The organism is Blautia sp. AF14-40 (genome assembly GCF_003479665.1).
GTDB lineage: Bacteria > Bacillota > Clostridia > Lachnospirales > Lachnospiraceae > Fusicatenibacter > Fusicatenibacter saccharivorans.
The window spans coordinates 173,015-256,459 of the sequence record NZ_QUHK01000002.1; the positions used below are offsets into that span (position 1 = coordinate 173,015).

An 83,445-nucleotide genomic window follows, 5' to 3' on the forward strand; every position below is an offset into this window, starting at 1 on the left:
AAAGTTTATATCTGGAGTGCGGGAGCGGAATCAGCGGAGATATGACCGTTGCAGCGCTGCTCGACCTGGGAGCAGACCGGGAAGTACTGGAGAAATCACTGGAAAGCCTGAAACTGCCGGGATACGAAATTGCGATTACAAGAGTGAAAAAGTCGGGGCTGGATGCCTGCGATTTCAATGTGATTCTGGATGCAGAGCATGAGAACCATGATCACGATATGGCGTATCTGCACGGGGATGGGGCGGAAGTGCATGACCATCCACATGATCACGAGCATCATCATGACCACGAGCATGCGCACAGCCATGACCACGATCACACAGGGGAGCATCATCACCATCATGAGCACCGCGGGCTGCCGGAGATTCTTGCGATTATCCGCAGCGGCGGTCTGACACCGGGAGCAAGAGCGCTGGCGGAGCGGATTTTCCAGATTCTTGCCGAAGCGGAAGCAAAAGCCCATGGCGTGCCGCTTGATCAGGTGCATTTCCATGAGGTGGGAGCTGTCGATTCCATCGTGGATATTGTGTCTGCCGCTGTCTGCCTGGATAACCTGGCGCCGGATGAAGTCATCGTGACGGGTCTCAGCGAGGGAAGCGGCTTTGTCAGATGCCAGCACGGCATGATCCCGGTTCCGGTACCGGCTGTTTTAAATATCGTACAGGCACATGGCCTGACCCTCGTTCCGACCGGAATCCAGGGTGAACTGGTCACACCGACCGGAGCAGCCATTGTTGCGGCAATCCGCACCAAAGAGACACTGCCGGCATCCTTCAAATGTACCAGAACAGGTCTTGGCGCCGGAAAACGGACGTATGAGCGCCCGTCACTGCTGCGTGCGATGATGCTCGAAACAGAAGAAAACGACGAGAAAGATACGATCTGGAAGCTGGAGTGCAACATTGATGACTGCACCGGCGAGGCGCTCGGCTACTGCATGGGAAAACTGCTGCGATCAGGCGCAAGAGATGTCCATTACATCCCGGTCTATATGAAGAAAAACCGCCCGGCTTACCAGCTGGATGTAATCTGTGATGACACAACGCGGGAGACGTTGGAAAATATCATATTCGCCGAGACCACCACAATCGGCATCCGCCGCTGCCGGATGGAGCGCACCGTGATGAAACGCGAGTTTGCGACAATCGCAACCGAGTACGGCCATGCGACAGTCAAGATCTGCCGCCACGGCGAGATCGAAAAAATTTACCCAGAGTACGAGAGTGCCGCAGTAATTGCAGAAAAAAGCGGCATGCCGGTCGGCGAGGCTGGTGCGTGGATCGTACAGAAATATAAAGAAGGAAACAAAAAAGCATGAGATATTTAAAACCACATTTTTACGACCAGTTTGTATGCACCGCCGGAGACTGCCCGGATACGTGCTGTGCCGGCTGGCAGATCGTGATCGACGAGGATTCCCTGGAGCGGTATGGAAATGAGAAGAGTGAGTTTGGAAAGCGCCTGCGCAATTCGATCGACTGGGAGGAAGAGTGTTTTTACCAGAACAACCGCCGCTGTGCCTTTCTGAATGATGAAAATCTCTGCGATCTTTACAAGGAACTGGGGCCGGATTCCTTATGTGACACCTGCCGCCTTTACCCGCGCCATACGGAGGAGTACGAGGGTCTGCGTGAATTATCCCTGTCCCTTTCCTGCCCGGAAGCTGCACGGATTATCCTGTCCTGCAAAGAGCCGGTGCGTTTTCTGGAGGAGGAGACCGACGAGGAGGATGATTTTGAAGAGTTTGACTTCATGATGTTCTCCCAGCTGGAAGACACGAGAGATGTTTTGTTCCGGATTCTGCAGAACCGCGAACTGCCGCTGCAGGAGCGCATGACGGCGGCAGAGCAGCTCGCAGAACAGTATCAGATCTGTATGGAGGAGCAGCGGGAGTATGATATCGATGACCTGCTTCGGAAGTATGAAAAGCATCTGGAAGAGGGAACCTTAAGCGAGTGCGTGGCGGAGAGCCTTGCGGAAAAAGGTGTGGATGCTGCATCCTTTCATGCATATGACCGCCAGGTGAAGGAACTTGCCGTTCTCCGCGGTCTCGAGCGTCTTCGTCCGGAATGGGATACTGTGCTTGACGGCACAGAAAAAGCGCTGTATCAGAACGGAGAAACCGCTTATCAGGCCATCTGTGAAGAATTCCATCGCACCTGGGGCGCTGCAGGTGAACGCCGTGCAGAGTGGGAAAACATCGGTGAGCAGCTTTTGATGTTTTTCGTCTACACCTATTTCTGCGGCGCCGTCTATGACGATATGGTCTGTTCCAAAATGGAACTCGCGCTGTTCTCTGTCCGTTGGATTCAGGAAATCCTGGTTGCACGGTGGCTGGAAAATGGAAAAACGCTTTCCATGCACGACATCGAGGAGCTTTCCTGGCGCTATGCGCGTGAGGTCGAGCATTCCGATGATAATCTGAATGCGCTTGAGGACTGGCTTTTTGAAACTTATGCACCAGAAGGCTGTGTGCTGGAGGAGGAGTAATCCTGCATCCGATAGACTTACTGCACATTTTCCCTGATGTGTGTTAAGATAGAAGCGTTGTTACAGAAAGAAAAGAGGGAAAATTATGCAGGAAAAACAAAAGAAATGGATTCTGCGCATTGCGCTTTATCTGATTGGAATTATGGTGCTGGCACTCGGTATCACACTGAATACGAAGACGAACCTCGGCGTATCGCCCATCATCTCCATGCCGTACGCCGTGGCACAGATCTTCGGCTATGAAACAGGAACCGCCGTCTTCGTGGCGTATTTGATCTTCATCGTATTACAGATCGTACTGCTGAAAGGAAAATTCCCGCCGTTCCAGCTTCTGCAGGTTGCCGCAAGTTACCTGACGAGCGCCTTTATCACCATCTTCGACCGGATTTTCCCGGCACCTGACCAGATGGGAATGCGGCTTCTCGTTCTTGTCCTTGCCATCATTCTTACGGGAATCGGCGCCGCTGTGACCGTAGACGTCAACATCGTCCCAAACCCGGCCGACGGCCTGGCAAGAGTTCTCGGCGAGCGCTGCGGAAAGAACATGGGTTTCGGAAAAAATCTTTTTGATTTCTCCGCCATCGTCATTTCCCTTGCGATCGGCCTCATCGATGCCGGCCGCCCGGTAGGAATCGGAATCGGCACTGTTATAGCCATGGTCTGCACAGGAAGAGTCATCGCGGCATTCAATCATTTCGCAAAAAAGAAAATAGAAGAAATCACCATCGCCTGAGTGATCCATGCCCCTGTCGAAAAACCTTGAGTTTTCGGTGGGGGTTTGTTATAATAAAAGACAGCGAAAGAAAAATTTTTTGATTTGTCATAAGGCGTTTGTTTGCGTTATGAGAAGTGCGAAGGAGGAAGTGGCAAATGAACTTAGTTATTACGATGAGCCGCCGGTTTGGTACTGGGGCGAGTATTATTGCGAAAGAACTTTCCGAGAGACTGCATATCCCGGTATATGATAAGGACGATGTAGAGCACGGCATGCGTGAAAATGCCTTTGAATCTGAGGCGGATGCGATCCGCGAGCTGGCGAAACAGCCGTGTATTATCATTGGACGGTGTGCTTCGGAGTTTCTGAAAGATAAAAGCAACGTCATCAATATTTATGTCTGCGCGGACAAAGAGGACCGGATCAAACGTATCATGAAGCTGTTTTCCCTGACAAGAGAGGCGGCTGAGGTGATGCTGGAAGAGACAGACAAGCAGCGTGCCGAGTATTATTATAAAAATACCGGAAAGACATGGGGCGATGTCAATAACTACCATATGATCCTGAATACCTCGGATCTTGGCATCGAGAACTGTGCCGATATTCTGATGCGGTATTTTGAAATGAAAGATTATATCTAAGAGATATTTAAAAAGAAATACATAAAAAATCAGGTGCTTCCCGAAAAAGAGAAGCACCTGATTTTTTGTGCGGTTTAGTAAGCCTGATACGTATTGCCATAACTCCGGCTGGAGAAGTAATTCTGTTTCAGAACCAGGAACAGTTCGGCATCGGTTGCATATTTGTACGGATACAGATAGAAAATACCGACAAGATTGCAGGTGATTCCGGAAAGAATATACCATCCGATAAAGGAGAGATCAAGAATAAATGTATTCATCTTTTCACCGTTCATCATTTCACGGCTGATGCGGAATGCTTCTTCGGTCGAAAGTTCCGGGTAGTCGGCGAGAAGATAAGGAACCATGCGGTATTCATAAGCTTTCACAATTCCAGGAATCAGAAGAAGCAGCGACCAGAGGAATATATAAAGATTTTTTAAAAACAGAGTCCACACAGTTTTTCCATAGTAGCCGTTCTGGAATCCGAACAGTATGTTGCCAAGTCCCGCTTTTTCCATCGAGTTTTCAATGAAAAACCTCGAGCCTCCTACCTCAAATGGTGCAAGAACAAAAATACGGATCAGAATAAAGGCAAGACCAATGACAAGAAGTACAATGCCGCTGAAGACAGTAAAAACAAATTTAACCGGTCCAAGCGGGGTGAATTTTTCTGCAAAGGATTCCACATTGAAGTTATCGGAAGAAATCGTAAATCCAGATATACCGACCGAGTTAGTCTGATTGCTGTCATTGTTGGAATTTCCAGAATTAGAAGTACCGCTTCCGACCAGCAGAGTCAGAATCAAGGCGGCTACCACACAGATCCAGTAATTGCGTAAAAATGCGGCTTTTCCGCGGGTTTTCAGTTCCTCTCGAGTCCACATAAAAAAGACCTCCCTCTTAATGTAAGTGTAAACAGCAGACAATTCTGCCAAGTCACGATTATCTTACCATGGGGCAGGTGAAACATCAAGACAGCTTAAGGAAAGTTTAAGAAATTGGCAGAAAGATTAAAGTGGAAATGTGCATTCTTAAATAAAGATTTTACTTGTGAAGCGGGGATGAATGTGCTATAATCTCTCCGGTGCGTCAGAACGCAGCGGGGCCGGGTTTCTCCGGGGTGCGTTCTGAAAAAAAGAAACCTGTACGTTGAATTGACAAAGAGAGCGAGGAATCTACGTGTATCTGACAAAGGACGAGTTTTTGCAGAAATTCGGAATTCTGCCGCAGGAATTTGAGGAAGCAGATATTTCCTGGGAAGAACTGCTGGAAATTGCGGATGATTATGAACGGCGCCGTCCGACGCTGGAAAAGATCCGAAAAGAATTTGTGGCAGAGTTTTTGCAGGACAAGGAAAAAGAGATCGGACTGCAGTCGTACCACAGCCGTCTGAAGGACACCGAACATCTGGTGGAAAAGCTGGTGCGCAAGCGCCTAGAAAATTATGCAAAGTACCGGAAAATGGATTCGACAAGCTATATGCGTTACGTGACAGATCTGATCGGAATCCGGGGACTTTTGCTGTATCGGGAGGACTGGGTAAACTTCCATAAATACATTACGCACTGGTTTAAAAATGATCCGGAGAAATACATCCGTGATTACGGCCGTGACTACGACCAGAACGCATCGGGCTATATGGCAGAGCCGCCGAAAGTCCATACAAGACTTGGCGATTACGCCGACATTTATGTGAACTGGATTCCGGAGGAGAACATTCTGGACCGGAAACATTACCGTGCGGTGCATTACATTGTCGTTTACCGCGGCGTCTACATTGAAATTCAGATTAAGACGCTGTTCGAGGAGGGCTGGGGAGAGATTGACCACAGCATTCTTTACCCGCGGCGCAAGGGAAACGCCATGCTGACAGAGTTTTCCGAGCTGCTGAACCGTCTGGCGGGCATGGGAGATGAGATGGGATCGTTCTACCGCCGTCTCCAGGTTGTGCCGGATGAGAAGTTCCAGAGCAAGGAAACGATCGTGCGCAAGCGTGAATTAAAACCGCAGGTCAAGGCAGCGGTGGAAAAACGCGATCTGAATGAAATTCATACGATGGATGATGCCGTCTGGAGCATACTGAAAGAATAAAACTGCTTTTCAGACATGGGAAAGGATAAAAAATGGATGGAAGAAACACGGGCCGCATGGGCTTCTCTCATGCAGCAGAGGACTCTGCGGAGAATATGATGGCGGCAGTCAAAGCCGGAAAAATCCGAAAACATCTGATGGGAAATACCTCGCCGATCCGCTACGGAACAATGGAAAAACGCGAGATGACCGAATATACCGACTTTGTCCGGACGAAACTCTGCTATGAAATCCTGAATCTGCCCGGGGAGGAAAAATGAATACAATAGAAAAAATATACACAAACTACGACGGACTTCTGGAAGAATTTTCCGAGGAAGTAATCCAGAGCCGTTACGCTGTTTTTTACGAAGAAATCGAGGAATTTGCCAAGAGTCTCGGCATCCGCGAGAAAATCCAGATCAGCGAGTCGCTGTTGAGCCATGCAGTGCTGGACTATTTCACGGATATTTCCCGCCTGAAACATTTTCATCAGGCAAAGCATATCAATTCATTGAAAGTGATCTCCTATGAGACCTACTGGCTGCTGCGGAGAAAACCGATCCAGATCCTGGTGGAGGATGAGACATCGGATGCGATGGCATTTCTGAACGAAAAGTTCGTCTTTTCCCGGATTGCCAAATATCTGATGGGCGACGGAAAACGGGTGATTTTAAGTCCGGAGACGAAAAAAGGCTTTCTGAATTATCTCGATTCGCTGTTTTATTACCTGAAATACCGCAATTACGATGCAGAAATGCTCGAGATGATGCTGATGGGCTTCAAAGCGGGTGTTCTCGTGGCGGATGATTTAAAGGAGCAGGAGTCCTGAAAAACGGGCGGAAGCGGAATACAACAAAATAAGATGAAGATCGAAAGAACCGGACGGGCCGTAAGGCTGCTGTCGGGTTCTTTTTTTGTGCGGTGCTGCATAAAGTGCAGAGAAAACATTGCGATGCATGGACAGAAAACCGTTTAACAATGGAGGGACGGGAACTGCTTTCCTTTGGAACTTTGTACAGGGAGGAATGGATATGGCCACGCTTGAAAAAATCAATGCATTTCTAAAAGCGGTGAATGCAGCCGCCTGGGGACCGCCGCTTCTTTTTCTGCTGCTTGGGACAGGCATTTTTCTGACCATCCAGCTTCGCGCGCTACCCATTCGACGGTTGTTCTTTGCGCTTCGTACAGCATTCGGCCGTGAGGCGAGATACAGCGGGGAGAAAACAGAAGCAGGAGTTTCGCCGTTCGCATCGCTGATGACGGAACTTGCGGCGGAAATCGGGACGGGCAATATCGTGGGGGTTGCCTCCGCAATGGCGCTTGGAGGACCAGGAGCACTGGGATGGATGATGCTGGCGGCGGTTGTGGGACTTGCTTTGAAATTTTCTGAGAGTTTTCTCTCGGTGCAGTACCGGATGCAAAGAAAAGACGGAACATACTGCGGCGGTCCGATGGTGACGCTGACCAGAGCATTTCCGGGGGAGCGGCTGGCGAAGATGCTGGCTGTGTTTTTTGCCGGAAGCACCGTGCTGGTATCTCTCGGAATGGGCAATATGACGCAGGCAAACTCGATTGCGCTGGCGATGCAGGATACGTTTGGCGTGGCAAGAGAAAAAAGCGCGTTGGTGCTGACGATTCTTCTTCTGCTCGTGGTGACAGGCGGACTGCGTTCCATTGCAAAAGCGGCGGAGGTGCTGGTACCGGGAATGGCACTCTTTTATCTGGGCGGGGCAGGAATGGTAATCGGTCTGCACGCCGGAGAGCTTCCGCGGACACTGCTTGCGATAGTACGGGACGCGTTTTCTTTCCGGGCGGTATCGGGAGGAGCGGTGGGTGCGGGAATTTCCCTGCTGCCGCCGGCCTTGCGGTATGGAATTTCCCGCGGTGTGTTTTCGAATGAAGCAGGGCTTGGAGCAGGCGGAATCAGTGCTGCGGCGGCACAGACCGACGATCCCGTGCGGCAGGGGTACATCAGCATGACAGGTGTGTTCGTTGATACCATGGTGATCTGTCTTGTGACCGGCCTTGCCGTTGGAGTGACCGGGGCGGCAGAGGGGATACTGGAGGCGGAAAAAGCGGATGGAGCGGCGATGGTAATTCAGGCCTTTGAAAGTGTGTTCGGACCGGCGGGAGGCTATGTTGTCGCGGTCGGGATTCTGCTGTTCGCATTTGCAACGATGGCCGGCTGGGCATACCAGGGGGAGCAGGCGTTTCTCTGGCTGGTGAAAAAGGATAGCTTCGGAATGGTTTACCGTGTTTTCTTCTGTTTTGCAGCGTTTGCCGGGTGCGTCTGCATGGCAGAAACGGTCTGGAATTTTGCGGAGCTTGCCAATGCCTGCATGGCGGTGCCGAACCTGCTCTGTGTGCTGCGGCTCTGGAAGGAAGTAAAAGAGGAGGCATTCCGGTTTGAAAGCAGGATAAAAAAAGCAGAACAAAAGAAAGATAGAAATACATGAGAAACCGTATTTCCGGTCCTCAGGCAGATTTCGATGCGAGCTGATCGAGAGAGCCGAAAGAATATCCCATTTCTTCCCATTTCGTCAGCAGCTCATCGAGAATCTCCGCGTTGGTGGATGAGGTATTATGAAGCAGGACGATGGCACCGGGATGAATGCGTCCGGTCAACTTTTTGAAAGCCTCCTCGTGGGTCGGCTGCTGATCCTGGTACCAGTCTACATAGGCGAGACTCCAGAAAAACGTCTGGTATCCGAGGTCCTTTGCCATCTGCAGGTTCTGTGTGCTGTATTTTCCCTGCGGCGGCCGGTAAAATTTCACCATTTCCTGGCCGGTGGTTTCCTGATAAAGTGTGGAGACTCGGTTCAGTTCTTCTGAGAAGGCTTCCTGCGTGGAGATTTTGGACATATCCGGGTGCGACCAGGTGTGGTTTCCGACGATATGGCCTTCCGCTGCCATACGTTTGACAAGATCCGGCTGGTCGGAGAGAAAATTGCCGACGACAAAGAACGTTGCGGGAGCCTGATGCTTCTGGAGCGCATCAAGAATCGTTGGTGTGTTGCCGTTTTCATAGCCGCAGTCAAACGTCAGATAGATGATGTTTTCTTCCGGTGAAGCGGCAAACCAGGCGTTGTAGGCGGCAAGCTCTTCGGATGTAGCATTGCCGACGGGAGTCTTCCCTTTTTCCGGGAAGGAGAGCCCCCAGTTTTCGGCAGCAGAGGAGAGGACGGGCATCGAAACGGAAGAAACAGGTGTCTCCGGCGCAGCAGAGAGAAAAACTGGGGCTGCCTTTCGGAGCGCACGGCAGGTAAAGTGGGACAGAACAGAGCCAAAAAGAAAAGCGGAGCAGAAAAAAGCGGCGGCGATACCGGCTTTTTTCAGGATCCGGCGGGAAAGGGGTGAAAGAGAACGCATAAAATCCCCCTCCAGGACTTTTTGAGACAATATATGTATGGATGAAAGAAAACATGCGGCACACATCTGTTTGACTTTACCTGCAATCTATGTCACAATGGAGGTAGAGTGGATGGAAAGGGCAGAGAAAAACAAGATGACAAAATATGAGGTTTTAAAAAAGTACTTCGGTTACGATTCCTTCCGGGAGGGGCAGGAGATGCTGGTGGATGCGCTTCTGAACGGACAGGACGTGCTCGGCATCATGCCGACCGGAGCAGGAAAATCGCTGTGTTATCAGATTCCGGCGCTTCTGCTGCCAGGAATTACCCTGGTGGTATCACCGTTGATTTCTCTGATGAAGGATCAGGTATCGACCCTGAACCAGGCGGGGATTCACGCTGCGTTTCTGAACAGCTCCTTAAGTGCGGCGCAGTACCGGAAGGCACTCGGCTTTGCCATGGAGGGCCGGTACAAGATTATTTATGTCGCCCCGGAACGCCTTCTGACACCGGAATTTTTGTGCGCGGTGCAGTCGATGGAAATTTCGATGATTAGTGTTGATGAGGCACACTGTATTTCCCAGTGGGGTCAGGATTTCCGCCCAAGCTACCTGAAAATCACAGAGTTTGTCGAGCAGCTTCCCGCACGGCCGGTGATCGGTGCCTTTACGGCAACGGCAACAAAAGAGGTACGGGATGATATCGAAGCACTACTGTCTTTGCGTGATCCGGTACGTCTGGTCACAGGCTTTGACCGGAAAAATCTGAAATTTACGGTACAGCAGCCGAAAGATAAATTCGCAGCCGTGGAATCATTCCTTGCAGAGCACGAGGCGGACTGCGGAATTATTTACTGTCTGACCAGAAAAAATGTGGAGGAGGTCTGTGAGAAACTCGAGCAGAAAGGATATTCTGTCACAAGATACCATGCGGGTCTCTCTGACCTGGAACGGAAGGAAAACCAGGAAGATTTTATTTATGACCGGAAGCAGATCATGGTAGCGACAAACGCTTTTGGTATGGGAATCGATAAATCGAATGTGCGGTACGTCATCCATTATAATATGCCGAAAAACATGGAAAGCTATTATCAGGAGGCCGGACGAGCAGGCAGGGACGGCCTTCCGGCGGAATGTATTCTGCTGTACGCGGGACAGGACGTCATCACAAACCAGTTTTTTATCGAAAACATGGCGCAGGAGAGTGAGGATCCCGAGACGACAGCGCTGATCCGTCAGCGGGAGGAGGAACGGCTGAAGAAAATGACGTTTTACTGTTTCACCCATGAGTGCCTCAGAGATTATATCCTGAGGTATTTCGGGGAATACGGTTCCAATTACTGTGGAAACTGTTCCAACTGCCTCTCGGAATTTGAAACGGTGGATGTGACAGCGGCGGCAAAGGCAATCCTTGGCTGTGTGCGGGAATGCCGTCAGCGCTACGGCACGACGGTGATTCTCGATACCCTGCACGGTGCGAATACCGCGAAAATCCGCCAGTACCGCATGGATGAAAACTCCCATTACGGGGAACTGGCAAAAGAGCCGGTCTACCGGCTGCGGCAGATCTTAAATGAACTGCAGGTCCGGGAATATCTCTATGTAACGGCCGACACATACAGCATTGTGCGCCTGTTGCCAAAAGCGGCGGAGCTGCTGGATGAGGACGGCACGATGCTGATGAAGATGGCAAAAGAAGAAAAACGGATTCCGAAAGCCGCAAAAGAGAAGACAAAGACAAAAACCTCGGCAGCGGCAAAGGATCTTTCCAACGAGGAGGCCGCGGTATTCGAAAAACTGCGGGCACTCCGGATGGAGCTTGCAAAGGAGCATAAAGTGCCTCCGTATATTATCTTCTCGGATAAAACACTGATCCAGATGGCGATGGAGAAACCGTCCAACAAAGAGGAAATGCTGGCGGTCTCTGGTGTCGGCGAGAGCAAATTTGAAAAGTACGGGGAACCGTTTCTTGCATGTCTTGCAGAAAGATAAAACAAGTCGTGTAAAAAAAACGGGAAAACAACAGGAAAGGAAGAATACGCTTATGAAAAAAGAAAACGCAGTTATTTTTGGAGTGACCGGTGTTGTAGTTGCCGCCGTGCTGATTGGAGGCGGAATCTATATGAAAACGGAACGGGACCGAAATCTGAATGCAGATACAGCAAGTACTGCAGCGGACAGCAATAGGGCAGAAGAAGTACAGAAAGCCGTATTTCTTGCAGAAGATTCCGGGTTATGGTACCTGGGAGATCTGGAACACGGAAACATCTATGTGACACATACACCGTCCGACACACTTTACGATGAAAATGGAAATGCTATTGATCCGTCCGAGATCAAAAAAGGAGATTTTCTTCAAGTGGAGGGCGACGGTATTATGCTGAACTCCTATCCGGGACAATATCCGGGTATCAGCCGTATTATGAGAATCAGCGGCGGTACGGAGGCGGATGCAGAAAAATTCGATGAGGAACTTTCCCAGATTCTGCCGGAAAAGGATCCATCGGAAATTCCGTTTCTGAATCTGTGCTACACACAGCCAAATGCCCAGGTGACAGCTATGGCAACACAGGGAGGTTATACCTGGTCTTATGTTGATGAGGACGGCAATGGTCAGAACGTCGTTGCGGACAGTGCGTTCATTCTGGAATGGACGGAACTGAGTGATCTGCATACAGCAAATGACGAAGGAAAAACCGATCTGGAGCTTGTCTTCTCGGAGGAGCCGGATTCTGTCACAGCAGAAAGATGGCCGGCCGAAGACCGGGGGCAGAACTTTGGCAATGGTTACCCGGAGGGAGAAAGCGTTTCTGTGGAGCATGCGGAGAGCTGGAGCATTCCGGGAGCCGAGGCCGGCTACATCTACGAAGTGGACGCGGTATTCGAAAATGGAACCGTGTCATACGGATTTGAAGTGAAAAAGTAAAAAAAGACTTTCTTTTTCCGTGACATTATGCTATTTTTACTGTGAAAACAGAAAAATGCAATGTGCCATACGGCATAAGCAGCTGACTTTTCAAAAATCAGAATCCGTTTGACCGGAGGATGCGAGGAGGAATTTGTATGAAGTTAATTGTTGCTGTATTACGGAAAGAGGACGAGGCAGACACCATTGCCGAGTTGAACAAAAAAGGCTTTTTTGTGACGGAGCTTGCCACGACCGGCGGTTTCCTGAAGGAGAAGAACACAACACTGCTGATCGGAACCGATGATCATAAGCTCGACGCTGTGCTTGCGATCTTAAAACAGGAAGCAGGGCTTCGGAAAACAGTTACCTATGCGGCCACCCCGATGGAAAGCGGAAACTTCTGCCCGGGCGGAAATTACTCTGTTCCGATTGATACCCAGACAGGAGGCTGTACTGTGTTTGTGCTGAACATGGAACAGCTGGAAAAATTCTAAGACTCTAAAAATTTTTAAATTCCGGCATATGATCCCGGTAGTGGAGCGGCAGATGCGTACGCTGACAGTCGGGATTGGAACGCTCTTTGATGGCAATTGCGGTGAAAAATCCTTTCCAGAGTTCTTCGTAAGGGTCCGAAGTGGATTCCGTGAGGGAAAGGCGTTCTATTTCATCCGGAGAAAGACGGGTCAGATAAAAGGGCCGGTCAGCGGGATGCACGACGGCAAGCTGCCGGTTATCATCGAGAATCATCCAGTTTTCTGAGGGGAGCCGGTCAGAAAAATGGGGAGCGACCAGGGTCAGCACATTGGCTTTCGGGGAAATATGCGAGACCAGGATCGGAAAACCGGAGGAAATATTTGCAAAACGGATAAATTCCCGGAACGAATGCGCTTCATTTGTGACCTGACGGGAAACTTCAAAAGCGTGGAATACCGCCGGTTCCTGCAGCATATGCAGGGTATCCTTTCCATAGGAAAAGCCGTAGAGCAGAAAACGATAAATGATGTCGGGAGCGTCGCTTCTCTCGGACATTGCACAGAGATAGACGAGCCGCCAGGCTGCTGCGCCGATCTTCTTTTGAATGGATCGCGTGACGCTGGCGGCTTTTTCTGTGTCCGGCTCAACATGGCAGTAATCGCAGAACAGCTCCAGATTGCCGACTGGTTCCGTCATCAGCCGTACATTGCGGTAGCCGAGACGGGAATTCCAGGCTTCATAGATGCAGGTCAGGATCGACGCAAGATCCGGGCTGCAGGTGTAAACAGTCATAATAAAATCCTTTCTGAAATCAATTGATACAGACAACAGCCTTCTGCAAAAAGCGCAGATACAGCAAAAAGGCTTTTCCGTGAGAAGAACGCCCGGGATTATATATGCCCAGGTACGGCAGCATCAAACAGAGAAAGCTGCTGATACTGTTCCGGATGGGAAACCTCCCAGTTGGAGGCGGCTTCCTCTCCCGTGAGCTGCCGGGTCAGAAACTGCTGTTCCAGCCGCATGTGATACATCATTTTTCCCTCGCAGGTGATAAAATATTTGGCGCGTTTCAGCACCACACCGATCTTTTTCAGATGATCAAATGAAAGATGGGAGCTTCTGCGGCTCTTTACAATCCGCATGGCCGATTTCGGCCCGATGCCGGGAACGCGCAGAAGGTCGGCATACTCAGCCGTGTTGATCTCCACCGGAAACAGCTCCATATGGCGCAGCGCCCAGTCGCATTTCGGGTCGAGCTGTGCATGAAAGTTCGGGTGGGCTTCATCGAGCAGTTCATCCGCCTGAAAACCGTAGAAGCGGAGCAGCCAGTCTGCCTGATAAAGGCGGTGTTCCCGAAGAAGCGGCGGCTTGGTTTCACGTGAGGGCAGGGCGGAATCCTCGTTGACCGGAATGTAGGCGGAGTAAAAGACGCGCTTCAGGTCATACTGCTGGTAGAGAAGCTGTGAGGTGGAGAGAAGCTGGTAATCGTTTTCCTTTGTCGCACCGATGATCATCTGCGTGCTCTGGCCGGCAGGAACGAAGGGAGCAGAGCGTTCCTTTTCCGGCAGTGACCGCGCGGAGGAGGAAGAGATCCAGCCCAGATCGGCAGCGGAGGCGGAAATCTGCTTTCGTGTATCGAAAATGGAGTGGGAGAGATAGCGGTTTCCCGAGGAACGCTCTAAAAAAGCGCTTTTCCCTGCGGTCAGCCGGTAATCTACAATACCGGACTGGATCTGGCGCATGGGTTTTAAAATCGCTTTCTGTGTCTTCTGCGGGGCCAGTTTCTGCAGCCCTTCTCCGGTCGGGAGTTCCAGATTGACGCTCATGCGGTCGGCGAGATAGCCGGTCTTTTCGATCAGCTCGGCGGGTGCGCCCGGGATAGCTTTGACGTGGATGTAGCCGTTAAAGCGGTAACGATTACGTAAAAGATGCAGAGTGCGGTACATGAGCTCCATCGTATGGGCAGGATTTTTGCAGACGGCGGAACTTAAAAAGAGTCCCTCAATATAGTTTCGGCGATAAAATTCCGTGACGAGTGTACAGACCTCCTCCGGTGTAAACGTGGCGCGCTGCCGGTCATTCCCGGCGCGGTTGACGCAGTATTTACAGTCGTAGATACAGTCGTTGCTCTGCAGAATTTTCAACAGAGAGATACAGCGTCCGTCGGAAGAAAAGCTGTGGCAGATACCGCAGGAGACCGAATTGCCGAGATGTCCCTGTTTTCCGGCACGGTTCACACCGCTGGAAGTGCACGCAACGTCGTATTTGGCCGCGTCAGCGAGAAGATTCAGCTTCTCGGAGAGAGAAAGTGTTTGTGATGATAACTGCATGGCAGAAAAATTCCTTTCTATGTCCAAATGAATACGAATAAAAGTAAAACAATAAGATAACAGGTATTTTATAAAAAGAACAACTGTTCGATAAAAGAAGTGTAACACAAATCGAACGAATGTTCAAGAGGAAAAATGAAAATAGTACAAGAAAATACTGGAAGAAAAGAAACAGAATTCGATCCGGAAAAACGTGAACAGGAAACAGCAGGGAAAATTTCTGTTAGAAAAAAGTTATACAAAAACAGCCGCACAGATCGGAAAAACAAATCTGTGCGGCTGTAAGCCAAATTTTATGGAATTGAAACGGAAGCAGAGCCGTTTACGCCAAAAGCGCCCCAATTGCCCCGAATACGCCGGAACTTGCAAGCAGCATGATGACGCTTGCAAGGAGAACACCGCCCATGATGGCGAGAACGCTGGTCTTAAAGTCCATATCGAGGATACTTGCGGCCAGTGTGCCGGTCCATGCGCCGGTTCCCGGGAGCGGAATGCCGACGAAGAGCAGCAGGGCGAGCGGAAGTCCGCGGCCGGCTTTTGCTTTCAGTTTTTCCCCGCCTTTTTCGCCTTTTTCCAGACACCAGGTGAAGAATTTTCCGATATACTTTTTATCACATCCCCAGACAAGAACCTTTCGAGCGAACAGGAAAATAACCGGAACCGGAAGCATATTTCCGATGACGGCGATCAGATAGGCCGGAAGCGTCGGAATATGGAAAGCTACCGCGTACGGAATCGCACCACGCAGCTCGATGAGCGGAACCATGGAAATCAAAAATACAATCAGATATTTGGTAATCATATACACCTCTCGTTTTTCACAAAATGTTATCGTTTCTTAGTGCAACGCTCTTATTGTAGCGTGATGCCCGCCATTTGTCCAGTATAAAAAGAAAGAAAGGAGCGGGAGTAAAAGAAATCTTAAGAATTTCTGCATTTTTGTATAATTTTATAACCTTCAAAATTTGAATTTTAGAAAACGGTATGTTAGAATGAAGTGTACTGTTTGCAAAAGAACAGCAGAGATGCCCCCAATGACAGGGGGCGTGGACTGAAATAACAAACGAGGAGGACCCACCTATGATTGCACTGATCGACTATGATGCCGGAAATATAAAAAGCGTGGAAAAAGTCTTTCAAAGCCTTGGAAAAGAGGTTGTACTGACCAGGGATCCAGACGTGTTAAAACGCGCAGATCACGTCGTTCTGCCGGGTGTCGGCAGCTTTGGAGATGCGATGGAAAATCTGAACCGCTATCATCTGGTACCGGTTATTCATGAAATCGTAGAAAAAGGGACTCCGTTTCTTGGAATCTGCCTCGGACTTCAGATCCTGTTTGAACGCAGCGAAGAGAGCCCGGGCGTTGCAGGCCTTGGCCTGTTAAAAGGAGAAATTCTCCGGATTCCGGACAAAGAGGGCTTAAAGATTCCGCACATGGGCTGGAATTCCATCCATCTGCAGAACGGTGGACGCTTATTCAAAGGCATCCCGCAGAAATCGTATGTTTACTTTGTCCACTCCTACTATCTGAAAGCAGAAGAGGAGGAAATTGTAAAAGCAACGACAGAGTACAGTACACACATCCATGCATCTGTGGAAAAAGGAAATCTGTTCGCCTGCCAGTTCCACCCGGAAAAGAGCTCAGATCTTGGGCTTGCCATTCTGAAAAACTTTGCGGAAATTGGAGAGGAGGACTGACGGATGTTTACAAAACGAATTATCCCATGCCTGGATGTAAAAAACGGAAGAGTCGTAAAAGGTGTTAATTTCGTCGATTTAAAAGATGCCGGCGACCCGGTGGAGATCGCAAAAGCGTACGACAAGGCAGGAGCCGATGAGGTTGTTTTTCTTGATATCACGGCCTCCTCCGATCAGAGAGGAACTGTTGTTGATATGGTGCGCAAAGTAGCAGCAAACGTTTTTATCCCGTTCACCGTCGGCGGCGGAATCCGTACCGTGGATGATTTCAAGATGCTGCTCCGCGAAGGAGCCGATAAAATCTCGATCAACTCCTCTGCCATCAACAATCCGCAGCTCATCCACGACGCGGCACAGAAATTCGGCAGCCAGTGCGTGGTCGTTGCGATCGACGCCAAGAAAAGAGCGGACGGAAGCGGCTGGAATATCTATAAAAACGGCGGCCGCATCGATGTCGGCATCGATGCCGTTGCGTGGGCAAAAAAAGCAGAAAGCCTTGGCGCCGGAGAAATCCTGCTCACCAGCATGGACTGCGACGGAACAAAGGCGGGATACGATATCGAGCTGACAAGAACGATCGCAGAGAGCGTCGGCATCCCGGTCATCGCATCCGGCGGCGCAGGAACGCTGGAGCATTTTTATGATGCCTTAACCGAAGGAAAAGCCGATGCTGCACTTGCCGCATCTCTGTTCCACTACAAAGAACTGGAAATTCGTGAAGTCAAAGAATATCTGGCAGGCCGCAATGTGCCGGTCCGCCTGTAAAAGGAAGGGAGAAAACGATATGCCGCCTCTTAGCGGAAGCTGGGCCAATGCCCTGAAAGGAGAATTCTCCAAAGATTATTATAAAAAACTGTTTCAGACGGTGGGAGCGGAGTACAAAACCCACACGATTTACCCGCCGGCTGATGATATTTTCAATGCGTTCCACTTTACCCCACTTGAGCAGGTAAAAGTAGTCATCTTAGGCCAGGACCCGTACCACGAGCCGGGACAGGCACACGGACTCTGCTTTTCTGTAAAACCGGAAGTAGACATTCCGCCGTCCCTGGTCAACATTTATAAGGAACTCGAAGACGATCTGGGATGCTACATCCCGAACAACGGCTATCTCGAAAAATGGGCACGGCAGGGTGTTCTGATGCTGAACACGGTGCTGACTGTGCGTGCGCATCAGGCAAATTCCCACAAGGAAATCGGCTGGGAGCAGTTCACGGACGCGGCAATCAAAGTGCTCGCCGGGCAGGACCGCCCGATGGTCTTCATCCTCTGGGGACGTCCCGCACAGCGCAAAAAAGAGATGATCCACAATCCAAAACATCTGGTGCTGATGTCCGCTCATCCGAGCCCGCTCTCTGCATACCGCGGATTTTTCGGCAGCCATCCGTTTTCCAGAACGAACGAATATCTGGAAGAAAACGGTCTTGCGCCGATTGACTGGCAGATCGAAAATGTAATCCGGGGAGCGAAAGAATGAGTAAAAAGAAAAATACGTTACTGAGAAATACTTCTATCTTGATGGCTGCAACGATTATCTCGCGTGTGATCGGTCTTTTATACCGGTCGCCGCTCGGCGAAACCATTGGAAATGAGGGACTTGGTTATTACAGTACAGCGAGCAATCTGTATACGATCCTGCTGCTGATCTCGTCCTACAGTATTCCGATGGCAGTATCGAAAATCGTATCCGAACGCCTGGCATTAAAAGAGTACCGGAACGCACACCGCGTTTTCCGCGGAGCCCTCCTTTATGCCGTAATCGTGGGAGGAATCGCTGCACTGGTGGCGTTTTTCGGCGGAAAATTCCTTCTGCCATATAACCAGCAGAATGCCATCCTGGCCCTGCGCGTACTGGCACCGACCATCTTCTTCTCGGCGATTCTCGGCGTCCTGCGCGGCTATTTCCAGGCCCACAGCACGATGATGCCGACTTCGATTTCACAGATCATCGAGCAGATATTCAACGCTGCTTTCAGTATCGGTGCAGCCTGGTTCTTTATCCAGCAGTTTGCGACAAATGACACCGAGCGTGCGAAATTCGGTGCTGCCGGCGGAACCCTCGGAACGGGAGCCGGTGTGCTGGCAGGCCTTTGCTTTATGCTGCTCGTTTACGGGGTAAACCGGAAAAGCATTCTGCGAAAAGCAGCCAAAGACACACGCCACCGCGAAGAATCCTACCGCGAAATCTTTCAGGTACTCTTTCTGATGGTAACACCGGTCATCTTCACGACCTTTATTTATAACTGTAACGCTTACCTGGACAACTATCTGTTCTTTACCATTCTCGGATGGCACGGCGAAAACCAGAAAGCGCTGAACGCTGCATACGGCGAGTTTTCCAACTATTACGTTACGCTGATTAACGTCCCGCTTGCCATGGCAAGCGCATCCGCATCTGCGATGATGCCGGAGGTGTCTTCCTGCTACGCAACCGGTGACCTCGACGAGGCAAACGACAAAATTCTGGAAACGATCCGCCTGACCATGTTTATTTCCATTCCGGCTGCCGTCGGCCTTGGAGTCCTGGCATTCCCGATTACAGGCGTTTTGTTCCCGTCAAGTTCGAGCCTTTCCGGCAAACTGCTGATGATGGGTGCCGTATCGGTTGTCTTTTCTGCACTGTCTACCATTACCAACAGTGTCCTGCAGTCGATCGGGCAGCAGAAGAAAGCCTTGCACAATGCAGCAATTTCCCTTGGAATGGATCTCGTCGTCCTGGCGCTGATCCTTGCAGTTTTCCCAAAGACAAACATTTATGCCGTTGTCTTTGCAGGAATCCTGTTCTCCCTTAGCATGTGCGTATTGAATAACCTTTCGATCCGCAAACACCTGAATTTCCGCAATGAGTTCAAAAATACCTATGTAAAACCATTGATCGCAGCAGCTATTATGGGTGTTGTAACCTGGATTGTTTATTATGGTCTGTTCGCCATTACGAAGCGTCCATCGATCAGTATGCTGGCCGCAATTCTGATCGCAATCGTCGTATATCTGATTGCTTTTGTGGTTGTAACCGGTACGACGGAAGCAGAAATGCGCCGTATGCCGATGGGAACGAAGCTGGTAAAGGTTCTCCGCATCCTGCGGATTTACCGCTGAAAACAGAAGAGAAAATCCTGCTTTGCGGGATTCTCCGCCTGCGGCGGGCCGCTTTAGCGATAGAATTCCCCGCCGCCGCAGTGCGATCCTGCCCGGAGGGCTTATAACGGGGAATGTCAACGAAATTTCCTGTTATGTAAAAAAAGCTCCTGTCCGGAAAACAGAAAAAACTGTTTTCCGGACAGGAGCTTTTTTAAATATCGGAATAGAAAAATCAGTATGTAACTTCTTATGCGTCTTTCTCTCCGCCAGATTCCTGTTTCAGATTCTTATTTGCGGTAGAAAGCATCAGCTTAATACGGTTCAGCTGGTTAACCTCCGAAGCGCCTGGATCGTAGTCGACTGCCACGATATTTGCCTTCGGATACTCCTTGCGAATGGCTTTAATAACACCTTTACCGACAATATGATTCGGCAGGCACGCAAACGGCTGGATGCAGACGATATTGTAAACGTCGCTGTGGATCAGCTCCATCATCTCGCCTGTCAGGAACCATCCCTCACCTGTCTGGTTACCGCAGGAAACAATCGGAGAAGCATACTTCGCCAGATCCCGTACATCAGCCGGCGGATCAAAGTGTTCGCTCTTCTTGAACTCTGCAACTGCCGCGCTCCGCAGCCAGTTGATCAGCTTAATGCCCGTATTTCCGAGCATCGAAGAGCTCTTCTTGAATCCAAGGTGCTCTACCTTGAAATTCGTATTGTAGAAGCAATAGCAGAAGAAATCGATCAGATCCGGCACAACCGGCTCGGCGCCTTCGCTTTCGAGAAGCTCCGCCAGATGGTTATTGGCCGCCGGAAGGAACTTAACCAGAATCTCGCCGACAATACCGACACGCGGTTTTTTCTCGTCCGTAATCGGAATGTGGTCAAAGTCGCGGATCATCGTGCGGCAGATCTGTTTAAAACGGGTATGACTCAGGTGTTTGGAAGAAATGAAATCAATACAGATTTTCTCCCATTTCCTGTGAATCCGGTCTGTCGTGCCCTTTTTCTGCTCATAAGGACGCATCCGGTAGATACATTTCATCATGATATCACCGAACTCCGCCGCATAGCAGAGACGGATTGCAAGATCCGGTGTAATCTTGAAGCCCGGATTTTCTTCGAGACCGCTCAAGTTAATCGAGATGACCGGAATCTGCGTCATATCGGCCTTCTCCAGTGCACGGCGAATAAATCCGATATAGTTGGAAGCACGGCAGCCGCCGCCGGTCTGGCTCATGATGACGGCTACTTTATTCAGGTCATACTTGCCGGAGAGCAGCGCCTGCATAATCTGTCCGACTACCATCAGAGACGGATAGCAGGCATCGTTGTTTACGTATTTCAGGCCGACGTCGACCGCCTCTTTGTTGTCATTTGGAAGCACTTCCAGATGGTATCCGGCAGCATTGAATGCAGGCTGCAGAATCGAGAAGTGGATCGGTGACATCTGCGGGCAGAGGATCGTGTAATCTTTGCGCATCTCTTTTGTGAAGACCGGCTTCTGGATCGAGGATGGAACAATTTCACGTACCGCCTGTTTGCGGTCATGTGCACGCAGAGCGGCGAGCAGAGAGCGGACACGGATTCTGGCAGCGCCGAGGTTGTTGACCTCATCGATCTTCAGGCAGGTATAAATTTTACCGCTTCTGGTCAGAATCTCATAAACCTCATCGGTGGTAACGGCGTCGAGACCGCAGCCGAACGAGTTCAGCTGGATCAGGTCAAGATCATCGCGTGTCTTTACGTAGTTTGCAGCCGCATACAGACGGGTGTGATACATCCACTGGTCATTGACACGAAGCGGGCGCTCGAGCGGTGCAAGATGGGAAACAGAGTCCTCTGTTAAAACGCACAGACCGTAGGAGTTAATCATATCCGGAATACCGTGATGAATTTCCGGATCGATGTGGTACGGTCTTCCGGCAAGTACGATACCTCTGCGGCCGGTTTCTTTCATATACTGCAGCGTCTCTTCACCTTTTTTCTGCATATCACGTCTTGCAGCGGCGAGCTCCTCCCATCCGGCATGGACAGCGGCGCGGACCTCATCCTCCGGCAGGCCGGAAAATTCTTTTGCCAGGCCGTCGGCGAGAACCTTTTCACTCGTAAATGCGAGGAACGGATTGCGGAATGTGATGGAGTCGTCCTGGAGCTCATCCACGTTGTTTTTGATGTTCTCCGCGTAGGAAGTAACGATCGGGCAGTTGTAGTGGTTGATGGCCTCCGGGAACTCGGTACGCTCGTACGGGATACACGGATAGAAGATGAATTTTACGCCGTGGCGTAAGAGCCAGGTCACATGGCCGTGGGCCAGTTTCGCCGGGTAACACTCGGATTCACTCGGGATCGATTCGATGCCGAGCTCATAAATCTTGCGGCTTGAAGTCGGGGAGAGTACCACGCGGTATTTCAGCTGCGTGAAGAAGGTGTACCAGAACGGATAGTTCTCGAACATATTGAGGACTCTCGGAATGCCGACCTCTCCGCGGATTGCTTCATCCTGCGGCAGCGGCTGGTAGCCGAAGATTCGTTTGTATTTGTATTCGAACAGGTTCGGAATATGATCCTTGTTTTTCTCTTTTCCGATTCCGCGCTCACAGCGGTTTCCGCTGATGTACTGACGGCCGCCGGAGAATTTGTTGATGGTCAGACGGCAGCTGTTCGTACAGCCTTTGCAGTTTGCCATCGTGGTCGAGTATTTCAGCTCATTGATCTTTTCGATGGAGAGCATCGTAGTCTCCTGATCTGCCGAATAGCGCTCTCTTGCGATCAGCGCCGCACCGAACGCACCCATAATGCCGGCGATGTCCGGGCGGATGGCTTCGCAGTTGGCGATCCGCTCAAAGCTTCGAAGAACGGCATCGTTGTAGAATGTACCGCCCTGTACGACGATGTGGCGTCCCAGCTCGGTGGCATCGGAAACTTTAATTACCTTATACAATGCGTTTTTGATGACGGAGCAGGCAAGTCCGGCAGAAATATCAGCAACGGATGCGCCTTCTTTCTGCGCCTGTTTTACCTTGGAATTCATAAATACGGTACAGCGGGTACCAAGATCGATCGGGTGTTTTGCGAACAGTGCTTCGTGTGCAAAATCCTGTACACTGTAGTTCAGGGACTGCGCGAAGGTTTCGATAAAGGAACCGCAGCCGGAGGAACATGCTTCATTGAGCTGTACGCTGTCTACAGTGCCGTTTTTGATCTTGATACATTTCATATCCTGACCGCCGATGTCGAGAATACAGTCGACTTCCGGATCGAAGAATGCTGCGGCATAGTAATGAGAAATCGTTTCAACCTCACCCTCGTCCAGCATCAGCGCAGCTTTGATGAGTGCTTCGCCGTAACCGGTGGAACAGGACCAGGCGATCTGTGCGGAATCCGGCAGTTTGGAGTAGATTTCCTGGATCGCGCGGATCGAGGTGCCGAGCGGATTTCCGTGGTTGTTGCTGTAGAAGGAATACAGAAGAGCGCCATCCTCACCAACGAGCGCGGCTTTTGTGGTTGTGGAACCGGCATCGATTCCGAGATAGCAGTTTCCTTCGTAAGTGGAAAGATCAGCCGTTACAACATTGTTGACGCTCTGGCGGGCCAGGAATGCATCGTACTCCTCCTTGTCTTTAAACAGCGGTTCGAGACGGGCAACCTCAAAATCGATGGCTACTTTTTCTTCGAGCCGTTTTTTCAGCGCGAGAAGAGAAACCTCGGTCTTTCCCTCTGCATTCATTGCAGAACCGATGGCTGCAAACAGATGAGAGTTGTCCGGCACGATCGCGTGCTCGTCATCCAGTTTTAAGGTGCGGACGAACGCTGTCTTTAATTCCGAGAGGAAGTGCAGCGGGCCGCCAAGGAAGGCAACGTGGCCGCGGATTGGTTTACCGCAGGCAAGACCGGAAATGGTCTGGTTGACGACTGCCTGGAAAATAGAAGCGGCAAGATCCTCTTTTGTTGCACCGTCGTTGATGAGCGGCTGGATATCCGTTTTTGCGAATACACCGCAGCGGGCAGCGATCGGGTAGATGGCCTGGTAATGTTTCGCGTACTCATTCAGGCCGGTTGCATCGGTCTGCAGAAGAGAAGCCATCTGGTCGATGAACGAACCGGTACCGCCGGCGCAGATACCGTTCATACGCTGTTCGACATTGCCGCCTTCAAAATAGATGATTTTGGCATCCTCGCCGCCGAGCTCGATGGCAACGTCGGTCTGCGGAGCCAGTGCTTTTAACGATGTGGAAACTGCGATAACCTCCTGCGTGAACGGAATGCCAAGATGGTTGGCAAGCGCGAGTCCGCCGGAACCGGTGATGACGGGCTGCAGGGTCAGTTCGCCCAGTTTTTCGTGGGCTTCCCCGAGCAGATGGGCAAGTGTTTCCTGGATGTTTGCAAAATGGCGCTCGTAATCGGCAAAGAGAAGCTGGTTCTCTTCGTTGAGGATCGCAATTTTAACAGTAGTGGAACCGATGTCGATTCCAAGAGTATATTTTTTATCAGTCATGAATCAAACTCCTTTTATAATAAGAAACAATCTCAACACATTATACGACAAAAAATAAGGAAATACAATTGGAAAAAAGGCGATGTCTTATGAAAAAAGTATAAAGTCCTTGTGAAAAATGGAGAAAGCGGGAAAGAAAAAAGAGAGAAAAAAGAAAATTCAGGCATTGTCAAAAACAGATTTTGCCTGTATACTAAAAATAGTATGCCCTGCATGAAAACAGGAGGCAGGGATCATTGAGAAAGGATGAAAAGCGTTATGTATAAAATTCTGAAAATGGAAGGAAGAGCGAAGCGCGCCCATATGGAAACCGTGCACGGCAATATCGAAACGCCGGTATTCATGAATGTCGGAACTGCAGCAGCAATCAAGGGAGCTGTTTCCACCGAAGATCTCCAGCAGATCGGCACGCAGGTAGAACTTTCCAATACGTATCACCTCCATGTGCGCCCGGGAGATGAAGTCGTAAAGAAGATGGGCGGACTCCACAAATTCATGGTCTGGGACAAACCGATCCTGACCGATTCCGGCGGATTCCAGGTGTTTTCTCTGGCAGGCCTTCGGAAAATCAAGGAGGAGGGTGTCTATTTCCACTCGCACGTAGATGGAAGAAAGATCTTTATGGGACCGGAGGAGAGTATGCAGATCCAGTCCAACCTGGCTTCAACCATCGCGATGGCTTTCGACGAGTGCCCGTCGAGTGTGGCAGAGCGCCGTTATGTGCAGAATTCTGTCGACCGCACGGCGAGATGGCTGCAGCGATGCAAAAATAAGATGCAGGAGCTGAACCAGCGGGAAGACACGATCAACAAACATCAGCTTCTGTTCGGAATCAACCAGGGTGCGATTTATGAGGATATCCGCATTGACCATGCAAAACGGATTTCCGAGATGAATCTCGATGGCTATGCAGTCGGCGGTCTGGCAGTAGGAGAGAGCCACGAGGAGATGTACCATATTCTCGACGAAGTCGTTCCGTACCTGCCGAAAGACAAACCGACGTATCTGATGGGCGTTGGAACGCCGGCAAACATTCTGGAAGGCGTAGAGCGCGGCATCGATTTCTTCGACTGCGTATATCCGAGCCGGAACGGACGCCACGGCCACGTTTACACAAACCATGGAAAAATGAACCTGTTCAATCAGAAATACGAGCTGGATCCGCGTCCGATCGAGGAAGGCTGCCAGTGCCCGGCGTGCCGTCACTACAGCAGAGCCTACATCCGTCATCTGCTGAAAGCAAAAGAGATGCTCGGCATGCGGCTCTGTGTTCTGCACAACCTGTATTTCTATAACAATATGATGACAGAAATCCGGACCGCGCTGGACGAGGGCAATTTTGCTTCCTACAAACGGGCAAAACTCGCAGGATTTGAGGAATACGACAAAAAGTAATCGGGAAAGTATGAAATCTTTGGAAAATATCCGAAAAAGACTTGCCCATCGGTTCCGGATTGTGTATTATGATAGGTGTGTCTAAAGAACGGGATGTACTCTCGAATAACAGGAGGAAAGAAAATGTTTTTAGCAACAACAACAGCAGCAAACAGCGGTGTGATGAGCACTGGTATGTTAATTATGTGGCTGGTCATCATGTTCGGTATGATGTATTTCTTAATGATCCGCCCGCAGAAGAAAGAGCAGAAAAAACTGCAGGCAATGCTGAATGACCTCGCAGTCGGCGATGCAGTCATCACAACAAGCGGTTTCTACGGCGTAGTCATCGATATCACAGACGACGATGTCATCGTAGAGTTCGGAAACAACAAAAACTGCCGTATCCCGATGCGCAAAACAGCCATCACAGAGGTTGAAAAACCGGAGACAGCAGTCGTTGAAGAGAAAACAGAAAAGAAAAAATAATTTCACACGGCGAAAAGCCAGGAAAAACGCAGGTATTCAAAAAGAACGAATGCCTGCGTTTTTTTCGCCCCCGAAACTTCTTCGGCGGAACACGGCGAAAACGGGGAAAAATGCCGCGTATTTTTCTTTTAAATGGCAAAAAAGCAAAAAGATTATTGCGTTTCGTCCGATGCAAAGAAATTTCGTGTTGAAATTACCGGAAAAATGGCGTATAATTTAGAAATGCTATAGACGCAGAGAAAATAGAACGGTTTTTCAGCCGGAAGAAAAGAGGGAGAAAAATATGGAATACCGTATTGGATTAATTCACGGTGACGGAATCGGACCGGAAATTGTAAAGGAAGCAAAAAAAGTTCTGGACGCTGTCTGCGAGAAATATGGACATAAGTTTGAATATACCAACCTTCTGCTGGGCGGAGCCTCCATTGATGTGCACGGCGTGCCGCTGACAGATGAAACCATAGAAGAAGCAAAGAAATGCGACGCTGTCCTGATGGGCTCCATCGGAGGAGATGCAAAAACATCCCCATGGTACAAATTAAGCCCGGACAAGCGCCCGGAGGCAGGACTCTTAAAAATCCGGAAATCGTTAGGCCTGTTTGCAAACCTGCGTCCGGCTTACCTGTATCAGGAATTGAAAGATGCCTGCCCGTTAAAAGAAGAGATCATCGGCGAGGGCTTCGACATGCTGATTATGCGTGAACTGACCGGCGGCCTGTACTTTGGAGAGCGCAGCACTGTAGAAGAAAACGGCATCCGGAAAGCAACCGATACGCTGACCTACAGCGAGACCGAAATCCGCCGCATTGCAATCCGTGCATTCGACATCGCCATGAAGAGAAAGAAAAAAGTAACGAGCGTAGATAAAGCAAACGTTCTCGATTCCTCCCGTCTGTGGAGATCCGTGGTAGAGGATGTTGCAAAAGATTACCCGGAAGTTACCTTAGAGCATATGCTGGTCGACAACTGTGCGATGCAGATCGTCCACAATCCGTGCCAGTTTGACGTCGTTCTGACCGAGAACATGTTCGGAGATATTCTTTCCGATGAGGCAAGTATGGTAGCAGGCTCGATCGGAATGCTTTCTTCCGCCAGCCTGAAAGAGACAAAATTTGGTCTGTACGAGCCAAGCCACGGCTCTGCACCGGACATCGCAGGAAAGAACATCGCAAACCCGATTGCAACGGTTCTGTCCGCAGCCATGATGCTCCGCTATTCCCTGGATCTCGATCAGGAGGCAGAGGCAGTCGAAAATGCTGTACAGAAAATTTTAAAAGACGGATACCGGACCGTAGACATTATGTCTGAGGGATGTACCCAGGTATCTACATCCGAAATGGGAGATCTGCTGGTAAAAGCACTGGCATAAAACTGTAAGATAAGAAAAGAGGAAAAAATCATGAGAAGTGATGCTGTAAAAAAAGGAATCGCACAGGCACCACAGCGTTCTCTGATGCGTGCGCTGGGTCTGACCGAAGAAGAAATGAAAAAACCGCTCGTAGGAATCGTAAGCTCCTACAATGAGATTGTACCGGGCCACATGAACCTGGATAAAATTACAGAGGCTGTAAAAATGGGCGTTGCCATGGCAGGCGGAACACCAATCGTATTCCCGGCCATTGCAGTCTGTGACGGTATCGCCATGGGACACATCGGAATGAAATATTCCCTCGTTACCCGTGACCTGATCGCCGATTCCACCGAGTGTATGGCAATGGCACATCAGTTTGATGCCCTGGTATGTATCCCGAACTGTGATAAAAACGTACCTGGTCTTCTGATGGCAGCAGCAAGAGTCAATGTTCCGACCGTATTTGTCAGCGGCGGCCCGATGCTTGCCGGCCACGTAAAAGGCGAGAAGAGAAGTCTTTCGAGCATGTTCGAGGCAGTCGGCTCCTACGCTGCCGGAACCATGACAGAGGAAGACGTCTATGATTTCGAGTGCAATGCGTGCCCGACCTGCGGTTCCTGCTCCGGTATGTACACCGCAAACAGCATGAACTGCCTGACCGAGGTTCTCGGTATGGGCTTAAAAGGCAACGGAACGATTCCGGCGGTATACTCCGAGCGTCTGCGCCTGGCAAAGAGAGCCGGTATGCAGGTTATGGAGCTGTTAAAACAGGATATCCGTCCAAGAGACATCATGACAAAAGAAGCGTTCCTGAACGCTTTGACGGTTGATATGGCACTTGGATGCTCCACCAACAGTATGCTTCACCTTCCGGCGATTGCGCATGAGGCGGGCGTAGAACTGAATCCGGAAATGGCAAATGCCATCAGTGAGAAGACTCCGAACCTCTGTCATCTGGCTCCGGCAGGATACCACTATATCGAGGAGCTGAACGAGGCAGGCGGTGTTTATGCCGTTATGAATGAGCTGAACAAGCTGAATCTGCTGCACACAGAGTGTATGACAGTAACCGGAAAGACCGTAGGAGAGAACATCAAAGGATGTGTCAATAAAAATCCTGAGATCATCCGCCCGGTTGAGAATCCATACAGCAAGACAGGCGGTATCGCCGTTCTGAAAGGAAACCTGGCACCGGATACCGCAGTTGTCAAACGTTCTGCTGTTGTTCCGGAGATGCAGGTTCACGAAGGTCCGGCCAGAGTCTTCGACTGTGAGGAGGATGCCATCGAGGCAATCCGCGGCGGCAAGATCGTGGCAGGTGATGTTGTTGTGATCCGCTATGAGGGACCAAAGGGTGGTCCTGGTATGCGTGAAATGCTGAATCCGACTTCTGCCATTGCAGGTATGGGACTTGGTTCTTCCGTAGCCCTGATCACAGATGGCCGTTTTTCCGGCGCATCCCGCGGTGCATCCATCGGTCATGTCAGCCCGGAGGCAGCAGAAGGCGGTCCGATCGCGCTCGTTGAGGAAGGCGATCTCATCCGTATCAATATTCCGGAGCATAAGCTGGAAGTTGTCGTATCGGACGAAGAGCTGGCACGCAGAAAAGCTGCATGGACTCCGAGAGAGCCGAAAGTAACCACAGGTTATCTGAAACGCTACGCCAAGATGGTTTCCAGTGCAAATAAGGGAGCTATTCTGGAGTTCTAATTCAGAAAAACTATGAGAAACACGCTCTGCGAGTTTCTCATAGTTATCGCGGCAGTCGCCAAGGTCTCGTGCAAGCACGGACTTTGGCTCGTTGCCCGCGTAAATCATAAAATCATATCAGCCGTCCGAACGCGCTTTTTCTCGGATGGCTGATTTCATAAACAGATTTCATACACAAAGCGAAAAACATAAGGAAGGAATCATACAGACATGGAATTAACTGGATCACAGATTGTTATCGAGTGCCTGAAGGAGCAGGGTGTGGATACCGTGTTCGGCTATCCGGGCGGAACCATTTTAAATATCTATGATGAACTTTACCGTCATCCGGAAATCCACCATATCCTGACCTCACACGAACAGGGTGCTGCGCATGCGGCAGACGGATATGCGCGTGCTACCGGAAAAACAGGCGTCTGCATGGCTACAAGCGGCCCGGGCGCAACGAATCTTGTCACCGGAATTGCAACCGCCTACATGGATTCTACACCGATGGTAGCGATTACCTGCAACGTAGGAAAGGCACTGCTTGGAAAAGACAGCTTTCAGGAGATTGACATTGCGGGTGTCGCAATGCCGATCACAAAATACAGTGTGATTGTAAAAGATATCACCGTTCTTGCAGATACGCTGCGCCGTGCGTTTACGATCGCAAAGAGCGGAAGACCGGGCCCGGTTCTGGTCGATATTACAAAAGATGTCACAGCGGCAACGTATGAGTATGAGCCGAAGACTCCGGAAAAAATTGAACCGTTTACTGAGAGAATTACAGAAGAAGGCCTGGATCACGTCGTATCCCTGATTCAGGAGTCGAAACGCCCGTATATTTTCGTGGGCGGCGGCAGTATCATCTCCGGCTCGTCCGAGGAAGTGCGCGAACTGGCACACCGCATCCAGGCACCGGTCTGCGACACCCTGATGGGAAAAGGTGCGTTCCCGGGAACGGATGAGCTGTACACCGGCATGCTCGGTATGCACGGAACGAAAACATCGAACTACGGCGTGACAAAGTGCGATCTGCTGATCGTGCTCGGCGCAAGATTCTCCGACCGCGTCACCGGAAATGCCGCAAAATTTGCCAATAACGCAAAAATCGTTCAGATCGATGTGGATGCGGCAGAAATCAACAAGAATGTTGTTGTCGAGTCGAGCATCATCGGAGACGTCAAAGAGGTCTTAAAACGGCTGAATGCGAAGCTGGAGCCGATGCACCATGATGAGTGGATTGCAAAGATCAGGGAAATGAAAGAAAAATACCCGTTAAAGCATGAAGAGGGGCTTACCGGACCGTATGTGATCGAGGAGATCTATAAGGCAACGGACGGACAGGCAATTATCACAACGGATGTCGGCCAGCACCAGATGTGGGCGGCACAGTATTACCGCTATACGAAGCCGAGAACGCTTCTGACATCAGGCGGTCTTGGAACGATGGGCTTTGGGCTTGGAGCAGCGATGGGTGCAAAAATGGGACGCCCGGACAAGGTTGTCATCAACATCGCAGGAGACGGCTGCTTCCGTATGAACATGAACGAGCTGGCAACCCTTTCCAGACATAACATTCCGGTCATTGAGGTTGTTGTCAATAACCACGTGCTCGGTATGGTGCGCCAGTGGCAGACTCTGTTCTACGGAAAGCGGTATTCCAACACGGTTCTGCAGGATCAGGCAGACTTTGTGAAGGTTGCCGAGGCGCTCGGTGTAAAGGGAATCCGTGTGACAAAAAAAGAGGAGATGGGTCCGGCGATCCGTGCAGCAATCGAGAGCGGAAAACCGGCGCTGATCGATGTGTGGATTGACTGTGATGAGAAGGTATTCCCGATGGTTCCGGCCGGAGCACCGATCGAGGATGTTTTCGATGCGGAGGATCTGGCAAAAAAGGAGCAAGAAAAGGATTGACAGATTTCTGACAAAGGGGTATCATAGTTTCAACGTGGTAAAGCAATACCGTATTACCATATGAATTGCAGACTTGTAAGAAAAGATGTAAAGGAAATACATAAGATTACAATGGAAACCACCGGTATAGAAACGGTGGTTTCCAAGTAATATAAAGCAGTAAGAGAAACAGGAGGACAAAAAAATGAGCAGAGTCTATAATTTTTCCGCAGGACCGGCGGTTCTGCCAGAGGAAGTGTTGAAAGAAGCCCAGGAGGAAATGCTGGATTACCGTGGATGCGGCATGTCCGTCATGGAGATGAGCCACCGTTCCAAAGTATTCCAGAACATCATCGATGAGGCAGAAGCAGATCTTCGTGACCTGATGGGAATCCCGTCAAATTACAAAGTTCTGTTTCTTCAGGGCGGTGCCTCCCTGCAGTTTTCCATGATTCCGATGAACCTGATGAAAAACGGTGTCGCTGATTACATCGTAACGGGCCAGTGGGCAAAGAAAGCATACGCAGAAGCACAGAAATACGGAAAGGCAAACAAAATTGCCTCCTCTGAGGATAAAACATTTTCCTACATCCCGGACTGCAGCGATCTTCCGATCAGCCCGGATGCCGATTATGTTTATATCTGTGAAAACAACACCATTTACGGAACCAAATACAAAAAACTGCCGAATACCAAGGGCAAAACCCTGGTGGCAGATGTCTCCTCCTGTTTCCTCTCCGAACCTGTTAATGTCTCCGATTACGGCATCATCTACGGCGGTGTCCAGAAAAACATCGGACCTGCCGGAATGGTCATCTCCATTGTCCGTGACGATCTGATTACCGACAATGTCCTGCCGGGAGCACCGACCATGATGAAATTCAAAACGCATGCAGACGCAGGCTCTCTGTATAACACGCCGAACTGCTACTGCATCTACATGTGCGGCAAAGTGTTCAAATGGCTGAAGAAAATGGGCGGACTGGAAGTCATGAAACAGCGCAACGAAGAAAAAGCAAAACTGCTGTATGATTTCCTGGATCAGAGCAAGCTCTTCAAAGGAACCGTTGTACCGGAAGACCGTTCTCTAATGAACGTTCCGTTTATCACCGGAAATGCAGATCTGGATGCCAAATTCGTCAAAGAGTCCAAAGAAGCCGGACTTGAGAACCTGAAAGGTCACCGTACCGTCGGCGGTATGCGTGCAAGTATCTACAATGCAATGCCGAAAGAAGGTGTAGAAGCACTCGTAGCCTTCATGAAAAAGTTCGAGGAGGAAAATCTCTAATGTTTCAGTATCATTGCTTAAATCCGATTGCAGGCGTAGGCCTTGTAAATTTTAATGAAAACTATCAGCAGAGTGAAAGCCTGGAGGGAGCCGATGCGGTTCTCGTCAGAAGTGCAGCCATGCACGGTATGGAGCTGCCGAAAAGTCTTCTTGCCGTAGCAAGAGCAGGAGCCGGTGTCAACAACATTCCGCTTGCCGACTGCGCAGAGCAGGGTATCGTTGTATTCAACACACCGGGAGCCAATGCAAATGGCGTCAAAGAGCTGGTGCTTGCCGGCATGCTGCTTGCATCCCGCGATATCGCAGGCGGTATTGAGTGGGTGAAGAGCGACAAAGAAGACGGCGACATTGCAAAGACAGCAGAAAAACAGAAAAAGAAATTTGCCGGCTGTGAGATCAGCGGAAAGAAGCTCGGTATCATCGGACTTGGCGCGATCGGTCAGCTTGTAGCAAATGCAGCAACCCATCTTGGCATGGAAGTATACGGATACGATCCGTACATTTCTGTCGATGCGGCATGGAATCTGTCCCGTGACATTCATCATATCCAGAACGTGGAAGATATCTACCGTACCTGCGATTATATCACCATTCATGTTCCGCTGATGGACAGCACAAAAGGTATGATTAACAAGGCAGCGATCGATGAGATGAAAGACGGCGTGGTTCTTCTGAACTATGCAAGAGACCTCCTGGTTGATGAGGATGCTGTTCTGGAAGCATTAAAGGCCGGAAAAATGAAAAAATATGTGACTGACTTTGCAAACCCGAAGGTAGTCGGCGCAGAGGGAACCATCGTTACTCCGCATCTTGGAGCATCGACCAAAGAATCCGAAGATAACTGTGCTGTCATGGCAGTTAAAGAAATCCGTGATTTCCTGGAGAACGGAAACGTCAAAAACTCCGTCAACTTCCCGAACTGTGATATGGGTGTATGCACAGGAGCAGGCCGTGTGACCATCTGCCATAAGAATATTCCTGGTATGCTGGGTGCATTTACCACCGTTATGGGTAACGCCGGTGTCAACATCAGCGACATGACAAACAAAGGTAAAGGCGATTACGCTTACACCATGATGGATCTGGAAAGCGAAGCAACAAAAGAGATCGTAAAAGCGCTGGAAGCAGTAGACGGCGTGTTAAGGGTTCGTATTATTAAATAAAGAAACAGCCATCCGAAAGAAACAAAAAAGGCGGTATCCGGAAAATGGATGCCGTCTTTTTTCGATGCCATGCATCCGAAGGAAGCCGCAAGCAGCAGGTGAAAAAGCATAAAAAAGAGAACTGCCGCATCAGAGCAGTTCTCTTTGGAAGAAGTTTAATAGAAAGTGCAGCCGCGTTTTCACAGGTAATATACTGGTCGGTTGTTGCTTTCAGCACATGAAATTCCCTGTTTCCTTCGTAGGAAATGAAGAAGAAAATCAGAGTTCCTCTTTCGTGCAGATCAGATCCGTTTCCAGACGGCTCCGCCGCGTACATCAGCAACTTCAATGCCCTGGGCTTTCAGGTCATCGCGGATTTTATCTGCTTCTGCAAAGTTTTTGGCTTTTTTTGCCTCATATCGTTTCAGAACAAGAGCATCAATTTCCGGATCTCCTTCGCCGGTAATCTGATAGCCGGATGCGGTGGAAGCAGAAGTTGTCTTTGCAGCCTCTTTTCTCTTCGCATCTGCATGAGCGAGAAGGGAAAGACCGAGTACCTGATCGAAACTGTCGAGAAGCGCCAGCTTTGCAGCATCATGCATGTCTGCTTTTAACACATCGTACAGCGTTGTGATGGCAAGCGAGGTGTTGAGGTCGGCATCGAGCGCTTTCTGGAATTTCTCTTTTAAAGCAGTCATAGAAGCTTCCTCGGCCGGTCCGTCTTTCGGGTCTAAAGCGGCGATGCGGGCGATCAGCTTGTCGTAGGCAATTTTGGCGTTGTCCAGGTTTTCCCAGGTGAAGACAAGCGCCTTACGGTAATGAGACTGGAGGCAGAAGAAACGGTAGACGAGAGGATCATAACCTTTTTCCTCAAGAAGAGAAACGGTTAAAAACTCACCTTTCGATTTCGACATCTTTCCAGTCGATGTATTCAGGTGATGTACATGGAACCACTGCGGGCACCAGGCGTGGCCAAGATAGCTTTCGGACTGTGCGATCTCGTTCGTGTGGTGCGGGAATGCATTGTCTACGCCGCCGCAGTGCAGGTCGAGGTATTCGCCATTGTATTTCATGGAGATACCGGAGCACTCGATGTGCCATCCCGGATAACCGACGCCCCACGGGGAATCCCATTTCAAGGCCTGGTTCTCAAATTTGGATTTCGTAAACCAGAGAACGAAATCATTTTTGTTGCGTTTGTTTGTATCTTCCTCTACGCCCTCACGCACACCGACCGCGAGGTCATCCTCGTCGTGGTCGTTGAATACGTAGTAGTGATCGAGGCGGCTGGTGTCAAAGTAAACATTTCCGCCGGCAAAGTAAGCGTAGCCGGTGTCCATCAGCTTTTCGATGATTTTGATATATTCGTCAATGCATCCCGTTGCCGGCTGTACGACATCCGGGCGCTTGATATTCAGCTTTTTGCAATCCGCAAAGAATGCATCGGTGTAATACTGTGCGATTTCCATGACTGTTTTGTGCTCGCGCTTTGCACCTTTGACCATCTTGTCCTCGCCGGTGTCCGCATCGGAGCTTAAATGGCCGACATCGGTGATATTCATGACACGGTTGACGTCGTAGCCTTCATAGCGGAGTGCCTTTTCCAGGACATCCTCCATAATATAACTGCGCAGGTTTCCGATGTGCGCAAAATGATAAACGGTAGGTCCGCAGGTGTACATTTCTACACGGCCCGGTGTGTGTGTCAGGAATTCAGCTTTTTTATGGGTTGCAGAATTATAAAGATACATAAAAGAAGTCTCCTTTTTTCTTTTCGTGCGGATACGGATGCAGAAGTGATGATACACAAGAAAGCAAAAAAGCAAAAAAGCAAAAAAGCGTCTGCTGTATCCGACAAGGATATCAGAGACGCCGCGTGCGGTGCCTGTTTTCCGTGTACTGCACTGGTTCCTTATTAAAATTAATATTAGCAGGATTTTTTTTTGATGTCAATAGTCCGGAGACTGTCGAAGACAAAAAGTAAGAAAGTGTTACTGTTCACACGCTACTATCCCGCGAGGCGTTTTGGCATGAATATGCCAAAATCCCGAGACATACAGCGCGAATTTATGCGGTTAGCATAAATTCTGTGCATCGCGAAGCGTGTTACTGAGAACGGAGTGAACAGTAACAAGAAAGTGATTTCGGTGTGAGCGGTCTTCATGGAAGGCTTTGCTTTGTAAAAGAAGGAAACGAAAGTAAAAAACGAAAGTAAAAAACAGTATGACGCTTTTAGATAAGAAGAAATGTGATTTTCAGAAGTCTGTTTTTTCGTCCAGCAGGATTCTTTCCCGGAGCAAAATCTGAAACAAATACAAAAAGACAGTGCTGCAGAACGCAAATGGAAAGAAACAATTATTTGTGTAATCTTTTTTTTATTATAAAACCGAAGAATACAGGAAAATAGAAAAACGGCATCAGAACAATACCCAAAAAGAGGAAAATAGAGGATTTTGATGACTTTAAATGCAGTTTATACACTTTTCTCCTGCATCGGATATTGACAAACAGAGAGAGTTCTGGTTATAATGAACGCAGTTGTTTTTGGACAAACGGACAAATGTACGGGCATGAGGGATGAAGAAAACAAATCTTGTTGGACGCATCTCCTTTTTGCACTCTTCGTTTTAATGTGGTAAAGTGCCAAAATGAAAAACGGTGGAATGGCGAAGCCGTTCCGGCAAATGTCCGGATGATGCAAAAACAACGCGAATCCATGAAAGGAGTTAGGAAGAATTATGAAAAGAAAAATTGTAAGCGCATTACTTGTTATGAGTATGACTGCAAGCCTGGTTGCCTGCGGAAATTCCGGCAGCGGAAGTTCTGATCCGGCAGATGAGAGTGTAAGCGTAAGCAGCAGCGCATCTTCCGAAAGTGATGCAAGCGCATCTGCAAGCAGTGAGAGCGAAGCCGAGGCAGAGGAATCCGAAATGCCGGAAGGATACGACGAGACCAGCACAGAGCTCTACAATGAGGCACTGGGAGATTTCAACGATGCACTTGCTACTGCAAAGGAAGCAGAAACGGTGGATGAGAGATATGCCCTGATGGCAGTTGCCGAGGGAAAACTGATGGAGTCTGCCATGATGTACCCGCTCACCTCAAGAGGTGGTATGTACGCGATGTACAGAATGGCTCCGCGCACCAAGGACTATACACTTTGGGGAAGCGATAAGGACCGTTATCATCAGTATGTTGTAACAACTGACTTTATCAAGGCAGAAGATTACAACGAAATGAGAGCAAAATGGGATGAGCTTAAAGGAACAGGAACCTATGAGAGCTGGGTAAAAGAATATCTGGCAGGAAAAGGTTACACCTTAAAAGACAGCTTCTCCATGCCGTATGCGAGCGATCCGGTAACATGGGACGGACTTGCAACTTCCCGTGCGGCAGATACCGATGCGATCATCAATACCTATGACGGACTGATGGAGTACGATGTAGAGGGAACTCTGCAGCCGGCACTGGCAGAATCCTATGAAGTATCCGATGACGGACTGACCTATACCTTCCACCTTCGTAAAGATGTAAAATGGACCGATTCCCAGGGACGTGAAGTGGATACTGTAAAAGCAGATGACTTCGTGGCCGGAATGCAGCACATGTGTGATGCACAGGGCGGTCTGGAATACCTGGTACAGGGCGTGATCAAAAACGTATCCCAGTACATCAGCGGTGAAGTTACCGATTTCGACGAGGTTGGTGTAAAAGCTGTTGATGACTATACCGTAGAGTACACACTGGAAGAGCCATGCAGCTACTTCATGACCATGCTGGGCTACACCATCTTCATGCCGATGAGCAGAAGCTACTATCAGTCCCAGGGTGGTAAATTCGGTGCTGAGTACGATTCTTCCGCAGCAGATTATCAGTACGGAAAAGATTCCAACTCCATCGCATACTGCGGACCGTACCTGGTAACCAACGCTACAGCGAAAAATACCATCGTATTTAAACTGAGCGATTCTTACTGGAACAAAGACAACGTAAACATTAAAACCCTGACCTGGCTGTTCAATGACCAGTCTGATGTTACCAAAATGTACACAGATGCAAAAGCAGGTACCGTTGACTATGTAAACCTGAACACCTCCACTATGGAGACAGCAAAATCCGAAGGTCTGTACGACCAGTACGCAGTAGTTTCAGATACCGACGCTACTTCCTTCATGGGATTCTACAATATCAACCGTACTGCGACTGCAAATGCCAACGACGGAACAACAGCAAAGAGTACAAAGTCTGACGAAGAAATCCAGAGAACAAACAAAGCACTGCAGAACGTTCACTTCAGAAGAGCGATCAGCTTTGCAGCAGATCGTGGCGCTTACAATGCACAGCAGGTTGGCGAGGATCTGAAGTATACTTCCCTTAGAAATACCTTTACCCCGGGATATTTCGTAAGCCTGTCAAAAGACACTACCATTCAGATCAACGGAACCGACACAACCTTCCCGGCAGGCACCTACTATGGTGAAATCGTACAGAAACAGATCGACGCCGACGGCGTGAAGATCAAAGTATGGGATGCCGAAAACAAGACCAGCGATGGTTTTGATGGATGGTACAATCCGGAAAACGCAGTAGAAGAACTGAATACCGCAATCGAGGAGCTCGCAGAAGACGGTATCACCATCGATGAGAGCAACCCGATCCAGATTGAGTATCCATATCCGTCTGCAGTAGAAGTTTACACCAACAAAGCAAACTCCTACAAGAAATCAGTAGAGGCTGCCCTTGGCGGAAAAGTTGTGATCAATCTGGTTGATGCCGTAGACCTGGATGGATGGTACTATGCAGGATACTATGTAAACTATGGTTATGAACAAAACTACGACGTATATGATGTCTCCGGATGGGGTCCGGACTTTGGTGATCCGTGCTCTTATCTGGATACCATGCTTCCGGACTACGAAGGATACATGACCAAATGTTTCGGTATCTTCTAATTTTGGAAAAGGTAAAATTGGAAAGACCAGAACAGTTGAAAGCCAATGAATAAACCGGCAGGGGGATGGGGACAAAAAAAGCCATTCCCCTGTCATATTGTGTTAAGGAATGAGAGAATATGACAAAATATCTTTTTAAGCGTTTGTTGCATGGCCTTGTTTCCGTAGTAATCGTCGTTGGATGCGTTATGACTATGATCTATTCTCTGATGGACCGAAATCTGATTTTCGCACAGGATACCACCTATTCCCATCAGAGCAATAACCAGAAAAAGGTGTACAAATATCAGAAGTGGGAGACATACGGATATCTTGATTATGTAACCTATGCAGATTATTTGAACGCTCTCAAAGCAAAAGGCGAAATTGACGAGGATACGAGATCCAAAGCAGTAGCATTCGGAAGAACGAAAGACCAGGATTCAGAACTGGTATCTGAATATGTAAAGGAATTTACAGCTTATTATAAAGCAAAAGGTTACACCGTAAGAAGATACGATGCGATCATGATGGGTAAGAAAAAATATGCCAACGGCGGACAGCAGCAGCTGTTTGCATACAGGGATATTCCGCTTGCAACACGTCTCGGAAAATATTTTTCCGGTTTGATTGACATCGACAGCATTCACGATGCTGCAAAGGTAGAAGGTAAGAGGGGGATTACATTTACCTTACACGATCCGGTATATGGGGGAAAGAAATTTTCACCGGCCATCATGGGAAATGGCACAACACACAAGTACCTGATGTACTTTGACTCAAAATTCCCATATTTCCATCAGAATATAATCACCATAAATTTAGGAAAGTCCTATTCCGTAAATGAGGGTGTGGATGTAGCACTGACCATGACCCGCGCGCAGGGATCCTACGTAAAATCGGAGATTACCTACCCAAGCGGTCTGGTGGAATACAGTGCAGACGATCTGCACAGCGCAACGTATATGAGCGAATCTCAGGATGCAAGCGCTGTTCATTCCGATCGGTTCACAGATGACTATACCAACGTGGATACAGTTAAGAGTGGTAAATCAAAAATCGGCTATTCCTTTGTGATCGGTATCATTGCCGTAATTCTTTCCTATCTCATCGCAGTGCCGCTTGGCATTCTGATGGCGAGAAAGAAAGACAAACTGGTTGACCAGCTTGGAACCATCTATATTGTATTCATTATAGCAGTACCTTCACTGGCCTATATCTTCCTGTTTAAGGCAATCGGAGGAAAAATGGGTCTGCCAACCACCTTTGACATGGATTCGAAGAGCAAGCTGATGTATATTCTGCCGATCGTTTCTCTGGCACTGCCGCAGGTGGCAAACCTGATGAAATGGCTGCGTCGATACATGATCGACCAGATGAACTCCGATTACGTAAAATTCGCAAGATCCGGTGGACTGACAGAGGGAGAAATCTTTACGAAACACATTTTGAAGAACGCAGCGATTCCGATCGTGCAGGGTGTTCCGGCGAGCGTACTGTTCGCACTGACCGGAGCCATCATCACCGAGCGTGTGTACGTAGTACCTGGTGCCGGTAATCTGCTGACCGAAGCAATCAGCAAATATGATAATGGTGTTATCGTAGGTGTTACACTGTTCTACGCAGTGCTCTCCGTGATTTCCATCATCCTGGGCGACGTTTTGATGTCCATGGTGGATCCGCGAATCTCATTCTCAACGAAAGACAGGTAGGGACTTATGAATTATGATTTAGATAAATTCGGTCTGTCTGAGGAAGAACTGTTTTCTCCTGTAGATAACAGCTCTCTGGAGTCTGAGAAAATTACGGCTCCGAGATATTCCTACTGGCATTCCGTGTTCCGCGTATTTTTTAAGAAAAAAATCAATATTGCCGTACTTTGCCTCCTGGGTGTGATTCTGCTGATGACGTATGTGTATCCGCTCTTTGTGGAGTACGACCGTTTCGCCAATCTGATGAACGGCGCGACAAAACATCTGTCTCCAAGCAAAGCATTGCAGCAGCTTGGATTCAATATTCACTGGATTTTAGGATCCGGTGCTTCCGGACAGTCGACCTTTGACGCTGTCTGGTTTGGTTCCAGAATTTCAGTTTCCCTGGCGTTTATCTGTGCGCTCATCAACCTTTCGATTGGTGTGATTGTCGGATCTGTCTGGGGATTTTCGAAGAAGGTTGATGTCTTCATGATGGAGGTTTACAACATCATCGGAAATATTCCGTATGTACTTCTGATCTCCGTCCTGGTGCTTATCTTTTCTCCGAGCTTCTGGACCATGGTATTTGCACTGACCGTTACCGGATGGCTTGCCATCGCGTACTTTATCCGTACGCAGGTCGTTATCATCCGTGACAGAGAGTATAATCTGGCATCAAAATGTCTTGGAACTTCGATTTTCCGCATTGCGATGAAGAATATTCTCCCGTTTATGACATCTGTCATTGTTACTCTGGCGGCAACTGAGATTCCGTCCTACATCTCTTACGAGGTGTTCCTGGCTTACATCGGTATGGGACTTTCTGACATGTCTCTGGGAAGACTGATCTATGAGGCTGAAGGTGCCATGCTGACACCGGGATGGGGATTCGAATTCTGGAGTCCGGTTGTTGTCGCTTCAATTATCACCGTAGTATTATATGTAGTTGGACAGAACCTTGGAGATGCGTCCGACCCGAGAACACATATGTAGGAAGGAAAGCCGCATGGAAGATAAAAAAGTATTATTATCGATTAAGGACTTACAGGTAAAATTCCGTGTCCGCGGCCGTATCCTGACGGCAATCCGGGGCGTAACGCTGGATATTTACGAGAATGAGTCCATTGCTATCGTAGGAGAATCCGGTGCCGGTAAATCCGTATTCACAAAAGCGTTTGCAGGAATGCTGGACAGCAACGGCTTCATCGATCAGGGAGATATCATTTTTAACGATGCCGAGCTGAGCGATACCGTTGTGCCGCTGAATTCTTATGCGAAAAAGACCATCGCATCCACCTGGGAAAAGCTGAATGAGTATTCCAAGCTGGAATATGGTGCAGAAGTATTCCTGAAAATGAAGGATCTGGAGCAGGAAAAAGAAGAAAAAATGACGCTGAGCGAGGAAGAGCGTGAGAAAGCAGATGCTGAAATCAAGGAACTTGTAATAAAGAGAACCGAACTTTTCAACTATAAGCAGACACTCGATACTTCCAAAGAAAAAGCGAAAGTCAAAGAGACATCCGCGGAGATTTCCAGACTGGATGGAGAGATTAAGGCTCTGCAGAAAGCAAAAGAGGAAAAAATCAAGGCTCACAAACAGGCTGCCATGAACGATACGGCCTACAATCAGGCGTATGAGGCAAAAATGGCAGAGTACAAAAAAGAGTACGCCGGCCTGACAGCAAAAGAAATTACGGACGAGACGAGAAAGAGAAACGAGATTCTTGCCAAAGAGATCTATCTTTCTGTCGGACGTTATAAACTGCGTAAAAAGGTTCGCATGATCAAAAAGCTGCACGAGGCATTCAAAGCTGCAATGGAGCGCGGTGTGGATCTGAACGATGAGCAGAAGCGAAACGGCGTTTTTGACCAGGCTACTTTCCGTGTGCGCTATCTGGATGAGACACCGGAGCAGCTTCATGGAACCTGTATCATTAACCTGGCAAAAATCCAGGACCCGAATGACTGGGGCCAGATCCGCGGCAAGAAAATTGCAACCGTATTCCAGGATCCGATGACTTCCCTGAACCCGATTATCACAATCGGAAAACAGATCACTTCTGTTATCATGAAGCATCAGAATGTTAGCGAGGTGGAAGCAAGGGCACAGGCGCTTGAGCTGATGGAAAAGGTTGGTATTCCGAACGCAGAGCAGCGTTTCGATGATTATCCGTTCCAGTATTCCGGCGGTATGAGACAGCGTATCGTTATTGCGATTGCACTTTCCTGCCGTCCGAAGATCCTCATCTGCGATGAGCCGACAACTGCGCTGGATGTTACGATTCAGGCGCAGATCCTGAAGCTGATCAAGGACCTTCAGAAAGAGTATAACTATACCATCGTGTTTATTACCCACGACCTTGGTGTCGTAGCGAATATCGCTGACCGTGTTGCCGTTCTGTACGCAGGACAGATCATCGAGTTTGCGAATGTAGAAGAGCTGTTCTACGACCCGCGCCATCCGTACACCTGGGCACTGCTTTCTTCCCTGCCGCAGCTTGCGGAGCGGAATACAAAGCTGTTCTCGATTACCGGTACCCCGCCGTCTCTGTACAACAAGATTATCGGAGACCCGTTCGCACCGCGTAACCAGTACTGTCTGAAAATCGACACACTGGAAGAGCCTCCGATGTTCAAAGTAACGGATACCCATTACGCCAAAACCTGGCTGCTGGATCCGAGAGCACCAAAGACGGAGAAGCCGGAGGCAATTCAGAATATTCACGAAAAATTATTAAAAGCATACAACTTATAGGAGAGTTTGAAAGTGTCTACAAAGCAGGAAAGCAAGACCACTGTTTCGCATCTGCCGGAGCATGGTCCGATTGACGAAAATGGAAGAGAAATCTTACTGCAGGTAAAAAATGTAGATATCACTTTCGGCAAGGGCGATGACGCAGTCAAAGCGGTAAAAAATGCTTCTTTTGACATCTACAAGGGAGAAACCTTCTCCCTCGTAGGCGAGTCCGGTTCCGGAAAGACCACGATCGGCCGTGCGGTCATTCGTGTCAACCCGTGTTCCGCAGGAGAGATCCTGTACAAGGGTGTTAAAATTTCCGGCAAGATTCCGCATTCCCTGGACCGGGAGGTTATCCGAAACATTCAGATGGTATTCCAGGATCCTGCCGCATCGTTAAATGAGCGTGCGACGGTCGATTACATCGTATCCGAGGGTCTTTACAACTTCCATCTGTACGAGAACGAGGCAGACCGTGTGAAAAAGGTAGAGAACATGATCAACGAAGTTGGTCTTCTGCCGGAGCACCTGACCCGTTACCCACATGAGTTCTCCGGCGGACAGCGCCAGCGTATCGGTCTGGCCCGTGCCATGGTTATGGAGCCGGAGCTGGTTGTAGCCGATGAGCCGATCTCCGCACTGGACGTATCGATTCGTGCCCAGGTCCTCAATCTGCTGAAGAAATTCCAGAGAGAAAAACAGGTTACTTATCTGTTTATCGCCCATGACCTTTCCATCGTACGGTTCATTTCCGACCGTATCGGTGTTATCTACAAAGGAAATATCGTAGAGGTTGCGGACGCAGAGGAGCTGTTCAACTTCCCGCTGCATCCATACACCCATTCCCTGATCTCTGCGATCCCGATTCCGGATCCGCAGCTTGAGAAGAACAAAGTGCTGTACACCTACGATCCGTCCATTCACGATTATTCCGTGGACAAACCGGAGTTCGTGGATATCGGACACAACCACTTTGTATACGGAAACAAGAAAGAGATCGAAGAGTACAAGGCACTCCGTGAAAAGGGAGAGCCGCTGCAGCCGATCACCATCAAAAAGCCTGGCGAGAAAGTAAAAGAGGAGAACCACGAGGTTCATCTTTCCAAGGCAGAAGATGAGTTCCTGAAAACTCCGGTTCACGATACCGGAAGCATCTGGTACAAAGTGCTGTCGTTCTTCTTCCCGATCATCGGTATTATCGCAGCAATGGTATACAAAAAGAAACAGTACTATCACAACTATAAAGCATGTAAGCAGGGCGCGCTGTACGGATTCGCCGTACTGGCCGTGATTCTCCTGATCTTTATCATTGCATTGATATTGGTTGTCCTATAGCAGACTGTGAAAAGCAAAGCAGTGTCAGAATCGAAAGTCTTTTGATTCCGGCGCTGCTTTTTTTGTGCCGTTTTACTTGACGGGAGACATATTTTCTGGGACAATAAAACACAGTGCGAATGAAGGGGAGAACTTAAAGTAAGAGGAGTAAAAGAATGGGAAGAACAGTAAAAGATCCAAACAGACGGCAGCCGAAGCCGGTGCAGAAAGTTCAGCTCTCTGAAAAGAATGTCGGACGGCGCATCGTGCTTGTGGTACTGTTTCTGGCGATCGGATCCGGTTTTCTGGTGTATGGTTTTATGAATTTTCTGCGCGGCGATTCCGGCTGGCGCGAAATCAGCGTGAAGGCGGGCTCGGAGCTGAACTGCAGCGAGGATTTCACACTGAAATATAATGTCGGTGCAGGCGGCGTATCGGCGGGTGGGGAGGCAAAGGCACTCTCGCTGATTTATACCGATGCGGCGGTGAAGGGCTACCGGCTTTTCAATATCGACGAGAGTTTCGATGATGTGACAAACCTGTACGATATCAACCAGCATCCAAACGAAGTGATGACGGTAGATCCGGTTTTGTACGATGCCCTGAAAAAAGTATCCGATGCCAACTGCCGGGAAATCTATCTGGGACCGCTGTACGCGTCACTGGAAAATCTCTGCATGAGCAATGATGATGCGGCCGCAGCACAGTTCGATCCGGAGAAGGATGATGATGCGGCAGAGGAAGCGGCAGCCGTCGCAGCCTTTGCGCAGAACCCGGATGACATTTCCATGGAATTCCCGGGAGAAAACCAGGTCTGCCTGCATGTGTCGGATGCGTATCAGGCATATGCCGCAGAGATGGGCTACACGGCGTATCTCGACTTTTTCTGGATGAAAAATGCTTTTTTGATTGACTATCTGGCGGACATGATCCGCGGCAAGGGCTATCAGCTCGGCATTATTTCCAGCAAGGACGGATTTGTGCGCTGTCTCGATGAAACAGGGGAAAAAGAGTACCAGTACCCGCTGTACCATCTTTCCGGGAATGAAATTCAGTCACATGGAACGATGACGTACGAGGGACCGAAAAGTATCGTATTTTTCCACGCTTACCAGGCGGGCAGTCCCGATACGTACCGCTATTACCAGTATCAGGACGGAACGATGCGCACGCCGTATCTTAGCGCGTCAGACGGAAAAGATCACACGGCAGCATCAGAACTGATCGTCTATTCCGGTGAATATGGCTGTGCTGATACGCTGCTTGCAGCATTTTTCGATTATCAGGCCGAATCGCTTTCCGGGGAGCTCTTGAAAACACTGGCTTCACAGAAAATTTACAGTGTCTGGTTTGAGAACAATGAGATTCAGACCACAGACGGAAAGTTTTCCGTGACAGCGGTGAATAAATAAAAAAACAGAATAAAAAAACAAACCAGATTTGCATTGTACAATCGCGGTTAGGATGGTAAAATAAAAACAGAATTTGAAAAATCATTTCCACAATCTGCAAGCCCCACTTCGCGATCTGTTTTGACTTTATCCGGTTGCTGCAGACCGTTTGGGCTGAAAATGGGACTCGCAGCTCACGAAAAGCTTTTTTCAAACACGCTCTGGCATGAATGAGTGCTTTTTTATGCGATTTTGTATGGGGGAAGCAGCAGCGAGAGCACGTAAAATAAAAAAGGAGGGGTTATAATTTTGAAAATGGAAGAAAAATTATACGATTATATGGATTGGGCGGAAATAGAAGCCGTGGTCTATTCCGAGGAAAATCATCCAAGAGACATCTTGGGACCGCGCGTAACGGAGGATGGTATTTTGATTCAGGCGTTTTTCCCGGGTGCAACCCGTGCAGCCGTACATACGATTCGCGACGGAAAACAGACTGAAATGGTCTGCGAGGATGAAGCAGGATTTTTCGCTGTTCTGCTTCCGGGAAAGAAAATTCCGTCCTATACGCTGATCTACTGGGACGGCGACGGAAACCAGATGGAGCATTACGATCCGTACGCCTATCCGATGCAGTTCACCGAGCAGGAACAGAAACAGTTTGAAAACGGCATCTGTTATTCCATCTATGAGAAGCTGGGTGCACACCCGGTAAAGATCGATGGTATCAGCGGTGTTTACTTCGCTGTCTGGGCACCGAATGCGATCCGTGTCAGTGTTGTCGGAAATTTCAATAACTGGGACGGAAGAGCATATCAGATGAATCTTCTGGAGTCCGGAATTTACGAGCTCTTTATCCCCGGTGTTCGCGCGGGCGACATCTATAAATATGAAATCAAGGCAAAGGGCGGTCTGACGTATCTGAAATCGGATCCATACGCGAATGCAGCACAGCTGCGTCCGAACAATGCGAGTGTTGTGGTTGATCTTGGAAAATATGCGTGGCAGGATGAGAACTGGATGAAGAAGCGTGGTGTCACACAGGGCGACAAAGCGCCGATTTCTGTTTATGAAGTGCATCTTGGCTCCTGGAAAAAACCGGACGATGGCCGTGAATTTTATAACTACCGTGAGATCGCTCCGATGCTGGCTTCTTATGTGAAAGAGCTCGGCTACACCCATGTTGAGCTGATGCCGGTGATGGAGCATCCGCTCGATGAATCCTGGGGTTATCAGGTAACAGGCTATTACGCACCGACAGCACGATACGGAACGCCGGATGACTTCCGCTATTTTATGGATACGATGCACCAGAACGACATTGGTGTTATTCTCGACTGGGTACCGGCACACTTCCCGCGCGATACCTTCGGACTTTCTGCGTTTGATGGAACGTGTCTGTACGAGCATTTTGACCCGAGACAGGGATCCCATCCACACTGGGGCACGCTGATTTACAATTACGGCAGACCGGAAGTAAAGAACTTCCTGATTGCCAATGCTCTTTTCTGGGCAAAAGAGTATCATGCCGACGGAATCCGTATGGATGCGGTTGCTTCGATGCTGTATCTTGATTATGGCAAGCAGGACGGGGAGTGGGTCGCAAATATCTACGGCGGAAATGAGAACCTTGAGGCGATCGAATTTTTAAAACATCTGAACTCCATCTTCAAAAAAGAGTTTCCGGATGCACTTCTTATCGCAGAGGAATCGACCGCATGGCCGAAGGTGACGGGAGACCTCGATGACGAAGGCCTTGGCTTCGACTACAAGTGGAATATGGGCTGGATGAATGATTTTACGGAATATATGAAATATGATCCGGTATACCGCGGTGCGCACCATGATCAGCTGACATTTTCTATGGTATACGCTTACTCGGAGAAATTCATGCTGAGTTTGTCACACGATGAAGTGGTTCATCTGAAAGGGTCTATGTATACCAAAATGCCGGGTACACCGGAGCAGAAAATGGCAAATCTTCGTCTGGCGTACGCTTATCAGATGGTGCATCCCGGAAAGAAGCTTCTGTTTATGGGACAGGAATTCGGACAGGAAAAAGAGTGGAATGAGAAACAGTCCCTGTCCTGGGAGCTTCTTGAGGACAAGGAACATCTGCAGCTAAAAAACTATATGGCGGCACTTTATGCATTCTACAAAGCAAATCCGGCATTGTATCAGCTTGACGAAAAGCCGGAGGGCTTTGAGTGGATCAATGGCATGGAGTGGGAAAAGAATCTTCTGATCTTCCTTCGCAGAACAAGGAAGAAAGAAGATACGCTGCTTGTCGTATGCAACTTCTCGAATGTCGAGTACGATGATTTCCGCATTGGTGTGCCGTATCCAGGAAAGTACAAAGAGATGTTCAACAGTGATGCAGAAGCTTATGGCGGAACAGGCGTCGGAAATCCACGCGTGAAAATGTCGAAAAAAACAGAGTGCGACGAGCGGAAAAACTCGATTACCGTAAAACTCGCACCGCTTTCTGTTCAGGTATTTTCTTATACGAAGCCGGAGACGGGCGCTGCAAGCAATAAGAGCGCAAAGGCAAAAACTGCAGCGAAAGCGGCAGCAGAGAAGAAAACCGGAAAGAAGGGAAAACCGGCTGGAAAAACGGAAGAAGCAGTAAAAGCAGTAAAAGCAAAGAAAACAACAAAGACTGCCCAAAAAGCAGAGAAAAAGGTATCGGAAAAAACGGTGAAAACCGCAGAGAAAAAGCAGGGAACTACGACTGCGACAGAGAAGGTGGAGAAAGCCGTAAAGCAGGCGATCGACAGCAAACCGGTGAAAACGGTAGAGCAGACGGTGGACAAGCTGGTGAAAGCCGGAAAATCCGCAGCGGCAGAGGCAGCAAAAGCCGTGGAAAAATACCGCGCAGCCGCCGATCCGGAAAAGAAGCCGGCTACAAAGCCGGAAACTAAGCCGGAAACCAAGTCGGAAGCAAAATCAGAGGCAAAACCAGAGACAAAAACGAAAAAAAGCACAGGCATGAGTGAACTCGGCGAGGAGCTGCAGAGAAAATTCGAGACAGAGGAGAGATAACACATGGTGAATCTGACAGCGGCGGAACGCGTCTATGAATACTGGATCGATAAGGCCTCTTCGGCTGCCGATCTGGTGCTGAAGATCGTGTTTGCAGTAATTCTGTTTCTGGTTGCACGCAAACTGATCCTGTGGCTCTGCGGTCTGATCCGGAAAAACATGCGGCGTTTTCACACGGAGGAGGCGGTGGTCAGTTTCACCGCTTCCATGGTGAAATACAGTCTGAACACGCTGCTGGTGCTGACCATTATCGTTCAGCTCGGTATCGTATCCGAAGCGTCGATCGCAGCAGCCATCGCCTCCGCCGGCGTTGCCGTATCCCTGGCACTGCAGGGCGGCCTCTCGAACTTTGCAGGCGGCGTGATGATTCTGTTGCTGAAGCCATTTAAGGTCGGTGACTACATCATCTTCCCGGGCGAAGGTCAGGAGGGAACGGTCAAAAAGATTGAGATGTATTACACGACAATCAACAGCATCGACAACCGTACCATCATGATCCCGAACGCCAATCTTACGAATCACACCATCATCAACGTGACGGCAATGGACCGCAGAAAGCTGGAAATCAAAGTCGGCATTTCTTATGAGTCCGATATCAGAAAAGCGAAGGACATCCTGCGCCGCCTCGTTGAGGAGGAGCCGCATTTTCAGTCGGAGGAGCAGCAGTTTTTCGTAGATGAGCTGGGCGAGAGCGCGATCACGGTCGGTCTGCGCGCCTGGGTCGCAACGGAAAATTACTGGCCGGTCAAATGGAAAATGAATGAGCGCATCAAAGAAGAGTTTGACGCGGCGGGAATTTCCATCCCGTATAACCAGCTCGATGTCCACATCTGCCCGGAACCGGCGAACAAAAAAGCCGGAAAAGGCGATAAATAAAGGATATTTTGAAAATTAACCCTTGCAATTGCACGGAAAAGGTGCTATAGTAAAACTGTTAATAAGTGACTGTTAAGGAGTGGACGATTTCGTCCACTCTTTCTTGTGTACAGGGAAATGAAAGAATTTTTCGAAAGTTTCCCTGAATCAAAAAGGTGGTGAGGATTTGAGCAGAAGAGAAGAATACGAACAGAAGGCAGAAGAACTGATCACTCCGATTGTAGAAGCCAATGGTTTTGAACTGGTGGATGTGGAGTATGTCAAAGAGGGCGGTACCTGGTACCTGCGTGCTTACATCGACAAAGAAGGCGGAATTACCGTGGATGACTGCGAAATCGTCAGCCGTGCATTTTCTGACCGGCTGGACGCAGAGGACTTTATCGATGACGCCTATATCATGGAGGTCAGCTCCCCGGGCCTTGGACGTCCGCTGAAAAAAGAGAAAGACTATAAGAGAAGCATGGGAAAAGAGCTGGAAATCCGGACATACCGTGCGATCGAGAGAAACCGGGAATTTTACGGAATACTCACCGCATATGATGATAACAGTGTGACCATTTTGGAGGAGGACGGAACAGAGCGCGTCTTCCAGAAAAGCGATATTGCATTGATCCGTTTAGCATTTGATTTCTAAACAGACGCAGATACAGGAGGAAAAGAGAAAAATGAATACAGAATTAATGGAGGCCCTTGAAGTTCTTGAGAAAGAGAAGAATATCAGCAAAGATACCCTGCTTGAGGCAATTGAGCAGTCGCTGATCCAGGCCTGTAAAAACCATTTTGGCAAAGCAGATAATGTAAAGGTAAGCATTAACGCCCAGACTGGTGATTTCAAAGTCGTAGCAGAGAAAACCGTTGTTGATCTGGTACAGGATCCGATCATGGAGATCGCCCTTTCCGATGCAAAACGTGCAGACTCCCGCTATGAACTCGGCGATATCGTTCCGGTAGAAATCAAATCCAAAGAGTTCGGCCGTATTGCAACCCAGAATGCCAAAAACGTCATTCTTCAGAAGATCCGTGAGGAAGAGCGTAAAGTTCTGTTTGATCAGTACTTCGAGAAAGAGCACGATGTGGTTACCGGTGTGGTACAGCGCTATGTAGGACGCAACGTCAGCATCAACCTCGGTAAAGTAGACGCTCTGCTGACCGAGAACGAGCAGGTCAAAGGCGAGAAATTTGAGCCGACCCAGCGTGTGAAAGTATACGTTCTGGAAGTAAAGAATACAACCAAGGGACCGAAAGTCATGGTATCCCGTACCCATCCGGAACTCGTAAAACGTCTCTTTGAGTCTGAGGTTTCCGAGGTTGCAGAAGGCATCGTAGAGATCAAGAGCATTGCCCGTGAGGCAGGAAGCCGTACGAAAATGGCAGTATGGTCCAACGATCCGAACGTCGATGCAGTCGGCGCATGCGTCGGTATGAACGGAAGCCGTGTCAACGCGGTTGTCAATGAGCTGAACGGAGAGAAGATCGACATCATTACATGGGATGAGAACCCGGCACTCCTGATCGAGAACGCACTGAGCCCGGCAAAAGTTATCTCCGTTATGGCAGATCCGGATGAGAAGACCGCAAAAGTAATCGTTCCGGATTACCAGCTTTCCCTTGCCATCGGTAAAGAGGGACAGAACGCAAGACTTGCCGCACGTCTGACCGGATTCAAGATCGACATTAAGAGCGAGACTCAGGCACGCGAGGCAGGAGACTTCGACTACGTAGAAGAAGAGGAATACGAGGAAGAGGACAATTACGATGAGTCCGCAGCAGAGGAGGGAACCATCTCTGCAGAAGAAAACTTCGACGAGAATGATGTAGAAACAGCAGAGAAAGCCGGAGACGAAGAGTAATTAAAATAAAAACAAAGGCGGGATGAGCATTTGAGTACAGTTCGTAAAGTGCCGCTGCGTAAATGCATTGGCTGCAATGAAATGAAAAACAAAAAAGAAATGATCCGCGTGGTGAAAACCACCGAAGGAACGATTGTTCCGGACACAACCGGAAGAATGAACGGACGCGGTGCTTATGTCTGCTCTCTGGAATGCCTTGGGAAAGCAATGAAAAACAAAGGACTTTCCCGTTCTCTGAAGGCAGAAATTCCATCAGAGGTTTATGAGCAGTTAAAGGAGGCATTTGCGAAGATTGAACAGTCAAAGTAAAGGATTATCCATGCTGGGCCTTGCCATGAAGGCGGGTAAGGTATCGAGCGGCGAATTTGCGACCGAGCAGGCCGTAAAGAGCGGAAGCGCATACCTTGTCATTCTGGCGGAAACGGCGTCGGCCAATACACAGAAGAAATTTCGCAATATGTGTGCATACTATAAAGTGCCATGCATTCTTTTTGGGGACAAAGAGCAGCTTGGAAGAGCCATCGGAAGAGAATACCGTTCTTCCCTTGCCGTATGTGAAGCGCATTTTGCAGAAAAAATAGCAGCATTGTTGGCAGAAGCGTAAGGCGTAAGGCCGGAAAGGTCGGTGGATGGATGCAGGAAACACGAAAACCGCAGAAAGAGGAGAAAAGATCATTGGAAAAGAAAGATACAGAAAATATGGAAATGAAGAAACCGGAAGAGCAGGCAAAACCGAAGAAAAAGAAAATTATTTCCGTTGTGCGTCCGCAGAACGCAACAAGTAAAGAAGCAAAAGAGTTCACAAAGAACCAGGGACAGAAAAAAGACCGCCCGTCCCGCGGAAATGGCCGTCCGGAAGGAAACCGCAATGGAAACGGAAGAAGCGAGGACCGTCCGAACCGTGGAAACGGAAACGGCGGAAATGGAGATCGTCCGAACCGCAATGGAGACCGTCCGCAGGGAGAGCGCCGTTTCAACAATAACGGAGACCGTCCGAACCGCAATGGAGACCGTCCGCAGGGAGAGCGCCGCTTCAACAATAACGGAGACCGCCCGAACCGCAGCGGAGACCGTCCGCAGGGAGAACGCCGCTTCGGCGGAAACAATGGAGACCGCCCGAACCGCAGCGGAGACCGTCCGGGAGGAGACCGCAATAACGGCGGAAGAAGCGGAAACGGTGAGAGAAGCGGAAGACCATTCGGTGAGCGTTCCGCACGTCCAAACGGAGGCAGACCGGGAAATAATGGCGGAAGACCGTTCGCAGGAAAGGATGATGATTCCCAGAATCAGAACCGCCGTCCGGGAGGAGACCGCCGCAGAACCGAGCATAAGAGCTCTGCAGGCGATACAATGAGCCTTGGCATCAAGAAGCCAGGCCGTGATACAGGAAGAAAAGAAAAAGACAAAAACAAAGATTCTTTAAGAGAAAATAAATTCAGTGAAGACAGAGGAAGAGGCGGAAACCGTCCGAACCAGGGACATCATCAGCAGTCCAGACTCCCGAAAGCGCTCCAGAAACCGGTCAACAAACCGAAACAGGAAGCTCCGAAGGATGAGGTAAAGGAGATTACCCTGCCGGAGAAAATGACTATCCGCGAGCTGGCTGAGAAGATGAAAATGCAGCCGGCAGTCATCGTAAAGAAACTGTTCATGGAAGGAACGATGGTTACCGTAAACCATGAGATCGATTTCGAAAAAGCACAGGAAATCGCGCTTGATTATAACATCATCGCTGAGCCGGAAGAGAAAGTCGATGTGATCGAAGAGCTCTTAAAAGAGGACGAAGAGGATGAAAAAGACATGGTTCCGCGTCCGCCGGTAGTCTGCGTTATGGGACACGTTGACCACGGTAAAACATCTCTTCTGGACTGCATCCGGAACACCCATGTCACCGACCGCGAGGCTGGCGGTATTACCCAGCACATCGGTGCATACACCGTTTCGATCAACAAACAGAAGATTACGTTCCTCGATACCCCGGGACATGAGGCATTCACCGCTATGCGTATGCGTGGAGCCAATGCAACGGATATCGCCATTCTCGTTGTCGCAGCAGACGACGGTGTGATGCCGCAGACCGTTGAGGCAATCAACCATGCAAAAGCAGCCGGCGTTGAGATCATCGTTGCGATCAATAAGATCGATAAACCAGGCGCAAACATAGAGCGTGTAAAACAGGAGCTCTCCGAGTACGAACTGATTCCGGAGGACTGGGGCGGAAGCACCGTATTCGTTCCGGTATCTGCAAAGAACAACGAAGGTATCGACGATCTGCTGGAGATGATCCTTCTGACTTCCGAAGTGCTCGAGCTGAAAGCAAACCCGAACCGGAAAGCAAGAGGTCTTGTCATCGAGGCTGAGCTGGATAAAGGAAAAGGACCGGTTGCTACCATTCTGGTACAGAAAGGTACCCTGCATGTCGGCGATTACATCGCAGCAGGCGCATGCTCCGGTAAAGTCCGTGCGATGATGGATGATAAGGGACGCCGCGTCAAAGAGGCAGGCCCGTCTACTCCGGTTGAGATTCTCGGACTTTCCGATGTTCCGAACGCAGGAGAGATCCTCGTTCAGACCGATAACGATAAAGAAGCAAAGAACTTCGCAGCAACCTTCGTGGCAGAGAACAAGAAGAACCTGCTTGAGGAGACAAAAGCGAAGATGTCCCTGGATGATCTGTTCAACCAGATTCAGGAGGGTAACTTAAAAGAACTGGCACTCGTTGTCAAAGCCGATGTACAGGGATCTGTCGAGGCAGTAAAACAGAGTCTTGTCAAACTCTCCAACGAGGAAGTTGCCGTACGCGTCATCCACGGCGGTGTCGGTGCGATCAACGAGTCCGACGTTATGCTGGCAACCGCATCTTCCGCCATCATTATCGGATTTAACGTACGCCCGGATGCGAACGCAAAATCCATGGCAGAGCAGAACGGCGTAGACATCCGTCTGTACCGTGTCATCTACCAGGCAATTGAGGATGTTGAGGCAGCCATGAAGGGTATGCTTGAGCCGGTTTACGAAGAGAAAGTTATCGGCCATGCCGAGGTACGTCAGCTCTTCAAGGCATCCGGTGTCGGAACGATCGCCGGAAGCTATGTACTGGACGGAACGTTCCAGAGAGGCTGCAAAGTTCGAATCAGCCGCGAAGGAAACCAGATCTTCGAAGGAAATCTGGCATCCCTCAAACGTTTCAAAGACGATGTCAAAGAAGTGCGCTCCGGCTATGAGTGCGGTCTTGTATTTGAAGGATTCAACGATCTTCAGGAGTTCGATCAGGTCGAGGCTTATATCATGGTAGAAGTGCCGAGATAGAAATGAGGAATTAAGTTGAGAAAAAACAGTATTAAAAACACCAGGATCAACGGGGAAGTACAGAAAGAGCTTTCCAACATCATCCGGAACGAGATCAAGGATCCGCGCATCGGAATGATGACCTCTGTCACAGCGGCAGAGGTAGCGCCGGATCTGAAGACGTGTAAAGTATATATCAGTGTGTTTGGCGATGATGAGGCGAAGAAAGAAACCATCCGCGGCTTAAAGAGCGCGGAGGGCTTCATCCGCCGTATGCTGGCCAAGACCATTAACCTCCGCAATACACCGGAGCTGACCTTTGTCCTGGATGAGTCGATTGAATATGGCGTTACGATGTCGAAACTGATTGATGAAGTAACACACAAAGAAGACAAAAAGGATGAGGAAAATGAAGAAAATTGATGAAATTCTAAACGGAGTCTCCTGCATGGCCATCGCCGGACACGTTCGTCCGGACGGTGACTGCATCGGTTCCTGCCTGGGATTATACCAGTATCTTCGCGACAATCGGCCGGAGATTCAGGCAGATGTCTATCTTGAGGATCCACGGCCGGAATTTTCCTATCTTCCGGGCTTTTCTGAGGTAAAGACAAGCTGTGAAGAGAAAGCGTACGACCTTGTGGTCCTTCTGGATGTATCCAGCGAGGACCGCATCGGCGTTGCCGCACCGCTTCTTGCAAAAGCGGGAAAGACGATCTGCATCGATCACCATGTGACGAATACAGAATATTGCGAAATCAATCACGTAGAGCCGGATGCAAGCTCTGCCTGCGAGGTGCTGTTTGGGCTTCTGGAGGAAGAAAAGATCTCCGAGCCGTGCGCCGAGGCGCTGTACACCGGTATTGTGACCGATTCCGGCGTATTCCAGTACAGCAGCACCTCTCCGCACACGATGCGGGTTGCGGCCGCTCTGATGGAAAAGGGAGTTCCGTTTACCAGAATCATCGAGGATGCATTCTTCAAGAAAACATACGTACAGAACCAGATTATGGGACGCACGCTGACAGAGAGCATCATGCTTCTCGACAAGCAGTGTATTGTCGGTATCGTGCGGAAGAAGGTCATGGACTTCTATGGCCTGACATCGGGAGATATGGACGGCATTGTCATCCAGTTAAAAAATACAGAAGGCGTTCACGTAGCGATCTTCCTGTATGAGCTGGAGCCGCAGGTCTTCAAAGTAAGCCTCCGCTCTGACGAGCTGGTTGATGTGAGCAAAATCGCAGCCGTATTCGGCGGCGGCGGCCATATCCGTGCGGCTGGCTGCACGATGTCAGGTTCTCCGTATGATGTAATCAACAATCTGACTCTGTATATCGAAAAACAGCTTCTTGCAGAAGAGGAAGAAGAGACGACAGAGGAAGAAGCATAAACAGGAAACAGCCGGGCGCAGAAAATATATCCACGCCCGGTTTTCTTGTGAAAAAGAGGGAGACAAAACAACATGATAAACGGAGTTCTGAACGTATGGAAAGAGGCGGGATTTACGTCGCATGACGTGGTTGCGAAGCTGCGCGGCATCCTGCACCAGAAAAAAATCGGCCACACCGGAACCCTAGACCCGGATGCGACGGGCGTGCTTCCGGTCTGCCTTGGAAAGGGAACGCGTCTCTGCGATATGCTGACCGATGAAACGAAGACGTATGAAGCGCTGCTTCACCTTGGAATCGCAACGGATACGCAGGACATGAGCGGAACCGTGACAGCAGAAGCGCCGGTGACCGTGACGGAAGAAGAGGTGCGGGACTGCATCGCCTCGTTTGTCGGGGAGCAGCAGCAGGTGCCGCCGATGTATTCCGCGCTGAAGGTTAATGGAAAGAAACTCTACGAGCTGGCGCGGGAAGGCATCGAGATCGAGCGGAAGGCCCGCACGGTGCACTTTTACGAGATCAGCATTCTGGAAGTGAAGCTTCCGCTGGTGCGCATGGAAGTAACGTGTTCGAAGGGAACGTATATCCGCACCCTGTGCCACGATATCGGCGAAAAACTGGGCTGCCACGGATGTATGGAGCAGCTGATCCGCACGAGAGTCGGCCAGTTTGACCGAAACGGAGCGCACACGCTTGACGAGATCGCAGCGATTGTCGGTGAGGGCCGCCTTTCGGAGATCCTCGTGCCGGTCGATGAAATGTTTGCCGCGCTGCGCAGCTTTGCGACAGCGGACGATCATGCGAAAAAGCTTGCGGAAAACGGAAATCCGCTGAAACCGGCGCAGATCCGCGAAATCGGGGAAACTGCTTCCGGCGGGGACTTCGCAGAAGACGAGGAGTTCCGCCTTTATCTCGATGGCGGAACGTTTGTCGGTATTTATCAATACAGACCATCACAAAACTTAACCAGACCGGTCAAGTTATTTCTGGAGAGAACATGAGATATCTAACAAAAACACTGGATTTTGACAGCAGAGGGGACAGCGTTGTAACCCTGGGAAAATTTGACGGCCTCCACCGGGGGCATATGCTTCTGATCCGTCGTGTCCTTGCAATCGGCAGAACGGAAGGACTGGAAACGGTTGTGTTTACGTTTGACGTGTCGCCACAGTCGAAAGTGCAGCATGTCAAGCCGCATCAGCTGTTGACGAATGAGGAGAGAAGAGCCCGCCTCGAACAGCTTGGCATGGACTGCCTTGTGGAATGCCCGTTTGTGGATGAAGTGATGCACATGACGCCGGAAGCCTTTATCAAAGAGATTCTGGTGGATAAGCTGCACGCGAAAAAAGTTGTTGTGGGAAAGGATTTCGGTTTTGGCTACAAGAGAAGCGGCACAGCCGAAATGCTGAAAGAAATGGGCCCGTCCCTTGGTTTTGAAACCGAGATCATCGAAAAAGCAGAGGAAAACGGCCGCGAGATCAGCAGCACCTGGGCACGGGAAGAGCTGGAACAGGGCAATATGGAAGCCGTGAGCGGTCTGCTCGGCTACGATTACGCGGTTCACGGCGAGATTGTCCACGGTCATGCACTCGGCAGAACGATCGGCGTGCCGACCATCAATCAGATCCCGCCGGCAGAAAAGCTGCTTCCGCCGTTCGGCGTCTACGTTTCCGAGGTGAAAATCGAAGGAAAAATTTATTACGGTATCACAAACATCGGTGTTAAGCCGACGGTACAGGAAAAATTTACCGGCGTGGAGACGAATCTTTTTGACTGCAGCGAGGATCTCTATGGAAAACAGGCGGAGGTTTCTCTGTTAAAATTCCTGCGCCCGGAGCAGAAATTTGCTTCGATCGACGCGCTGAAAAACCAGCTCGATCATGATGTTGCGGCAGGGAAAAAATATGTAGAAAAAAAGTTCGCTCAGCAGTGAAACACTCGCTGTTTCGCTGCGTAAGAAAGTGATTCAGGTGTGAGCAGCTCTCCTTTTGCGAAGCAAAACTTAAAATGAGAGCTGCGAAAGTTACAGTTCGGAGAACTGTAACTACGTGAAAATTCACCGCGAAAACATCTGATTTTAGTATTTACAATTCGAAAAGCGTATGCTATACTAATCGAGTATGCGGGACAAAAAAGATCCCCGGACCCTGATTCAGAGGCAGGACACTCCGACCACTTCTTAGTCAGCGGTGCAATCAAAATAACAGGAGGAATTTAAAATGATTTCGAAAGAAAAAAAACAGGCAATCATCAAAGAGTATGCAAGAACTGAGGGAGATACAGGATCACCGGAAGTACAGGTAGCTGTTCTTACCGCAAGAATCGAGGAGCTCACCGAGCATCTGAAAGTTCACCACAAAGATCATCACTCCAGAAGAGGTCTTCTGAAAATGGTTGGTCAGAGACGTGGTCTGCTTGACTACTTAAAGAAAACTGATATTGAAAGATACCGTGCTTTAATCGAGAAGTTAGGAATCAGAAAATAATCAGCTTGGAACAACGGGCGGGATACATTTTCCGCCCGTTTCTTTGCTTGTAAGATCAAAGACGCAAACGACATGGAGCCATTCTGAGCTGCATTGCATCCGTAAGAAGCTGCCAGTGGCAGGTTCTGGAGGTGCAGGAATTTTATCCGAGACCACTGAAAAACACATTGAAAAGCTGCATCCTGTCCGTATTCCGGTGTGCTTTTCAGTTGTTTCGGAAATTCTGCTCAGAAGAAAAAAAGGAGATTATTTATGTACAAGAGTTTTTCTATGGAACTGGCAGGCAGAACCCTGACCGTAGACGTAGGCCGTGTAGCAAAACAGGCAAACGGCGCAGCATTTATGCATTATGGCGATACTGTAGTTCTTTCTACAGCAACCGCATCTGAGAAACCGCGTGACGGCATCGACTTCTTCCCATTAAGCGTTGAGTACGAAGAGAAGATGTACGCCGTTGGAAAAATCCCGGGCGGATTCAACAAAAGAGAAGGAAAAGCAAGCGAGCACGCAATTCTGACCAGCCGTGTCATTGACCGTCCGATGCGTCCGCTGTTCCCAAAAGATTACCGCAACGATGTTACCTTAAACAACATGGTAATGTCTGTTGATCCGGATTGCGATCCGGAAGTAGTCGCAATGCTGGGTTCCGCAATCGCAACCTGCATTTCCGACATCCCGTTTGACGGTCCGTGTGCCATGACTCAGATCGGCATGATCGACGGCGAGTTCATTGTAAACCCGACTCTCGCACAGAAAGCCGTATCCGACCTGAAACTGACCGTAGCTTCCACCAGAGAGAAAGTCATCATGATCGAAGCCGGAGCAAAAGAGATTCCGGAAGCAAAAATGATCGACGCCATCTACAAAGCACACGAAGTAAACCAGGAAATCATCAAATTCATCGACAGCATCGTAGCAGAGGTTGGAAAACCGAAACACGCTTATGAGAGCTGCGCGATTCCGGAAGAGCTGTTTGCAGCGATCAAAGAGATCGTTCCTCCGGCCGAGATGGAAGAGGCTGTTTTCAGCGATGACAAACAGACAAGAGAAGAAAACATCCGTGTCATCACCGAGAAACTCGAGGAGGCATTTGCCGACAACGAAGAGTGGCTGGCAGTATTAGGCGAGGCTGTTTACCAGTATCAGAAAAAGACCGTTCGTAAGATGATCTTAAAAGACCACAAACGTCCGGACGGCCGTGCGATCACAGAAATCCGTCCTCTGGCAGCAGAGGTTGACATTATCCCGCGTGTTCATGGTTCCGCTATGTTCACCCGTGGACAGACTCAGATCTGCAACGTAACAACACTGGCTCCGCTTTCCGAAGCACAGAAACTGGACGGACTGGATGAGTTCGAGACCTCCAAACGTTACATGCATCAGTACAACTTCCCGTCCTACTCTGTAGGTGAAACAAAACCGTCCCGCGGACCGGGACGCCGTGAGATCGGCCATGGTGCTCTGGCAGAACGTGCCCTGGTTCCGGTACTTCCGACCGAGGAAGAGTTCCCGTACGCAATCCGTACCGTATCCGAGACCTTCGAGTCCAACGGTTCTACTTCCCAGGCAAGTATCTGTGCATCCACCATGTCTCTGATGGCTGCCGGTGTACCGATCAAAAAACCGGTTGCAGGTATCTCCTGCGGTCTGGTAACAGGCGAGACCGATGATGATTACCTCGTACTGACCGATATCCAGGGTCTCGAAGACTTCTTCGGCGACATGGACTTTAAGGTAGCTGGTACCCACGACGGAATCACTGCAATCCAGATGGATATCAAGATCCATGGACTGACCCGTCAGATCGTAGAAGAGGCGATTGCCAGAACGAAACAGGCAAGAGAGTACATCCTGACCGAGGTTATGGAGAAAGCGATCGCAGAGCCGCGTAAGACGGTCGGCGAGTTCGCTCCGAAGATCATCCAGATGATGATCGACCCGCAGAAGATCGGTGAAGTTGTCGGCCAGAGAGGAAAGACCATCAACGCCATCATCGATGAGACCGGCGTAAAGATCGACATCACAGATGACGGTGCAGTTTCCATCTGCGGAACCGAGCAGGCTATGATGGATCAGGCAAAGAAATATATCGAGATCATCGCAAGCGACTTTACCGAGGGACAGATCCTGACCGGAAAAGTTGTCAGCATCAAAGACTTCGGTGCTTTCCTTGAGTTCGCACCTGGAAAAGAAGGTCTGGTACACATCTCCAAGCTCGCCAAACAGCGTGTTGAGAAAGTAGAAGACGTTGTCAGCCTTGGCGATGTTGTAAAAGTAGTCTGCATGGGCAAAGATAAAATGGGCCGTGTAAGCTTCAGTATCAAGGATGTTCCGGCAGACGCGAAATAAATAGATCTGCCAGACGATAAAGAGCGGGGAACACAGAAAAAGGGATCTGCAAAACGGTTCGTTTTTCTGTGTTTTCTTATGTCCAATAGGAGTGAAAGCTATGAGATACCATAATATAACGAAAGACGATATGCTGAACGGAGACGGCCTGCGCGTCGTGCTCTGGGTCGCCGGATGCGGTCATCACTGCAAGGGATGTCAGAATCCGATTACCTGGGATCCAAATGGCGGCATCCCGTTTGATGACGCGGCAAAGGCAGAAATTTTTGAACAGCTGGACAAGGACTACATTTCCGGCATCACCTTCTCCGGCGGAGATCCGCTGCATGAGGCAAACCGGGCGGATGTGACGGCTCTGGCAAAAGAGATCAAGGAAAGATATCCGAAAAAAGATATCTGGGTTTACACCGGATATGAGTGGGAATCCGTCTGTGATCTGGAACTGATGGATTACACGGACGTGGTTGTGGACGGCCGCTTTATTCTTGCCCAGAGGGACGTTACCTTGGAATGGAAGGGCAGCCCGAATCAGAGAGTCATTGATGTGAAAAAGACGAGAGCACGCGGCGAAGTCGTACTGTTCGGCGAGAAATAGACACAAAAAGAAAAGGAGACGCTTTATGGAAACCATTAAAATTCAGTATTTAAACGATGAAATTGAGCGCCTGCGCTATATCGACGGAAAGTCCGACTGGATCGATCTGCGCGCAGCAGAGGAAGTGGAGTTAAAGGCCGGAGAATTTAAGCTGATTCACCTCGGCGTTGCGATGCAGCTGCCGGAAGGCTATGAGGCGCATATTGTGCCGAGAAGCAGCACCTTCAAGAACTTCGGCATTATCCAGACGAACCACTGCGGAATCATCGACGAGAGCTACTGCGGACCGAACGACTGGTTCTACATGCCGGCGTACGCCCTGCGCGACACCGTGATTCATGTGAATGACCGCATCTGCCAGTTCCGCATCGAGAAACACCAGCCGACCATCGGCTTTGAAGAAGTTGACCACTTAAACGGCGAGGACCGCGGCGGAATCGGAAGTACCGGAAAAAGATAACAACAGACGAAATAAAAAGAGCCTCCGGGTGTCAGAAAATCTGACATTTCCGGGGGCTTTTTGTTGCGGGCACACCAAACATGTACATGGTATATCAAACACGATCCGGATCCGGCGAATCTGGTTTATGTTTTGAATGCTATTGTTTCATCTGTACCGTATTGTTTATGATTTTGAATTTTTTGAAACTGTTGATAAAACTTGAAATCCTGCTATACCCATACTGCTTCACATCGAAGCCCGGGAAACGGTTCCGCAGGGCATCGTGAATAATGCTGAGGTTGTCGATATGGCCTCCGTTGGAGCAGATCAGATCCGTGATACATTTTTCGATCTGCTGGCGCGATACGGTGTTTTGGCGTTCCTTTACGAGGTAATTATGACCGGTTTTCAGCACTTCGATATCGTTCATGCTTTCTAGAAACGTGGAAAGTTTGGAATAACCGTAATTTCGAACGTCAAACTCTGAGAATTTCTTCTGCAGGATACTGCCGATCTCACTAAGTGTCGTATTTTTTCCGTGATCATTGTTCTCTGTCAGTACACGGGAAACCGTCCGCTCGATTTCTGCCTTGCTTGTAATGGAAGGGGTTTCGTCCTGAGAAGTGCCGTAGCGTGCCGGATTTTCCGAGACAGCGGTAATCGCAGGGGAGATATCGTCCTCGTTCTGGGAAATGATTTCGAGAATTTTAAAGGCATCGCACGCAACGCGGAAGGAAGAAGGGGTTTTCTGCTCGCCCATGCCGAGCACAAACATGCCGGATTCACGCAGACGCTGCGCCAGCTTGGTAAAATCAGAGTCCGAAGAAACCAGGCAGAAGCCCTCCACATTTCCGGAGTAGAGGATGTCCATGGCATCGATGATCATCGCGGAGTCAGTTGAATTTTTTCCGTTCGTATTGCTGTACTGCTGGATCGGATTGATCGAGTAGCGCAAAAGCTGCTCTTTCCAGCTCTTTTTCGAGATATCGGTCCAGTCCCCGTAGATCCGTTTGTACGTGGCAACACCCTGGTCGGAAACCTCGTCCAGGATATATTTGATGTATTTCGGGGAAACATTGTCCGCATCGATCAATACGGCAAACCGGCTGTCTTTCTGTTCCATAGATTCTGTCCTTTCTGCGGCTTGAATAGTTACGAAAATAGATATCTCTAGTTTAGTACATTTCGGCCTACAAATCAACCGGGAGTTTAACCGAATCAAGTAAGTCCCCTGCTTCCATTGCGAATATCCGCTTGACAATGACAAAAAAACTTGTCAAAACTATTGACAAATAAAGTTGTCAATAGTAGAGTAGTAGATGACAAGAAAAGTTGTCAAATAGAGAGCTCATCTAAAAACAAAGTGAAAGGGGATACTGCGATGCCGCTGTACAATCAGTTAAAAGAGTACCGTTCGAAGCTTGGCATCAACCAAACCGACCTTGGAAAAATGGCGGGAGTATCGAGACAGACCATCAGCCTGATCGAGCGGGGAGACTATTCACCGTCGGTGACACTGGCATTAAAACTTGCAAAAATCTGTGAAGTAAAAGTAGAAGATATTTTTCAATATGAGGAGGATGAATCATGAAAGAAAAACAGGGGAACAAACCAAATTCCTACGGAAAGTTGATGAAACGGATGCTGATTTATATGGGAATCGGCGGAGTCTGCGGTTTTTTTGTCGGAATTTTTATGATGTTCGGAGTGAAAAATGGCATGAGTGATCTGAGCGATCTGGTCCGCCCGCTGGCACTGCCGATCATTGCGGTAATTTTCGTTGTAAGCATTGTCCTGATGGAATTTTACAGCCGGAAATTAAAAGATACGATGAAGCATCTCGAAGAAGCAGAGGATGAACAGTACGAAGTCTTAAGCTATGAAGAAGAGAAATACGGCGCGATGCTGATGAGCTGCAATGTGATTTCGCAGGTCTGCGATATCATCGTGCTGACATTTACCTTTTCCCGTTCCTGGCTGGAAGAAGCATCGGGAAAAGAGCTCGCCGGATTCCTGGCAACCTGTGCTCTGTTTTGTATCAACTTCTTTCTCTATGGCTATTATCAGATGCGTTATGTAAAAATGGTTCAGGCAGCTCACCCGGAGAAGAGAGGCGATATGAACTCAAAAAACTTCCAGAAAGACTGGATGGCAAGTTGCGATGAGGCAGAAAAAGAGATGGTATATCAGAGTGCCTATAAGGCCTATATGGCGCTGGGAAAGATGATTCAGATCCTGCTGTGTGCGACGATGATCCTGCATCTGGTGTTCCATACCGGTATTCTCGCAGTCATTGTCGTGGGCGTCATTTATCTGACGATGACACTCACATATCATCGTTCCTGTGTAAGTCTGCAGAAAGCAAAACTGAATCTGTAATCCTGTAAATACAAAAAACTGCGTGGAATGCATTTCAGAATCGTGCATTCCGCGCAGTTTTGCGTTTGGTATGAAAAATGTCAGCTGATCGGAGCCGTCGATGTCTTTGAATCATACTTTTTGTCGATATCCTTCATGACAAACAGATACGAAACACCGGTAAAGACAGCTGCCGTCACCCAGGCTGCCGGGTCACAGAAGCAGGCGAGCGGATAGCTGATGACTTTTATGGCAATCACAGCTACAATAAGGCGCGCAAAGAGTTCAGAAACACCGCCCATCATAGGCAGAAAGCCGTAGCCGCAACCCTGCATTGCATTTCGGAAAATAAAGATGGTGCAGAGCGGTACATAAAAAAGAGCACACATATAGGAATAAGTCTTTGCCCATGGCATCATGGCGGCCATATCGACATCACCCGAGAAGAAGAGGGAAAGACATGGCTTCAGAAGAAGGAAGACGAGAGCAGCGGCTGCGATCGAATACGTGATGGAAGTCAGAAGTGCAGCGCGAACTCCCTTTTTAATCCGTGGAATATCGCCCTTTCCGAAATTTTGCCCGCTGTAGGTTGCCATCGTCTGTCCCATTGCGGAAAAGCCCTGTGTGACCAGATTCTGCAGCTTACAGGCCGCCGTAAAAGCGGCAACCGCCTCCGAGCCGAACAGGTTAATGGCAGCCTGCATAATCATTGTACCGGATGCGGTGATGGCAAACTGGAGCGCCATCGGAATGCCCATCGAGAGCTGATGGCGGGAATCTGCCGCATGAAGCTTCCAGTGGTGTTTTTCCGGCCACATATCCGGCATGGAGCGGTAGATATAAAAAAGACAGAGCACAGCAGAAATTCCCTGGGAGAAAACGGTTGCATATCCGGCTCCCGCAACGCCCATTTTAAAACGAATGATGAGAAGCAGATCCAGAAGAACATTTAATACAGCCGAAAAAATCAGGAACATCAGCGGAGTCTGGCTGTTTCCTACTGCACGCAGATAGGAGGAAAGCAGATTGTAAAAAATCGTAGCGATCAGGCCACCGCAGATAATCATAATATAGGTATAAGCGTCCTGAAAAATATTTTCCGGTGTGTTCATGAGATGCAGCAATGGCCGCATGGAGATCATGCTGAAGAATGTCAGGACAACTGTGAAAAGGAGAGCCAGTAGAATGCCGTTTGCCACACTTCGCTTTACTCCGCGCGTATCCTTTGCACCGAACCGTTGCGATGTCAGAACCGTAAAGCCTGCTGTGATGCCCTGCGCAAATCCAAGCACCAAGAACATAATCGTTCCCGTAGAACCAACCGCCGCCAGCGCATCCGCCCCGACATACCGGCCGACGATGATCGTGTCCGCCATGTTGTAGAGCTGCTGGAAAATGTTTCCGATAATCAGCGGCAGCGTAAACTGCAGAATGACCGGAAGCGGACTTCCCTTTGTCATGTCTTTTTCCATGAGAAAACCTCCTCGAAATGATGGTAAAATTAGTTTTATCTTCGTTTCAAACGAAAGCTATTTTATCACATTCCAAAGAGGTTGTCACACCTTATTTTGACATTTTTCCGGTAATTTTTGATTGATTGAAATCAGAAATTTTCCAGTCTGTTTTTATAGAAGTTTTTCATACACAGTTTTGATTTTTTCCGCCGTCTGCTGCAGCTTCTGCGCACGGTGTCCGAAAATCCGAACAGCAAGATCGCCGCCGGAGAGCGTCGTTGCGCCGCCGTCGATTTCCGGATCGCCGTCAAGAATTTCCCGGATTTCATTGAGAAGCGTATCCGCGTATTTTGTCCGTGAGAGAAAAAGGTTCGCCATATGCGTGTATCCCTCGTACATACCAATCCCTTCCATCGGCATCTGATCGGGCAGATAGCAGGTGTTGTCGCGGTAGATCAGCTTTTGACCGCGGAAAATCTGTACCTTTGAGGTAAAGCGGCGGTACTGGAACCGCTCTTCGTGCGCATTCCGTCCGCAGGAGATGATTTCCAGCAGAAACAGGCGGGATGTCTCGTCTGCCAGATGAATCGTCATTGTACTCGTAAAAGAAGACTGTGCAAACGGAATGACGGGCTGCGGATAGTAGTAAAGTACCGCGTGCGGATCAACCTGAACGGAAATTGTGCGGGATGCCGATCCCTCGTCCATTTTGTGGATCTTCTCAAACGACTGCGACAGGACCTCGAGATCCGCCCCCTCTTTTACATGGTAAGAAAATTCCTGTGAATCCCCTTCCATAATACCCGCGGAGGCACAGAGAGGCATGATCTGGATTCCGCCGTTCTCTTTTGCAAACGGAGCCATAATCTTGTACGGCGCCGTAAAGGAGAGGTCTTCGAGAATCGTCTTTCCGTTTTTTAACGCCGCGCAGGCCGTGATGCGGGAAATCTTTCCGAATTTGTTTTCCATAAGCATCACATTCCTTCTAAGAGCACATTTTCTTTGATCCAGGAAACAACATCATCCACATGGACGTCGCCGCGGATGTTGGTGAACAGAAACGGACGCTCGCCACGCATTTTTTTCGAATCGTGTTCCATGACTTCCAGGCTTGCACCGACATACGGAGCCAGATCAATCTTGTTGATGACGAGAAGATCGGACCGTGTAATGCCAGGGCCGCCTTTCCGCGGAATCTTATCGCCCTCAGCGACATCGATAACAAAGATCGTGGCGTCCACAAGCTCCGGACTGAACGTAGCGGAGAGGTTGTCACCGCCGCTCTCGATAAAGAGAAGCTCGATGTCCGGAAACCGCTCCATCATCTCGTCGACGGCCTCGAGGTTCATCGAAGCATCCTCGCGGATCGCGGTGTGCGGGCAGCCGCCGGTCTCCACGCCGATGATGCGTTCCACCGGAAGGACGCTGTTCTTCGCGAGAAACTGTGCGTCCTCCTTTGTATAAATATCGTTGGTAATAACGCCAATACTGTAATCGTTTGCCATTTTCCGGGACAGCGCCTCAATCAGTGCCGTTTTTCCGGAGCCGACCGGTCCTGCTACTCCAATTTTTACGTAAAACATAACACATACCTCTTTTCCTGAAAATAATGATTGCGCGAAACAAACACATTACGACATATAAAGACGGGAATACAGTGTTTCATGCTGGATCCCGCGGATATCAAAGCCCGGCGCAGAAAGACAGAGATCCTCCGCACTCCGGTGTTCCAGATCTTTTAAAATCTCGGCAAATTCCGCATAGCATCCGCCGAGAAGCTGCTGTCCGGCGCTCTGGCTTAACGGGATCGTTTTGACGCAGTTTGTCACGATCGCGGAAGTCTGCGCATAGAGATAATGCGACAGCGCATCGGCAAGCGGAATGTTCATGGCAGCGCAGAAAACACCGTAGATACAGCAGTGGTTTATCGCCTGCCCTTTCCTGGCAGTAAGATAACGACGGAAGATCCCGTTTTCCTCTTTTGTCACGGGCAGCTCCAGCTTTTCGATCGTCTTTGCAAAACGGGACCCCATTTTCCGTGCGGCCTCCCTTTGTTCCATTGGAATCCGCGACGCTTCCAGAATTTCTTCAATCGAAAGAAGCTGTTCCAGATCCCCGTATGCGGCAGCAAGATAGGAGAGTCTTGCGGCGAGAAGCTCCGTGAAGGCAAGATTCCATCGGATTTTGTGGTGGATATATTCCTTTGCCGCCGCCTCATCGTGCACAATTTCACGCTGAATATACGTTTCGAGTCCCTGCGAGTGCGAGTACGCGCCGATCGGAAACAGGGCGTCGTTGATCTGAAGAAGATAAAAATTAAGTTCGGACATAAAAAGTCTCCTGAAAAATCATAAGATATCGAATGAGCCTGCCCGCGAAAAGGGGCCGGCCCATTCTTTTCTGCGTGCGGACAGACCGCATCAGTGATGATGATTGTGGATCGATGCGGAAATCCGCTGGTCGAAATCGAGCTTTTTCAGTTCTTTTTCGGCCGTAACGCCGTGGAGTTTCTGAAGCATCAGAAGCATCGGCTCATTGTAAATCGTGATAAAAGTATCGTTTTCGCCCCAGAACAGCGGTGCATGGCGGTTGCCGATCTCGTAGCAGACCTTTGCCGCCTGCTTTTCGTGACCCGGAGTAAGGGAAACGCGGATCACCTCGCACGGAGGCGTATTGACGGCGATGATTTTTTCATCGTCTGCATAGAGCACATCACCCTGATACAGACCCCTTGTGAGAATGGAATCGTCCATGCGGATGCCGAGCTCCGTTCCGTGGTCGGTCGTCTTTTTATGAATCTTTTTGAAGGCTTCATGCCATTCGATATCGACGTATTCGATCGTTTTTCCGGAAGTGTCAAATTCCGAAAGTTTTCCTAAAATCTGTTCGCAAACCATTGAAAAAAGTTCCTCCTTACCGAATTACCAGATCTGAAGCAGCATCATGACGCCCGGGATCCACGCGGTGACAACGCCCTCAAATACCTGAAGGCACGGCACAAATTTTCCGAACTTCGTTCCGCAGATATCCTCCACAAAAGAAGTACCCCAGAGAATGGCCCACAGATACCAGATGCCCGCCCAGCGGAGATCCGGCGTGATGTCAAGCGCCGCGCTTCCAATGAAGCCTTCGATCGTTCCGAAGATGACAGCGTTGACGGCAACAAAGGTCGAAAACCACGCAAAAGGGATCGGGTTGGCGTTTAAAAATTTATTGACGGCCACAAAGAGGTAAGTGAAGCAGAACAGCAGTCCCGTTCCGGCAGCGTAATAATTTCCCTGCACGAGATTCACGAAGTTGATGAAAAGGGAAAGTCCGCCGGTAAAGATATTCATTACAGCGGCCGAGCGTCCATCCACATGGTACAGGGTGCACATGCCGTTGTTGATCAGTACAATTCCTACAAATAAAAGACACACTCCAAGCATAATAAAATTCTCCTCGTATGGTTTTACAGAATGCAGAGCCGTTTAGAACAGGCTGTAAAGCTGGGTCAGCGGCAGTTTTTCTGCTGGCTTGGAAGTGATCTCCTCGCCGTCAACAGTGACCTTATATGTCTCCGGATCTACGGTAAGCACCGGCGTGCGGTCGTTCCATACCATATCCTTTTTGCTGATACTGCGGCAGCCGTGTACCGGGACAACCGTTTTTTCCAGTCCGTATGCGTCTTTGATACCGGCATCGAAAGCAGCCTGGGAAACGAAGGTCAGGCATGCCTCCTGTTTTGCTTTTCCGTGAGCGGCAAACATCGGCTGATAGCAGACCGGCTGTGTCGTCGGGATCGAAGCGTTGGCGTCTCCCATTTTCGAAGCGACGATCATACCGCCTTTGATGATCATATCCGGTTTGGAGCCGAAGAAAGCAGGATTCCAGAGCACGAGATCAGCAAATTTTCCCTTTTCGACCGAGCCGACATACTCGGAGATACCGTGGGTGATGGCCGGGTTGATCGTATATTTTGCGATATAACGTTTCACGCGGAAGTTATCGTTTTCATGACCGGCATCCTGCGGCAGAGCGCCGCGCTCATCCTTCATTTTGCTTGCGGTCTGCCACGTACGGGTGATGACCTCACCGACACGGCCCATCGCCTGGGAGTCGGAACTCATCATACTGAAAATACCCATATCGTGCAGAACATCCTCTGCGGCGATCGTCTCCGGGCGGATACGGGAATCCGCGAACGCAACGTCCTCCGGGATGTGCTTGTCGAGGTGGTGGCATACCATCAGCATGTCAAGATGCTCATCAAGTGTGTTAACAGTGTAAGGCATTGTCGGATTCGTGGAGGAAGGCAGAACGTTCGGTGCAGCAGCAGCGCGGATGATGTCCGGTGCGTGGCCGCCGCCGGCTCCCTCGGTGTGGTACGTATGGATGGTTCTTCCGCCGATGGCCGCAAGCGTATCTTCGACGCATCCGCCTTCGTTCAAAGTATCGGTGTGGATGGCAACCTGGACATCGAACTCATCGGCAACGTTGAGGCAGTGGTTAATGACCGCCGGCGTTGCGCCCCAGTCCTCGTGGATTTTCAGGCCCATCGCACCGGCTTTGACCTGCTCAATCAACGGAGCCTCGTCGGAGCAGTTGCCCTTGCCGAGAAAACCAAGGTTCATCGGATATTCCTCTGCGGCTTTCAGCATCATGCGCAGATTCCACGGTCCCGGGGTACACGTCGTTGCGTTCGTGCCGTCCGCCGGGCCGGTGCCGCCGCCGATCATCGTGGTCACGCCGCTGTAGAGGGAGCAGTCAATCTGCTGCGGGCTGATAAAGTGGATGTGAGTATCGATGCCGCCTGCCGTAACGATCATACCCTCGCCGGCCAGAGCCTCGGTCGATGCGCCGACCGTCATGCCAGGAGTCACGCCGTCCATGACATCCGGGTTTCCGGCTTTTCCGATGCCGGCAATTTTTCCGTCTTTGATTCCGATGTCTGCTTTTACAATGCCTGTAGCATCCACGATCAGAGCGTTTGTGATGACAAGATCAAGGTCTCCGTCTCTGCTGCAGGTCTTGACGGACTGTCCCATACCGTCGCGGATGGATTTGCCGCCGCCGAATTTTACTTCATCGCCGTATGTGGTGTAGTCTTTTTCGACTTCAATCACAAGGCTGGTGTCGGCAAGGCGGACCTTATCGCCGACGGTCGGACCGTACATAGCGGCATATTTACTTCCGGAAATTTTTACACTCATTTTTGCTGTCCCTCCTTACAGAAATCCTTTTAACTTCGCGTTTTCCAGTGATGCGGCTTTCGTGTCAGCGGTAGCCTGTGCGCGGGTCAGGTCATTCAGACCGAAGACACGTTTTCTGCCGCCCATCTCGACGAGCTGCACCTCTTTTTCCTCGCCCGGCTCAAAACGGACCGAAGTTCCGGAAGGAATATCGAGGTGATAACCGTACGCCGTTTCCCGGTCAAAAGAGAGGCACCGGTTGACCTCAAAGAAATGAAAATGGGAGCCGACCTGAACGGGACGGTCGCCCTTATTTGCTACCATGACAGTGACTGTCTTTTTGCCTTCGTTTAATGTGATCTCGCGATCGGAAGCCATGATTTCACCGATTTTCATATGATGTCTCCTCCTTACTGAATCGGATTATGTACAGTGACCAGTTTGGTTCCATCCGGGAACGTTGCCTCGACCTGAACCTCGCCGATCATATCGACAACGCCGTCCATGACATCGTCGCGGGTTAGAATCTTTGTGCCGAGCTGCATCAGCTCCACAACGGTCTTTCCGTCCCTTGCCAGTTCCAGAAGCTCGGAACTGATGTAGGCGAGTGCTTCCGGGTAATTCAGTTTCAAGCCGCGTGCTCTCCGCTCTTTGGCGAGATTACCGGCCATATGAAGCATCAGTTTTTCCTGTTCCTTGGGATTTAATCTCATGGTGTTCCTCCTTTTTTGCATAGAAAAAGAGCAGACCAGGGAGAAAACATTTCTGTTCAGACTCCTTTGTCTGCTCTTTCATATTTTATATCACGCATTATAACGGGTGTTTTTTATTTGGTCAAGAACTTTTTGCTATTTTTTTGATTGCTTTTTTCATGTACAGCAGAGGAAAAACCATAGAAAGCAAAGAAAAGAGGGGAAAATGCAGAAGAAAACAAAGAAAATTCTCTGAAACAAACTGTATATCCGCGAAAAATACCTGTTCTGCGTGGTCGGAACCGTAGTGTCGTTTGTCCTCGCCTGGGCGTTATACCTGGTATCCCTGCTAGTGCACGGCGTTTCGAATGTATCTGGCGTTTTTGCTGTGATAAAATTTGCAGAAACTTGAAAAAAATGGCATTGTATGGTATTCTTTACAGGATATTGCTTAAAAATTATATAAGAAGAAACAGAGGAAAAAAATGAAAAAATTATTTGCACAGATTGTGAAATTCGGTATCGTCGGTTTCATCAGCTTTGGTATTGATTACGTGACCGGACTGATCGTTCTGAATCTTGTTATGGCGCTGACCTCCAGTTCCTATTTTGAAATGGCATCGCTTGTCGGTTCTGTTGCCGGATTTACTGTGTCCGTCATCGCCAATTACATTTTAAGTTTCAAATTTGTCTTTGAGCGAAAAGAAGACCTGAACAAAAAAGTCGAATTCATTACCTTCGTCGTCCTTTCCCTGATCGGAATGCTGCTGAACAGCTTCCTGATCTGGATTGTAGTAGGACCGATCTACCGGGGGAGCACTGCACTGCAGCAGCACATCGGCTACAACCTGATTTACACCATTGCAAAAGTCTTTGCAACTGCGGTTGTCATGGTGTACAACTTTATTACCAGAAAAATCTTTCTGGAGAAGAAATGATTCTGAAAAAAATCTGAAAAGAAGGCAGCGGAGAAAAACGCTGCCTTCTTTTCAAAGAAAGATAAAAAGGAAAGGCTGGTGAAGAGAGAATGAACCTTCACATTCAACTACAGGCAGGATTGTACCTGTATCTGATCTGTATTAATATCATTACCATAGCAGTCTATGGAATCGACAAACGAAACGCCGTGTATGGAAAATGGAGAATCCGCGTTTCCACGCTTCTTACCTTGGCCGCCGCCGGCGGCTCACCCGGAGCCCTGCTGGCGATGCACCTGTTCCATCACAAGACAAGAAAAAAGAAGTTTACCATCGGCGTTCCGCTGATGCTGCTGGTGCAGATCGCGCTTTTTTTCTTTCTTGTGAAAGCAGATTTTTCGATCTCAATCTGAGAAAGAAAGGTGATGAAAGTGGAAATGAGCCGTCCAGTCCTTCGGCGGCTATGCAGACGCACAGCTTAGCCGCCTGCAAAATGCGTTGGCGCGCGGCACTTTCTTGCAGAGTGAGAAAGAACAGCATATTTATGAAATGCTTTTAGATATGTAAAAACATCTGTCCAATAGGGCAGATGTTTTTACGTGTGCCATTATTGTGACAGATGATATAATATTATGATAAAAAGCGGCGAAAAGGTAAGATACATATAAAATGATCAAAAGGAGAAAGAATGGGAACTGATCATAAAGAAAAACTGATTCGAGTGTTACAGATTTTAGAGAAAACAGATGAAAAAAGTCCGATGAATGCGACACAGATTTTGAAATATCTGGAAGAGGAATATCAAATAGAACAGGTCGATCGTCGTTCTGTTTATCGTGATATTAAAATGCTGCAATTTTGTGGTTATGAAATATATCAGTGTGCGGATAAAAAGATGGGCTGGTATATGAAAAAATATATATTTTCGGACTGGGAAATTAAAATTATGTTGGATGCAGTACAGCAGGCAAGATGCATTTCTGCAAAGGAAGCAAAGGAATTGAAAGAACGACTATTGGATCTTACAAGTAAGAGAAGTCGAAGCAGATTTTGTCATATGATGACACCCAAGGCAGGAAACATGGATTCTGATAGGGAAACAGGATACTACATTGAAACAATGCTGGAAGCTATGTATCTCCATAAAAAAATTGAATTTCAATATACAGAAGTAAATGAGAAGTTGCAAAAGGTGCTTCGAAGAGAAGGAAAAAAATATTCGCTTAATCTTTATGAAATATATTGGTCTGATAATACCTATTATTTAATCGGGGCACATGATCATTATGATAGACTTACAAGTTATAGGCTTGATCGAATTGAAAATCTGGAGATATCACAGAGTGACGCGATTGACGCTGTAGAAAAAATAGGTCCAAATCCCGAACTTATTATTCGGAAATATATTGAAGAAAGTGTAAACCATTTCCTGGGGGAAACCGTAAGAATAGAAGTGGAATATAAACCAGAACCGGCGGCAAATGCAATTCTCTATGATTTTGTTGGGAAAAATGTATCGGTCCAAAAACTGGAAAATGGAAATTGCAGAGCCGTTTTTTATAAAATGAACAGTGTAACTTTACTTGGATGGTTCATGAAATATATGGATAAGTTTATGGTTATAGAACCACAAATGCTGCGGGAAAATATAAAGACAAAATTGGAGAATACATTGGAAATAATGAATAATATAAATGGATCACAATAATACAGGACAAAAAAATATGATAAAACAAACTTTATGAAAACCAGGAGGAACTATATTGGAAAAAGATTTAAAAATGGAAGTATTTGCGTCAGTAGATACTGTAAAACCGGTAGAATTTCATGTTTATGAACTTCATGCACAAAAAATAGGAAATACATATTCTATTATCAGAGGGGCAGCCTGGAAATTACGAAACTGGAATCAGGCAGGCGTATTTGAAGATGGAAACAAAATCTATGCGACGGAAAAACTGCAAGAGAAAATCCCAAATGCTGATTTTACAGTCGAATATGAGGGATCACGAGAACTGCCTGTTTTAGAAAACAGAAGAATCTATCAGGAACTTATCAAATACTGGATCACACAAAAACTATCCCAAATTTTGATTTTTGGAAAATACAGAAAATATTCCTGTAAAAGTAATGTGACAAGTAAGTGGATTATGACAAATCAGGGATTTGAGACGTTTTCGTCAGGAAACAGAGAAATTAGTCTGGAACGGAAATATAATTTCTGGGTTACTATTATGGATGATGAAAAAGCATATCTGAGAATTGATACCAGCAGTCTTTTTTCATCGAATCAAACTGTAGCTGATTATCTGGAAAAAGGACTAAATCTAATTGGTCAGGAAGTAAAAAATGACTGGGCAAAGAATAATCAGACAGGCATTCTGACAGAAATCTGTGATTTGACCGTAACGGATAAACTGGATTTTGCAGATAGTCTAAAGGCGTATTATATCCAACGAAATGAAGCATACAGGGTAGAGAATATTTCTGATGATACCAGGATAGTTAAGGTGGCACTTCAGACGGGAATAGAATTACCTTATTATCCGCAGGCATTAAAACCAGTATTGACAAGAGAAACGGTAAGCCGTATGGATGCAGCTTTTTCTATGCGGACAGAGTCCTTGGTAAAACGGAATATGAAGACCAGAGTACTTTTAGACCAGGATTTTATACAGGATATTGGAACGATTGAGCCACTTGACGGAATGAAATTTGAAACAGATCCATGTACAGTAGAGAAAATTGGCTATAAGAAAGGTAAAGTTAAAGAACCGCTGTTAGTTTGTGGAAAAGATAAGGCTCTTAAATGCGGCGAAGAATTTAAAGTATTCAACTACGGTTTTTATCGAAAGACGGAAAAAGAAATAAAAATAGGATATTTGTATCCGAGAAATTCCTATGATTTGATGAAGGCAGTTGTAAATGGGATTTATACCTTTGCGAAACTTGGAAAGTATCACGGGGAAAAGGATTTATATACCATGGCGGGACTGCTGGATCTGGATGTAAAGGCAATGGTACGGGAAGAATATGAGTTGGGAGATATTACAGATTATAAAAGAGCTGCCAATAAATTGCAGAAGATAGAAGGAATCGATCTGGTCATTGCACTTGTACCAGATGGGATGGAGGAAGATGGACCGTACAATCCGTTTAAAACTATTTGGGCAAAGGCTAATATCCCGTCACAGATGATCAGTATGAAAACAGCAAAATTGTTCGCTGAGGAAGCAAAAGAAGGGAATAAGGCAAAAAATAATTCAAGATATTACCTTCACAATATAATTCTTGGAATTCTTGGAAAAACAGGCGGGATTCCATGGGTTGTAAAAGATATGCCTGGCAATGTGGATTGTTTTGTAGGTCTTGATGTTGCGACGATAGCAAAAGGAATTCATTATCCTGCCTGCTCGGTTGTGTTTGACAAATATGGCCGTCTGCTTGGATTTTATAAACCGGCAGCACCACAGCAGGGAGAAAAAATTACTACCAGGATTCTTCAGGATATTTTTGATCAGGTGATTTTTGCATATGAAGACCGTTTTGGTGAAATGCCGAAGAACATTGTGATTCATCGAGATGGATTCAGCAATGAAGATGATGAATGGTATAAAAATTACTTTGCGGCCAAGGGAATTATGTATAATATTATTGAAGTAAGAAAAAATATCAGCAGTAAACTGATATTCTGGCAGAATGGGCAGATAGAGAATCCACCGATGGGATACTGTGTTTATAACGCAGACAAAGGATATCTTGTGACGACAAATATGAAAAATAAAAAAGGATCACCGAATCCCATTTTGATTGAGAAAAAATGTGGAAATCTTTCTATGGCTGATATTTTGACACAGGTGCTTTATCTTTCGCAGTTACACGTGGGGTCAACACAAAAAATGCGGCTTCCTATTACGACTGGATATGCGGACAAAATTTGTAAGAATAGAGAATTTGTTCCGGAAGGAAAGATGGACGATCGGCTATTCTTTTTGTGAAAAATAAAACATAGATAAAAATGAGACGACAGGGATTCTGGAGTTTTTTTAGAAAAAATGCTATAATAGTCTGCAAAGAGACATCCCATAAGAAACCAAGGAGGATTTTGAAATGAACAGTATTTTTCACAGAATCAGTGTTAGAAAATATGAAGACAAGCCGGTTGAAAAAGAAAAAATTATGCAGATCTTAAAAGCAGGCATGCAGGCTCCAAGCGCGTGCAACCAGCAGCCGTGGGAATTTTATGTGGTAACGGATAAGAAAAAAATTGAGGCGCTTTCTAAAATGACACCGTACACCGGCTGCGCAGCAAAAGCTCCGGTTGTGCTGGTATCGGCATATCGCCTGGAAGGTCTTGTCGCTCCAGCATTTGCGCAGATCGATATGTCGATTGCCCAGGAAAATATCTGGCTGGAAACGGATGCGCTTGGTCTTGGCGGCGTATGGTTCGGCATTGCACCAAATGAAGAAAATATGGAAAAAGTAAGAGTTCTGCTGGGACTGCCGGAAGAAGTTCATGTCTTTGCGCTGTTTGCTCTTGGCTATCCTGCCGAGCACAGAGAGCAGCAGGACCGCTTTAAACCAGAACGGATTCATTTTATCGATGAATAAAACAAAGAAGCCGGCAGACCGCCTGATTTTCCATGTAGATGTCAACAGCGCCTTTTTATCCTGGGAGTCCGCGCGGCGGATGAAAGAGGGGCTGCCGGATCTGCGGGACATTCCCGCCTGCATCGGCGGTGACCCGGCAAAAAGGACGGGTATCGTTGTAGCAAAGTCGATTCCGGCGAAAAAATGCGGTGTCCAGACCGGCGAGCCTGTGGCAATGGCACTGCGAAAATGCCCGAATATGGTTATTGTTCCCAGTGATTTCGATCTTTATGTCAAGTGCTCCCGGGCCTTCAAGAAAATCTGCGCATCCTACACTCCGGTCATGGAGTCTTTCTCGATTGACGAAGTGTTCCTTGATATGACGGGAACCTCTCTTTTGTACCCGGATCCGATCGCGGCAGCACATGAAATTAAAGACCGGATTTCCGACGAGCTGGGATTTACGGTAAATGTCGGCATTTCCACCAATAAACTCCTGGCCAAAATGGCGTCCGATTTCGAAAAACCGAACAAAGTGCATACCCTGTTTCCAGAAGAAATCCCTGCGAAGATGTGGCCTCTTCCGGTACGCGAGCTTTTGTTTCTCGGCAAAGCGTCCGAAAAGAAGCTGACCGAGGCCGGAATCCGCACGATCGGAGATCTGGCACATGCATGGGAAACTGATATTCAGACCCTGATTGGCAATAAAAACGGCCATCAGCTGTACCAGTACGCCCGCGGCATCGACGATTCCCCCGTAAAAGCACAGCCCGATGAGGCGAAAGGCTTCAGCGCAGAGACGACCTTTAACGAGGACATCGTCTCTATCGAACAGGTCGACCCGATTCTTCTCGCCCAGTGTGACATCGTGGCCGCCCGCATGCGTCGGAAAAAGAAAAAATGCACCTCCGTTTCCATAACCTTCCGCACCCTCGATTTCCGAAACCGCTCACACCAGACAAAACTTCCAAATGCGACCGATATCACAGATGAAATCTACCGCTGCGCCAAACAGCTCTTCCGCGAATCCTGGAAAGGAGAGCCCCTCCGCCTGATCGGTGTCTCCGTAACCGGCCTTACCGAAGACGATTTCGAACAGCTCTCCCTCTTCGAAGATCCCGAAAAGAAGGAGAAAAGCCGTAAACTCGATGCCGCCCTCGACGCAATCCGCCAGAAATACGGCAACGACAAAGTCACCCGCGCAAGCATCCTGAACGGAGCACAGGGAATTGCAAGAAAAGCGAAGGCACAGATGAAAAATGATGCGGAAAACTGAAAAATAATCTTCAAAGAAGGCAGCGGAGAAAAACGCTGCCTTCTTTGAAAATAAAGCAAAACAACGATAATATTCGGAAAAATGAAAATACAACAATTGATATATTTCTGAAAATAAGATATAATAATCGGAAAGAAGCACACTGGAAAGGAGGGAACGAATGAAAACATGCAAGGAAATGGCAAAGCTATGGGACGTTACGGAACGCACTGTAACAACTTTCTGCAAAACAGGTAAAATTCCAGGAGCCGTAAAAGAAGGAAAAAGCTGGCGCATTCCGGATGAGGCAGAAAAACCAGTGGATGGCAGAATACTGTCAGGAAAGTATGTAAAAAAAGAGGAAAAAGAAGTAAGAAAGCCACTCCCGATCGGAATATCGGATTACGTACGGGCACAGTCGGAATATTATTATGTGGACAAGACAGGAATGATCAAAGAATTTCTGGATCGAAAACCACTGGTATCACTGTTTACGCGGCCGAGACGATTTGGAAAGACGTTGAATATGGATATGCTTCGCGTTTTCTTTGAAATTTCCGATACAGATACCAGCCAGTATTTCCGGGACAAAGAAATCTGGAAATGTGGAGAAGAATACCGAGAGCATCAGGGAAAATATCCGGTTATTTTTCTGACGTTTAAAGATATAAAATTTGCGTCCTGGGAACTGACTTTTGCAAAAATTGCAGAGCTGGTACAGGAAGAGTTCGGCAGACATAAGGAACTTGGAACGAGTGAGAAACTGGAACCATATGAGAAGGATTATTTTCGGAAAATACTGGCAGGTCAGGCAAATGAAGTAGAGCTCTCCTCGTCTCTGCAGAAACTTTCCAAAATGCTTCATGAACATTATGGAAAAGCACCGATCATTATGATCGATGAATATGATGCACCGATTCAGGAAGGCTATTCGAAAAAGTTTTATGAAGAAATTGTTGGATTTATGCGGAATTTCTTTTCCGGCGCATTCAAAGACAACCGGCATCTGTCGTACGGTTTTTTAACTGGAATTCTGCGGATTGCACAGGAAAGTATATTCAGTGGTCTGAATAATCTGACGGTAAATTCCATTCTGGATGAGACATATGATAAATACTTTGGATTTACCCGTGCAGAAGTCCATAAAATGCTGCGGGATTACGGTGCTCTCGAAAAAGAAGCAGAGCTTAAAACCTGGTATGACGGATATCTTTTTGGCGCAGAAGAAATTTACAATCCCTGGTCCGTGGTCAACTATATTGCACAGGGGTGTATTCCAAAGGCATATTGGGTAAACACCGGAAAGAATGAAATTCTGGAAGAAGTTCTGAAGGCAGCGACAGAGGATGTCATAGAGAAATTGTATGCATTGCTGCAGGGAGAGCGAGTGGTTGCGAGAATCGATCAAAATGTAGTTTACCGGTCTCTGCTGGAAGAACCCTCCAGTATTTACAGTCTGCTTCTGGTTGCTGGATATCTGAAAACACCAAAAAAGGAGTTGCAGACAGACGGATCGTATCTGTGTGAGGTATCCATTCCCAACTGGGAGATTGCGGCAGTTTACAAAGCAGAGATTTTATCCCATCTGCTGCAGATTGGAGCAGTAACCAGAACGACAGCAGACCGGATTGCGGAAAGCCTGTATACGAATGATGTGAAAAAACTGCAGAGTGCGATTGCAGAGTATATGGACAAGTCGATCAGTTTTTACGATGCGGGCGCAGAAGGTTTTTACCATGGACTGGTACTGGGACTGATTGCATTGCTGGATCAACAGTATAAAATCACATCCAACCGGGAATTCGGAGAGGGACGGTACGATATCAGCCTGTTCCCGCGAGAACTCCGGTATCCTGGCATTCTGATGGAACTAAAATGGAAAAAGGGGATTACAGAAGACACACTGAAAAAATTAGCGAAAGAAGCATTAAACCAGATTGAAACACAGCGATACGATACAGAAATGCGGCAGGAAGGGGTTACGGAAGTCATCAAACTTGGAATCGCCTTTTCTGGAAAAAATGTAAAAATTTGGACGGTATAAAAACAGGAGAAGACAAAACAGGGGGAAGCAAAATGAAAAAATTAACAACGGCAAAGATATGGCAGTTCGCAGCAGGCCAGTTTGGATGGGCGCTGCTGTCTGGTATCATATCGAACTGGCTGGTGTACTTTTATCAGCCGGATGAAACCGCAATCAGCCAGGGACAGACGGTATTCATACCGCAGGGACTGGTGATTTTCGGGGTTTTTACCATCATTGGAGGGATCACAGCCTTCGGAAGAATTTTTGATGCATTCACTGATCCGATGATTGCGTCCTGGTCAGATCGGTGCACTTCAAAAAACGGACGGCGGATCCCGTTCTTAAAAGGCGCGTCCCTGCCGCTGGCACTTTCCACCGTGCTGGTGTTCTGGTCACCGGTGAATGAAAACAGCTGGATCAATGCGGCATTCTTGTTTGGTATGATTCTAGCATATTACCTTTCGATCACGGCATACTGTACTCCGTACAATGCCCTGATTCCGGAACTGGGCCATACACAGCAGGAACGCCTGAATATATCCACCATCATTTCTTTCACCTTTATTGCAGGAACCGCTGTGGCCTATCTGGCACCGGCGATCTGGGGTACGCTGATTCCTTTCTTCGGAAGAGTAAATGCAATCAGGATCACTTTCACAGCCATGGCAGCGGCAGCATTCATATGCATGCTTGTGCCGGTATTCTGCATCCGGGAAAAAGATTACGTAGATACCGTTCCCTCGAAGGATTCGGCCTTTCGTTCCCTTACAGCAACCTTTCGGAATGGAGAATTCCGGAAATTTGTAGGATCTGATATCTTTTACTGGATCGCGCTCACCATGTTCCAGACGGGCCTTCCGTTTTTCGTCACCAGTCTGCTGAAACTCCCGGAGACAATGACAACACTGTATTTTGTGGGAATGACCGCACTGTCGCTTGTCTTTTACGTTCCGGTCAACAAGCTGACACCGAAACTGGGCAAGAAAAAGATGATTCTGTTTGCCTTTGCTGTTTTCAGCCTTGCATATTTTTACACAGGCTTTATGGGAAACATCCCGTTCATCCCGGAAGCCGTACAGGGCCTGATTCTGACAGTCGCGGCAGCACTTCCCATGGCGATTTTCGGTATTCTGCCGCAGGCGGTTGTCGCAGATATTGCACAGAGCGATGCGGTTACCTCGGGAAGCAGCCGCGAGGGAATGTTCTACGCAGCCAGAACTTTCGCCTTCAAGCTGGGGCAGAGCCTTTCCATGCTGATCTTTACGGCGGTCTCCACTATTGGAAACGGCAGTGGAACCGGATACCGGATTGCAGCATTCGGTGCAGCTGTATTCTGCGGCGCAGGCGGACTGATACTGATGTTTTACGATGAGAAAAAGATTAACTGCGTGATCAACGGAAAAGCATAGGTCAGTACTCAGCACGGCGGCCTTTTTTATCTCGAAATCAGCTCCTCCGCATGCTTTAATGCATCCGAAATATTCGAACAGAAATTTTCTTCCCCGACAAGCTCCACAAAGCCGGATTTTTTCATCACCTTCATCGGCTGCTCATTCACATGAGAGAAGACGAGGGTGATCCCTTTCGATTCGCAGAGCTTCGTCAGATTCTGGAGTGCATTCATGGCTGTACTGTCGATCGCCGGTACGCTCCGCATCCGGAGAACGAGACATTTTGTGAAATCCTTTACCACGATGTGCTCAATCGCATCCGCCGCGCCAAAGAAGAGCGGTCCTGTGATCTCGTATACACGGATTTCCAGCGGCAGCTTCTGCAGATGTTCATCCACCGCCGGGGAATCATCGTCTACATAGACCCAGCTGTCGGCGTGCGTTTCCTCGCTCATCCGCTTGATGAAAAGCAGGCAGGCCAGAACCATGCCGATCTCGATTGCGACAACGAGGTCAAACACAACGGTCAGCACAAACGTAGTAAAAAGAACGATAATATCACTCTTCGGAGCCGTGCGTACAAGATGCATGAAGGTTCTCCACTGGCACATATTGTAGGCAACAAGGAACAGAATCGCGGCAATCGTCGGCATCGGAATCATACCCGCAAACGGCATCAGCACAACAAGAACGATGACGAGCGTAATGGAATGCACCATACCCGCAACCGGCGTGCGTCCGCCGTTTTTGATATTTGCCGCCGTTCTGGCAATCGCTCCCGTAGCCGGAATACCGCCGAAAAGCGCAGAAGCAATATTTCCGGCACCCTGTGCAATCAGCTCTGTATCCGAACGATGCTTGCTGTTGATCATGCCGTCCGCAACAACACAGGAGAGAAGCGACTCAATCGCCGCAAGCACCGCGATCGTAAACGCATTTGGAATCGCCGACTGAATCAGTTTCATGTCAAAAACCGGCAGATGAAGCGTCGGAAGCGCATTGCTGATTGTGTACAGATTTCCAATCGTAGAAACGTGCAGCGGCAGAAACTGAACCATCAGAATACCGGCAATAACAGCAATCAGCGATCCTGGGATTTTCTTGAAAATCAGCGGAGACACGATCAGAATGGCAAGGCTGACCCCTCCGACAATCAGCGCATCCGGTGAAATTGTGGAAAAATTCTCCGCAAATGCCTTCAGTTTTTCCATCGTTTCAATCGGCTTTACCCCGTCAGGATACGTAACGCCGCAGAAATCCTTCAGCTGTCCGATCACGATCGTCACCGCAATACCGGAAGTAAAACCCGTTGTAATCGTATAAGGAATAAACTTGATCAGACTTCCAAAATGACAGAAGCCCATGATAATAAGGAAGACACCGGCAAGAATGGTCGCCGTCATCAGCCCCTCGAGGCCGTTCCGCGCGACAATACCGGCAACAATCGTAGCAAACGCGGCCGTCGGACCGGCAATCTGGACACAGCTTCCGCCGAGCGCGGAAATCACAAAGCCCGCCACAATCGCGGTGAAAATACCAGCCTCCGGTCCCACGCCGGAAGCAAGAGCCAGTGCAATAGAAAGAGGAAGTGCAATGATCGCAACGATGATACCGGCAGTCACATCTTTGGCAAACTGCGCGCGGTCATAGGACTTCAGAGAAGTGAGTAGCATTGGTTTGAACGAATTCATTTGAAAACTGCGCGTCGCATTCTCGTTACTTTAGCCTGC

Annotated in this window: 72 protein-coding genes and 2 pseudogenes (2 of these 74 only partly in view); 55 read left to right on the plus strand and 19 right to left on the minus strand. The window is 48.7% G+C overall.

What is annotated here, in order from left to right:
* A protein-coding gene (larB, locus tag DWW13_RS02745) for a nickel pincer cofactor biosynthesis protein LarB (RefSeq protein ID WP_055219567.1) crosses the window boundary here: on the plus strand, position 1 shows a 1-nt sliver of it. The gene continues 752 nt to the left of window position 1, outside the view; a 1-nt sliver of its 753-nt coding sequence is all that appears in the window; its start codon lies beyond the left edge, outside the window; its stop codon straddles the left edge of the window (only 1 of its three bases is visible, at position 1).
* Positions 1-1,319: the 3' portion of a nickel pincer cofactor biosynthesis protein LarC gene (gene larC / locus DWW13_RS02750; RefSeq protein ID WP_118719137.1), read on the plus strand. It extends 7 nt beyond the left edge of the window; 1,319 of the gene's 1,326 nt are visible here — the last part of the coding sequence; its start codon lies beyond the left edge, outside the window; it ends in the stop codon at positions 1,317-1,319. Before larB ends, larC begins: the two co-directional genes overlap by 8 nt.
* The gene (fliB, locus tag DWW13_RS02755; RefSeq protein ID WP_055265399.1) at positions 1,316-2,491 is read left to right on the plus strand and encodes a flagellin lysine-N-methylase; all 1,176 of its coding nucleotides are present in this window, start codon (positions 1,316-1,318) and stop codon (positions 2,489-2,491) included. Before larC ends, fliB begins: the two co-directional genes overlap by 4 nt.
* Before the next feature lie 85 nt (positions 2,492-2,576).
* Positions 2,577-3,224: a YczE/YyaS/YitT family protein gene (locus tag DWW13_RS02760; protein WP_117509208.1), complete on the plus strand. Its 648-nt coding sequence runs from the start codon at positions 2,577-2,579 to the stop codon at positions 3,222-3,224.
* Between the two features lie 137 nt (positions 3,225-3,361).
* Positions 3,362-3,847, plus strand: a complete 486-nt coding sequence (locus tag DWW13_RS02765) for a cytidylate kinase-like family protein (RefSeq protein ID WP_022461910.1) — start codon at positions 3,362-3,364, stop codon at positions 3,845-3,847.
* 74 nt (positions 3,848-3,921) lie between these two features.
* Here DWW13_RS02765 and DWW13_RS02770 read toward each other — a convergent pair whose 3' ends face one another.
* Positions 3,922-4,713, minus strand: coding sequence for a DUF975 family protein (locus DWW13_RS02770; RefSeq protein ID WP_117509207.1), 792 nt, complete (start codon positions 4,711-4,713; stop codon positions 3,922-3,924).
* Between the two features lie 295 nt (positions 4,714-5,008).
* On the opposite strand from DWW13_RS02770, the gene DWW13_RS02775 reads away from it, so the two are divergent.
* The 4 genes from DWW13_RS02775 (at position 5,009) to DWW13_RS02790 (ending at position 8,358) form a co-directional block, all read left to right on the plus strand.
* The gene (locus tag DWW13_RS02775; RefSeq protein ID WP_226906353.1) at positions 5,009-5,920 is read left to right on the plus strand and encodes a GTP pyrophosphokinase; all 912 of its coding nucleotides are present in this window, start codon (positions 5,009-5,011) and stop codon (positions 5,918-5,920) included.
* 32 nt (positions 5,921-5,952) lie between these two features.
* Positions 5,953-6,180: a hypothetical protein gene (locus tag DWW13_RS02780; RefSeq protein WP_055227506.1), complete on the plus strand. Its 228-nt coding sequence runs from the start codon at positions 5,953-5,955 to the stop codon at positions 6,178-6,180.
* Complete coding sequence (locus DWW13_RS02785) at positions 6,177-6,731, plus strand: hypothetical protein (protein ID WP_022461914.1); 555 nt, start codon at positions 6,177-6,179, stop codon at positions 6,729-6,731. Before DWW13_RS02780 ends, DWW13_RS02785 begins: the two co-directional genes overlap by 4 nt.
* A gap of 202 nt (positions 6,732-6,933) precedes the next feature.
* On the plus strand, positions 6,934-8,358 hold the full coding sequence (locus DWW13_RS02790) for an alanine/glycine:cation symporter family protein (RefSeq protein WP_158554960.1): 1,425 nt from the start codon (positions 6,934-6,936) through the stop codon (positions 8,356-8,358).
* Positions 8,359-8,377: 19 nt separating this feature from the next.
* Here the strand turns inward: DWW13_RS02790 and DWW13_RS02795 are convergent, their stop codons facing one another.
* Positions 8,378-9,271 carry a polysaccharide deacetylase family protein gene (locus tag DWW13_RS02795; RefSeq protein ID WP_226906352.1) on the minus strand — a complete coding sequence of 298 codons (894 nt, stop codon included), beginning with the start codon at positions 9,269-9,271 and terminating at the stop codon, positions 8,378-8,380.
* A gap of 136 nt (positions 9,272-9,407) precedes the next feature.
* On the opposite strand from DWW13_RS02795, the gene recQ reads away from it, so the two are divergent.
* From recQ to DWW13_RS02810, 3 genes are all read left to right on the plus strand, one after another.
* Positions 9,408-11,243 (plus strand): DNA helicase RecQ, encoded by a 1,836-nt coding sequence (gene recQ / locus DWW13_RS02800; protein WP_117509420.1) that lies wholly within the window; start codon positions 9,408-9,410, stop codon positions 11,241-11,243.
* Positions 11,244-11,295: 52 nt separating this feature from the next.
* Complete coding sequence (locus DWW13_RS02805) at positions 11,296-12,177, plus strand: hypothetical protein (RefSeq protein WP_117509205.1); 882 nt, start codon at positions 11,296-11,298, stop codon at positions 12,175-12,177.
* Positions 12,178-12,314: 137 nt separating this feature from the next.
* Complete coding sequence (locus DWW13_RS02810) at positions 12,315-12,653, plus strand: cyclic-di-AMP receptor (RefSeq protein WP_055227503.1); 339 nt, start codon at positions 12,315-12,317, stop codon at positions 12,651-12,653.
* A 4-nt stretch (positions 12,654-12,657) separates the two neighbouring features.
* Here DWW13_RS02810 and DWW13_RS02815 read toward each other — a convergent pair whose 3' ends face one another.
* The 3 genes from DWW13_RS02815 to DWW13_RS02825 form a co-directional block, all read right to left on the minus strand.
* On the minus strand, positions 12,658-13,425 hold the full coding sequence (locus DWW13_RS02815; protein WP_117509204.1) for a TIGR03915 family putative DNA repair protein: 768 nt from the start codon (positions 13,423-13,425) through the stop codon (positions 12,658-12,660).
* Between the two features lie 98 nt (positions 13,426-13,523).
* The gene (locus DWW13_RS02820) at positions 13,524-14,963 is read right to left on the minus strand and encodes a putative DNA modification/repair radical SAM protein (protein ID WP_117509203.1); all 1,440 of its coding nucleotides are present in this window, start codon (positions 14,961-14,963) and stop codon (positions 13,524-13,526) included.
* A gap of 322 nt (positions 14,964-15,285) precedes the next feature.
* Positions 15,286-15,765 (minus strand): COG2426 family protein, encoded by a 480-nt coding sequence (locus tag DWW13_RS02825; RefSeq protein WP_055265411.1) that lies wholly within the window; start codon positions 15,763-15,765, stop codon positions 15,286-15,288.
* Between the two features lie 278 nt (positions 15,766-16,043).
* Between DWW13_RS02825 and hisH the strand changes: the two genes are divergently transcribed.
* From hisH to DWW13_RS02845, 4 genes are read left to right on the plus strand one after another with little or no spacing between them, the layout of a single operon-like run.
* Positions 16,044-16,661 (plus strand): imidazole glycerol phosphate synthase subunit HisH, encoded by a 618-nt coding sequence (gene hisH / locus DWW13_RS02830; protein WP_117509202.1) that lies wholly within the window; start codon positions 16,044-16,046, stop codon positions 16,659-16,661.
* Positions 16,662-16,664: 3 nt separating this feature from the next.
* Positions 16,665-17,426, plus strand: a complete 762-nt coding sequence (gene hisF, locus DWW13_RS02835; RefSeq protein WP_055265415.1) for an imidazole glycerol phosphate synthase subunit HisF — start codon at positions 16,665-16,667, stop codon at positions 17,424-17,426.
* Between the two features lie 19 nt (positions 17,427-17,445).
* On the plus strand, positions 17,446-18,138 hold the full coding sequence (locus DWW13_RS02840) for a uracil-DNA glycosylase (protein ID WP_117509201.1): 693 nt from the start codon (positions 17,446-17,448) through the stop codon (positions 18,136-18,138).
* Positions 18,135-19,760 carry a putative polysaccharide biosynthesis protein gene (locus DWW13_RS02845; protein ID WP_117509200.1) on the plus strand — a complete coding sequence of 542 codons (1,626 nt, stop codon included), beginning with the start codon at positions 18,135-18,137 and terminating at the stop codon, positions 19,758-19,760. The genes DWW13_RS02840 and DWW13_RS02845 overlap by 4 nt, the downstream gene beginning before the upstream one ends.
* A gap of 229 nt (positions 19,761-19,989) precedes the next feature.
* Here the strand turns inward: DWW13_RS02845 and DWW13_RS02850 are convergent, their stop codons facing one another.
* Entirely contained in the window at positions 19,990-24,243 is a 4,254-nt protein-coding gene (locus DWW13_RS02850) for a 2-hydroxyacyl-CoA dehydratase (protein ID WP_117509199.1), read from the minus strand.
* A gap of 258 nt (positions 24,244-24,501) precedes the next feature.
* Between DWW13_RS02850 and tgt the strand changes: the two genes are divergently transcribed.
* From tgt to DWW13_RS02890, 7 genes are all read left to right on the plus strand, one after another.
* The gene (gene tgt / locus DWW13_RS02855) at positions 24,502-25,638 is read left to right on the plus strand and encodes a tRNA guanosine(34) transglycosylase Tgt (protein WP_117509419.1); all 1,137 of its coding nucleotides are present in this window, start codon (positions 24,502-24,504) and stop codon (positions 25,636-25,638) included.
* A 123-nt stretch (positions 25,639-25,761) separates the two neighbouring features.
* A complete protein-coding gene (gene yajC / locus DWW13_RS02860) occupies positions 25,762-26,106 on the plus strand; it encodes a preprotein translocase subunit YajC (protein ID WP_117509198.1) in 345 nt (114 codons plus the stop codon).
* Positions 26,107-26,389: 283 nt separating this feature from the next.
* Complete coding sequence (gene leuB / locus DWW13_RS02870; protein WP_117509196.1) at positions 26,390-27,475, plus strand: 3-isopropylmalate dehydrogenase; 1,086 nt, start codon at positions 26,390-26,392, stop codon at positions 27,473-27,475.
* 30 nt (positions 27,476-27,505) lie between these two features.
* Complete coding sequence (ilvD, locus tag DWW13_RS02875) at positions 27,506-29,167, plus strand: dihydroxy-acid dehydratase (RefSeq protein ID WP_055228625.1); 1,662 nt, start codon at positions 27,506-27,508, stop codon at positions 29,165-29,167.
* A gap of 210 nt (positions 29,168-29,377) precedes the next feature.
* Positions 29,378-31,066 carry a biosynthetic-type acetolactate synthase large subunit gene (gene ilvB / locus DWW13_RS02880; RefSeq protein WP_117509195.1) on the plus strand — a complete coding sequence of 563 codons (1,689 nt, stop codon included), beginning with the start codon at positions 29,378-29,380 and terminating at the stop codon, positions 31,064-31,066.
* A gap of 184 nt (positions 31,067-31,250) precedes the next feature.
* Positions 31,251-32,333: a 3-phosphoserine/phosphohydroxythreonine transaminase gene (gene serC, locus DWW13_RS02885; protein WP_117509194.1), complete on the plus strand. Its 1,083-nt coding sequence runs from the start codon at positions 31,251-31,253 to the stop codon at positions 32,331-32,333.
* Complete coding sequence (locus tag DWW13_RS02890) at positions 32,333-33,496, plus strand: phosphoglycerate dehydrogenase (protein WP_118719139.1); 1,164 nt, start codon at positions 32,333-32,335, stop codon at positions 33,494-33,496. The genes serC and DWW13_RS02890 overlap by 1 nt, the downstream gene beginning before the upstream one ends.
* Positions 33,497-33,777: 281 nt before the next feature.
* Here the strand turns inward: DWW13_RS02890 and cysS are convergent, their stop codons facing one another.
* Positions 33,778-35,226: a cysteine--tRNA ligase gene (gene cysS / locus DWW13_RS02900; protein WP_118719141.1), complete on the minus strand. Its 1,449-nt coding sequence runs from the start codon at positions 35,224-35,226 to the stop codon at positions 33,778-33,780.
* A gap of 987 nt (positions 35,227-36,213) precedes the next feature.
* Here cysS and DWW13_RS02910 point away from each other — a divergent pair.
* From DWW13_RS02910 to DWW13_RS02935, 6 genes are all read left to right on the plus strand, one after another.
* On the plus strand, positions 36,214-38,427 hold the full coding sequence (locus tag DWW13_RS02910) for an ABC transporter substrate-binding protein (protein ID WP_118719145.1): 2,214 nt from the start codon (positions 36,214-36,216) through the stop codon (positions 38,425-38,427).
* A gap of 119 nt (positions 38,428-38,546) precedes the next feature.
* Entirely contained in the window at positions 38,547-40,118 is a 1,572-nt protein-coding gene (locus DWW13_RS02915; RefSeq protein ID WP_022461047.1) for an ABC transporter permease, read from the plus strand.
* A 6-nt stretch (positions 40,119-40,124) separates the two neighbouring features.
* Entirely contained in the window at positions 40,125-41,093 is a 969-nt protein-coding gene (locus tag DWW13_RS02920) for an ABC transporter permease (RefSeq protein ID WP_022461048.1), read from the plus strand.
* 13 nt (positions 41,094-41,106) lie between these two features.
* Complete coding sequence (gene oppD / locus DWW13_RS19830; RefSeq protein ID WP_118719147.1) at positions 41,107-42,855, plus strand: oligopeptide ABC transporter ATP-binding protein OppD; 1,749 nt, start codon at positions 41,107-41,109, stop codon at positions 42,853-42,855.
* 12 nt (positions 42,856-42,867) lie between these two features.
* A complete protein-coding gene (locus DWW13_RS02930; protein WP_279220546.1) occupies positions 42,868-44,172 on the plus strand; it encodes an ATP-binding cassette domain-containing protein in 1,305 nt (434 codons plus the stop codon).
* A gap of 155 nt (positions 44,173-44,327) precedes the next feature.
* Entirely contained in the window at positions 44,328-45,563 is a 1,236-nt protein-coding gene (locus tag DWW13_RS02935; protein WP_118600462.1) for a hypothetical protein, read from the plus strand.
* Between the two features lie 85 nt (positions 45,564-45,648).
* Here the strand turns inward: DWW13_RS02935 and DWW13_RS20110 are convergent.
* A pseudogene (locus DWW13_RS20110) lies at positions 45,649-45,756 on the minus strand (hypothetical protein); the annotation flags it as partial.
* Positions 45,757-45,857: 101 nt separating this feature from the next.
* Between DWW13_RS20110 and glgB the strand changes: the two are divergent.
* From glgB to DWW13_RS03010, 15 genes are all read left to right on the plus strand, one after another.
* On the plus strand, positions 45,858-48,584 hold the full coding sequence (glgB, locus tag DWW13_RS02940; RefSeq protein WP_118719181.1) for a 1,4-alpha-glucan branching protein GlgB: 2,727 nt from the start codon (positions 45,858-45,860) through the stop codon (positions 48,582-48,584).
* Between the two features lie 3 nt (positions 48,585-48,587).
* Positions 48,588-49,460: a mechanosensitive ion channel family protein gene (locus DWW13_RS02945; RefSeq protein WP_118719149.1), complete on the plus strand. Its 873-nt coding sequence runs from the start codon at positions 48,588-48,590 to the stop codon at positions 49,458-49,460.
* A 166-nt stretch (positions 49,461-49,626) separates the two neighbouring features.
* Positions 49,627-50,094: a ribosome maturation factor RimP gene (rimP, locus tag DWW13_RS02950; RefSeq protein WP_022462927.1), complete on the plus strand. Its 468-nt coding sequence runs from the start codon at positions 49,627-49,629 to the stop codon at positions 50,092-50,094.
* Positions 50,095-50,125: 31 nt separating this feature from the next.
* Positions 50,126-51,310: a transcription termination factor NusA gene (gene nusA / locus DWW13_RS02955; protein WP_118600458.1), complete on the plus strand. Its 1,185-nt coding sequence runs from the start codon at positions 50,126-50,128 to the stop codon at positions 51,308-51,310.
* 30 nt (positions 51,311-51,340) lie between these two features.
* Positions 51,341-51,619 carry an RNase P modulator RnpM gene (gene rnpM, locus DWW13_RS02960; RefSeq protein ID WP_022462929.1) on the plus strand — a complete coding sequence of 93 codons (279 nt, stop codon included), beginning with the start codon at positions 51,341-51,343 and terminating at the stop codon, positions 51,617-51,619.
* On the plus strand, positions 51,603-51,914 hold the full coding sequence (locus tag DWW13_RS02965) for a L7Ae/L30e/S12e/Gadd45 family ribosomal protein (protein WP_055221524.1): 312 nt from the start codon (positions 51,603-51,605) through the stop codon (positions 51,912-51,914). Before rnpM ends, DWW13_RS02965 begins: the two co-directional genes overlap by 17 nt.
* A gap of 95 nt (positions 51,915-52,009) precedes the next feature.
* The gene (gene infB / locus DWW13_RS02970) at positions 52,010-54,619 is read left to right on the plus strand and encodes a translation initiation factor IF-2 (RefSeq protein ID WP_334294901.1); all 2,610 of its coding nucleotides are present in this window, start codon (positions 52,010-52,012) and stop codon (positions 54,617-54,619) included.
* 15 nt (positions 54,620-54,634) lie between these two features.
* A complete protein-coding gene (rbfA, locus tag DWW13_RS02975; RefSeq protein WP_022462931.1) occupies positions 54,635-55,021 on the plus strand; it encodes a 30S ribosome-binding factor RbfA in 387 nt (128 codons plus the stop codon).
* The gene (locus DWW13_RS02980; protein WP_117509186.1) at positions 55,008-55,991 is read left to right on the plus strand and encodes a DHH family phosphoesterase; all 984 of its coding nucleotides are present in this window, start codon (positions 55,008-55,010) and stop codon (positions 55,989-55,991) included. The genes rbfA and DWW13_RS02980 overlap by 14 nt, the downstream gene beginning before the upstream one ends.
* Before the next feature lie 72 nt (positions 55,992-56,063).
* Positions 56,064-56,990 (plus strand): tRNA pseudouridine(55) synthase TruB, encoded by a 927-nt coding sequence (gene truB / locus DWW13_RS02985; RefSeq protein WP_117509185.1) that lies wholly within the window; start codon positions 56,064-56,066, stop codon positions 56,988-56,990.
* Positions 56,987-57,922 (plus strand): bifunctional riboflavin kinase/FAD synthetase, encoded by a 936-nt coding sequence (locus DWW13_RS02990; protein WP_118719151.1) that lies wholly within the window; start codon positions 56,987-56,989, stop codon positions 57,920-57,922. Before truB ends, DWW13_RS02990 begins: the two co-directional genes overlap by 4 nt.
* 286 nt (positions 57,923-58,208) lie before the next feature.
* Positions 58,209-58,475 carry a 30S ribosomal protein S15 gene (rpsO, locus tag DWW13_RS02995; RefSeq protein ID WP_022462935.1) on the plus strand — a complete coding sequence of 89 codons (267 nt, stop codon included), beginning with the start codon at positions 58,209-58,211 and terminating at the stop codon, positions 58,473-58,475.
* 252 nt (positions 58,476-58,727) lie between these two features.
* Complete coding sequence (locus DWW13_RS03000; protein ID WP_118719153.1) at positions 58,728-60,824, plus strand: polyribonucleotide nucleotidyltransferase; 2,097 nt, start codon at positions 58,728-58,730, stop codon at positions 60,822-60,824.
* Between the two features lie 100 nt (positions 60,825-60,924).
* Complete coding sequence (nrdG, locus tag DWW13_RS03005) at positions 60,925-61,419, plus strand: anaerobic ribonucleoside-triphosphate reductase activating protein (protein ID WP_022462937.1); 495 nt, start codon at positions 60,925-60,927, stop codon at positions 61,417-61,419.
* Positions 61,420-61,444: 25 nt separating this feature from the next.
* Positions 61,445-61,879: a dUTP diphosphatase gene (locus DWW13_RS03010; protein ID WP_022462938.1), complete on the plus strand. Its 435-nt coding sequence runs from the start codon at positions 61,445-61,447 to the stop codon at positions 61,877-61,879.
* 139 nt (positions 61,880-62,018) lie between these two features.
* On the opposite strand, the gene DWW13_RS03015 is transcribed toward DWW13_RS03010, so the two are convergent.
* Positions 62,019-62,984 (minus strand): NYN domain-containing protein, encoded by a 966-nt coding sequence (locus DWW13_RS03015; protein ID WP_118719155.1) that lies wholly within the window; start codon positions 62,982-62,984, stop codon positions 62,019-62,021.
* A gap of 258 nt (positions 62,985-63,242) precedes the next feature.
* On the opposite strand from DWW13_RS03015, the gene DWW13_RS03020 reads away from it, so the two are divergent.
* A complete protein-coding gene (locus DWW13_RS03020) occupies positions 63,243-63,452 on the plus strand; it encodes a helix-turn-helix transcriptional regulator (RefSeq protein WP_022462940.1) in 210 nt (69 codons plus the stop codon).
* Positions 63,449-64,240, plus strand: a complete 792-nt coding sequence (locus DWW13_RS03025) for a DUF3169 family protein (RefSeq protein ID WP_055265452.1) — start codon at positions 63,449-63,451, stop codon at positions 64,238-64,240. The genes DWW13_RS03020 and DWW13_RS03025 overlap by 4 nt, the downstream gene beginning before the upstream one ends.
* An 80-nt stretch (positions 64,241-64,320) precedes the next feature.
* Here DWW13_RS03025 and DWW13_RS03030 read toward each other — a convergent pair whose 3' ends face one another.
* The 9 genes from DWW13_RS03030 to ureA all read right to left on the minus strand — a co-directional run bounded on the left by DWW13_RS03030 (position 64,321) and on the right by ureA (position 71,557).
* Positions 64,321-65,691: an MATE family efflux transporter gene (locus DWW13_RS03030; protein WP_118719157.1), complete on the minus strand. Its 1,371-nt coding sequence runs from the start codon at positions 65,689-65,691 to the stop codon at positions 64,321-64,323.
* A gap of 153 nt (positions 65,692-65,844) precedes the next feature.
* Entirely contained in the window at positions 65,845-66,648 is an 804-nt protein-coding gene (locus DWW13_RS03035; RefSeq protein ID WP_199674832.1) for an urease accessory protein UreD, read from the minus strand.
* Positions 66,648-67,256: an urease accessory protein UreG gene (gene ureG / locus DWW13_RS03040; RefSeq protein ID WP_118719159.1), complete on the minus strand. Its 609-nt coding sequence runs from the start codon at positions 67,254-67,256 to the stop codon at positions 66,648-66,650. The genes DWW13_RS03035 and ureG overlap by 1 nt, the downstream gene beginning before the upstream one ends.
* Positions 67,257-67,304: 48 nt before the next feature.
* Entirely contained in the window at positions 67,305-68,003 is a 699-nt protein-coding gene (locus tag DWW13_RS03045) for an urease accessory protein UreF (RefSeq protein WP_118719161.1), read from the minus strand.
* A 90-nt stretch (positions 68,004-68,093) separates the two neighbouring features.
* Positions 68,094-68,570, minus strand: coding sequence for an urease accessory protein UreE (locus DWW13_RS03050; RefSeq protein ID WP_055221506.1), 477 nt, complete (start codon positions 68,568-68,570; stop codon positions 68,094-68,096).
* Positions 68,571-68,594: 24 nt separating this feature from the next.
* Positions 68,595-69,101: an AmiS/UreI family transporter gene (locus DWW13_RS03055; protein ID WP_118719163.1), complete on the minus strand. Its 507-nt coding sequence runs from the start codon at positions 69,099-69,101 to the stop codon at positions 68,595-68,597.
* Positions 69,102-69,143: 42 nt separating this feature from the next.
* Entirely contained in the window at positions 69,144-70,865 is a 1,722-nt protein-coding gene (ureB, locus tag DWW13_RS03060) for an urease subunit beta (protein WP_055221502.1), read from the minus strand.
* 15 nt (positions 70,866-70,880) lie between these two features.
* Positions 70,881-71,240: an urease subunit beta gene (gene ureB, locus DWW13_RS03065; RefSeq protein WP_055221500.1), complete on the minus strand. Its 360-nt coding sequence runs from the start codon at positions 71,238-71,240 to the stop codon at positions 70,881-70,883.
* 14 nt (positions 71,241-71,254) lie between these two features.
* Entirely contained in the window at positions 71,255-71,557 is a 303-nt protein-coding gene (gene ureA, locus DWW13_RS03070; RefSeq protein WP_118719165.1) for an urease subunit gamma, read from the minus strand.
* Positions 71,558-72,021: 464 nt separating this feature from the next.
* Between ureA and DWW13_RS03075 the strand changes: the two genes are divergently transcribed.
* The 9 genes and pseudogenes from DWW13_RS03075 (at position 72,022) to DWW13_RS03115 (ending at position 81,733) form a co-directional block, all read left to right on the plus strand.
* A complete protein-coding gene (locus tag DWW13_RS03075; RefSeq protein ID WP_055221490.1) occupies positions 72,022-72,474 on the plus strand; it encodes a GtrA family protein in 453 nt (150 codons plus the stop codon).
* An 89-nt stretch (positions 72,475-72,563) separates the two neighbouring features.
* The gene (locus DWW13_RS03080; RefSeq protein WP_118719167.1) at positions 72,564-72,866 is read left to right on the plus strand and encodes a DUF1294 domain-containing protein; all 303 of its coding nucleotides are present in this window, start codon (positions 72,564-72,566) and stop codon (positions 72,864-72,866) included.
* 28 nt (positions 72,867-72,894) lie between these two features.
* Positions 72,895-72,999 (plus strand): annotated as a pseudogene (locus tag DWW13_RS19965) (nucleotidyltransferase); the annotation flags it as partial.
* Positions 73,000-73,141: 142 nt separating this feature from the next.
* Positions 73,142-74,161 carry a helix-turn-helix transcriptional regulator gene (locus DWW13_RS03090; protein ID WP_118719169.1) on the plus strand — a complete coding sequence of 340 codons (1,020 nt, stop codon included), beginning with the start codon at positions 73,142-73,144 and terminating at the stop codon, positions 74,159-74,161.
* 55 nt (positions 74,162-74,216) lie between these two features.
* Positions 74,217-76,451: a Piwi domain-containing protein gene (locus tag DWW13_RS03095; RefSeq protein WP_118594936.1), complete on the plus strand. Its 2,235-nt coding sequence runs from the start codon at positions 74,217-74,219 to the stop codon at positions 76,449-76,451.
* A gap of 112 nt (positions 76,452-76,563) precedes the next feature.
* Entirely contained in the window at positions 76,564-77,064 is a 501-nt protein-coding gene (locus tag DWW13_RS03100; RefSeq protein WP_055221482.1) for a nitroreductase family protein, read from the plus strand.
* Complete coding sequence (locus DWW13_RS03105; RefSeq protein WP_118594934.1) at positions 77,057-78,319, plus strand: DNA polymerase Y family protein; 1,263 nt, start codon at positions 77,057-77,059, stop codon at positions 78,317-78,319. The genes DWW13_RS03100 and DWW13_RS03105 overlap by 8 nt, the downstream gene beginning before the upstream one ends.
* Positions 78,320-78,479: 160 nt before the next feature.
* A complete protein-coding gene (locus DWW13_RS03110) occupies positions 78,480-80,342 on the plus strand; it encodes an AAA family ATPase (protein ID WP_118719171.1) in 1,863 nt (620 codons plus the stop codon).
* A gap of 32 nt (positions 80,343-80,374) precedes the next feature.
* Positions 80,375-81,733 carry an MFS transporter gene (locus DWW13_RS03115; RefSeq protein ID WP_118719173.1) on the plus strand — a complete coding sequence of 453 codons (1,359 nt, stop codon included), beginning with the start codon at positions 80,375-80,377 and terminating at the stop codon, positions 81,731-81,733.
* A gap of 26 nt (positions 81,734-81,759) precedes the next feature.
* Here the strand turns inward: DWW13_RS03115 and DWW13_RS03120 are convergent, their stop codons facing one another.
* On the minus strand, positions 81,760-83,406 hold the full coding sequence (locus DWW13_RS03120) for a SulP family inorganic anion transporter (RefSeq protein ID WP_118719175.1): 1,647 nt from the start codon (positions 83,404-83,406) through the stop codon (positions 81,760-81,762).
* Positions 83,407-83,445 lie beyond the last annotated feature (39 nt).

Coding starts and splice junctions, on each gene's coding strand:
- fliB (WP_055265399.1), top strand. CDS start 1,316: ATGAGATATTTAAAACCACATTTTTACGACCAGTTTGTATGCACCGCC.
- DWW13_RS02760 (WP_117509208.1), top strand. CDS start 2,577: ATGCAGGAAAAACAAAAGAAATGGATTCTGCGCATTGCGCTTTATCTG.
- DWW13_RS02765 (WP_022461910.1), top strand. CDS start 3,362: ATGAACTTAGTTATTACGATGAGCCGCCGGTTTGGTACTGGGGCGAGT.
- DWW13_RS02770 (WP_117509207.1), bottom strand. CDS start 4,713: ATGTGGACTCGAGAGGAACTGAAAACCCGCGGAAAAGCCGCATTTTTA.
- DWW13_RS02780 (WP_055227506.1), top strand. CDS start 5,953: ATGGATGGAAGAAACACGGGCCGCATGGGCTTCTCTCATGCAGCAGAG.
- DWW13_RS02785 (WP_022461914.1), top strand. CDS start 6,177: ATGAATACAATAGAAAAAATATACACAAACTACGACGGACTTCTGGAA.
- DWW13_RS02790 (WP_158554960.1), top strand. CDS start 6,934: ATGGCCACGCTTGAAAAAATCAATGCATTTCTAAAAGCGGTGAATGCA.
- DWW13_RS02795 (WP_226906352.1), bottom strand. CDS start 9,271: ATGCGTTCTCTTTCACCCCTTTCCCGCCGGATCCTGAAAAAAGCCGGT.
- recQ (WP_117509420.1), top strand. CDS start 9,408: ATGACAAAATATGAGGTTTTAAAAAAGTACTTCGGTTACGATTCCTTC.
- DWW13_RS02805 (WP_117509205.1), top strand. CDS start 11,296: ATGAAAAAAGAAAACGCAGTTATTTTTGGAGTGACCGGTGTTGTAGTT.
- DWW13_RS02810 (WP_055227503.1), top strand. CDS start 12,315: ATGAAGTTAATTGTTGCTGTATTACGGAAAGAGGACGAGGCAGACACC.
- DWW13_RS02815 (WP_117509204.1), bottom strand. CDS start 13,425: ATGACTGTTTACACCTGCAGCCCGGATCTTGCGTCGATCCTGACCTGC.
- DWW13_RS02820 (WP_117509203.1), bottom strand. CDS start 14,963: ATGCAGTTATCATCACAAACACTTTCTCTCTCCGAGAAGCTGAATCTT.
- DWW13_RS02825 (WP_055265411.1), bottom strand. CDS start 15,765: ATGATTACCAAATATCTGATTGTATTTTTGATTTCCATGGTTCCGCTC.
- hisH (WP_117509202.1), top strand. CDS start 16,044: ATGATTGCACTGATCGACTATGATGCCGGAAATATAAAAAGCGTGGAA.
- hisF (WP_055265415.1), top strand. CDS start 16,665: ATGTTTACAAAACGAATTATCCCATGCCTGGATGTAAAAAACGGAAGA.
- DWW13_RS02840 (WP_117509201.1), top strand. CDS start 17,446: ATGCCGCCTCTTAGCGGAAGCTGGGCCAATGCCCTGAAAGGAGAATTC.
- DWW13_RS02845 (WP_117509200.1), top strand. CDS start 18,135: ATGAGTAAAAAGAAAAATACGTTACTGAGAAATACTTCTATCTTGATG.
- DWW13_RS02850 (WP_117509199.1), bottom strand. CDS start 24,243: ATGACTGATAAAAAATATACTCTTGGAATCGACATCGGTTCCACTACT.
- tgt (WP_117509419.1), top strand. CDS start 24,502: ATGTATAAAATTCTGAAAATGGAAGGAAGAGCGAAGCGCGCCCATATG.
- yajC (WP_117509198.1), top strand. CDS start 25,762: ATGTTTTTAGCAACAACAACAGCAGCAAACAGCGGTGTGATGAGCACT.
- leuB (WP_117509196.1), top strand. CDS start 26,390: ATGGAATACCGTATTGGATTAATTCACGGTGACGGAATCGGACCGGAA.
- ilvD (WP_055228625.1), top strand. CDS start 27,506: ATGAGAAGTGATGCTGTAAAAAAAGGAATCGCACAGGCACCACAGCGT.
- ilvB (WP_117509195.1), top strand. CDS start 29,378: ATGGAATTAACTGGATCACAGATTGTTATCGAGTGCCTGAAGGAGCAG.
- serC (WP_117509194.1), top strand. CDS start 31,251: ATGAGCAGAGTCTATAATTTTTCCGCAGGACCGGCGGTTCTGCCAGAG.
- DWW13_RS02890 (WP_118719139.1), top strand. CDS start 32,333: ATGTTTCAGTATCATTGCTTAAATCCGATTGCAGGCGTAGGCCTTGTA.
- cysS (WP_118719141.1), bottom strand. CDS start 35,226: ATGTATCTTTATAATTCTGCAACCCATAAAAAAGCTGAATTCCTGACA.
- DWW13_RS02910 (WP_118719145.1), top strand. CDS start 36,214: ATGAAAAGAAAAATTGTAAGCGCATTACTTGTTATGAGTATGACTGCA.
- DWW13_RS02915 (WP_022461047.1), top strand. CDS start 38,547: ATGACAAAATATCTTTTTAAGCGTTTGTTGCATGGCCTTGTTTCCGTA.
- DWW13_RS02920 (WP_022461048.1), top strand. CDS start 40,125: ATGAATTATGATTTAGATAAATTCGGTCTGTCTGAGGAAGAACTGTTT.
- oppD (WP_118719147.1), top strand. CDS start 41,107: ATGGAAGATAAAAAAGTATTATTATCGATTAAGGACTTACAGGTAAAA.
- DWW13_RS02935 (WP_118600462.1), top strand. CDS start 44,328: ATGGGAAGAACAGTAAAAGATCCAAACAGACGGCAGCCGAAGCCGGTG.
- glgB (WP_118719181.1), top strand. CDS start 45,858: ATGGAAGAAAAATTATACGATTATATGGATTGGGCGGAAATAGAAGCC.
- DWW13_RS02945 (WP_118719149.1), top strand. CDS start 48,588: ATGGTGAATCTGACAGCGGCGGAACGCGTCTATGAATACTGGATCGAT.
- nusA (WP_118600458.1), top strand. CDS start 50,126: ATGAATACAGAATTAATGGAGGCCCTTGAAGTTCTTGAGAAAGAGAAG.
- infB (WP_334294901.1), top strand. CDS start 52,010: ATGGAAATGAAGAAACCGGAAGAGCAGGCAAAACCGAAGAAAAAGAAA.
- DWW13_RS02980 (WP_117509186.1), top strand. CDS start 55,008: ATGAAGAAAATTGATGAAATTCTAAACGGAGTCTCCTGCATGGCCATC.
- truB (WP_117509185.1), top strand. CDS start 56,064: ATGATAAACGGAGTTCTGAACGTATGGAAAGAGGCGGGATTTACGTCG.
- DWW13_RS02990 (WP_118719151.1), top strand. CDS start 56,987: ATGAGATATCTAACAAAAACACTGGATTTTGACAGCAGAGGGGACAGC.
- rpsO (WP_022462935.1), top strand. CDS start 58,209: ATGATTTCGAAAGAAAAAAAACAGGCAATCATCAAAGAGTATGCAAGA.
- DWW13_RS03000 (WP_118719153.1), top strand. CDS start 58,728: ATGTACAAGAGTTTTTCTATGGAACTGGCAGGCAGAACCCTGACCGTA.
- nrdG (WP_022462937.1), top strand. CDS start 60,925: ATGAGATACCATAATATAACGAAAGACGATATGCTGAACGGAGACGGC.
- DWW13_RS03010 (WP_022462938.1), top strand. CDS start 61,445: ATGGAAACCATTAAAATTCAGTATTTAAACGATGAAATTGAGCGCCTG.
- DWW13_RS03015 (WP_118719155.1), bottom strand. CDS start 62,984: ATGGAACAGAAAGACAGCCGGTTTGCCGTATTGATCGATGCGGACAAT.
- DWW13_RS03020 (WP_022462940.1), top strand. CDS start 63,243: ATGCCGCTGTACAATCAGTTAAAAGAGTACCGTTCGAAGCTTGGCATC.
- DWW13_RS03025 (WP_055265452.1), top strand. CDS start 63,449: ATGAAAGAAAAACAGGGGAACAAACCAAATTCCTACGGAAAGTTGATG.
- DWW13_RS03030 (WP_118719157.1), bottom strand. CDS start 65,691: ATGGAAAAAGACATGACAAAGGGAAGTCCGCTTCCGGTCATTCTGCAG.
- DWW13_RS03035 (WP_199674832.1), bottom strand. CDS start 66,648: ATGCTTATGGAAAACAAATTCGGAAAGATTTCCCGCATCACGGCCTGC.
- ureG (WP_118719159.1), bottom strand. CDS start 67,256: ATGTTTTACGTAAAAATTGGAGTAGCAGGACCGGTCGGCTCCGGAAAA.
- DWW13_RS03045 (WP_118719161.1), bottom strand. CDS start 68,003: ATGTCCGAACTTAATTTTTATCTTCTTCAGATCAACGACGCCCTGTTT.
- DWW13_RS03050 (WP_055221506.1), bottom strand. CDS start 68,570: ATGGTTTGCGAACAGATTTTAGGAAAACTTTCGGAATTTGACACTTCC.
- DWW13_RS03055 (WP_118719163.1), bottom strand. CDS start 69,101: ATGCTTGGAGTGTGTCTTTTATTTGTAGGAATTGTACTGATCAACAAC.
- ureB (WP_055221502.1), bottom strand. CDS start 70,865: ATGAGTGTAAAAATTTCCGGAAGTAAATATGCCGCTATGTACGGTCCG.
- ureB (WP_055221500.1), bottom strand. CDS start 71,240: ATGAAAATCGGTGAAATCATGGCTTCCGATCGCGAGATCACATTAAAC.
- ureA (WP_118719165.1), bottom strand. CDS start 71,557: ATGAGATTAAATCCCAAGGAACAGGAAAAACTGATGCTTCATATGGCC.
- DWW13_RS03075 (WP_055221490.1), top strand. CDS start 72,022: ATGAAAAAATTATTTGCACAGATTGTGAAATTCGGTATCGTCGGTTTC.
- DWW13_RS03080 (WP_118719167.1), top strand. CDS start 72,564: ATGAACCTTCACATTCAACTACAGGCAGGATTGTACCTGTATCTGATC.
- DWW13_RS03090 (WP_118719169.1), top strand. CDS start 73,142: ATGGGAACTGATCATAAAGAAAAACTGATTCGAGTGTTACAGATTTTA.
- DWW13_RS03100 (WP_055221482.1), top strand. CDS start 76,564: ATGAACAGTATTTTTCACAGAATCAGTGTTAGAAAATATGAAGACAAG.
- DWW13_RS03105 (WP_118594934.1), top strand. CDS start 77,057: ATGAATAAAACAAAGAAGCCGGCAGACCGCCTGATTTTCCATGTAGAT.
- DWW13_RS03110 (WP_118719171.1), top strand. CDS start 78,480: ATGAAAACATGCAAGGAAATGGCAAAGCTATGGGACGTTACGGAACGC.
- DWW13_RS03115 (WP_118719173.1), top strand. CDS start 80,375: ATGAAAAAATTAACAACGGCAAAGATATGGCAGTTCGCAGCAGGCCAG.
- DWW13_RS03120 (WP_118719175.1), bottom strand. CDS start 83,406: ATGAATTCGTTCAAACCAATGCTACTCACTTCTCTGAAGTCCTATGAC.